Source organism: Streptomyces populi (assembly GCF_002911015.1).
GTDB classification, from domain to species: domain Bacteria; phylum Actinomycetota; class Actinomycetes; order Streptomycetales; family Streptomycetaceae; genus Streptomyces; species Streptomyces populi.
Map to the genome: position 1 here is coordinate 1 of NZ_KZ626866.1, position 94,129 is coordinate 94,129.

At 71.6% G+C, this 94,129-nt stretch carries 85 protein-coding genes and 1 pseudogene; 49 read left to right on the plus strand and 37 right to left on the minus strand.

Annotated features, from left to right (window positions below; all coding sequences use genetic code 11):
- Positions 1-574 precede the first annotated feature (574 nt).
- Positions 575-1,564 (plus strand): malate dehydrogenase, encoded by a 990-nt coding sequence (locus CW362_RS16015; protein ID WP_103550138.1) that lies wholly within the window; start codon positions 575-577, stop codon positions 1,562-1,564.
- Between the two features lie 293 nt (positions 1,565-1,857).
- On the plus strand, positions 1,858-2,838 hold the full coding sequence (locus CW362_RS16020; protein WP_103550139.1) for a hypothetical protein: 981 nt from the start codon (positions 1,858-1,860) through the stop codon (positions 2,836-2,838).
- On the opposite strand, the gene CW362_RS16025 is transcribed toward CW362_RS16020, so the two are convergent.
- Entirely contained in the window at positions 2,815-3,588 is a 774-nt protein-coding gene (locus CW362_RS16025) for an isocitrate lyase/PEP mutase family protein (RefSeq protein ID WP_240657816.1), read from the minus strand. The genes CW362_RS16020 and CW362_RS16025 overlap by 24 nt on opposite strands.
- Positions 3,585-4,118, minus strand: a complete 534-nt coding sequence (locus tag CW362_RS16030) for a carboxymuconolactone decarboxylase family protein (RefSeq protein WP_103550140.1) — start codon at positions 4,116-4,118, stop codon at positions 3,585-3,587. The genes CW362_RS16025 and CW362_RS16030 overlap by 4 nt, the downstream gene beginning before the upstream one ends.
- A 47-nt stretch (positions 4,119-4,165) precedes the next feature.
- Here CW362_RS16030 and pdxR point away from each other — a divergent pair, with 47 nt between their 5' ends.
- Positions 4,166-5,557 carry a MocR-like pyridoxine biosynthesis transcription factor PdxR gene (gene pdxR, locus CW362_RS16035; RefSeq protein WP_103550141.1) on the plus strand — a complete coding sequence of 464 codons (1,392 nt, stop codon included), beginning with the start codon at positions 4,166-4,168 and terminating at the stop codon, positions 5,555-5,557.
- A gap of 24 nt (positions 5,558-5,581) precedes the next feature.
- On the opposite strand, the gene CW362_RS16040 is transcribed toward pdxR, so the two are convergent.
- Positions 5,582-6,445 (minus strand): hypothetical protein, encoded by an 864-nt coding sequence (locus CW362_RS16040; RefSeq protein WP_103550142.1) that lies wholly within the window; start codon positions 6,443-6,445, stop codon positions 5,582-5,584.
- Positions 6,446-6,574: 129 nt separating this feature from the next.
- On the opposite strand from CW362_RS16040, the gene CW362_RS16045 reads away from it, so the two are divergent.
- Entirely contained in the window at positions 6,575-6,916 is a 342-nt protein-coding gene (locus CW362_RS16045; RefSeq protein WP_103550143.1) for a hypothetical protein, read from the plus strand.
- Between the two features lie 94 nt (positions 6,917-7,010).
- A complete protein-coding gene (locus tag CW362_RS16050) occupies positions 7,011-8,195 on the plus strand; it encodes a glutathionylspermidine synthase family protein (RefSeq protein WP_103550144.1) in 1,185 nt (394 codons plus the stop codon).
- A 30-nt stretch (positions 8,196-8,225) separates the two neighbouring features.
- On the opposite strand, the gene rocD is transcribed toward CW362_RS16050, so the two are convergent.
- Positions 8,226-9,440 carry an ornithine--oxo-acid transaminase gene (rocD, locus tag CW362_RS16055; protein ID WP_103550209.1) on the minus strand — a complete coding sequence of 405 codons (1,215 nt, stop codon included), beginning with the start codon at positions 9,438-9,440 and terminating at the stop codon, positions 8,226-8,228.
- Positions 9,441-9,751: 311 nt separating this feature from the next.
- On the opposite strand from rocD, the gene CW362_RS16060 reads away from it, so the two are divergent.
- Positions 9,752-11,197: a glycine hydroxymethyltransferase gene (locus tag CW362_RS16060; RefSeq protein ID WP_103550145.1), complete on the plus strand. Its 1,446-nt coding sequence runs from the start codon at positions 9,752-9,754 to the stop codon at positions 11,195-11,197.
- Between the two features lie 67 nt (positions 11,198-11,264).
- Here the strand turns inward: CW362_RS16060 and CW362_RS16065 are convergent, their stop codons facing one another.
- Positions 11,265-11,981, minus strand: a complete 717-nt coding sequence (locus tag CW362_RS16065; protein WP_240657817.1) for a hypothetical protein — start codon at positions 11,979-11,981, stop codon at positions 11,265-11,267.
- A 388-nt stretch (positions 11,982-12,369) separates the two neighbouring features.
- Here CW362_RS16065 and trpS point away from each other — a divergent pair, with 388 nt between their 5' ends.
- A complete protein-coding gene (gene trpS, locus CW362_RS16070; protein WP_103550211.1) occupies positions 12,370-13,383 on the plus strand; it encodes a tryptophan--tRNA ligase in 1,014 nt (337 codons plus the stop codon).
- 226 nt (positions 13,384-13,609) lie between these two features.
- Positions 13,610-14,191, plus strand: coding sequence for a 2'-5' RNA ligase family protein (locus CW362_RS16075; protein WP_103550146.1), 582 nt, complete (start codon positions 13,610-13,612; stop codon positions 14,189-14,191).
- Positions 14,192-14,216: 25 nt separating this feature from the next.
- On the opposite strand, the gene CW362_RS16080 is transcribed toward CW362_RS16075, so the two are convergent.
- Positions 14,217-14,972: a decaprenylphospho-beta-D-erythro-pentofuranosid-2-ulose 2-reductase gene (locus CW362_RS16080; protein ID WP_103550147.1), complete on the minus strand. Its 756-nt coding sequence runs from the start codon at positions 14,970-14,972 to the stop codon at positions 14,217-14,219.
- A 42-nt stretch (positions 14,973-15,014) separates the two neighbouring features.
- Positions 15,015-16,364: a decaprenylphosphoryl-beta-D-ribose oxidase gene (locus CW362_RS16085; RefSeq protein WP_103550148.1), complete on the minus strand. Its 1,350-nt coding sequence runs from the start codon at positions 16,362-16,364 to the stop codon at positions 15,015-15,017.
- A 142-nt stretch (positions 16,365-16,506) separates the two neighbouring features.
- Here CW362_RS16085 and CW362_RS16090 point away from each other — a divergent pair, with 142 nt between their 5' ends.
- The 4 genes from CW362_RS16090 (at position 16,507) to CW362_RS16105 (ending at position 19,538) form a co-directional block, all read left to right on the plus strand.
- Entirely contained in the window at positions 16,507-17,061 is a 555-nt protein-coding gene (locus CW362_RS16090; RefSeq protein ID WP_206300968.1) for a phosphatase PAP2 family protein, read from the plus strand.
- Positions 17,054-17,998 carry a decaprenyl-phosphate phosphoribosyltransferase gene (locus CW362_RS16095; protein ID WP_103550149.1) on the plus strand — a complete coding sequence of 315 codons (945 nt, stop codon included), beginning with the start codon at positions 17,054-17,056 and terminating at the stop codon, positions 17,996-17,998. Before CW362_RS16090 ends, CW362_RS16095 begins: the two co-directional genes overlap by 8 nt.
- Positions 17,999-18,132: 134 nt before the next feature.
- Entirely contained in the window at positions 18,133-18,546 is a 414-nt protein-coding gene (locus CW362_RS16100) for a GtrA family protein (protein ID WP_103550213.1), read from the plus strand.
- Positions 18,534-19,538, plus strand: coding sequence for a YihY/virulence factor BrkB family protein (locus tag CW362_RS16105; RefSeq protein WP_103550150.1), 1,005 nt, complete (start codon positions 18,534-18,536; stop codon positions 19,536-19,538). Before CW362_RS16100 ends, CW362_RS16105 begins: the two co-directional genes overlap by 13 nt.
- Here the strand turns inward: CW362_RS16105 and CW362_RS16110 are convergent.
- Complete coding sequence (locus CW362_RS16110; protein ID WP_338069061.1) at positions 19,492-20,787, minus strand: D-alanyl-D-alanine carboxypeptidase family protein; 1,296 nt, start codon at positions 20,785-20,787, stop codon at positions 19,492-19,494. The genes CW362_RS16105 and CW362_RS16110 overlap by 47 nt on opposite strands.
- A gap of 127 nt (positions 20,788-20,914) precedes the next feature.
- Between CW362_RS16110 and CW362_RS44485 the strand changes: the two genes are divergently transcribed.
- The 3 genes from CW362_RS44485 (at position 20,915) to CW362_RS16120 (ending at position 24,378) form a co-directional block, all read left to right on the plus strand.
- Entirely contained in the window at positions 20,915-21,157 is a 243-nt protein-coding gene (locus CW362_RS44485; RefSeq protein ID WP_240657819.1) for an SCO4848 family membrane protein, read from the plus strand.
- A gap of 16 nt (positions 21,158-21,173) precedes the next feature.
- Positions 21,174-22,676 (plus strand): metallophosphoesterase, encoded by a 1,503-nt coding sequence (locus CW362_RS16115; RefSeq protein WP_103550152.1) that lies wholly within the window; start codon positions 21,174-21,176, stop codon positions 22,674-22,676.
- A 145-nt stretch (positions 22,677-22,821) separates the two neighbouring features.
- Positions 22,822-24,378 carry an ABC transporter substrate-binding protein gene (locus CW362_RS16120; RefSeq protein ID WP_103550153.1) on the plus strand — a complete coding sequence of 519 codons (1,557 nt, stop codon included), beginning with the start codon at positions 22,822-22,824 and terminating at the stop codon, positions 24,376-24,378.
- A 105-nt stretch (positions 24,379-24,483) separates the two neighbouring features.
- Here the strand turns inward: CW362_RS16120 and CW362_RS16125 are convergent, their stop codons facing one another.
- The 3 genes from CW362_RS16125 to CW362_RS16140 all read right to left on the minus strand — a co-directional run bounded on the left by CW362_RS16125 (position 24,484) and on the right by CW362_RS16140 (position 29,237).
- Positions 24,484-26,814 carry a sulfatase-like hydrolase/transferase gene (locus CW362_RS16125; RefSeq protein WP_240657820.1) on the minus strand — a complete coding sequence of 777 codons (2,331 nt, stop codon included), beginning with the start codon at positions 26,812-26,814 and terminating at the stop codon, positions 24,484-24,486.
- Between the two features lie 261 nt (positions 26,815-27,075).
- The gene (locus tag CW362_RS16135) at positions 27,076-28,551 is read right to left on the minus strand and encodes a sensor histidine kinase (protein ID WP_103550155.1); all 1,476 of its coding nucleotides are present in this window, start codon (positions 28,549-28,551) and stop codon (positions 27,076-27,078) included.
- Positions 28,548-29,237 carry a response regulator transcription factor gene (locus CW362_RS16140; protein WP_103550156.1) on the minus strand — a complete coding sequence of 230 codons (690 nt, stop codon included), beginning with the start codon at positions 29,235-29,237 and terminating at the stop codon, positions 28,548-28,550. The genes CW362_RS16135 and CW362_RS16140 overlap by 4 nt, the downstream gene beginning before the upstream one ends.
- 160 nt (positions 29,238-29,397) lie before the next feature.
- Here CW362_RS16140 and CW362_RS16145 point away from each other — a divergent pair, with 160 nt between their 5' ends.
- Positions 29,398-31,812, plus strand: a complete 2,415-nt coding sequence (locus tag CW362_RS16145; RefSeq protein WP_103550157.1) for an MMPL family transporter — start codon at positions 29,398-29,400, stop codon at positions 31,810-31,812.
- A 59-nt stretch (positions 31,813-31,871) separates the two neighbouring features.
- Here CW362_RS16145 and CW362_RS16150 read toward each other — a convergent pair whose 3' ends face one another.
- The 3 genes from CW362_RS16150 to CW362_RS16160 form a co-directional block, all read right to left on the minus strand.
- Positions 31,872-32,573: a TetR/AcrR family transcriptional regulator gene (locus tag CW362_RS16150; RefSeq protein WP_276313669.1), complete on the minus strand. Its 702-nt coding sequence runs from the start codon at positions 32,571-32,573 to the stop codon at positions 31,872-31,874.
- 129 nt (positions 32,574-32,702) lie between these two features.
- Entirely contained in the window at positions 32,703-33,218 is a 516-nt protein-coding gene (locus CW362_RS16155) for a thiol-disulfide oxidoreductase DCC family protein (RefSeq protein WP_103550216.1), read from the minus strand.
- A 5-nt stretch (positions 33,219-33,223) separates the two neighbouring features.
- Positions 33,224-33,631, minus strand: coding sequence for a hypothetical protein (locus CW362_RS16160; RefSeq protein WP_103550158.1), 408 nt, complete (start codon positions 33,629-33,631; stop codon positions 33,224-33,226).
- Between the two features lie 41 nt (positions 33,632-33,672).
- Here CW362_RS16160 and CW362_RS16165 point away from each other — a divergent pair, with 41 nt between their 5' ends.
- Both CW362_RS16165 and CW362_RS16170 read left to right on the plus strand, forming a co-directional pair.
- Positions 33,673-34,155: a hypothetical protein gene (locus tag CW362_RS16165; protein WP_240657821.1), complete on the plus strand. Its 483-nt coding sequence runs from the start codon at positions 33,673-33,675 to the stop codon at positions 34,153-34,155.
- Entirely contained in the window at positions 34,152-36,617 is a 2,466-nt protein-coding gene (locus CW362_RS16170; RefSeq protein WP_103550159.1) for a DUF4132 domain-containing protein, read from the plus strand. Before CW362_RS16165 ends, CW362_RS16170 begins: the two co-directional genes overlap by 4 nt.
- On the opposite strand, the gene CW362_RS16175 is transcribed toward CW362_RS16170, so the two are convergent.
- The 6 genes from CW362_RS16175 to CW362_RS16200 all read right to left on the minus strand — a co-directional run bounded on the left by CW362_RS16175 (position 36,618) and on the right by CW362_RS16200 (position 41,614).
- On the minus strand, positions 36,618-37,229 hold the full coding sequence (locus CW362_RS16175; protein WP_103550160.1) for a Uma2 family endonuclease: 612 nt from the start codon (positions 37,227-37,229) through the stop codon (positions 36,618-36,620).
- Positions 37,230-37,392: 163 nt separating this feature from the next.
- Entirely contained in the window at positions 37,393-38,172 is a 780-nt protein-coding gene (locus CW362_RS16180; protein ID WP_103550161.1) for a succinate dehydrogenase iron-sulfur subunit, read from the minus strand.
- Positions 38,172-39,926: a succinate dehydrogenase flavoprotein subunit gene (gene sdhA, locus CW362_RS16185; RefSeq protein ID WP_103550162.1), complete on the minus strand. Its 1,755-nt coding sequence runs from the start codon at positions 39,924-39,926 to the stop codon at positions 38,172-38,174. The genes CW362_RS16180 and sdhA overlap by 1 nt, the downstream gene beginning before the upstream one ends.
- 23 nt (positions 39,927-39,949) lie before the next feature.
- Positions 39,950-40,441, minus strand: a complete 492-nt coding sequence (locus CW362_RS16190; RefSeq protein WP_103550163.1) for a succinate dehydrogenase hydrophobic membrane anchor subunit — start codon at positions 40,439-40,441, stop codon at positions 39,950-39,952.
- A 5-nt stretch (positions 40,442-40,446) separates the two neighbouring features.
- Positions 40,447-40,827, minus strand: coding sequence for a succinate dehydrogenase, cytochrome b556 subunit (sdhC, locus tag CW362_RS16195; RefSeq protein ID WP_103550164.1), 381 nt, complete (start codon positions 40,825-40,827; stop codon positions 40,447-40,449).
- A gap of 148 nt (positions 40,828-40,975) precedes the next feature.
- Complete coding sequence (locus CW362_RS16200) at positions 40,976-41,614, minus strand: 2-oxo-4-hydroxy-4-carboxy-5-ureidoimidazoline decarboxylase (RefSeq protein WP_103550218.1); 639 nt, start codon at positions 41,612-41,614, stop codon at positions 40,976-40,978.
- Between the two features lie 519 nt (positions 41,615-42,133).
- Here CW362_RS16200 and CW362_RS16205 point away from each other — a divergent pair.
- From CW362_RS16205 to CW362_RS16240, 8 genes are all read left to right on the plus strand, one after another.
- The gene (locus CW362_RS16205) at positions 42,134-43,768 is read left to right on the plus strand and encodes a beta-N-acetylhexosaminidase (RefSeq protein WP_103550165.1); all 1,635 of its coding nucleotides are present in this window, start codon (positions 42,134-42,136) and stop codon (positions 43,766-43,768) included.
- A gap of 188 nt (positions 43,769-43,956) precedes the next feature.
- Positions 43,957-44,751 (plus strand): DUF4328 domain-containing protein, encoded by a 795-nt coding sequence (locus CW362_RS16210; protein ID WP_103550166.1) that lies wholly within the window; start codon positions 43,957-43,959, stop codon positions 44,749-44,751.
- 189 nt (positions 44,752-44,940) lie between these two features.
- Positions 44,941-45,513 carry a hypothetical protein gene (locus tag CW362_RS16215; RefSeq protein ID WP_103550219.1) on the plus strand — a complete coding sequence of 191 codons (573 nt, stop codon included), beginning with the start codon at positions 44,941-44,943 and terminating at the stop codon, positions 45,511-45,513.
- Positions 45,514-45,700: 187 nt separating this feature from the next.
- Entirely contained in the window at positions 45,701-46,081 is a 381-nt protein-coding gene (locus CW362_RS16220; protein WP_103550167.1) for a hypothetical protein, read from the plus strand.
- A 197-nt stretch (positions 46,082-46,278) separates the two neighbouring features.
- On the plus strand, positions 46,279-46,896 hold the full coding sequence (locus tag CW362_RS16225) for an RNA polymerase sigma factor (protein ID WP_162684097.1): 618 nt from the start codon (positions 46,279-46,281) through the stop codon (positions 46,894-46,896).
- Positions 46,897-47,190: 294 nt separating this feature from the next.
- Entirely contained in the window at positions 47,191-48,000 is an 810-nt protein-coding gene (locus tag CW362_RS16230; RefSeq protein WP_162684098.1) for a hypothetical protein, read from the plus strand.
- Positions 48,001-48,477: 477 nt separating this feature from the next.
- Complete coding sequence (locus CW362_RS16235) at positions 48,478-49,140, plus strand: RNA polymerase sigma factor (RefSeq protein ID WP_103550169.1); 663 nt, start codon at positions 48,478-48,480, stop codon at positions 49,138-49,140.
- Positions 49,140-50,195: a hypothetical protein gene (locus tag CW362_RS16240; RefSeq protein WP_103550170.1), complete on the plus strand. Its 1,056-nt coding sequence runs from the start codon at positions 49,140-49,142 to the stop codon at positions 50,193-50,195. The genes CW362_RS16235 and CW362_RS16240 overlap by 1 nt, the downstream gene beginning before the upstream one ends.
- Positions 50,196-50,416: 221 nt before the next feature.
- Here CW362_RS16240 and CW362_RS16245 read toward each other — a convergent pair whose 3' ends face one another.
- A complete protein-coding gene (locus tag CW362_RS16245) occupies positions 50,417-51,286 on the minus strand; it encodes a L,D-transpeptidase family protein (RefSeq protein WP_206300970.1) in 870 nt (289 codons plus the stop codon).
- Positions 51,287-51,572: 286 nt separating this feature from the next.
- Between CW362_RS16245 and CW362_RS16250 the strand changes: the two genes are divergently transcribed.
- The 3 genes from CW362_RS16250 to leuE all read left to right on the plus strand — a co-directional run bounded on the left by CW362_RS16250 (position 51,573) and on the right by leuE (position 54,558).
- A complete protein-coding gene (locus tag CW362_RS16250; RefSeq protein WP_103550171.1) occupies positions 51,573-53,153 on the plus strand; it encodes an acyl-CoA mutase large subunit family protein in 1,581 nt (526 codons plus the stop codon).
- A 124-nt stretch (positions 53,154-53,277) separates the two neighbouring features.
- Complete coding sequence (locus tag CW362_RS16255; protein ID WP_103550172.1) at positions 53,278-53,856, plus strand: Uma2 family endonuclease; 579 nt, start codon at positions 53,278-53,280, stop codon at positions 53,854-53,856.
- 51 nt (positions 53,857-53,907) lie between these two features.
- A complete protein-coding gene (gene leuE, locus CW362_RS16260) occupies positions 53,908-54,558 on the plus strand; it encodes a leucine efflux protein LeuE (RefSeq protein ID WP_103550173.1) in 651 nt (216 codons plus the stop codon).
- 16 nt (positions 54,559-54,574) lie between these two features.
- Here leuE and CW362_RS16265 read toward each other — a convergent pair whose 3' ends face one another.
- Positions 54,575-56,017, minus strand: a complete 1,443-nt coding sequence (locus tag CW362_RS16265) for an FAD-dependent oxidoreductase (RefSeq protein WP_206300971.1) — start codon at positions 56,015-56,017, stop codon at positions 54,575-54,577.
- Positions 56,018-56,091: 74 nt separating this feature from the next.
- Here CW362_RS16265 and CW362_RS16270 point away from each other — a divergent pair, with 74 nt between their 5' ends.
- Positions 56,092-56,751: a TetR/AcrR family transcriptional regulator C-terminal domain-containing protein gene (locus tag CW362_RS16270; RefSeq protein ID WP_103550174.1), complete on the plus strand. Its 660-nt coding sequence runs from the start codon at positions 56,092-56,094 to the stop codon at positions 56,749-56,751.
- Between the two features lie 9 nt (positions 56,752-56,760).
- On the opposite strand, the gene CW362_RS16275 is transcribed toward CW362_RS16270, so the two are convergent.
- The 3 genes from CW362_RS16275 to CW362_RS16285 all read right to left on the minus strand — a co-directional run bounded on the left by CW362_RS16275 (position 56,761) and on the right by CW362_RS16285 (position 60,763).
- Positions 56,761-57,924 (minus strand): acyltransferase family protein, encoded by a 1,164-nt coding sequence (locus CW362_RS16275; protein ID WP_103550175.1) that lies wholly within the window; start codon positions 57,922-57,924, stop codon positions 56,761-56,763.
- 527 nt (positions 57,925-58,451) lie between these two features.
- Positions 58,452-59,786, minus strand: a complete 1,335-nt coding sequence (locus tag CW362_RS16280) for an alpha-2,8-polysialyltransferase family protein (RefSeq protein ID WP_103550176.1) — start codon at positions 59,784-59,786, stop codon at positions 58,452-58,454.
- Positions 59,783-60,763, minus strand: a complete 981-nt coding sequence (locus tag CW362_RS16285) for a glycosyltransferase family 2 protein (protein ID WP_103550177.1) — start codon at positions 60,761-60,763, stop codon at positions 59,783-59,785. The genes CW362_RS16280 and CW362_RS16285 overlap by 4 nt, the downstream gene beginning before the upstream one ends.
- Before the next feature lie 198 nt (positions 60,764-60,961).
- Between CW362_RS16285 and CW362_RS16290 the strand changes: the two genes are divergently transcribed.
- The 14 genes and pseudogenes from CW362_RS16290 to CW362_RS44490 all read left to right on the plus strand — a co-directional run.
- A complete protein-coding gene (locus tag CW362_RS16290; RefSeq protein WP_103550178.1) occupies positions 60,962-62,299 on the plus strand; it encodes a DUF6716 putative glycosyltransferase in 1,338 nt (445 codons plus the stop codon).
- 106 nt (positions 62,300-62,405) lie between these two features.
- Positions 62,406-63,713: an N-acylneuraminate cytidylyltransferase gene (locus CW362_RS16295; protein WP_103550179.1), complete on the plus strand. Its 1,308-nt coding sequence runs from the start codon at positions 62,406-62,408 to the stop codon at positions 63,711-63,713.
- A gap of 14 nt (positions 63,714-63,727) precedes the next feature.
- Positions 63,728-64,666, plus strand: coding sequence for an N-acetylneuraminate synthase family protein (locus CW362_RS16300; RefSeq protein WP_103550180.1), 939 nt, complete (start codon positions 63,728-63,730; stop codon positions 64,664-64,666).
- 38 nt (positions 64,667-64,704) lie between these two features.
- Positions 64,705-65,784, plus strand: a complete 1,080-nt coding sequence (locus CW362_RS16305) for a hypothetical protein (protein WP_103550181.1) — start codon at positions 64,705-64,707, stop codon at positions 65,782-65,784.
- A gap of 417 nt (positions 65,785-66,201) precedes the next feature.
- Positions 66,202-67,428, plus strand: coding sequence for a M20 family metallopeptidase (locus CW362_RS16310; protein WP_103550182.1), 1,227 nt, complete (start codon positions 66,202-66,204; stop codon positions 67,426-67,428).
- Positions 67,429-67,769: 341 nt separating this feature from the next.
- The gene (locus CW362_RS16315; protein ID WP_103550183.1) at positions 67,770-68,825 is read left to right on the plus strand and encodes a BMP family lipoprotein; all 1,056 of its coding nucleotides are present in this window, start codon (positions 67,770-67,772) and stop codon (positions 68,823-68,825) included.
- A 303-nt stretch (positions 68,826-69,128) separates the two neighbouring features.
- Positions 69,129-70,184 carry a BMP family lipoprotein gene (locus CW362_RS16320; protein WP_103550184.1) on the plus strand — a complete coding sequence of 352 codons (1,056 nt, stop codon included), beginning with the start codon at positions 69,129-69,131 and terminating at the stop codon, positions 70,182-70,184.
- Positions 70,185-70,427: 243 nt separating this feature from the next.
- Positions 70,428-72,122 (plus strand): ABC transporter ATP-binding protein, encoded by a 1,695-nt coding sequence (locus CW362_RS16325; RefSeq protein WP_103550185.1) that lies wholly within the window; start codon positions 70,428-70,430, stop codon positions 72,120-72,122.
- Positions 72,122-73,246, plus strand: coding sequence for an ABC transporter permease (locus CW362_RS16330; protein ID WP_103550186.1), 1,125 nt, complete (start codon positions 72,122-72,124; stop codon positions 73,244-73,246). Before CW362_RS16325 ends, CW362_RS16330 begins: the two co-directional genes overlap by 1 nt.
- Positions 73,243-74,508 (plus strand): ABC transporter permease, encoded by a 1,266-nt coding sequence (locus tag CW362_RS16335; protein WP_103550187.1) that lies wholly within the window; start codon positions 73,243-73,245, stop codon positions 74,506-74,508. The genes CW362_RS16330 and CW362_RS16335 overlap by 4 nt, the downstream gene beginning before the upstream one ends.
- Complete coding sequence (locus CW362_RS16340; RefSeq protein ID WP_103550188.1) at positions 74,505-74,918, plus strand: cytidine deaminase; 414 nt, start codon at positions 74,505-74,507, stop codon at positions 74,916-74,918. The genes CW362_RS16335 and CW362_RS16340 overlap by 4 nt, the downstream gene beginning before the upstream one ends.
- A gap of 65 nt (positions 74,919-74,983) precedes the next feature.
- Entirely contained in the window at positions 74,984-76,261 is a 1,278-nt protein-coding gene (locus CW362_RS16345; protein ID WP_103550189.1) for a thymidine phosphorylase, read from the plus strand.
- Positions 76,262-76,357: 96 nt separating this feature from the next.
- Positions 76,358-76,942 carry a Uma2 family endonuclease gene (locus CW362_RS16355; protein WP_103550191.1) on the plus strand — a complete coding sequence of 195 codons (585 nt, stop codon included), beginning with the start codon at positions 76,358-76,360 and terminating at the stop codon, positions 76,940-76,942.
- Positions 76,943-77,111: 169 nt separating this feature from the next.
- A pseudogene (locus CW362_RS44490) lies at positions 77,112-77,261 on the plus strand (STAS domain-containing protein); the annotation flags it as partial.
- A gap of 39 nt (positions 77,262-77,300) precedes the next feature.
- On the opposite strand, the gene CW362_RS16365 reads toward CW362_RS44490, so the two are convergent.
- Together CW362_RS16365 and CW362_RS16370 are read right to left on the minus strand one after the other, a co-directional pair.
- Entirely contained in the window at positions 77,301-78,368 is a 1,068-nt protein-coding gene (locus CW362_RS16365; protein WP_103550193.1) for a sigma-70 family RNA polymerase sigma factor, read from the minus strand.
- A gap of 342 nt (positions 78,369-78,710) precedes the next feature.
- Entirely contained in the window at positions 78,711-80,006 is a 1,296-nt protein-coding gene (locus CW362_RS16370) for an MFS transporter (RefSeq protein WP_103550194.1), read from the minus strand.
- 62 nt (positions 80,007-80,068) lie between these two features.
- Between CW362_RS16370 and CW362_RS16375 the strand changes: the two genes are divergently transcribed.
- A complete protein-coding gene (locus CW362_RS16375; RefSeq protein ID WP_103550195.1) occupies positions 80,069-81,031 on the plus strand; it encodes a LysR family transcriptional regulator in 963 nt (320 codons plus the stop codon).
- Between the two features lie 71 nt (positions 81,032-81,102).
- Here CW362_RS16375 and CW362_RS16380 read toward each other — a convergent pair whose 3' ends face one another.
- On the minus strand, positions 81,103-81,864 hold the full coding sequence (locus tag CW362_RS16380; protein ID WP_103550196.1) for an alpha/beta hydrolase: 762 nt from the start codon (positions 81,862-81,864) through the stop codon (positions 81,103-81,105).
- A 113-nt stretch (positions 81,865-81,977) separates the two neighbouring features.
- Between CW362_RS16380 and CW362_RS16385 the strand changes: the two genes are divergently transcribed.
- Both CW362_RS16385 and CW362_RS16390 read left to right on the plus strand, forming a co-directional pair.
- Positions 81,978-83,132 (plus strand): adenosine deaminase, encoded by a 1,155-nt coding sequence (locus tag CW362_RS16385; protein WP_103550197.1) that lies wholly within the window; start codon positions 81,978-81,980, stop codon positions 83,130-83,132.
- Between the two features lie 143 nt (positions 83,133-83,275).
- Complete coding sequence (locus CW362_RS16390) at positions 83,276-83,629, plus strand: ATP-binding protein (RefSeq protein WP_103550198.1); 354 nt, start codon at positions 83,276-83,278, stop codon at positions 83,627-83,629.
- A 193-nt stretch (positions 83,630-83,822) separates the two neighbouring features.
- Here CW362_RS16390 and CW362_RS16395 read toward each other — a convergent pair whose 3' ends face one another.
- The 5 genes from CW362_RS16395 to afsQ1 form a co-directional block, all read right to left on the minus strand.
- Positions 83,823-84,026, minus strand: coding sequence for a PspC domain-containing protein (locus tag CW362_RS16395; RefSeq protein WP_103550199.1), 204 nt, complete (start codon positions 84,024-84,026; stop codon positions 83,823-83,825).
- A 114-nt stretch (positions 84,027-84,140) separates the two neighbouring features.
- Positions 84,141-84,692, minus strand: a complete 552-nt coding sequence (locus CW362_RS16400) for a VanZ family protein (protein WP_103550200.1) — start codon at positions 84,690-84,692, stop codon at positions 84,141-84,143.
- Positions 84,693-84,755: 63 nt separating this feature from the next.
- Complete coding sequence (locus CW362_RS16405; RefSeq protein ID WP_103550201.1) at positions 84,756-85,406, minus strand: hypothetical protein; 651 nt, start codon at positions 85,404-85,406, stop codon at positions 84,756-84,758.
- The gene (locus CW362_RS16410) at positions 85,403-86,986 is read right to left on the minus strand and encodes a sensor histidine kinase (RefSeq protein WP_240657822.1); all 1,584 of its coding nucleotides are present in this window, start codon (positions 86,984-86,986) and stop codon (positions 85,403-85,405) included. The genes CW362_RS16405 and CW362_RS16410 overlap by 4 nt, the downstream gene beginning before the upstream one ends.
- Positions 86,983-87,660 (minus strand): two-component system response regulator AfsQ1, encoded by a 678-nt coding sequence (gene afsQ1, locus CW362_RS16415; RefSeq protein ID WP_037625670.1) that lies wholly within the window; start codon positions 87,658-87,660, stop codon positions 86,983-86,985. The genes CW362_RS16410 and afsQ1 overlap by 4 nt, the downstream gene beginning before the upstream one ends.
- 296 nt (positions 87,661-87,956) lie before the next feature.
- On the opposite strand from afsQ1, the gene CW362_RS16420 reads away from it, so the two are divergent.
- Entirely contained in the window at positions 87,957-88,754 is a 798-nt protein-coding gene (locus CW362_RS16420; RefSeq protein WP_103550202.1) for a SigE family RNA polymerase sigma factor, read from the plus strand.
- 220 nt (positions 88,755-88,974) lie between these two features.
- Here CW362_RS16420 and CW362_RS16425 read toward each other — a convergent pair whose 3' ends face one another.
- The gene (locus CW362_RS16425) at positions 88,975-89,622 is read right to left on the minus strand and encodes a uridine kinase family protein (RefSeq protein ID WP_103550203.1); all 648 of its coding nucleotides are present in this window, start codon (positions 89,620-89,622) and stop codon (positions 88,975-88,977) included.
- A 250-nt stretch (positions 89,623-89,872) separates the two neighbouring features.
- Between CW362_RS16425 and CW362_RS16430 the strand changes: the two genes are divergently transcribed.
- The gene (locus CW362_RS16430; RefSeq protein WP_103550204.1) at positions 89,873-90,280 is read left to right on the plus strand and encodes a hypothetical protein; all 408 of its coding nucleotides are present in this window, start codon (positions 89,873-89,875) and stop codon (positions 90,278-90,280) included.
- A 144-nt stretch (positions 90,281-90,424) separates the two neighbouring features.
- Here the strand turns inward: CW362_RS16430 and CW362_RS16435 are convergent, their stop codons facing one another.
- From CW362_RS16435 to deoC, 3 genes are read right to left on the minus strand one after another with little or no spacing between them, the layout of a single operon-like run.
- Positions 90,425-91,330: an aldehyde dehydrogenase family protein gene (locus CW362_RS16435; RefSeq protein ID WP_103550205.1), complete on the minus strand. Its 906-nt coding sequence runs from the start codon at positions 91,328-91,330 to the stop codon at positions 90,425-90,427.
- Entirely contained in the window at positions 91,331-92,788 is a 1,458-nt protein-coding gene (locus CW362_RS16440) for an aldehyde dehydrogenase family protein (protein WP_103550206.1), read from the minus strand.
- Between the two features lie 6 nt (positions 92,789-92,794).
- Positions 92,795-93,742: a deoxyribose-phosphate aldolase gene (gene deoC / locus CW362_RS16445; protein ID WP_103550207.1), complete on the minus strand. Its 948-nt coding sequence runs from the start codon at positions 93,740-93,742 to the stop codon at positions 92,795-92,797.
- Between the last annotated feature and the right edge of the window lie 387 nt (positions 93,743-94,129).

Consider the following 94,129-nt stretch of genomic DNA (forward strand, 5'->3'; position numbering starts at 1 on the left):
TGTCCCGGCACGGCCCCTCGCGCGCGTACCCGGCTGCGGGTGATCGGTGGCTCGGATGCGCGCCTCGCGTGCGTGTTCCCCATCTCCGGCCGGGCGTGAATTCTCCGGCCGGGCGTGAATTTCAGCCCCTCCGGCGTTTGAGGAGCGGAGCCCCAGGGGGTGGGAAGGGCAGGGGTGGAGGGGCGAAAGACGCTTGTGGGTGGGGGAGCTGGAGAAAACTTCGGGTTCGGGGGATTGAGGTGGTTCTGAGGGGGCAGGCGGACCGTACCCCCATGGGATCCGGCGTGCCGGGAAGGGGGGGAGATCCCTTCCCGGAGCCCTGGTACCCCCTTTGGCGGTCGCCGAGTTCACCCTCTCCCGGGCTCGGCGGCCGCCTGTCCGGGGGATCTGTGGGGTGGGCCACACGGACCCTGACGTCCGGCGTCCCGGATGCGCGATAGCCTGACGGCGGATCTCTCTTGACGCCGAGAGATCGATCATCGGAACCTTTGATCGATCATTGCGGTGGTTGCACGGGACGATCCTGCACCCGGGGCAGGGACGCCCCACCGCCAGCTGTCATACGGAGAACGCCATGACTCGCACTCCCGTGAACGTCACCGTCACCGGCGCGGCCGGCCAGATCGGTTACGCCCTGCTCTTCCGCATCGCCTCCGGCCAGTTGCTCGGCGCGGACGTGCCGGTCAAGCTGCGCCTCCTGGAGATCACGCCGGCGCTGAAGGCCGCCGAGGGCACCGCCATGGAGCTCGACGACTGCGCCTTCCCGCTTCTTCAGGGCATCGACATCACGGACGACCCGAACGTCGCCTTCGACGGCGCCAACGTCGCCCTCCTGGTGGGCGCCCGTCCGCGCACCGCGGGCATGGAGCGCGGTGACCTGCTCTCCGCCAACGGCGGCATCTTCAAGCCGCAGGGCAAGGCCATCAACGACCACGCCGCGGACGACATCAAGGTCCTCGTCGTCGGCAACCCGGCCAACACCAACGCGCTCATCGCGCAGGCCGCCGCCCCGGACGTACCGGCCGAGCGCTTCACCGCGATGACCCGCCTCGACCACAACCGCGCGCTGACCCAGCTCGCGAAGAAGACGGGCACCACGGTCGCCGACATCAAGCGGCTGACCATCTGGGGCAACCACTCCGCCACCCAGTACCCCGACATCTTCCACGCCTCGGTCGCCGGCAAGAACGCCGCCGAGGTCGTGAACGACGAGAAGTGGCTGGCCGAGGACTTCATCCCGACCGTCGCCAAGCGCGGTGCCGCGATCATCGAGGCCCGTGGCGCGTCCTCGGCCGCCTCGGCCGCCAACGCCGCCATCGACCACGTGTACACGTGGGTCAACGGCACGGCCGAGGGTGACTGGACCTCCATGGGCATCCCGTCGGACGGTTCGTACGGTGTGCCGGAGGGCCTCATCTCCTCCTTCCCCGTCACCACGAAGGACGGCGTGTACGAGATCGTCCAGGGCTTGGACATCAACGAGTTCTCCCGCGCCCGCATCGACGCCTCCGTGAAGGAGCTCGAGGAGGAGCGCGAGGCGGTCCGTTCCCTCGGCCTGATCTGATCCGGCGCCGGCCCGGCTGAGCCGGGCGGCCGTTCCGCCGCGGTACCCGCGATGCCCGGGTGGTGATCACCACCCGGGCATCGGTGCGTTCGGAGGCCGGTGGTTCACCCGTTCACGGCCGTCGTGAAGGAGGCGTACGGAAAGTACGTATCGAACGTATGTGCTTTGTCGCCATAAAGGGGGGTGCTGATGGCGGAATCCTCACTATCGTCGTCACATACGGTCCGTCAGGGGACAGGGGTTCGGCGAGGAACGCGCCGGGATCGGGCCGACGGGGGAGCGGGGGTGACGGGGTGGCGCAGCGATGGGACGCGGACCGCCGGCAGTGGGTCGACGACGGTGGGGTCCAGGACGGGGTGGACGCCGGCGGCGCTCCGCCGGCCGGGGACCAGCAGTGGTGGGCGGCCGCCACCCAGGTGGGTCCGCTGCGGCCCGACACCCATCCGCCCGCGGGTCCCGTGCCGCCACCGCCACCGCAGCAGTGGGCCCAGTCCCAGCAGCAGGCCCAGGCCGCATGGTCGCACCAGCAGTCACAGCCGCAGACGTGGCCCGGCGGTGTCGTGCCGCCCGGGGGCGGCCGGGCGCGGGGGGCCGGTGACTCGCGGCGGCTGCTCCTGGTGATCGTGGCCGTGGCCGTCCTGGCGGGCGGTGTGGGCGGCGGGCTGTGGGCGCTGACCCGGGGTGACTCGGCGAGGCACCCGGAGGCGCACCCGTCCGGTCCCTCGGTGACCGCCACGACGACAGGGCCCGGAGCCGCTCCGGGCCCCTCGAACACCTCCGGCGGCGAGGGCGCGTACACCGCCCCGGCCGTGACCACCGCCCCGGCGCCGGCGCCCGGGTACAGCCGTTCGGTCGATCCGCTCGGCTACACCGTGGACGTTCCGGACGGCTGGGCGCGTGAGGAGACGCAGGGCAAGCTGGCGCCCGTCGTCACGTACACGGCTCCCGGCGGCGACCGCAGGCTCATGGTGTTCGAGGTCAAGGAGACCTCCGTGACGGAGTCCTCGGCGCAGGCCCAGTCCATCGCGGAGGGGTTCCGGGGCTACCGGTACCTGGACCGGCGGAGCGGCACCGACTGGACGGAGTTCAGCTACCGCTACGACAGCAAGCAGTACGGGACCACCCAGACCGTCGACCACCGTTTCCGGGCCGCCGACGGCATGTCGTACGCGGTCATCGTGTACTCGCCGCCGGGCACGGACATGACCGAGCAGCTCATGACGGCCGTGAACTCCTTCTGCCCGGCCGGGTCAGACTGTTCGAACCCCACCTGACGCGCCCTGGCGCAGCTTCGCCGCGATGTCCCCCAGCGTCTCGGCCGCCCGGCGCTGTAGCCCGGGGCCGAACGTGACCCGGGTGGCGCCCAGTTCACCCAGTTCGGCCGGGGAGGGCCCGTCGAGGCGGGCGAACGCGTTCAGGGGACCCTGGACGCCGGACCGCAGCAGCGGCAGCACCCCGGCCGGGGCTCCGATCGGATACACGCAGTCCGCCCCCGCCGCGACGTACAGCGCGGCCCGCTCGACGGCCCGCCCGGGATCGCCGTCCCCGTGGATGAACACGTCGGTACGGGCGTTCACGAAGAGCCGGTCCGCCGCGCTGCTCCGCACTTCGGCCAGCCAGTCGGCGTGCCGGGACGCGTCCTTGAGCACCCCGCCCTCGGAGTCCTCGAGGTTGCAGCCCACGACCCCCGCCTCCAGCAGCCGTTCCACCAGCTCCCGGGGCGCCAGCCCGTAGCCGTCCTCGACGTCCGCCGACACCGGCACGTCGACCGCCCGGGCGATCCGCGCGACGGCGGCGAACATCTCGGCGGCGGGCGTCTCCCCGTCCGCGTACCCCAGGGAGGCGGCCACCCCGGCGCTGGGCGTGGCGAGCGCGGGGAACCCCGCGTCCGCGAACACCCGGGCGCTCGCCGCGTCCCAGGGCCCGGGCAGGACCAGCGGATCGCCCGGCGGGCGTCCGTGGTGCAGGGCCCGGAACCGGTCGGCCTCGTCCGGTCCGGTGTGCCGCCCGTCCACGGACGTCACTTGTGCCCGCCCGGCCGGTAGTGGCCGGGGACCATGCGGCAGGTCACGGCGAACCGGTTCCAGGCGTTGATCACCGTGATCGAGGCGATGAGCCGGGTCAGGTCGGCCTCCTCGAAGTGCCGGGCCGCGCGTTCGTACACCTCGTCCGGCACGAAGCCTTCCGTGATCACGGTGATGGCCTCGGTCAGCTCGATCGCCGCGATCTCCTTCTCCGTGTAGAAGTGCCGCGACTCCTCCCACGCGCTCAGCTGGATGATCCGCTCCACGCTCTCGCCCGCCGCGAGCGCGTCCTTGGTGTGCATGTCCAGGCAGAACGCGCAGTGGTTGAGCTGCGAGGCGCGGATCTTCACCAGTTCGAGGAGCACGGGGTCCACCCCCTGCCGGGCCGCCGCGTCGAGCCTGACCATCGCCTTGTAGACGTCGGGGGCGAGCTCGGCCCAGGGCAGCCGGGGCGCGTGCTCGGGCGCGTACCGCGTGGCGGGGGCGTCGGGTGTCGTGGCGGGGAGCGTGGTCGTGTCCTGTGTCGTCATGTGATCGACCCTATGAGGGGAGTAGTCCAGGGGTATGGTCCATTCCCATGGGGAAAACGTGGGCCACTCTGGGGGTCGACCTCCATGTCGAGCCGACCGGGTCCGGCATCCGCAAGGGGCTGACGGAGGCGCTGCGCGAGGCCGTCCGCGGCGGCCGGCTGGCCCCCGGGACCCGTCTCCCGTCCTCCCGCTCGCTCGCCGCCGACCTCGGCATCGCCCGCAACACGGTCGCCGAGTCCTACGCCGACCTCGTCGCCGAGGGCTGGCTCACCGCACGTCAGGGCTCGGGCACCCGGGTGGCCGAGTGGAGCGTCGTGCGACCGGCGCGGGAGGCCGCGCCACCCCGCCGCGAACCGGCCCGGCCCGCCTACGACCTCGTCCCCGGACGCCCCGACCTCGCCTCCTTCCCGCGGGCCGCCTGGCTCAAGGCGGCCCGCCGTGCTCTGGCCCGCGCCCCGCACGAGGCCCTCGGCTACGGCGATCCGCGCGGCCGCCCCGAACTGCGCACCGCCCTGGCGGGCTATCTCTCCCGCGCCCGGGGCGTCCGCGCCGACCCGGAGCGCATCGTGGTCTGCTCCGGCTTCTCGGACGGCCTCACGCTGCTCGGCGCGGTCCTGCGGCGGCGGGGGCTCCGCTCGGTCGCCGTGGAGTCGTACGGGCTCGACACGCACTGGAACCTCCTGCACCGGTCGGGCCTGCGCACGACCCCCCTGCCGTTCGACGGACTCGGCACCGACACGCGCGACATGACGGGCGCGCGAGCCGTGCTCCTCACCCCCGCCCACCAGTTCCCGATGGGCGTGCCGCTGCACCCGGACCGCCGGGCCGCCGTCGTCGCCTGGGCCCGCCGGTCCGGCGGGCTCGTCCTGGACGACGACTACGACGGCGAGTTCCGCTACGACCGGCAGCCCGTCGGCGCGTTGCAGGGCCTGGCCCCCGACCACGTGGTCCACCTGGGCACCGCCAGCAAGTCCCTGGCCCCCGCGCTGCGCCTCGGCTGGCTGGTCCTGCCGCCGTCGCTCGTGGACGAGGTCGTCTCCCTGAAGGGGGAGGGCGGCTGGTCCACCGGGGTGCTGGACCAGCTGACCCTGGCGGAGTTCATCACCTCCGGCGCCTACGACCGGCACGTCCGTGCCGCCCGGCTGCGCTACCGGCGCCGCCGGGACGCCCTCGTCGCGGCCCTCGCGACCCGCGCCCCCGACGTGCACGCCACCGGTATCGCCGCCGGGCTGCACGCCGTGCTCCGGCTCCCGGCCGGCACCGAGGGACCGGTCGTCCAGGCCGCCGCCTTCCAGGGCCTGGCCGTCCACGGCCTCTCCGGCCACCGTCACCCGGACGCGCTCGTCCCGCACCAGGACGCCCTGGTCGTCGGCTACGGGACCCCGCCGGACCACGCCTGGTCGGGCGCCCTGGACGCGCTGTGCCGGGCGCTTCCCTGAAGGGGCCCGCCCGCGGGGCAGGCCCTACGCCTGCTGTTCCTCCTCGGCCTCCACGGGCGCGGCCGTCTCCGTGCCCGGCGCCTCCCCGAACCGCGCCAGCGCCAGGGCTCCCGCCACCGCCACCGCGAAACCGAGCACCGCCAGCCAGGTCAGCCCCTCGCGCGTACGGTCGCCCAGCCACACCACCCCCACCAGCGCGGGTCCGATGGTCTCCCCGATGACCAGTCCGGCGGTGGCCGTGGTCACCGACCCCCGTTCCAGGGCCGTGGTGAGCAGCAGGAACGCGGCACCGCCGCCGATCAGCAGCGCGTACGTCGCCGGATTGGCGAGCAGCGTCCCCGGATCGAGGTCGGCGATCAGCCGCACCGCCACCTCGACCACCCCGAACCCGAACCCCGCCCCGAGACCCAGCGCGAGCGCCCGCCCCCGGTCGGGCAGCCGTCCGCCGACGAGTCCCAGCACCAGGACGGCCACGGACGTCCCGAGCATCGCGTACTTCAGCGCCAGGGACCCCGTCCGGTCCCCCTCCGCCCCGGACGCCAGCCCCAGCATCGCGAGCCCGGCGCACACCACCGCCACCGCGCCCCACTCGAACCGGCTCAGCCGTACGTGGAGCAGCCGCGAGGCGACCACCGCGGTGACGGCCAGGCTCGCCGCGAGGGCCGCGCCGACCGCGTAGATCGGGATCGAGCGCAGCGCGACGATCTGCAACAGGAACCCGGCCCCGTCGAGGCCCAGTCCCGCCAGATAGCGCCACTGCCGCAGCGCCCGCAGCAGCAGTGCCGCCGCGCCGCCGCCCGCCCCGCCCGCGCCGGCGGCCCGTGCGGCCATCGCCTGCAGGACCGTCGCCGTACCGAAACAGACCGAGGCGCCGAGGGCACACAGCATTCCAAAGAGCACGAAGCGACTGTAGGGGACAACGCGTCGCGGGGGGCCGTCGTGGACTTGTCGGACGGGATCTCTACTCTGTCCACTTCAGTCGGAAACGATCCGAAGAGAACAAGCGGGGGAACGGACATGGCAGACGTACGACGGCAACTGCGCTCGGGCTCGGTCGTCCTCGGGAGCATGGGACTTCTCGCGGTGGCGCTCACCGCCTGTTCCTCGGACCCCGACAAGCGCTGCGTCGACCGCGACAGCTACAACGCCGGCAAGGGCTACAAGGTCGTCTCGGACAAGAACTGCAAGTCCTCCACGGGCTCGTCCCACAGCGGCTGGTACTACGGCGGCGACAAGAAGAGCCACTGGGTCGAGGGCGGCTCCTTCACCAAGCCGGGCGGTTCCGGTGGCTCCGGCGGTTCGGGCGGCGGCGTGCACCGCGGCGGTTTCGGCGGCGGCAAGGGCAGCTCCGGCGGCTGATCCGCGGGCCGGGGCCGGCGCGAGGGCCCCGGCCCCGGCCCGCCGCCGAGACGGAGAACCCACCCGCCCGCCGAGACGGAGAACCACGCACCCCATGGAACGCCGCACCACCACTCCCCGCCCCGGCTGGCAGCAGACCGTCGAGGGACAGGGGCTGATCTACCCGCTCACCCGCCACCCCGACGGCTCCCTGCGCCCCTACTGGGACGAGAGCGCCTACTACGTCTTCTCGCTGCCCGAGGTGGAGGCGCTGGAGGAGGTCGTCGAGGAACTGCACGCCATGTGCCTGACGGCGGCCGGTCACATCGTCGAGCGGGGACGTTTCGCCGACCTCGGCATCGACGACCCCCGGGTGGTGGCGGCCGTCTCCGAGGCCTGGCACCGGCGTGCCGAACTCCCCTCCGTCTACGGCCGCTTCGACCTCCGCTACGACGGGACGGGCCCGGCGAAGCTCCTGGAGTACAACGCCGACACACCGACCTCGCTGGTCGAGGCCGCGAGCCCGCAGTGGTTCTGGATGGAGGACCGCTTCCCCGGGGCCGACCAGTGGAACTCCCTCCACGAACGCCTCGTCGCGGCCTGGAAGAAGCAGGCCGCCCTCCTCCCGCCGGGCGGCCCGCTCCACTTCGCGCACTCCGCCGAGGACGAACTCGGCGAGGACCTGATGACGGTCGCCTACCTGAAGGAGACCGCGGAGCAGGCAGGTCTCGACACGGACTGGATCTCCATGGAGGAGATCGGCTGGGACCCCCTCTCCGGCCGCTTCGTCGACAACCGGCTCGCGTTCATCCGCAGCTGCTTCAAGCTCTACCCCTGGGAGTGGCTCACCACCGACGCGTTCGCCGGCCACGTCCTGGACACCCTCGACAACGGCGGCGGCACCGGTACGACCCTGTGGATCGAGCCCGCCTGGAAGATGCTCCTGTCCAACAAGGCCCTCCTCGCCGTCCTCTGGGAGCTCTACCCGGGCCACCCGAACCTGCTTCCCGCCTACCTCGACGGCCCCCGCGAGCTGGCCCGCGCGAACGGCTACGTGGCCAAACCCCTGCTCGGCCGCGAGGGCGCCGGGGTGACGATCCACGAACCCGGCGCCGCCCCCGTCGTGCGCGGCGAGGCCTGCTGCTACCAGGAGCTGGCGCCGCTCCCGTCCTTCGACGGCAACCGGACCGTCCTCGGCGCCTGGGTCGTCGAGGACGAGCCGGCGGGCCTGGGCATCCGGGAGTCCTCCGGCCCCGTCACGGACGAGTACGCCCGCTTCCTGCCCCACGTGATCCTCTAGGCCCGCCCGCGGGTCCCCGGGCCCGGACCCCTACGCGCCGAGCACGGCCCGCAGCTGGGCCAGCCCCCAGTCCAGGTCCTCCTCGGTGATGACCAGCGGCGGGGCGATCCGGACGGTGACGCCGTGGGTGTCCTTGACGAGGACGCCCCGCTCCATCAGCCGCTCCGAGACCTCCCGGCCCGTACCGTGCGCGGGGGCGATGTCGACGCCCGCCCACAGGCCGCGCCCGCGCACCGCGGTGACACGACCGGAGTCCTTCAGCAGACCCAGCTCCCGGTGCAGGTGCGCGCCCAGCTCGGCCGCCCGCGCCTGGTACTCGCCCGACCGCAGCATCTCGATCACCTCCAGGGCCACCGCGCAGGCCAGCGGGTTCCCGCCGAAGGTCGACCCGTGCTCCCCGGGCCGGAACACCCCCAGCACCTCCGCGCTCGACACCACCGCCGACACCGGCACCACCCCGCCGCCGAGCGCCTTCCCGAGCACGTACACGTCCGGCACCACACCCTCGTGCTCGCACGCGAACGTACGGCCGGTCCGCCCCAGCCCCGACTGGATCTCGTCCGCGACGAACAGGACGTTCCGCTCCCGCGTCAGCTCCCGCACGGCCGGCAGGTAACCGGCCGGCGGCACCAGTACCCCCGCCTCCCCCTGGATCGGCTCCAGCAGCACGGCCACCGTGTTCTCCGTGACCGCCGCCCGCATGGCCGTCAGGTCCCCGTACGGCACGATCTCGAACCCCGGGGTGTACGGGCCGAAGTCGGCCCGGGCCTCCGGGTCCGTCGAGAAACTGATGACCGTCGTCGTACGCCCGTGGAAGTTGTTGCCCGCGACCACGATCTTCGCCATCTCGGCGGGGACGCCCTTGACCCGGTAGCCCCACTTCCGGGCCGTCTTCACGGCCGTCTCGACCGCCTCCGCGCCGGTGTTCATCGGGAGCACCGTCTCCATGCCGCACAGCGCGGCCAGCTCCCGGCAGAAGTCCGCGAACCGGTCGTGGTGGAACGCCCGCGACGTCAGCGTCACCCGGTCCAGCTGCGCCTTGGCCGCCTCGATCAGCCGCCGGTTGCCGTGGCCGAAGTTCAGCGCCGAGTATCCGGCCAGCATGTCGAGGAAGCGGCGCCCCTCGACGTCCGTCATCCAGGCCCCGTCCGCCGTCGCCACGACGACCGGCAGCGGGTGGTAGTTGTGCGCGCTGTGCGCGTCGGCCGAGGCGATGAACGCCTCCGTCGTCTCCCTGGCATCCATGGTGGTCACGGGATCTCCGTTCTGGGCTTGTGGCCTCTTTCCTATCGTCGCTCGCATGGTGGACCGGGGACCCCGGTGATCCGGCGCGCCCGGTACGCTGATCGACGGGGCCGTGACTGGCGCGCTGGGATGGGACCGACCATCGGGGAGCGGCACCCGCGCTGTGGCTTCCCCGGGGCGATCCCGGACCTCTGGACGGAGAAGCAGGCCGTTCCGAGGGGCCCGGAGTGTCCGGGCGAGGAGTCGTGGCACCACAGTGCCGTGCGCCTGGGCCGACCCGTGAACGCTGATGACAACGTCCGGAGGCCGTCATGACAGAGCCCCTTTCCACCGAGTCCACCGCCTTCCGCAGCGCCCTCGACGTGATCCGGGCCGTGGAGCCCCGCGTCGCCGACGCCATCGGCCAGGAGGTCGCCGACCAGCGCGACATGCTGAAGCTGATCGCGTCCGAGAACTACGCCTCCCCGGCCACCCTCCTGGCCATGGGCAACTGGTTCAGCGACAAGTACGCCGAGGGCACCGTCGGCCGCCGCTTCTACGCCGGCTGCCGCAACGTCGACACCGTCGAGGCCCTCGCCGCCGAGCACGCCCGCGAACTGTTCGGCGCCGAGCACGCCTACGCCCAGCCGCACTCCGGCATCGACGCCAACCTCGTCGCCTTCTGGGCCGTCCTCGCCGCCCGCGTGGAGGCCCCGGCCCTCGCGAAGGCCGGCGTCCGCAACGTCAACGACCTCACCGAGGCCGACTGGGCCGAACTGCGCCAGGCCTTCGGCAACCAGCGCATGCTCGGCATGTCCCTGGACGCCGGCGGCCACCTCACCCACGGGTTCAGGCCGAACATCTCGGGCAAGATGTTCGACCAGCGCTCGTACGGCACCGACCCGGCCACCGGTCTCATCGACTACGAGGCCCTGCGCGCCTCGGCCCGCGAGTTCAAGCCGCTGATCATCGTCGCCGGCTACTCCGCCTACCCCCGCCTGGTGAACTTCCGGATCATGCGGGAGATCGCCGACGAGGTCGGCGCCACCCTCATGGTCGACATGGCGCACTTCGCCGGTCTGGTCGCGGGCAAGGTCCTCACCGGCGACTTCGACCCGGTCCCGCACGCCCAGATCGTCACCACCACCACGCACAAGTCGCTCCGCGGCCCGCGCGGTGGCATGGTCCTGTGCGACGAGACCCTCGCCGAGCAGGTCGACCGCGGCTGTCCGATGGTCCTCGGCGGCCCGCTGCCCCACGTGATGGCCGCCAAGGCCGTCGCGCTCGCCGAGGCCCGCCGCCCCGAGTTCCGCGACTACGCCCAGGCCGTCGTCGACAACTCCCGTGCCCTGGCCGAGGGCCTGATGCGCCGCGGCGCGACCCTGGTCACCGGCGGCACCGACAACCACCTCAACCTGATCGACGTCGCCTCCTCCTACGGCCTCACCGGCCGTCAGGCCGAGTCCGCCCTGCTCGACTCGGGCATCGTCACCAACCGCAACGCGATCCCCGCCGACCCGAACGGCGCCTGGTACACCTCCGGCATCCGCATCGGCACCCCCGCGCTGACCACTCGTGGCCTCGGTGCGACCGAGATGGACGAGATCGCCGGACTGATCGACCGCGTCCTGACCGCCGCGGAGCCCGGCACCACCGCCAAGGGCGCGCCCTCCAAGGCGCAGCACGTCCTGGACACGAAGATCTCCGACGAGATCGCCCACCGCGCGAGCGACCTGCTCACCGGCTTCCCGCTCTACCCCGAGATCGACCTCGGCTGACGCGCCGCACCGGGGCCGGACCCGTCCGGCCCCGGACCGGCGTCGGCCCGCGCCGGGGCCGGACGGGTCAGCAGACCTCGGCCAGCTCCTGGCGCGGTTCCCGCAGCGGCTCGGCGTTCACGCGCCGGACCGTCGCGCGGCGGATGAACCACGTGGCCCCGGCGCCCAGGGCCAGGCCCGCGGCGAGTCCGGGCACCGCCCACACCGCCGGGTCGAACTCCACCCGGACGGCGGACGCGGTCGCCCCGGAGCCGAAGAGCCTTTCTTCCTTCGCCAGCTCCTCGAACACCGAGAGCGGCGCCCGGTGCCAGCGGTAGTCGCCGCCCACCAGGTCGGGAGCCAGATCCGACCGCACCCACGGCGAGCCGTCCGCGGTGAGGAACACCTGGTCCTGGCGCTCGATGGCGACGTCACCCCCGGGACCCGTGCTCCCCCAGATCACCGTGACCTGGGGAACGGGAAGGTGGCCGTCCGCCCACTCGTCGGGCGTCTTCTTCGGCCCCGTGTACCGGGGCGACAGCAGCCGCCACAGCCGTCCGAAATCCGGATCGCCGCTGTGCATGGTGGTCGTCCGTCCCGTGTCACCGGCGACGGTCAGGACGATGTCCGGGCTGTCGCCCGAGGAGCTCTGCACGGCGTTCTCGGCGCTCTCCCGGACCGCCGGTGCGGCCACCGGTGCGCTCGCCGCCGGGCCGGCCAGAGCGGCCGGTGCCACCGACACCGCCGCCGCGGCGGTCGCGCCCAACGCTCCCACCACCGTGACCAGTTCACGAAGCCCGCGCATGGAACCCCCAACCGGCCGACGCAGAGTCGGCCCGCACACCGTTGTGCCAATTTCTGGGTGCGCCGACGGATCCGCCGGGAGTTCTCCTGGGCGGCGATGTCCGATCAGCGCTCCGCCCTGCCGAATCCGGTTACCGGGCGGTTCGGCATTTCTAAGCGTCGGCGACCTCGAAAAACACCCCCTCCAGCAGGAACGTCACCTCACCGTTGCACTTATATGACGTTGTGTGTTCGAAAGCCGCTCAGGTGAGCGAAATGGTGACCGTCTGTGCCGACGGGCCGGAGGCTCGGAGGCCGCGGTTCCCGGAGCCGGCGCACCGGCCCGCCCGAGTACCGTCTCTTTCCGGCCAGTTCCGGAGCGGGCCCCGACACCTGAGAGAATGGTGAACATGGCCTCTGACAGTCCTCGCGTGCTCTCCGGAATCCAGCCCACGGCAGGCTCGTTCCACCTCGGCAACTACCTCGGCGCCGTCCGTCAGTGGGTGGCGCTCCAGGAGTCCCACGACGCGTTCTACATGGTCGTCGACCTGCACGCGATCACGGTCCCGCAGGACCCCGCGGACCTGCGCGCCAACACCCGGCTCGCCGCGGCGCAGCTGCTCGCCGCCGGCCTCGACCCCGAGCGCTGCACGCTCTTCGTCCAGAGCCACGTCCCCGAGCACGCGCAGCTCGCCTGGATCATGAACTGCCTCACCGGTTTCGGCGAGGCCAGCCGGATGACCCAGTTCAAGGACAAGGCGGCCAGGCAGGGCGCGGACCGCGCGAGCGTCGGCCTGTTCACGTACCCCGTCCTCCAGGTCGCGGACATCCTGCTGTACCAGGCCCACGAGGTGCCGGTCGGCGAGGACCAGCGCCAGCACGTCGAGCTCACCCGTGACCTCGCCGAGCGCTTCAACGGCCGGTTCGGCCAGACCTTCACCATCCCGAAGCCGTACATCCTCAAGGAGACGGCGAAGATCTACGACCTCCAGGACCCGTCGATCAAGATGAGCAAGTCGGCGTCCACGCCGAAGGGCCTCGTCAACCTGCTCGACGACCCCAAGGTCACCGCGAAGAAGGTCAAGAGCGCCGTCACCGACACGGACACGGTGATCCGCTACGACGCCGTGGAGAAGCCGGGCGTCTCGAACCTCCTCACCATCCACTCCACCCTCACCGGCAAGTCGATCGCCGAGCTGGAGCGGGAGTACGAGGGCAAGATGTACGGCGCCCTCAAGACGGACCTCGCCGACATCATGGTCGAGTTCGTGACCCCGTTCCGCGAGCGCACCCAGCAGTACCTGGACGACCCCGAGACCCTCGACTCGATCCTGGCCAAGGGTGCCGAGAAGGCGCGCGCCGTCGCCGCGGAGACGCTCTCCCAGGCGTACGACCGGGTCGGGTTCCTGCCGGCCAAGCACTGACGGCCGGGGCCACCGCCGTACGGGGGGCCGTGCCCCGGCCGTACGGCGGAACGGCCTCCCTACCACACCACCTTCGGCAGTCAGTACGAGACGAGCGCGACACTCCTACGACGGCCGTTTGCGGGTCGTACCGCCGTACAGTCGAAGGCGGGGCGGACCGAGCGATCGCCTCCGCCCGCGCCGCACCACCGAACAGCCCTGACCCTCGACAACGACAGGAGACGACGTGGGGACCGTAACGATCGGAGTGTCGATCGCGGTCCCGGAGCCTCACGGCAGCCTGCTCCAGGAGCGGCGCGCGGGCTTCGGCGACCCCGCGGCTTGCTGCATTCCCACGCACGTCACCCTGCTGCCGCCGACCGAGGTCGAGGACTCGGCGCTGCCCGCGATCGAGGCGCACCTCGTCGAGGTCGCGGCCGCCGGGCGCCCGTTCCCGATGCGGCTGTCCGGCACGGGCACCTTCCGCCCCCTGTCACCGGTCGTCTACGTACGGGTGGCCGAGGGCGCGGAGTCCTGCACCTGGCTGCAGAAGCAGGTCCGGGACACCTCGGGCCCCGTCGCCCGCGAGCTGCAGTTCCCGTACCACCCGCACGTCACCGTGGCGCACGGCATCGGCGAAGAGGCGATGGACCACGCCTTCGAGGCGCTCTCCGGGTACGAGGCCGGATGGCCCTGCACCGGATTCGCCCTCTACGAGCAGGGCGCCGACGGGGTGTGGCGCAAGCTCCGCGAGTTCGTCTTCGGCGGCGCCGTGGTGCCCCCGCAGGCCTCCGCACCCGAACGGGACACCACGCTGCCGGCGGTCTAGGCGGTCCAGGCGGTTCCGCCGGGCCTCAGACCGGCAGCCGCCTGAACACCGCCCGGGGGGTGTGCCGCAGCGCCGACATGACCATCCGCAGGGCCCCCGGCACCCACACCGTCTCGGAGCGGCGCCGCAGTCCCAGCTCGATCGCCTCGGCCACCGCCTCCGGAGTGGTCGACAGCGGCACCTCGGGCAGATGGGCCGTCATCCGGGTACGGATGAACCCGGGGCGCACGACCATGACGTGCGCGCCCGTGCCGTGGAGGGCGTCCCCCAGCCCCTGCGCGAAGGCGTCCAGCCCCGCCTTGCTGGAGCCGTAGATGAAGTTCGAGCGGCGGGCGCGCTCGCCCGCGACCGAGGACAGCACCACCAGGGAGCCGTGCCCCTGCGTCTGAAGCGCCCGCGCGCACACCAGGCCCGAGGAGACCGCACCCGTGTAGTTGGTCTGCGCGACCCGGACCGCCGCGACCGGCTCCTTCTCGTCCACGGCCTGGTCGCCGAGCACCCCGAACGCCATCAGCACCACGTCGATGTCGCCCTCGGCGAAGACCTTGCCGAGCACGGCCTCGTGGGACTCGGGATCGAGGGCGTCGAAGGCGACGGTGCGGACGTCCGCACCGAGCCCGCGCAGCCGCTCGGCGGCCTCCTCCAGGGCGGGCGTCGGCCGCCCGGCGAGCCACACCGCGCGGGTGCGCCGGGTGATCAGCCGGCGCGCGGTGGCCAGCGCGATCTCGGACGTGCCGCCGAGCACCAGCAGGGACTGGGGGATACCGAAGGCGTCCTTCATGACAGCCAGCTCCTTCAGACGGGGGCCTACAGGACGGGGGGCCTACAGGCCGAGGCGGCGGGACAGGTCCGAGGTGAAGACTCCGCGCGGGTCCAGCTCCCGGCGCAGGGACCGGAACGCGCCGAGCCGCGGATACATCGCGGCCAGCAGCTCGGGCCGCAGCCGCGCGTCCTTGGCGAGGTACACGCGTCCCCCGGCGCCCGCCACCTCCTCGTCCAGCTCGTCGAGGAAGGAACCCAACCCCGGCAGGCCCGCCGGGACGTCCAGGGCGAGGGTCCACCCGGGCACGGGGAAGGACAGCCAGCCCGGATCCCCCTCCCCGAAGCGCTTCAGGACGGCGAGGAAGGACGGGCAGCGGCGTTCGGAGACGCGCCGCACGATCCGGCGCAGGGTCTCCTCCCGGCCGTGTCCGACGACGAACTGGTACTGGACGAAGCCGCCGCGCCCGTAGACCCGGTTCCAGTGCGGCACCCCGTCGAGGGGGTGGAAGAAGGCCGGGATCGGCTGGAGTTCACCGGTCCGTGCGCGAGGCGCCCTGCGGTACCAGAGCTCGTTGAAGAGCCCCACCGTCGTCCGCCCGAGGAGCCCTTCCGGTACGAAGGCGGGGGCGGCCGGCAGCCGTGACGGGCGGAACGCCAGCGGGTGCCGCCGGGCCCGCGGCGGCAGCGCGTCCAGCGGCGCGTGATCGCCGCGGGTCAGCACCGAGCGGCCCGTCCCGGCCCCGCGGGCGAGGAGGTCGATCCAGGCCACCGAGTAGCGGTAGCGGTGATCGCCCGAGGTGAGACGCGCCATCAGGTCGTCCAGGTCCACCGCGCGTTCGGTGTCGACGGACATCAGGGCGGTCTCCACCGGCTGGAGGCGGACGGTCGCCGTCAGGATCACGCCGGTCAGGCCCATGCCGCCCGCCGTGGCGTCGAACAGGGGGGTGCCGCGCCCGACCGGTCTGATCTCGCCGTCCGCCGTCAGCAGCTCGAAGGACAGGACGTGACGGGTGAAGGAGCCCGACACGTGGTGGTTCTTGCCGTGGATGTCCGCGCCGATCGCGCCGCCCACGGTCACATGACGGGTCCCCGGCGTCACCGGCACGAACCAGCCGAGGGGGAGCAGGACCTCCATGAGCCGGTGCAGGGACACCCCCGCGTCGCACAGGACCGTGCCGCCGCCCGCGTCGATGGCGTGGATCCGGTCCAGGCCCGTCATGTCGAACACCGCACCGCCCGCGTTCTGCGCGGCGTCGCCGTACGCCCGTCCGAGCCCCCGGGCGATCCCTCCCCGCGCCCCGCACTCCCGGACGGCCGCCGCCGCCTCCCCGTAGGTGCGCGGACGGACCATACGGGCGGTGGTCGGGGCGGTGCGGCCCCAACCCGTGACGGAGACGGAGTCGGCAGGCATGACCGTGACCGTAGCGCCGCCGGAGGCGCACAACGGGACAATCCACCCAGCGCTCCCGGCCCCTCACCGAAATGGGTGATTAATGGGATGTCGTTAAAGATTACCGTAATTCTGCGACCGCTCCCTAGAAGAGTGGCCTCACATGGACGACCTTGACGACCGTGACGGGACGGACCGGCGGCTCGACGGCCATGGCTCCCTGGGCGACATGGACCGGCGGCTGCTGTCCGCACTCCACGCCCGCGGCACGGACCCGCGCGTCGCGGCCGTCGCCCGCGCCCTGTCCTGGAGCGGGGAACACGGCGCCCTGTGGCTCGCCGCGGGACTCGCCGGAGCGGTCGCCGACCGCGGACGGAGCAGCGCGTGGTTGCGCGCCACGGTGCTCACCGCCGGCGCGCACCTGGCGAGCACGGCCTTGAAGCGGATCGTGCGCCGCCCGCGTCCCACCCACGTGGAGCCCCGGGCGCGCACGGCCGGACGGCACTCCTTCCCCAGCTCGCACGCGGCCTCCTCCTCCGCCGCCGCGGTCGCCTACGGGACGCTCGGCGCGTACGCCGTCCCGCCGCTCGCCGCCGCGATGTGCCTCTCGCGCCTGGTCGTCGGCGTCCACTACCCCACGGACGTCGCCGCCGGCGCGGCCCTGGGAGCCGCGGCGGCCGGCCTCGGCGCCCGCTGGATCGGGGCCGGCCATGGCTGAGCGCACGGCGCTCCTGGAACGCCCCCCGGCCCTCGCCCCACCGCCCAGGAGCCTGACCGGGCTGCTGCGGGGTCTCGTCAGGACCGCGCGTCCCCGCCAGTGGGTGAAGAACGTGCTCGTCGTGGCCGCCCCGGCCGCCGCGGGCCGGCTCTTCACCCAGCACGCGTTCGTCCACCTCTCGCTGGTCTTCGTCCTGTTCACGGCCTGCGCCGCCGCCGTGTACCTGGTCAACGACGCCCGGGACGCCGCCGCCGACCGCGCCCACCCCGTGAAGCGCCACCGTCCGGTCGCCGCGGGCCAGGTCCCCGTCCCGGTCGCGTACGCCGTCGGCGGCACCCTCGGGGTCCTCGCGCCCGTGGCCGCCGCCTGGCTCTGCCCGGCGGCCGTCTGTGCGCTGCTGACCGCGTACCTCGGCATGCAACTGGCGTACTGCGTCAGCCTGAAGCACGTGCTCGTCGTGGACCTCGTCGTCGTCACGACCGGGTTCCTGATGCGGGCCATGATCGGCGGTCTGGCCCTCGGGATCCCGCTCTCGCGCTGGTTCCTGATCACCACCGGCTTCGGGGCACTGTTCATGGTCTCGGCCAAGCGCTACTCCGAAGCCGTGCAGATGGCGGGGCGGGCGGGGGCCACGCGCGCGCTGCTCACCGAGTACACGACCGGCTACCTGCGCTTCGTGTGGCAGTTGGCCGCCGGGGTCTCCGTCCTCGGCTACTGCCTGTGGGCCCTGGAGGAGGGCGGGGTGCCGAGCGCCGGGGTGCTGCCGTGGCGTCAGCTGTCCATGATCGCCTTCACCCTGGCCGTCCTGCGCTACGCGGTCTTCGCCGACCGGGGCGCGGCGGGAGAGCCGGAGGACGTGGTCCTGCGCGACCGTCCGCTCGCCCTCATCGGCCTGGTGTGGCTGGCCATGTACGGGCTCGCCGTGGCGAACTGGTGAGCGTCACCGAGGACCGGCCCGGCGCCGGGCGCCCCGGCGGCCGCGGGACGGACACCGGGGCGCCGGCCGCCCGAAGGGCCCTCGGCACGGAGCCGACGGCGGTTCCGGGGGCGGCCCGCCCCCGGAAGCGGTTCCTGCGCGAGCTCCTCGGGTTCGCCTCCGTCGGTCTCCTCGCCTACGCGGCCGACCTCGGCCTCTTCGTCTGGCTCCGCGGCCCGGCGGGCCTGGACCCGCTGACCGCCAAGGCGCTGTCCTTCCTCGGCGGCTGTTCGGTGGCGTACGCCGGGAACGCGCTCGGCACCTACCGGCACACGGCGGCCCGCGGCCCGCGCCGGTACACGGTCTTCTTCGCGGTGAACGTCGCGGGCGCGCTCGTACAGCTGTTGTGCGTCGCCGTCAGCCACTACGGGCTCGGGTTCACGTCGCCGCGCGCGGACACCGTCTCGGGTGCGGGCATCGGCATGGCGTTCGCCACCGTTCTGCGTTTCTGGGGTACACGGTCACTGGTTTTCCGAGACGAGGGCAGAGTCGGATCATGGACTGGTTGAAAAAGATCCCCGGTGTGGGGCCCCTGGTCGTACGCCTGATGGCCACGCACGCGTGGCGGTCGTACGAGCGGCTGGACCGTGTGAAGTGGACCCGGCTCGCCGCGGCGATGACCTTCATCAGTTTCGTGGCGCTGTTCCCGCTGCTGACCGTGGCCGCCGCGATCGCCGCGGCCACGCTGAGCGCCGAACAGCAGAAGGACCTCCAGGACAAGCTCGCCGAGCAGGTGCCGGGCATCTCCGACCAGCTGGACATCAACGCTCTCGTCCAGAACGCCGGCACGATCGGGCTCATCGCGGGTGCCCTGCTGCTGATCACCGGCATCGGCTGGGTCGGCCAGATGCGGGACTGTCTGCGCGCGGTCTGGGAGCTGCCCGACGACGAGGAGAACCCCTTGCTGCGCAAGGTCAAGGACGGCGGGGTCCTCGTCGGTCTCGGCGGCGCCGTGCTCCTCACCGTCGCCGTCTCCACCCTCGCGTCCACGGCGATGGGCTGGTCGGCGCGGCACGCGGGCCTCGACGAGAACGGCTGGGGGACCACCCTGCTCCAGTTCAGCGCCTTCGCGGTGGCCGTGCTCGCCGATTTCCTGGTCCTGCTCTACGTCCTCACGCTGCTGCCCGGCGTCGAGCCGCCGCGCCGTCGGCTGATCGTCGCGGCGCTGATCGGCGCCGTCGGGTTCGAACTGCTCAAGCTGCTGCTCAGCGGCTACATGAGGGGCGTGGCGTCGAAGAGCATGTACGGCGCCTTCGGGGTGCCGATCGCGCTGCTCCTGTGGATCAACTTCACCTCGAAACTGCTCCTGTACTCCGCCGCCTGGACGGCGACCCCCGGTGAGGGACAGGGCCGGGAAGCGGCCAGCCAGGACGCTCCGGACGAGCCGGCCGGCCCGCGGGAACCGGCCGGCCCGCGGGGCGGGAGGGACCCGGGGGCCCCGGAATCCCGGGGGATCAGCGGCGACGGCGCATCAGGTCCGGCAGCGGCCAGCGGCGGTTGACCAGGAAGACGCCCGCGGCGAGCAGGACGAGGAAGCCGCCCGCCAGGCCGAGCGCGACGCCGATGCCGCTCGAACCGCCCCGCGCCGAGGCGGCCGCCACCGGCTTCGTGGAGGCGTGCGCGGTGCCCGTGCCGGAACCCGTGCCCGTGCCGGGGCTCGCTCCGGCCGACGCGTTCGCGCCCGGCTGGGCGGTGGTGTCCACGCCCTTGGGCGGGACCAGTTCACCCACCGGCTGGACCTTGCCCACGGACTGGAACCCCCAGTCGAGCAGTTGCGCGGCCTCCTTGTAGACCTCGTTGTGCTCCTTCTTCTCCGGGTTCATGACCGTGACGAGCAGCACCTTGCCGCCGCGCTCGGCGACACCCGTGAAGGTGGCGCCCGCGTTGGTGGTGTTGCCGTTCTTCACCCCCGCGATGCCCTGGTACGGGGTGATGTCGCTGTCGCCGGACAGCAGCCGGTTGGTGTTGCGGATCTCGGAGGACGCGCGGCCGGCCGCACCCTTCTTGCCCCCGGCCGTCGTGCCCGGGAACGTGGCCCGCACCGTCGAGCAGTACTCCCGGAAGTCCTTCTTCTGGAGCCCCGATCGGGCGAACAGCGTCAGGTCGTAGGCGGACGACACCTGGCCCCTGGCGTCGTAGCCGTCCGGGCTCACCACGTTCGTGTCCAGGGCCTGGAGGTCGTCCGCGTGCGCCTGCATGTCCTTGACCGTCTCCGCGATGCCGCCGTTCATCGCGGACAGCACGTGCACGGCGTCGTTGCCGGACTTCAGGAAGACACCGAGCCACAGGTCGTGGACGGTGTACGTCGCGTTCTCCTTTATGCCCACCACGCTGGAGCCCTCGCCGATGCCCGCCAGCTCGGAGGGGGCCACCTTGTGCGTGGTGCTCCTCGGGAACTTGGGCAGCACCGTGTCGGCGAACAGCATCTTCAGCGTGCTCGCCGGGGGCAGCCGCCAGTGCGCGTTGTGCGCGGCCAGGACGTCACCGGACTCCGCGTCGGCGACGATCCAGGAACGGGCGGTGATGCCCGCGGGCAGGACGGGGGCACCGGCGCCGAGGTTCACCTGGTTGCCGGGACGGCCGAGCCGCTCACCGCCGAGGGTCGACATGTTCGCCGGGGGAGTGGCCGACGGAGAGGCGCTGGGGCTCTCCGAGGGGTTCTCGTCGGCGGTGTCGGCGAACGCGGGCGCGGCGAGCGAAAGGGTCAACAAAGAAGCGGAAGCGACCAGCAGAGATCGCTGAATGATCATTTTCGAGACGGGCACGGTCGAAAAAGTACAGGTGTTGTGACCGGAATTCCCATCACCGTTCGGGGGGACCGCCTCGCCCCTTCCACCCCGGCGCCGGACCACGGCGGGCGACGGCGATACTGAACGCATGAAGCTCAGCCGCCCCGTGTCCTGGTTCCTGCTCGCCTTCGGGGTGTGGAGCTGGGTCATTTGGGTCACTTTCGCTAAGAATCTCTGGAAAGACGCCAGTGGGCTCGCGTTCGACGACGCGGGTGATCCGACCACGTATTTCTGGGTGCATCTGACGCTCGCCGTCGTGTCGTTTGTCCTTGGGACGGCCGTCGGGGTCATCGGGTTGCGCGGCGTACGCGCTTTGCGCCAGACGTCATAACGGGGGATACGGCGTCATGGTCATCTTGTTCGTTTCGGCGGCCCTGCTCGCCCTGGCCGTGCTCGGCTGGCTGCACTGGTACGCCTGGCGCCGGCTGGTGCGGGACACCACGAGCGGCCCCGGACCGGTCCGCCGTCTGGGCGCGGCCGTCTTCGTCGCCGGGCCGCTGCTGATGGTCGCCGCCGTCGCGAGCGAGCGTGCGGGCGCCCCCTTCTGGCTCCAGCGGACGCTGGCCTGGCCCGGGTTCCTGTGGATGCCCCTGGCCCTCTACCTCGTGCTGGCGCTGCTGGCCGGGGAGTTCGTGCGGCCGGTCCTGAGGTGGGCCGGGGCGCGCCGGGCCGCCGGACGGCGGAGCACCGGGAGCGCCGCCTCCCCCGCCGTGACCGGGGGGACGGGACCGCGCGAGAGCGCGCGCTCCGCCTCCGGCGCGGCACCGACGGCGGAGGAACGGCCGGAACCTGCCGGGTCGCCGGAACCCACCGGGGCGCTGGAATCCGCTGGGCTGACGGGACTCGCCGATCCGGAGGTCCCGCCGGAATCGGCGAAGTCGGCCGAGCCTGCGGGACCGGCCGAACCTGCGGGACCGGCCGAACCTGCGGGGTCGGCCGAACCCGCGGGACCTGCTGAGCCTGCGGGGTCGGTCGAATCCGTGGGCGAGGTGGGGGCGGCTGGATCGGCGGAGGCCGCTTCCTCGCTGTCGCGGCGTCTGTTCGTCTCGCGTGTCGTGGGTGGCGCGGCCGCGGCCGTCGCGGTGGGGACCGTGGGCTACGGGACGTACGGCGTGCTGCGCGGGCCCGCGGTGAAGCGGGTCACCGTGCCGCTCGCCAAACTGCCCCGGTCCGCCCACGGTTTCCGGATCGCCGTCGTGAGCGACATCCACCTCGGACCGGTGCTCGGGCGCGGCTTCGCCCAGAAGGTCGTCGACACCATCAACTCCACCCAGCCCGACCTGATCGCCGTCGTCGGTGACCTGGTCGACGGCAGCGTGAAGAACCTCGGCCCCGCGGCCGCTCCGCTCGCCGGACTGCGGGCCCGGCACGGGGCCTACTTCGTCACCGGGAACCACGAGTACTTCTCCGGGGCCGAGCAGTGGATCCGGGAGGTGCGGGAGCTGGGGATCCACCCCTTGGAGAACGCGCGGACCGAGCTGGCCGGCTTCGACCTCGCCGGGGTGAACGACCTACAGGGCGAGAGCGAGGGGCAGGGGCCCGACTTCGGCAAGGCGCTCGGAGACCGGGACACGACACGTGCTTGTGTGCTGCTCGCCCATCAGCCGGTGCAGATTCATGAAGCGGTACGCCACGGGGTCGATCTCCAGTTGTCCGGCCACACCCACGGCGGGCAGCTGTGGCCGGGGAACCTCGTCGCGGCCGCGGCCAATCCGACGCTCGCGGGACTGGAGCGCTACGGCGACACGCAGCTGTACGTCTCCCGGGGCGCGGGAGCCTGGGGGCCGCCGACCCGGGTCGGCGCGCCCTCGGACATCACGGTCGTCGAGCTGGCGTCACGCGAAGCCTGAGAATCCCCTGTGAAGCGGGACGGAAAAGATCATTCGCATCGGACCCGAGCACTCTTCCCGATTCCCTTCCCCGGCCGAAACTCCTGTGATTAGGTGATCCGCGTCACTGGGGAGTGGCGTGCGGGGCGCTTGGGGGAGGGCACCGATGCGATCGGTTCGCTTATGGGTTCTGGCGGCGCTTCTCGTCCTGGCGGGCGTGAGCGTGGCCGGCTGGCAGCTGATACCGGCGAAGGGGAACGGCAACCGCACCATCACGGTGGGCACGACGGACGACGTCACCTCGCTCGATCCGGCAGGCGCCTACGACGCAGGATCCTGGGCCCTGTTCAGCAACGTCTTCCAGTCGCTGCTCACCTTCGAGCCCGGTGGCGCCAAGCCCGTTCCGGACGCCGCCAGGAGCTGCGCCTTCACCGACTCGGGGCTGCGCACCTACCGCTGCACGCTCCGTGACGACCTGACGTTCGCGAGCGGGCGCAAGGTGACCGCCGCGGACGTGAAGTTCTCCTTCGACCGCGTCAAGCGCATCAACGACGAGGTGGGGCCCGCCTCCCTGCTCTCCACCCTGGACGGCGTGGACGCGAGCGGCCTGACCGTCACCTTCCGTCTCTCCTCGGCCGACGCGACCTTTCCGTTCAAGCTGGCCACCGGCGCCGGGTCGATCGTCGACAGCACCCGCTACCCCAGGCGCAGCCTGCGCACCGACACCGGAGCCGACGGCACGGGGCCGTACGTCCTGAAGACGTACACGAAGGGCACGAAGGCCGTCCTCGCCCCCAACCCCCGCTACAAGGGCGCCGTCGACGACTTCGGCAGGCCCGTCGTGCTGCGCTACTACGCCAACTCGCAGGCCCTGGAGGCGGCCTGGAAGGAGAAGCGGCTGGACGTCGTGGCCCGCCAGCTGCCGCCCGCCCTGCTCGCCGGGCTCTCGCCGAGCGACCCCGCGCAGCGCGTCACGGAGGTCGACAGCGCCGAGACCCGCAACTTCGTCCTGAACGTGCGCGCGCGTTCGCCGTTCCACGACCCGCGGGTACGGCAGGCCCTCGCCTCGCTGGTCGACCGCGAGAAACTGGTCGACCGGACGTACAAGGGGACCACCGAGGCGCTGTACGGGCTGATCCCGGCGGGGATCACGGGGCACGCGACCTCGTTCTTCGACGACTACCCGAAACCGGACCCCGAGAAGGCGCGGGCCCTGCTGACCGAGGCCGGGGTCTCGCTGCCCGTGCGCTTCACCTACGGGTTCGCCGAGGGGCGGGGCGCCGCGGGTGAGGAGGCCGTCGAGCTCAAGCGGCAGCTGGAGCGGGACGGGCTGTTCAAGGTGACGGCCGAGGGGTTCGAGTGGACCGACTTCCAGAAGCGGTACGCGGCGGGCGGACTGGACGCCTGGGCGGTCGGCTGGGTCGCCGACTATCCCGACGCGGACACCTTCGGCGCGCCGCTCGTCGGCACCGGCAACAGCATGAAGAACGGCTACAGCGACAAGAACGTCGACCGCCTGATCCAGGAGACCCAGGACGACGCGGACCGGAGCCGTACGGCGGAGGCGTTCCAGCAGCTCCAGGCGGTCGTCGCCCGGGACGTCCCGCTGATTCCCCTGTGGCAGCGCAAGGAGTACGTCATCAGCACCGAGGACATCAGCGGCGGCGAGTACCTGTCCGACGGGACCGGAGTCTTCCGCCTCTGGCAGCTGAGCTGGCTGTGACGCGACGGCCGTGATCGCCGCGGCCGTCGACGACACGGCCGCGGGCGGCGGCCGACGGCTCTCGCCGTGACCACCGCCCGCGGGACGGAGAGGGGACCGGTACCGCTAGGGGTGCGGAGTGGAGCCGTACGCCGTCAGGAAGCGGTCCCGGAAGGAGTCCATCTTCCACACCGGGGCGTCGTGCTCGGGCTGTAGACCGTCCGTCCAGCCCCAGTCGGCGATCTTTTCGAGCACCTTCGGGTCCTTGGCGACGATCGAGACCGGCACGTCGCGGCTGGCGTGGTCGCCGCTGACCCGGGCGATCGGCTGGTGGTCGCCGAGGTAGATCAGCACGGTGTTCTCGTTGCCGTGCTTCACCAGGAAGTCGATCAGGCTCGTCACCGAGTACGAGATCGACTTGCCGTACTCCACCTTCGACTTCGGCGAACTGGTGATGATGTCACCGGGCCTCTTGCCGGCCTTCTCGATGGCCTTGTAGACCGATCCGTCGCCGACCTGGTCGTCGGGGACCGTCTCAGGGATCGGCGCCCAGGGCTGGTGGCTGGAGGTCAGGATGATCGTCGACATCAGCGGCTTGTCGTGCTTCTTGCTGTGCACCAGGCGCTCGTACGCGGCCAGGGCGTACTGGTCGGGCATGGTCGACCAGCTGAACTTCGGCCCCTTGTAGCCGAGGTGCTTGGAGTCGTAGAGCTTGTCGATGCCGTAGAAATTCTGCTCGGGCCAGCCCTTCTGGATGCCCGGCATGACGCCCACGGTGTCGTAGTCGCCGGTCTTCTTGAAGGCGCCGACCAGGGTCAGGTGATCGCCCGCGGTCACGGTGCGGTAGCGCTGCTGGTTGCTGATCCACAGGCCCGACAGGAACGTCGAGTGGCCGAGCCAGCTGCTGCCGCCGTACGTCGCCGAGGTGAGCCAGCCGCTCTTCGCCGCGAAACCGGCCTGGGTCAGCTTCTCGTTCTCGGCGGTGAGCGTCGCGTCGACGCCCGGCGCCATGACCGGGTCCTCGATGGCACTGCGGCCGTAGCTCTCGATGAACGTGACGATCATGTCCTTGCCGCGCAGATCGGTGAGGAGCTGGCTGGGCGGCGTGTTCGCGAAGTTGTCCTTCTTGGCGACCTTCGCGAACTCGGCCTCGTCCCGCAGCGTCTGCCGCACGGCCTCCGCCCGGTCCTGGACCACCGTCGTGGTCTGCTCGGAGGCTATGGGCACCCCGGTGTTCTGCACGCCGAGGGTCGAGCAGGTGACCCAGGCGACGGCCAGGACCAGCGTCGTACGGGTCGCGTTCTGGGTGTTACGGGCCGCCAGGTTGCCCAGCCGCACGACCGACAGCGTCATGAGGGCCAGTACGGCGATCACGAGCGCCACGGCCAGGGCCGCGATGCCGAGCGCGCCGCCGTGGCCGAACGTGTCCTGGAGGTAGGACTGCGCGTCGGCGAAGAGCGCCCAGTCGAGGATGACGTTGAAGCCCCGCCCGAGGTATTCGTTGAACCCGATGTCGAGGATGTTCAGGACGGTCAGGACGCCCAGGGCGAGACCGGCGAGCACGGACAGGGCGATCCGCGGCACGCGCGGCAGGAGGATCAGCAGCGCGGCGCCGATGATCGCCTCCACCGGGAGCCGCAGGAACTCGGCCGGCTGGAACTTGTCCGACTGGCTCGGCATGAGCAGCGCGAACAGGACGAGCGCGGCGGCGAGGACGCTCGTGGTCCACGCGAGGGTACGGGCGGCGACGGGATACCGGTCCCGCCACCCGCGCCACCGGCCGCGCACGGGCGGCTCGTCCCCCGGGGGCTCCTCACCGTCACCGGCCCCTGCCCCGAGGGCCGCGTCCGGGGCTTCCCCGGCCGGGTCCCCGGCCGGGTCCCCGGCCGGGTCCGGGTCCGGGACGCTGTCCGCGTCCGAGCCGGCCTCGACGGGCTCTTCCGCCCCGGCTTCGGCTTCGGCTTCGGCTTCGGTCACCGTCCCGGTTTCGGCTTCGGTCTCGGTCACCGTCCCCGCCTCGGGTCCGGTCACCGTCCCGGCCTCGGCTTCGGGCTCGGGTTCGGTCACCGTCCCGGCCTCCGGTGCGGTCTCGGCCGCTGTTCCGACGGCGCTCGGAACCGCCTCGGCGGAGCCGTCGGCCGGGGCGTCCGCTTCGGCCCGGTCCCCGGTTCCGGCGGTGTCCGCCGGGGCACCGGGGACGGCTTCCGCCGCGGTCCCCTCCGGGCCGCCGGAGCCGATCGAGGCGGCCCCGTCGGTCTCGGGGGCCGCCCCGGCCGCTGCCTCTCCCTCACCCGAGGCGGCGGCGTCCTCGTCCGCGCCCGTGTCCGTGGCCTCGCCCGTGTCCGTGGCCTCGTCCGTGTCCGTGGCCGCGTCCGCGAGCGGTTCCGGCTTCGTCTCGTCGCGCGGAGGCGCCTCGTCCGTGTTCGGCAGCTGTCGAGAGTTCGTTGTGAACGACAACCCGGCGGTCCTTCCGTGCGATGCGCGGTGGTGACATGGCGGCCGATCGGAAGTGACCGATTCGCCCTCATCGTGGTGTACGGGACCGTGGCGACCCGTGTTCAACCGCCTCGGTCAGCTTTTGTTCAAGTCCGTTTCCGCAGGTCGCAGTGTATGGGCGAGAGTTCCCCGGCCCGCACGGCGGCACCGGGGCGCCACCGGTCCCACGGCGCCCGCACCGCTCGGCGGCCGTGCTCCCGAGCGTCCCGGGTGTCCGCGCCGTCACCCCGCCGACGCGTACCCGCGCCGGACCGGCAGCGTCACCGTCACCGCCAGACCCTCGCCGGGTGCCGTCCGCACCGCGACGGTCCCCCCGTGCGCCCTCACCACGCCCTCCACGATGGCCATGCCGAGCCCGCTGCCCGCGCCGCCGCCGGTCCGGAAGAAGCGGTCGAAGACGCGCGCCGCGTCCTCCTGCGCGAGCCCGGGGCCCTTGTCCGCGACACACAGCCGCAGGACACCGTCCGTGCGCTCCAGGCCGAGCCGCACGGGCACGTCGCCGGGCGTGTGGGTGCGCACGTTGCCCACGAGGTTGCCCAGCACCTGCCGCAGCCCCGACTCGTCGGCCCGCACGAGCAGCGTGCCGTCGGCGTCCACGGTGACCGGCCGGCCGGGCTGCTGGGCGCGCAGGTCCTCGGCCGCGTCCCGCACGAGCCGGCTCAGGTCGACGTTCTTGAAGCGCAGTTCGGGCCGCTGGTCGAGGCGGGCCAGGGTGAGCAGCTCGTCGACCAGCCGGCCCATGCGGTCGGCCTCCGCGTTCATCCGGTCCCAGGCCCGCCTGCGCTCGACGGGATCGGTCAGCATCCCCTTCTCGTACAGCTGGAGGTAGCCGCGTATCGCCGCCAGCGGGGTGCGCAGTTCGTGCGAGGCGTCCCCGACGAACCGGCGCAGCTGGGCGGCGCTGTCCTCGCGCGTCCGGTAGGCCGACTCGACCTGGTGCAGCATGGAGTTGAGCGCGAGCCGCAGCTGTTCGACCTCCTGGGTCGGATGGTGGCTGGAGGGGACGCGCCGGGTCAGATCGCCCTCGGCGATGGCGGACGAGGTCTCCACCATGGCCTCCAGCGGCAGCATCCGGCGGCGCACGCTGAACATCGTCAGGCACGCGAGGAGCGCCAGCAGCAGGGTGCCCACGGCCAGGTCGAGCTTGAGCGCCTTCGCGATGCCCTTGTGCAGTCCGTCGGTCGAGGCGGCGAACAGCACGTACGTCCCGTCGGCGAGGCGTGCCCCGGTCGCCCGGTAGGCGGCACCGCGCACGGTGATGTCGCGCGGGTCGTCGGCGCGGGCGAGGGCGGCGGGGTCGTCGACGGCGGCGGCGAACGCGCGCTGTGTCCCGTTGGGCTGGATGCCGGCCACGTCGACGGCCTCGCCGTTCCGGTCGACGGCCGCGAAGACCGAGTCCGGCCTCGACGACTCGTCCGCCGCGGGGCCGATCCGGTCGTGCACGAACGCGAGGACGCTGAGCGTGTCGATCTGGCGCATGGTGAGCTGTGAACCGCCCAGCGAATTGCGGGTCTTGAGGAGCTGGGCGTCCACCTGGTCGAGCAGGTAGTGCCGCATGCCCATCAGGCTCACGGCGGTCGCCACCACGATGCCCAGGGCCAGCAGCCCCACGTTCGCGATCGTCAGTTTGCCGCGCAGCGAATGGACGCCGTGCCGGGAGCGCGACGGCCGGCAGGCGGGCCGGAGGGGCGGCCTCACGCGAGCCCGTATCCCACGCCCCGGCGGGTGTGGATCACCGGCGGACCCAGCGGTTCGAGCTTGCGCCGCAGGTAGCTGATGTACGTCTCGACGACCGTCGACTCGGCCGGGTGCTCGTACTGCCACACGTGGCGCAGGAGTTGCTCCTTGGGCACGATCCGTCCGCCGTTGCGGACGAGGAAGCGCAGCAGCGCGTACTCCGTGGGGGTGAGCTCGACCGTGGTGCCCGCGCGGTGGACCTGGTACGTCGTCTCGTCCAGCTCCAGATCGCCGTAGCGCAGGGGCGGGCGCTGCGGCAGGACGTCGTCGGGCCGGGTGCGGCGCAGGACGGCGGTGATCCGGGCGACGACCTCGTCGATGTTGAACGGCTTGGTGATGTAGTCGTCGCCGAAGCCGAGCGCGCCGACGATCTCGGCCGGCGCGTCCCGCGCGGTGAGGAAGACGACGGCCAGGTCCGGCTGCCGCAGGCGCAGTTCACGTCCGAGCGCCCGGCCGTCGCCGTCCGGGAGCATCACGTCGAGCAGCGCCGCGTCGGGGCGGGTGCGTTCGGCGAGGGCGAGCGCATCGCGGACGCATCCCGCGGCCATCACCTCGAAGCGGTGGTAGCGCAGCGCGATGGTGAGGACGTCCGCGATGCTCGGCTCGTCCTCGACGACGAGGACGGTGGCTCCCTCGTGAGCGGTCATGTCCCCAGTATCGGACGGGCCGTCGGCGGCGGGGGCCGATCGTGCCTTGGAGTTCCTTGAGAGTCATGGGCGGGTCGTGTCCCCCCGCGCGTGCGGCCGCGAATCCTGGTGTCCAGGACCTGGGGGACCGACCGACTAAGGAGCGTTGAACGTGGCGGTATTGGCACGGTGGTGCTATCGGCACCGGCTGGTGGTCCTGTTGCTGTGGGTGGGTGCGCTGTTCGGGCTCGGTTTCGCGGCGACCACCGCGGGCACGGACTACGCGAACGTGTTCTCCCTTCCGAACACGGACTCCAAGCGTGCGTACGACCAGATGGAGAAGGCCTTCCCGAACAGCGCGGGGGACACCGACACGGTGGTGTGGAAGGTCGCGGACGGCACGGTCAGGGACGCCTCGGTGCGGTCCCGGATGCAGCCGGTGCTGGACGAGATCGCCGGCATGAAGGGCGTGGGCCAGGTCGCGGGGCCCTACCAGGGGGAGCGGGGCGCCGCGCAGATCAGTGAGGACGGCCGGATCGCGTACGCCCAGATCACCTTCGCCGAGCAGGCGAACGCCGTTCCCAAGGACCTGGTGCAGAAGGTCGTCGACACCGCTCAGGACGCCGAACGAGCAGGTCTGGAGGTCGAGTTGGGCGGCCAGGCGATCCAGCGGGTCCAGGAACCGCCCACCGGGCTCGCCGAGATGGTCGGCATCCTGGCCGCGGCGGTCGTCCTCTTCCTCGCCTTCGGTTCGCTGTTCGCCATGCTGCTGCCGATCGGCATCGCGATCTTCGGGGTGGGCACGGGGCTGTTCTCCACGCAACTGCTCAGCCACGCCACGGACATCCCGGACCTGGCCCCGCTGCTGGCCACCCTGATCGGCCTCGGCGTCGGCATCGACTACGCGCTGTTCATCGTCACCCGGCACCGGCGGGGTCTCCTGCGGGGCCTGGAGTCCGAGGAGTCGGCGGTCGTCGCCCTCAACACCTCGGGGCGGGCGGTGCTGTTCGCGGGCGGCACGGTGTGCATCGCGCTCGCGGGCATGCTCGTGACGAACCTCCGCTTCCTGGACGGCGTGGTCATCGGCACCTCCCTGACCGTCGTGTTCAGCGTGCTCGCGGCCATCACGCTGCTGCCCGCGCTCCTCGGCGTCCTCGGCACCCGGGTGCTCAGCCGCCGCCAGCGGCGCGAGCTGGCGGCGAAGGGCCCGGAGCCGGAGCGGGCGAGCGGGGTCGCGGCCCGCTGGTCGACGGGCGTGCAGCGGCGCCCCCGTACGGTCGCGGTCATCGCGCTGGCCGTGATGGCGGTCCTCGCGGTCCCCGTCCTGTCGCTGCACCTCGGCGCCACCGACCAGGGCAACGACGACGCCAAGACCACGACCCGGCAGGCCTACGACCTGCTGGCCGAGGGCTTCGGGCCCGGCTTCAACGGCCCGCTCCAGGTCGTCGTGACCGCCGGTGACCCGGGCGCCCTGGCGAAGGGCATCGGCACCACGCCCGGGGTCGCCGCGGTCGCCGCGCTGCCGCCCGCGCACGGGGTGACGGTGATCCAGGTGGTCCCGACGACCTCGCCGCAGTCGGTGAAGACCGACGATCTCATCGACACCCTGCGGGACCGGGTGATCCCGGACGCCGGAGCGACGGCCCACGTCGGCGGGGTGACCGCCGTGTCGAAGGACTTCGCCACGATCACCGGCGACCGGCTGCCCTGGTTCGTCGCCACGATCATCGGCCTGGGCTTCCTGCTCCTGCTGATCGCCTTCCGCTCCCTGGTGGTGCCGCTCACGGCCGCGCTGATGAACCTGATCGCGGCCGCCGCGTCCTTCGGCGTCCTGGTCGCGGTCTTCCAGTGGGGCTGGGGCCTGGACCTGCTGGGTCTCGGCAAGGAGGGGCCGATCAACGCCTTCCTGCCCGTCATCATGCTCTCGCTGCTCTTCGGCCTGTCCATGGACTACCAGGTGTTCCTGGTGAGCCGGATGCACGAGGAGTGGGTGCACACGAAGGACAACGCGCGGGCGGTGCGCGTCGGGCTGGCGGAGACCAGCCGGGTCATCAACTCGGCCGCCCTGATCATGGTGTGCGTCTTCCTCGCCTTCGTCCTGAGCGGTGACTCGGGGGCGGCGATGGCGGGGGTCGGCCTCGCGGCCGCGGTCGCCCTGGACGCCTTCATCCTCCGTACGGCCCTGGTCCCCGCCGCGATGCACCTGCTCGGCAACTCCAACTGGTGGCTGCCCGGGTGGCTGGACAGGCGGCTGCCGCACCTGGCGGTGGAGCCCGCCGAGGAGCCGTCGGAGGACGAGGCCCCGGCCGGGGGCGGGGCGTCGGCCGTGCACGGGTTCGTCCGGGACGCGGAGGGCGAGGCCGTCGACGGGGCGGTCCTCACGCTGCTGTCCAAGGGCGGCCGTCAGCTGGACCGGGTGACCTCGCTGGCCGACGGTTCCTACATCGTCTCGGTCCCGGCCCCGGGGACGTACCTGCTGTCGGCGACGGCCCGTTCGTACGGGGCGCGGGCGCAGCACGTCGTCGTCACCGACGAGCCGCTGGTGCACGACGTGGAGCTGGCGCCGGGAGAGGTGGACGCCGACGCGGTCAACTGAGGCCGCAGGCGGCCGGATCGTTCCGGTGCGACGGGGGTGCCCGCCACGGCGGGCACCCCTCAGTCCGTCGTCCCGGCCGTCCGTGACGGGCCCTGTTCCGACTTCTTCGCCGGGTCGGGCAGGGCCTTCGTCATCCCCGGCAGGAAGTCCGTGAACAGCTCGTGCACCTCGTGGACGAGGGGCCGCAGGAGCCGGAACCGGGCCAGCGAGACACCGCGCGCCGTCAGACGCGCGCCGCGCTCGGCGAGCCGGTAGCTGCGCTCGCGGCTCTCGGTGCGGTCGAAGACCCAGTACAGGACGAGCCCCATCTGGGAGAGCCACATCAGCTCGGGCAGCACCTCGCGCAGTTCCTCCGGCACCTTGGTCTTCGCCCCGGCCAGCACTTCCTTGTGGACGCTGATGGCCTCCAGGCGCGCGTGCTCCGACTCGGGGGAGAAGGGGCTGAGCGGGCTGTCCGGGTCGGCGGCGTTCTTGAAGAACTGCACGGCGAACTCGTGGTACGGCGTGGCGATGTCCAGCCACACCTTCAGCACGCCGCCCAGCCGGGCCTCCAGGTCCGTCTCGCGCTCCAGCACGTCCCGGACCGCCTCCTGGTGTTCGGCGGCGATCCGGTCGTAGAAGCCCTGGATCAGGTGCTCCTTGCCGGCGAAGTAGTAGTACGCGTTGCCGACGGAGACCCCGGCCTCCTGGGCGATGGCCCGCATCGTCGTCTTGTCGTACCCCCGCTCCTGGAAGAGCCGCATCGCGGTCTCCAGGATCAGGGCCCGGGTCTGTTCGCTCTTCGCCGGGCTCTTCGCCTCTTTGCCGGGGGACTTGGCGGGCTCGGGGGCGGCGGGCCCGGAGGGGCCGATGGGGCCGGGGCTGTCTGTCGGTGCTGGCACAGGACGAGCCTAACGACTGGGAACGGCCGGGCACCCGCCGCCGTCACAGGCGGGCGGCTCGAAGGTCCATCCGGCGACCGGGTCGTAGCTCCAGCCGTCGCCCCACTCGTACGCGCCGCCGCCCCACCGCCGGCGTGCCTGCGCCTCGCGCCACTTGGCGGCGGCGAGGGTCGCGCCCCGGGCCAGCCGCGCGCCCGTGGGAGTGCTCAACCGGTGGGCCAGCGCCCGGTACTCGCGCAGCGCCCACAGGGTGACGATCCAGGCGGCGGCCCCCTGGTAGACCTGCCCGGCGTCCCCCACGACGGTGATCTCGTCCAGGGTGGCGCGGTGGTCGAGGCGCGGGTAGCTCCGGGCGGCCTCCTCGGAACCGGCCGGCACGAACCGCAGCGGTACGAGCTGGGACTGCCCGGCGAGCCACTTCTTCAGGAAGGCGCACAGCGAGCAGTTCGGGTCATAGAGGACGGTGAGCCCGAGGACCGGGACGCTCGCCGCGTCCCGGTCCCCGGTGGCCGGTGTCCCGGTCACCGTCCTCACGCCCCGGCCGTGGGGGCGGCCCAGTCCGTCGGCCGCACCGGCGGCGTCTGCTCCCGCTCCATGACGCCCCGCCGCCGGATCTTGTTGAGCGCGTAGACGTTCCCCAGGTGCATGACACCGAGCACCAGCAGGACGACACCCAGCTTGGTCGACAGGGCCTCGAAGATCCCGCGGGCGTCGGTGATCTCGTCGCTCTGGTGCAGATAGAGCGCCACGAAGCCGAGGTTGACGAGGTAGAAGCCCACCACCAGCAGGTGGTTGACGGCGTCGGCGAGCTTCTCGTTCCCGTGCAGGACGTCCGACAGGAAGATCCGTCCGTTGTGGCTCAGTGTGCGCGCCACCCAGACCGTCAGCGCGATGCTGACCAGCAGGTAGATGACGTACGCGACGACTGTGAGGTCCATGTCCCCACCCCTTCTTGAACGCGTTCAAAACGCTGTCTGAGATGAATGTAGACCTCCTTTTGAACATGTTCAAGTCGGATCCGGGGGGCTCGATCGCCGGTTGTCAGTGGGGGCTCGTACTGTTCGTCGGCATGGGAATGGTGACGTTCGTCGACGAGACGACCAGTGGGACCCGGGGCGCGGGCTGGGGGATCGAGATCGCCGAGGAGCGGCTCGCGGTGCGCGAGCTGATCCGGCGGCGGGTCTTCCAGGAGGTCGCCGAGTACAACGCGAGCATGCCCACGGTCTTCCAGGGGCTCGTGCAGCCCGAGGACACCGAGCGCGTGCTGAACGGCTACGCGCTGCGCACACCCCGCCGGATAGACCCGGAGGCACAGAGCGAACTCGCGCTCAGGGCCTTCGAGGGGAACGGCTTCCTGGTGCTCGTGGGGGAGCGTCAGGTCACCGATCTCGACGAGGAGATCGAGCTGGTCCTGGGCACCGAGGTCACCTTCCTCAAGCTCGTCGCGCTGGTGGGGGGATGACGATGTCGAGCACCAGGAAGCTTCTGGAGTGGATCCGCTCGAACGCGGCCGACGGCAACATGGGCGGACTCGCCACCGACCTCCTGCGGGCCGCGCTGGTCAACACGGCCCAGTGGGGCGGCGGTTGGGAAGAGCTCCTCGGCCTGCTGGGCGAACTCCCCGCCGACCAGCGGGAGAGGCTGGCCGGCGCGCTGGCGGAGGGCTACCCCACGGTCGGCAAGCGATCGGAACCCCGCAACCACGTGCTGACCATGCTCGCCGCCATCTCCCACGGCCTCCCCGAGTACCCGCTCGCCGACGAGCGGGCGACCCAGCTCGCGGAACTCGGCCGGCAGAACACCATCTGGTACGCGACGCGGCTGGACGCCGTGGCCGAGGCCGAGCTGGCCGCCGGCCGGACGCTGGATCCGGCCGTCGTCGCGGCCTTCCGCCGCAGCGGCACGGACGCCTACCGCCACGGAGTCTTCGCCGACCTGCTGAAGAAGATCACGGAGCCCGTCCTCAATGTCGGCGAGGAATGGGCCGAGCAGGCCATGCGGGACGCCTCCACCCCCGACGGGCAGGCCCTGCTCACCCATCTGCTGACGGCCACCACCTCCAAGCCCTCCGCCAGGTGGGAGGGGAAGGCCGCCACCCTTGTCGAGGCCCTCGGCGCCGAGCAGGTCCGTGCCCACGCGGTGGCCTGGCTCGCCCTCGCCGGCCGCCCCCGGACGTTCCGACTGGCCGGTCAGGCCTACGGCGCGGACGTGAACGAACTCTACGACCCCTACAACGCCAACGCCCTGCGCGGCCTCGCCTGGCTGGTCTCCCTCCTGCCGCCCCATCCGGACACCGCACGGGCCCTCGGCGCGCTCGTCGAGACCTCCCTGAAGAAGGTCACCGGAATCGGCCCGCGCAACCCGAAGGTCGCCAACGCCGGTGTCATCGCGCTCTCCCGCGTCGACGGCGAGGCCGCCCTGGCCGAACTGGCCCGGCTGGCCACCCGGGTGACGTACAAGGCCACGGCCAAGCTCATCGACGGCTTCCTGGAGGCGAAGGCCGCCGCCCTCGGCCTCAGCCGGGAGGAGATCGAGGAACTGGCCGTCCCCTCCTACGGGCTCACCGGCGTCGGGCAGGCGCGCCACGAACTCGGCGAGACCACCGCGCTCCTGGAGGTCCGGGGCGCACGCGCCGTGCTGGGCTGGCGCAACGCGAGCGGCAAGGCCGTCAAGAGCGTGCCCACCGCCGTGCGGCGCGACCACGCCGAGGAGCTCAAGGAGCTCAAGGCGGCCGTCAAGGACATCGACAAGATGCTCTCGGCGCAGACCGAGCGCCTGGACCGGCAGTTCCTCGCCCGGCGCACCTGGGCGTACGACACCTGGCGCGAGCGCTACCTCGACCACCCGCTCGTCGGCACCCTCGCCCGCCGCCTCCTGTGGACGGTCGACGGCACCCCGGCCGGCTTCGCGGACGGCGAGCTGCGCACCCTCACCGACGACCCCGTCACCTCGGGCGCGGAGGTCACCCTCTGGCACCCGGTCGACCGCGAGCCCGCCGAGGTCGTCGCCTGGCGGGACTGGCTGGAGCGGCACGGGATCACCCAGCCCTTCAAGCAGGCCCACCGCGAGGTGTACCTCCTCACCGACGCCGAGCGCGCGACCGGCACCTACTCGAACCGCTTCGCCGCCCACTACGTGCGCCAGCACCAGTTCAACTCCCTGGCCGCCGTCAGGGGCTGGCGCAACAAGCTCCGTCTCTGCGTCGACGACGAGGCGCCCCCGGCCACCCGGGAGCTGCCCCGGTGGGGCCTGCGCGCCGAGTACTGGATCACCGGCGACGGCGAGTACGGCGAGGACACCACCGAGTCCGGCAGCTATCTGCGGCTGCGCACCGACCAGGTGCGCTTCTACCCGCTCGACGCCCCCGAGAACTCGGCGCACTGCTACGGCGGCGAGTACCGCATGTGGCTGGGCCCCGACGAGGACCCCGTCGAGCCGCTGCCGCTCACGGAGATCCCGCCGCTCGTCCTGTCCGAGGTCCTGCGCGACGTCGACCTGTTCGTCGGCGTCGCCAGCGTCGGCAACGACCCGACCTGGCAGGACGGCGGTCCCGGCGGCCGCTTCCAGGAGTACTGGACGTCGTACGGCTTCGGCGACCTGACCGAGACCGCGCAGACCCGCCGCGCCCTGCTCGACCGGCTGATCCCCCGGCTGGCGATAGCCGACCGCTGCACGCTGGAGGGCCGCTTCCTGCACGTGAAGGGCGAGCGGCACACGTACAAGATCCACCTGGGCTCGGGGAACATCCTGATGAGCCCGAACGACCAGTACCTGTGCATCGTCCCGAAGTCCGCCGCGACCGCGCCCCAGGCCGGCTACCTGCCGTTCGAGGGCGACCGGATGCTGGCGGTGATCCTCAGCAAGGCGATGCTGCTCGCCGACGACCTGCGGATCACGGACCCGACGATCCTCAGCCAGCTGTGATCAGGGTGCCGGTTCGAGGCCGCCTGCCGTGAGGATCTCGGCCACGTCGAGGGTGACCTTGGCGCCGAGGGAGTCGGGGAGAGTGACGATTTCGCCGGGGGCGTGGATGCGGTGGTTGCCGTATCCGCCCCCGGCCGGGTCGGTGAGCACGTGGAGGCGCTGGTGCCTGCGGTCGACGACGACGTAGACGGGCACGTCGGCGCCGGCGTACGCGGAGACCTTGGTGCGCAGGTCGGACTGGTAGTTGTTGGACGTGACTTCCAGGACGAGGCGGAAGGCAATGGGGTCGTAGCAGTTGTTCTCGACGAGGTGCTCTTGGAAGTCGGCGTCCACCAGAGCGAGGTCCGGGACGGCGTAGTCCTCCGAGCCGGACGGCAGCCAGAGCCCGATGCCCTGGAGTACCTGTGACTCCGTTCCGTGCAGTCCGGCTGCCAGGAACGGGAGCATGAGGTTGGTCAGCGCGCTGGCGTGGGCACCGTCCGGCGGCGGGGACGCGAGGATCTGGCCTCCGACGATCTCGACTCGGTAGCCCGGGTTGCGGTCCATGAGACGGTTCGCCTCCGCGATCAGCGGACGGTCGTCGTGGGGCCGCTCGACGGATGCTGCGGACATCACGTGCCTCCTGTGGGCTGGTGTCGAGAGCATCATCGTAGGCCCGGCGACCTCCCTGAGCTGTGATCGGTCCGTTTCATCCGTTCGTGGCCCCGCACGTGAGTGGGCCCCGCTTCCGGAGGGAAGCGGGGCCCACACGACGTACAGGCTGAGGGCGAAGACCTCAGATGCGGCGCGTGATCAGCGCGCGCTTGACTTCCTGGATCGCCTTGGTGACCTCGATACCGCGCGGGCAGGCGTCCGTGCAGTTGAACGTGGTGCGGCAGCGCCACACGCCGTCCTTGTCGTTGAGGATCTCCAGGCGCTGCTCCCCGGCCTCGTCACGCGAGTCGAAGATGAAGCGGTGGGCGTTCACGATGGCGGCCGGACCGAAGTACTGGCCGTCGTTCCAGAACACCGGGCAGGACGACGTGCACGCCGCGCACAGGATGCACTTGGTGGTGTCGTCGAACCGCTCGCGGTCCTCGGCCGACTGCAGACGCTCGCGCGTCGGCTCGTTGGTGTCCTTCGTGATGAGGAAGGGCATCACGTCGCGGTACGCCTGGAAGAACGGGTCCATGTCGACCACGAGGTCCTTCAGCACGGTCAGGCCCTTGATGGCCTCGACCGTGATCGGCTTCGCGGGGTTCAGGTCCTTGATCAGCGTCTTGCAGGCCAGGCGGTTCTTGCCGTTGATCCGCATGGCGTCCGACCCGCAGATGCCGTGCGCGCAGGAGCGGCGGAACGTGAGCGTGCCGTCCTCGTCCCACTTGATCTTGTGCAGCGCGTCGAGGACACGCTCCTTGGGGTCGATCTGGATCTGGAAGTCTTCCCAGACCGCGTCGGCCGAGACCTCCGGGTTGAACCGGCGGATGCGGAACGTGGCGGTGATGTAGGGGGAGTCGGCGAAACCGGGCTCGGGTGCGCCCGCGGCGTCCGCCTTGTCCAGGGTGGGAGTAGCCATCAGTACTTACGCTCCATCGGCTGGTAGCGGGTCTGGACGACCGGCTTGTAGTCGAGACGGATGGACTCGGTGCCGTCCTCGCCGACCTCGCGGTACGCCATGGTGTGGCGCATGAAGTTGACGTCGTCGCGGTTCGGGTAGTCCTCGCGGTAGTGACCGCCGCGGGACTCCTTGCGGGCGAGCGCGGAGACGGCCATGACCTCGGCCAGGTCGAGCAGGTTGCCCAGCTCGATGGCCTCCAGCAGGTCCGTGTTGAACCGCTTGCCCTTGTCCTGGACCGAGACGTTCTTGTAGCGCTCGCGGAGCTCCGCGATCTTCTCCACGGCCGTCTTGATCGTCTGCTCGGTGCGGAACACCATCACGTTGGCGTCCATGCACTCCTGGAGCTCCCGGCGGATCTCGGCGACCCGCTCGGTGCCCGTGGAGGCGCGCAGGCGCTCGACCTGGTTCACGACCTGCTCGGCCGGGTTCTCCGGCAGCTCCACGTAGCCGGCCTTCGCCGAGTACTCCGCGGCCGCGATGCCGGCCCGGCGTCCGAAGACGTTGATGTCCAGGAGCGAGTTCGTGCCGAGACGGTTGGCGCCGTGCACGGAGACGCAGGCGACCTCGCCGGCGGCGTACAGGCCCGGGACGACGGTGGTGTTGTCCGAGAGGACCTCACCCTCGACGTTCGTCGGGATGCCGCCCATGGCGTAGTGCGCGGTGGGCTGGATCGGGATCGGGTCCGTGTAGGGCTCGATGCCGAGGTAGGTGCGCGCGAACTCCGTGATGTCGGGCAGCTTGGCGTCGAGCTGCTCCGGCGGGAGGTGGGTGAGGTCGAGGTAGACGTGGTCGCCCTCGGGACCGCAGCCGCGGCCCTCACGGATCTCCGTGTAGATGGAGCGGGACACGACGTCACGGGACGCGAGGTCCTTCATGACCGGCGCGTACTTCTCCATGAAGCGCTCGCCGTCCTTGTTGCGGAGGATGCCGCCCTCACCGCGGGCGCCCTCCGTCAGCAGGATGCCCATGCGCCAGATGCCGGTCGGGTGGAACTGGAAGAACTCCATGTCCTCCAGCGGCAGCCCGCGGCGGTAGACGGCCGCCTGGCCGTCACCCGTCAGGGTGTGCGCGTTGGAGGTCACCTTGAAGAACTTGCCGGTGCCGCCGGACGCGTAGATCACGGCCTTCGCCTGGAAGACGTGGATCTCGCCGGTCGCGAGCTCGTAGGCGACGACGCCCGCCGAGTGCTTGACCCCGTCGACCTCGACGATGAGCTGGTCGAGGACGTAGAACTCGTTGAAGAACTCCACGCCCTCCTTGACGCAGTTCTGGTACAGCGTCTGGAGGATCATGTGGCCGGTGCGGTCCGCGGCGTAGCAGGACCGGCGGACCGGGGCCTCGCCGTGGTTGCGGGAGTGACCGCCGAAGCGGCGCTGGTCGATCGTCCCGTCGGGCGTCCGGTTGAACGGCAGGCCCATCTTCTCCAGGTCGAGGACCGAGTCGATGGCCTCCTTCGCCAGGATCTCGGCGGCGTCCTGGTCGACCAGGTAGTCACCGCCCTTGACCGTGTCGAAGGTGTGCCACTCCCAGTTGTCCTCCTCCACGTTGGCGAGCGCGGCGGCCATGCCGCCCTGCGCGGCGCCCGTGTGGGAGCGGGTGGGGTAGAGCTTCGTCAGCACGGCGGTGCGGCTGCGCTTCGTCGCCTCGATGGCGGCGCGCATGCCGGCGCCGCCGGCGCCGACGATGACGGTGTCGTACTTGTGGATCTTCATGAGTGGTTGCCTCAGCCCCGTGCCTAGCGGATGTTCGGGTCGAAGGTGAAGATCACCAGCGTGCCCAGCAGGATCGTGAACACCGTGGCGGTGTACAGCAGGCCCTTCAGCCACAGGCGCGTGTTCGTGCGCTCCGCGTAGTCGTTGATGACGGTACGCAGGCCGTTGGAGCCGTGCAGCATGGCCAGCCACAGCATCGCGAGGTCCCAGGCCTGCCACCACGGGCTCGCCCAGCGGCCGGCCACGAAGGCGAAGCCGATCTTGGAGACGCCGCCGTCGAGGACGAGCTGGATCAGCAGGTGGCCGAGGACCAGGACGACCAGGACGATGCCGGACAGGCGCATGAAGAGCCAGCCGTACATCTCGAAGTTGCCGCGGGTCGACTTCGGGGTCTTCTTGGTGCGCTTGCGCGGGGCCTCGATGAGCGGGGCCGGGTTGTCGACGCTGTAGGCCGAGTGGTCTCCGGCGCCCTCGACGGGGCCGATGCCGGAAGCGGCGGTGTCAGTAGTGGACATCTGCGTCAGCTCCCGAAGACTTCGCGGAATGCGTGACCGAGGACGGGGTAGAGCGCCCCGAACATCAGCACGACCCAGATACCGACGACGGACCAGAGCATCTGCTTCTGGTAGCGCGGGCCCTTGGACCAGAAGTCGACGGCGATGACACGCAGACCGTTGAGCGCGTGGAAGAGAATGGCGGCCACGAGGCCGTACTCCAGCAGCGCGACGATCGGCGTCTTGTACGTGGCGACGACCTTGTCGTACGCCTCGGGGGAGACACGGACGAGAGCGGTGTCCAGCACGTGTACGAACAGGAAGAAGAAGATGAGGACGCCGGTGACTCGATGAGCCACCCAGGACCACATTCCTTCCCGGCCGCGGTACAGCGTTCCAGCCGGCACGGAAGAACCCTCCGGGAGCGGGGATTGGGGCCGCGCCGGCTTCTCTGTCGGTCGGGCCCGGCCGGGTACGGTCCACCGGCCCCGGCCATCGTAGCGACGTGTTGTCGGAACGCTTACAGCGGCCCTATCAATGTGATCAAACTGGCAATCAATCAGGCACGTTCGGGCTATTCCGGGCGCCGGGCACGTCGGCGTGGCGCGGCTCGGAGGCGAACCGGCGGACGAGCCGGACCAGCCGGCCGCGGGCCAGTCTGCGCAGCTCGTCGGCGGTGACGACCCGTTCCTCCTCGGGATCGTTCGCCAGGCGCGACCGGATCCCCACGAGCACCTGATCGAGGGCCTCCCCGGGGGTGAATTCGTCCAGACAGATGACGAACACATGTCCGAATCTGCTCTCGTACGCCGCGTGCGCGGCGCTCAGCGCGGTGTGGGCGGCGGAGTACGCGCCGTCCGGGAGCGGTGTGAGCGATTCACCGGCCAGTGCTTCGGCCAGGTCGGCGGGGGTCAGGTCGTACGAGGCCTCGTCGGCCGCGGCCAGCAGGGCGCCGAGGTCCGGGTAGGGGCGGTGGTCGGCCAGGCGGCGGACCCAGCGCGGGCTGCGGCAGCAGGTGAGCAGGGCGCGGGTGACCTCCTCGGCGGGTGCGGAGTTGAACCTGTCGAGGCGGGCCGGGGACGGCGCCGCGCTCTTCTGCTCGGGGAGGGCGACCTGGCCGGGGAGGTGTGGGAGACGGTGAGACGTCAGCGTGGGTCCTCGGCGTGGGGGTGGGACGCGCGACGTCCCGTGAATGCGACGTGCGTGCGATACGTGTGTTTCGGCAGGGGGAGAAGTGAAAGCTGTGCCACTCACGCTATCGAGGTGTGTCGGGACCTGTCCGACGGATGCCCGGATTTCACCCGCACGGGAGAGTTTCGGAGCACCTGGTGGACGGTCGGGACGACGGCCGGGGCAGAGTGTGCGGTGGGGCGGGGAGCCGGTGCGGCGGGGTGCTCCGGAGAGGTGGACACCCCCGAGGGGGAGTACACCTGGGTGGAGGACCGGCCCGGCGGGCGGGAGCGGCGGAACGGCCGGAGGCCGTGGCGGAGCGGTCCGGCGGCGGCGCGGGCGTGGCGGAATCCGCCGGGCGGCCGTGGCGGGACGCGGAACGTGGTGGCGGACGGGCGGGGTGGAGCGAGGCGGGAAAGATGATCAAGGCGTGGTGAGCTTGGCGGGACGGGCGCCGTGGAGCGGCGCGGTGAGGTGAGCGCCGCGGAGCGAGCGCTGTGGAGCGGTGCCGTGACGGCGGCGCGGTGAGACGAGGGTGGCGGAGTGAGTGGTGGCAGGCGGCGCGCGCCGCGGCGGCGGCGGGCGAGGCGGAGCGGGCGGGCCGGGCTCGTCGCGGGCGGTCTGGCGGTCGTCGGTGCCGTCGCGGTGGCCGTGGCGGTCTGGCCCGACGGGGGCGGCGAGCCGGCCGGAGCGCGGGCGCCGTCCGCGGACCGGTCGGGGTCCGTGTCCGCCGCCAGTCCCTCACCGACCCGGAGCTACCCCCTCTCCGAGGCGCCCCGCACCATCCCCGCCGTGCGCGAGCACACCGCGGCCCGCGGCCCCGGCTGGCGTCCGGCCGCCGGTGCCCGCGTGGTCGTGCGGGACGACGGCCTCGCCGACGAGGGCGAGCTGCTCGCCGGCGAACTGAAGCTGACGTACGCGGGGCGGACGGCGGCCAGGGCCGGCGACGTCGAACTGGGCCTCGACAAGAGCGGGGCGGGCCCGGAGTCGTACACCCTCGAGGTCGAGAACGGCCGGGTCACCGTCACCGGGCCCGCCGAGGCCGGGGTCTTCTACGGCACGCGCACCCTCAAGCAGGAGGTGCACGGCGGCGGTACGGCGCCGGAGGGCGTCGTGCGCGACCGGCCCGCGAAGCCGGTCCGCGGGTTCATGCTCGACACCGCGCGCAAGCACTTCACGGCGGGCTGGATCGAGGACCGGGTGCGCGAGCTCGGGGACCTGAAGTACAACCAGCTCGGTCTGCACTTCTCCGACGACCAGGGCTTCCGCATCGAGTCCGACACGCACCCCGAAATCGTGTCGCGGCAGCACCTGACGAAGGACGAGGTGCGCCGGATCGTCGCCCTCGCGGAGAGCCGGCACATCACCGTCGTGCCCGAGATCGACTCGCCGGGCCACCTCGGCGCGGTCATCGCGGCGCACCCCGACCTCCAGCTCCGCAACGTGTCGGGCGTCCCCGTCCGCGGCGCCGTCGACATCTCCAAGCCCGCCGCGGCGAAGATCGTCGACGATCTGCTCGACGAGTACGCGGGTCTCTTCCCCGGTGCCGACTGGCACCTCGGCGGCGACGAGTACCAGGCCCTGACGGTGGCGAACCCGGCGGCGTCCTTCCCGCAGCTGGCCGCCGCGGCGAAGGACAGGTACGGAGCGGGCGCGGGCGTCACCGACCTCACGACCGGCTGGCTCAACGACCGCGCCGAGGTGGTCCAGCGCCATGACCGCACGGCGCGGGCCTGGAACGACGGCTTCTTCCGCTCGGGCACCGTCCGGGCCGACGGCGACCTGCGGGTGGGGTACTGGACCGGCAAGGAGATCGGGGCCCGGCAGCCGGTGGAGTACCTGGGCGCGGGCCGCGAGGTCGTCAACTACAACGACGAGTACCTGTACTACGTCCTCGGTGAACCCCAGACCTTCGTCTACCCGACCGGACAGCGCATCTACGAACAGTGGACCCCGCTCGTCCTGCGCGGAACCACGCCGGTCCCCGCGAAGTACGACTCCCGGATCCTCGGCGGGTCCTTCGCCGTCTGGTGCGACCTCTCGAACGCGCAGACCCAGGACCAGGTCGCGGCGGGCATCCGTATGCCGCTGCGCGCCCTGACCCAGAAGCTGTGGGACTCGCGCAAGCCGTCCGAGTCCTGGACCGGGTTCAAGGCGCTGGCGGACCGGCTGGGCTGAGCGGGTCACCGTCGGCGGGCGGGCCGGTCCCCGCGCCGGTGATCGCTCGTCGGCGAGGACTGGACGCGAGGGCATCTGGAACCTTACCTTCCCCTTACTTGTCTACGTACCGGGCGCGACCTCTGGGGAGGGGGGCGTCCGGTTTCTCGTGCCGTCACCGTGCCGTGGCGGCAGATCTGGGGGGTCTCATGACCGTGCCGTCAACACCGCAGCAGCCCGCGCCGGAGGGGCCCGCGCCGGCCCGGGCCGTCGCGCAGGGGAACCCGTCCGGGCTTCCCCTCGCGCCGCTCCCGCCGCTCCCCCCGCCGAACGGTCCCGCCACGCTGCGCTCACCCGTCGGACTCGGAAAGGCCGTGGCCGCGCTGCTCGGCCTGGTGATCGCCACGGACCTCTTCGCCGTCTGGGCGGACTACACGCTGTACGGCGTGGCGGGCGACATCCGGAACGCCCTCGCGGGCGGTGGGTCCCTCGACGCCCTCGCGCAGCGGGCCGACCGGGCGGACGCGCTCGACGCCGCCGCGGGTGTCGCCCAGGTGGCCGCCCTGGTGGCGACCGCCGTCGTCTATCTGATCTGGTTCATGCGGGTGCGGGTCAACGCCGAGGTCTTCAACCCCTTCGGGCACACCTACTCCCGGTCCTGGGCCAGGTGGGGGTGGTTCGTCCCGTTCGTGAACCTGGTGCGTCCGCGCCGGATCATGGGGGAGATATGGGACGCGAGCCGCCCCGCCGGCGAACCGGCCGGGCAGAGGATCGTCGGCGTCTGGTGGGCGTTCTGGATCCTCAGGGTGGCGGTCGACCGTATCGCCTCCTCCGCCATGAACAAGGCCGAGACCGCCGACGCGACCCAGGACGCCGCCCTCCAGACGCTGTTCGCCGACGCCGTCGACATCGTGAGCGCGGCCCTGGCGATCGTCGTCGTCGTCCGGCTGACCCGGATGCAGGACCGCAAGGCGCACGCCGGTCCGGCCGTCGCCGGGGTCTGACGAAAGGCGGGGCGCGCCGGATTCGTGCACGTCCGTGGGCGGATATTTGGCTGAAAACCTGTTCATCCAGCCGTCCGACCGGCAAGGTGGGTCCGCACTGTGACACTCCTGCTCCGTTGCACGCAGTAAGGGGAAGTGCGGGCTCCGTAAGGCATGGGCGCCCTGTCGAGGCATTTCGAGGGAGTCGTGATGAGTCTGGTGGAACTGGTCGCTCAGGCCGACGAGCGAGGTCTGGCGGCGAGCGGTCTGGCTTGTTTGGATCGGTGCGTGCCGCTCCTCGGCGGGGACGACGACGTCCTGCGGCCGTTGTGGGCGAGCCTGTCCGAGGCGGACCCGTGGGCCGAGTGGGGGGCGCGGCTGGAGGAGGCGCGCGCCAAGCTGGACGCGGAGGACACCGAGCCGGCCGTGACCGACGAGGACCACGCCGCCGAGCTCGCCCGCGGAATGCTCGAAGCCGTCCCCGCGAAGCCCTCCGAGGACGAGCTGCGGGTCTGGTCGGACGCCTGCTCGGTGGCGGCGCTGCAGGCGCACCGGTTCCTCGACCACGCCGACGACGCGGAGGCGTGCGTGACGGCACGCCGTGAGGGGCGCACCGAGGGCATGTCCCCGCTCGTCGCCGCCGAACTGCGCCGCCAGGAGGTCATCCTGGAACTGCTCGCCGAGCACGGGAAGGGCGGCCTGCGGCTCGCCCTGGACACGTCGACGGAGGGGCGGCGCGTGCTGCGGGCGGTGGTCTCGCGCAGGGCGCGCGGACGGTCCTAGAACAGGGACGGACACACGAGGGCGGCGAGGGCGCGCCGGAGGCGGTACTGCTCCGGCGCGCCCTCCAAACCTCGTTCCTGAGGGTTTCCTGTGAGGATCCCGGGGTCGAGATGGCGGTCCTGGGCCGGTGTCGCGAACCCCTGCCCGGACGCGTGACGAATCCGGCCGCCGTCGCGCTCTACCGGGTGTGAAAGCAACTCAGGCAACGCGGCCCTCAGCTGCGACGAAGCCCGTTCGCTGGGCGGCCGACACGGTCGCGACCATGCGCGAGGGCGCCCGGCTGCGCCTCGACTACTCGGCACAGAGCCTGTGGCGCGTCGACCGCGTGATCGACGAGATACGCCGGGACGGCGCCCCCTACGCCGCCGTCGAGAGCGTGCTGCGCGGATTCGGGGCGTACGCCGGTGAGGTCGTCGTCCGCCACTCCGGTGCCGAGTGGTGGGAGACCGGTGGCGAGCACTGGCTGCGTACACCCGACGGACGGCTGTGGGACCCGATCGAAGAGGCCCGCCGGTGCTACGCGGGCGACGGCTCCCTGCGCCTGCTGTGCCGCGAGGCCACCCGCTGAGGGCTTCGCGGGGGCCCGCGGGCCGCGCCGCCCTCGCCCGGCGGCGTCCTCGTCCGCCCCCGTCCCGGCCGGACCCGAGCGTCTGACGCGCTGTGACATTTCCTCGGGGGCCGACGCTGATGACCATGGGGGTGTCGGCGCGGACGTCCGCGCCGGCAGGGCACATTCGGGCGAACTCGGTGCGAACGAGGACAGTGTTGGGCCAGGGAGGGGAACCCCGCCGCGCGCAGCCGTACGACGCGGAACTGGGCGTGGCCGTGGCGCGGGCGCAGGAGGGGGACGAGGTCGCCTTCGCGGCCGCGTACCGGATCGTGCAGCCCGGACTGCTGGGCTATCTGCGCGGCATCGTCGGCGACGACGCCGAGGACGTGGCGTCCGACGCCTGGCTGGAGATCGCCCGGGACCTGGGACGGTTCCGGGGGGACGGCGCGGGGTTCCGCGGCTGGACCGCGACCATCGCCCGGCACCGGGCACTGGACCATCTGCGGCGGCTGCGGGTACGGCCCCGGGGGACCGCCCTCGAACAGGACGCGCTGGACCTGCCCGGCAGGCACAGCACGCAGGACGAGGCGCTGGAGACCCTGTCGACCGAGTACGCCCTGGAACTGGTCGCGGGGCTGCCGCGCGACCAGGCCGAGGCCGTGCTCCTGCGGGTGGTCGTAGGCCTCGACGGGCCGGCCGCGGCACGCGTGCTCGGCAAACGCCCCGGAGCGGTGCGCACCTCCGCCCACCGGGGTCTGAAGCGGCTCGCGCGCCAGCTCGGCGTCGCGGGTGTGACGGATGAGGAGTCCCGGACGCTGGGGGATTCGGGGTGAACAGTAGGTCCGGAACGGCCGGCGTCCCGCCGTCGTCCGGAACGGCATCGTCGTACGGCGGAAGGAAGTCGACCGGTGTACGGATGGTGCACGGCGGACGGCCGTCGCCCTGAGGACGGCTGCCGCACGGCGCCGGCCCGCCGTGCGCGGCCGGGGCGTGCCGTGGCGGAGTGCCGTTCCACGACGGCGGGCCGGCGCGTGGGGCGAGGCCGTTGTACGGCGTGGAGCGCGGAGCGGAGTCCTGGTACGGCGCGGAGTTGCAGGGCGGAGCGGCAGGCGGAGATGGAACCGGACGTGGAACCGCACAGGGAACCGGATGCGCGACCCGGCACGGGCGAACGGCACGCCGGCGACGGCGCGCCCCCCGGCCCCCGCGTCGCCCCTCCGTCGGAGCCCGGAGACGGGCGGCCTCCTCTGGAGGAGCTCCTCGCCGCGGCGATGCGCGGCCGGGCGGACGACCCCGAGGCGCGGACACGGGCCGTGGCCGCCTTCCGGGCCGCGCGGGACGGCGGCGCGCACACCACGCGCACCCGGCGGCGGGACGACTGGCGCCCGAAGGAACGGGGGCGGCCGGGCCGTTCGCTGCGGGCCGCGCTCGCCGTGCTGCTGGCCGGTCTGACGCTGGGCGGCGTCGCCGTCGCGGCCATCGGTCCGGTCTCGCGCGACGACACCGGGCACCGGGACCGGGTCGCGGTCCGTCCCTCCGGCGGCGTCCCGGACCGGTCCCCCGGGTCCCCGCCGCCGACCGGTCCCGGTTCCCCGGCCCCGGCCGCCCCCGCGGTCCGTCCGCCGGGGGACCGGGACACCGAGGCCCACTGCCGTGCGTACGCGTCGGTGCGGGACCGGGGCGGTGCCCTGGACTCGCGGGCCTGGCAGCGGCTCGTCACGGCCGCGGGCGGCGAGGACGAGGTCGAGGCGTTCTGCGCCCGGCGACTGGCCGCGTCCACCGCCACGAAGGGCGCGAAGGGCGCGAAAGGCGTGAAGCGTTCGGAAAACGCGAGGGGCGCGGAGAAGGCGGGGAAGACGGGAAAGGCGGACGGGGCGTCGGCTCCGGGCGGCCCGGCCACGACGCCGAAGCCGGCGAGGTCCGGGAACGGGCGGTAGGCGCCAGGCGGCCTGCGACGGCCGGACCGGGCCGGGTTCCGGGGGCCCGGCGAACGCCCCCGCCGATGGCAACGGCCGGGGCCGCCACCCCCCACAGGAGAGGCCCCGACCGTCGCGCGGCACGGGCCGCGCGGCGACCCGTACTCTCTACAGCGCCGGGACTGCGTTTTGTGTCACACCTCGCACGGTCACCATGTAGTTGCGCGTTGTACGAACATGGACGGGGAGCTGTTTCAGGCCGTAACGTGCCTTTCGCGCCGGTGCGGAGAGAGGACGACCGCGACCACGAGGGACCGGGGACCACGGCTGCGCGGATCCCCGGACCGCGACCACGTGGGACCCGAGACCGGAACCGTGTGGGGCCGAAGACCACGACCACGCGGACCTGGGACCACAAGCGTCCACCGAGGAACGCACGACGACGAGAACCCGGTCCGCGAGAGCGGTGCCGGCCGAGGCGCAAAGAGGAGCGCGGGGGTGCTGGGGGACGACGCGGAGCTGACCGCCGCGGTGCTTGCCGCACAGAACGGGGACGAGACCGCCTTCCGGACCGTGTACCGGGCGGTGCACCCACGCCTGCTCGGATACGTGCGGACGCTGGTGGGCGAGCCGGACGCGGAGGACGTCACGTCCGAGGCCTGGCTCCAGATCGCCCGTGACCTGGAGCGCTTCAGCGGGGACGCGGACCGTTTCCGCGGCTGGGCGGCGAGGATCGCCCGCAACCGCGCGCTGGACCACATACGGATGCGCGGCCGCCGTCCCGCGATAGGCGGCGACGAGACCGAACTGACCGGCAAGGCCGCCGAGTCCGACACCGCGACCGAGGCGATGGAGGCGCTGTCCACCGGCAGCACCCTCTCGCTCATCGCGCAGCTCCCGCAGGACCAGGCGGAGGCCGTCGTCCTGCGTGTCGTGGTCGGTCTCGACGCCAAGACGGCCGCCGAGACCCTCGGCAAGCGCCCCGGAGCCGTCCGCACGGCGGCGCACCGAGGTCTGAAACGACTCGCGGAGCTGCTCGGCACGGATCCGGAATCCGCCGGCGCGCTCGACGCCGTCCCCCCGCAACGAGGTTCGCGCACCCGCGCGGTGACGTCCGCCGGTGTGACGCATACGCGTTCGCGGGCGCAGAAGGACATGTGATGGCCGACGAGCAGTACGGGTGGCTGGACCGGGACGCCGCGGAGCGTCTGCTGAACGGGGAGCCGCTGGAAGCCGTCGACCCCGGCACGCGTGACCAGGTGGACCGCCTCACCGAGGCCCTCGGCGCACTGGCCGCCGGACCCGAGCCGAGCAGCGACGAACTCCCGGGCGAGGCGGCCGCGTTGGCCGCTTTCCGCAAGGCGCGCGCGGACGGGGACGGTGCTGCCGCGCAGTTCGGACACCGCGGTCGCGCGCGGTCCGGCGCGCATGCCGCGGACGCCGGTCTCGTGCGGATCGGACGTCCCGCCGCGCACGGACGCCGGACGCGCTGGGGACGGCCCACCCGGTTCGGGATCGCCGCGGTGCTGGCCGTCGGGATGGTCGGCGGGGTCGCCGTCGCGGCCGGAACCGGAGTGCTGCCGACGCCGTTCACCCGTGAACACCCGGGTCCCGCGGCCTCGGCCACGGCGGTACGGACCCCGGAGCGTCCGCTCGCATCGCCCTCGCCCTCACCCTCGCCCGGGGTCTCCGGCGGAAACGGCCCCGTGGTGCCGGAGACTGACGGCCCGTCGGGCGAACCGTCCGGGGACACCTCCCCGTCCACGGGCCCCGACCACGCGAGTGGCCTGCCGACTCCCGGCCCCACCGGGAACACCGACCGCACCCGCGAGTGGTGGGCCCGTACGCGTTCGTACTGCCGTGACGTCCTCGACGGCAGGGACCTCGAGGCGGACCGCAGGCGCGTCCTGGAGCACGTGGCGGGCGGCGGCGCCCGGGTGAGGCTGTACTGCTCGGGTGTCCTCGGCCGCGGACCGGGCGGAGACGGCGGTGACGGAGCGGGCGCCGGCGGCGGACAGGGGACGGGACAGGACTCCGGCCAGGGCGATCAGGGGGACCCGGGCGGCGGTGACGGCGACGGCCACCACATAGGGCCGGACGGCAACGACCCCGGGGGCGACGGCGCCGACACCCCGTCCGCGCTGCGCCGGGCGCTGACCCCGCTCCTGCCGGTCGCGCCGACGTGGTCCTCGCCGTCGAGCCCGAAACCGCTCTGACCTGCACTTTTGCATTTCGTTGAAATTTTTATCGGATGGGTGTGACGTTTTCGGCGGCCACGACGCAGTACGTGGTGAGCCGACTGGTCATCGGCCGTCGCACAGAGCCGGGGTTCCCCCCGTACCCACGGCTTCGTGCAACTGGCGCGGGTGGGACACGTTCCCCCGGTCCCGCCCGCGCCCCACACTCCTTCGCCTCACCCGCCCGGCAGAGGGCTCGGTCACCAGGAGACGACGACCTTGTCACCCGTGCGGACCTGCGCGAACAGCGCCGCGACCTTGCCCTCGTCCCGCACGTTGACGCAGCCGTGCGAGGCGCCGTAGTAGCCGCGGGCCGCGAAGTCCGAGGAATAGTGCACCGCTTGGCCACCGCTGAAGAACATCGCGTACGGCATCGACGTGTGATAGATCGTCGACACATGGTGGCGTGACTTGAAGTAGACGCTGAACACGCCTTCGCGGGTGGGCGTGTACTGCGAGCCGAACCGGACGTCCATCTTCGAGACCGTCCTGCCGTCGATCATCCAACGCAGCGTGCGGCTCGTCTTGCTGATGCACAGCACACGGCCCGTCATGCAGCGCGGGTCGGGCTTCGCGGCCGGCTGCCCGCCGTAGGGGTACAGCTCCCAGGCGGCCGGTTCGTGCGTCATGCGGCGCAGCCGCTGCCAGGTGACGGTGTCCAGATCGCCGGTGCGTGGCAGCCCCCGCTTGCCCTGGAACCCCTTCACGGCCGCGACCGTCCGGGCGTCGTACGTCCCCGTCGGCGGAGTGATCAGCCAGGCGACCTGGTGCAGCCGGGCCTGCGCCCTGCGGATGTCGTCGCCCCGGTCGCCCCTGGACCAGAGGACCTCGGCGGGCTCGGCGGCGGGCTTGCCGCCGTCCTTCCCCGCGCCCGCGGAGCCGGACGCGCCGCCCCCGTCCTTCGAGGGGGAGACGGCCTTGCCGTCGTCCTTCCCCTTCGCGCCGGCCGAACCCTCGACGCGCACCGGCGGCTTCCTCCCCCGTGCGTCCACGGCGTTCGCCGTGCAGCCGCTCACCACGGCGAGCGCCGCGAGCGCGGCCAGCGACCTCTTCAAGCCAGTCGTACGCATCCCGACCCCTGTTTCACCCGTCCTGTCGTGCACATCAGGTCCCCCGTCCCGCCGTCGTGTCACCTGAGATGCTCCCCGCGGGTGACCGGTTGCGAACGGGGCGGCACGGTGGAAGAGAACCATGGAACGAGCCGCCCCGCGGCGACAAGGGGCGGGAAGCGGACCGGCGGACGAGTATGTGAGCAAGGTCCCGGCGCGGGTCCCTCCACCGGGTGCGCCCCGGCCGCTACAGTCCGTCGCCGAGGGCGCATCCCTGCCATCGGGCCGCTTCACGGGAGGCACAGCAATGACGCGCGAATCCGAGTCCGGACTGCCCGTCGAGCCGGTCTACGGCCCCGAGACCCTGGAGGGCTGGGACCCGGCCGAGAAGCTCGGCGCGCCGGGCGCGTACCCCTTCACCCGCGGCGTGTACCCGTCGATGTACACGGGCCGCCCCTGGACCATGCGGCAGTACGCGGGGTTCGGCACGGCCGTGGAGTCCAACGCCCGCTACCGGCAGCTCATCGCCCACGGCACGACGGGCCTGTCCGTCGCCTTCGACCTGCCCACCCAGATGGGCCACGACTCGGACGCCCCCCTCGCGCACGGCGAGGTCGGCAAGGTCGGTGTCGCCGTCGACTCGGTCGACGACATGCGCGTCCTGTTCGGCGGGATCCCGCTGGACAAGGTCTCCACCTCGATGACGATCAACGCGCCGGCGGCCCTGCTGCTGCTGATGTACCAGCTGGTCGGCGAGGAACAGGGCGTCCCCGCCGAACAGTTGACGGGAACGATCCAGAACGACGTCCTCAAGGAGTACATCGCCCGTGGGACGTACATCTTCCCGCCCAAGCCGTCCCTGCGGCTGATCGCGGACATCTTCAAGTACTGCGGGGCCGAGATCCCGAAGTGGAACACGATCTCGATCTCGGGCTACCACATGGCCGAGGCGGGCGCCTCGCCCGCGCAGGAGATCGCGTTCACGCTCGCCGACGGCATCGAGTACGTCCGCACGGCCGTCGCCGCCGGCATGGACGTCGACGACTTCGCCCCCCGCCTCTCCTTCTTCTTCGTCGCCCGTACGACGATCCTGGAGGAGGTCGCCAAGTTCCGTGCCGCCAGGCGCATCTGGGCCCGGGTGATGCGGGACGAGTTCGGCGCGAAGAACCCCAAGTCGCTGATGCTGCGCTTCCACACGCAGACGGCGGGCGTCCAGCTCACCGCGCAGCAGCCGGAGGTGAACCTCGTCCGGGTCGCGGTCCAGGGCCTCGCCGCGGTCCTCGGCGGTACCCAGTCGCTGCACACCAACTCCTTCGACGAGGCCATCGCGCTGCCCACCGACAAGTCCGCGCGACTGGCACTGCGCACCCAGCAGGTCCTCGCGTACGAGACGGACGTGACGGCGACGGTCGACCCCTTCGCCGGCTCGTACGTCGTCGAGCGGATGACCGACGACGTCGAGGCGGCGGCCGTCGCCCTCATGGAGCGGGTCGAGGACCTCGGCGGCGCCGTCGAAGCCATCGAACAGGGCTTCCAGAAGGGCGAGATCGAGCGCTCCGCCTACCGCATCGCCCAGGAGACCGACTCGGGCGAGCGGGTGGTGGTCGGCGTCAACCGCTTCCAGCTCGACGCGGAGGAGCCCTACGAGCCGCTGCGCGTCGACCCGGCCATCGAGGTCCAGCAGGCCGAACGCCTCGCCCGGCTCCGCGCCGAGCGCGACCAGGAGGCCGTCGACACCGCCCTCGCCGCCCTGAAGAAGGCCGCCGAGGGCACGGACAACGTCCTGTACCCGATGAAGGAGGCCCTGCGCGCCCGCGCGACGGTCGGCGAGGTCTGCGACGCCCTGCGCGAGATCTGGGGGACGTACGTGCCGTCGGATGCCTTCTGAACCGGCCGTCTTCTGCGCCGGATGCCTTCTGAGCCGGGAGCTTCCCTCGTGCGAGTGATCGGGGGTGGAAGTCGCACGGCCCCGGCTACGCCCAGGGAGAGTGACCCCTGAAAGGGAGGACGCCGTGGCCGTACTGCAACACGAGCTGACGTTGGGCGAGGCCGCCGACCTGCTCTCCCGTGCACTGCCTGGGCACCGCGTGGAGATTCTCCAGGGGAGGCTGACTGCGACACCACCGCCGGACGGCTCGCACGCGCTGTCGCTGACCAAGCTGGGCAGGGCTTTCGACCGAGCAGGAATCGTGGAGGCGGGACTCGAGTACGTCCAGAGCGTCGGCCTCTGGCTGCCCACCCTGCCCGCCGACTTCGCCATCCCCGACTTCTCGATCGTCGACGAGGACTTCCGGGACGCCCTCGTCCAGCGGAACTGCTACGCGCCGAACGTCTTCCGCCTGGTTGTCGAGGTGACCTCGTCGAACTGGTCCGACGACCTCGGCCCCAAGGTCGAGTGCTATGCCGAGGCCGGTGTCCCCGTCTACGTCGTCGTCGACCGCAAGCACGACGAGGTCCTGCTGTACCAGGATCCGGTCAACGGCAAGTACCCGGCGCCCGAGCGCTACGAGCGGGGCCAGAGCGTCCCGGTCCCCGTGTCCATCGGTGTCGACCTGGACCTGCCGGTGGACACCCTCCTCGACGGCGACTGAACGGCGAGACAGTCGGTCGTGATGTCGCGACCCCGTGCGACACTCCCTCCCATGCTTGGTGTCATCGATCTCCCCACCTATCTCGCGGGCCTCGTCCTGATCGTCCTGCTGCCGGGACCGAACTCGCTGTACGTGCTGTCCGTCGCCGCCCGCCGGGGTGTGCGGACCGGATATACCGCCGCCGCGGGCGTGTGGTGCGGGGACACCGTGCTGATGACCCTGTCGGCCGCCGGTGTGGCCTCGCTGCTCCAGGCGAACGCCGTGCTGTTCGGCATCGTGAAGTACGCCGGTGCGGGCTATCTGACCTGGCTGGCGGTCGGGATGCTGCGGGCCGCCCGGGCTATGTGGCGGGCCCGGCGGGATCCGGTCGCCGAGAGCGTGGAGACCGAGCCGGTGGCGGGGGAGCGGCCGTTCCGGCGGGCGCTGGTGATCAGTCTGTTCAACCCGAAGGCGATCCTGTTCTTCGTCGCCTTCTTCGTTCAGTTCGTCGACCCGGGCTATGCCTACCCGGCCCTCTCCTTCGTCGTGCTCGGCGCCTTCGCCCAGCTCGCGAGCGTGCTCTATCTGACCGCGCTGATCTTCAGCGGTACGCGCCTCGCGTCGGCCTTCCGCCGCCGCAAGCGCCTCTCCGCCGGTGCCACGACCGCCGCGGGCGCCCTCTTCCTCGGCTTCGCGGTCAAGCTCACGCTCGCCAGCGCCTAGGGCCTGTCCCGGCAGGTCAGCCGGCGTCCAGGCCCACCCGGGCCGCGTACTCCCGCAGGTCCCGCGCGTCGGTGCCCGCCCATCCCACGTACCCGTCGGGACGGACGAGGAAGACCCCGGTCCCGTACCACTCGTACGACCCGATCCGCGCGGTGCGGACGCCGGGCAGTACCGGCGGTTCGGCGTCCGCGCCGACCGTGAGCAGCGTCCAGTGCGCTCCCCGGAACAGGTCGAAGAGGCGTACGCCGTCCACGGTCCCGTCGGGGGCGCGGTCGCCCGCGCGCAGCGCCTCCTCCGGCAGGTCCGCACGGGTCTCCACCGCGAGGGAGGAGCTGCGGTAGCCGAGGCCGAGCTGACGGGTCTCCCCGCCGCGGCGGGCCTCCCCGCGGTGGATCCTCGTGGACAGGCCGAGCACGTCGGCGGCGACCGGCCGACGCTCCTCCTCGTAGGTGTCGAGGAGGGACGCGGGAGCCTCGCCGCCGAGGACCGCGGCGAGCTTCCAGCCCAGGTTGTAGGCGTCCTGGACGCTGGTGTTGAGCCCCTGGCCGCCGGCCGGGGAGTGGATGTGCGCCGCGTCCCCGGCCAGGAAGAACCGCCCGGCGCGGAAGCGGTCCGCGAGCGCCGCGCGCGGCCGGAAGTCCGAGACCCAGCGCACCTCGGTCACCGCGTCGGCGGCCAGGTGCGACCGGGTGGCGAACACCTTGCGCACGCCGTCGGGGGAGACGTCGACCGGCGTCCCGTCCGGGAACTGCGCCACGAGCTGGAAGTCCTCGGTGCCGGCCAGCGGGCAGACCGCCATGAAGCCGCCGCCGGTGTCCTCGCGCGGCGGGAAGAGGTGCCAGTTGTCGCGGTCCAGCCCGGTGATCCGCACGTCCGCGACGAGGACCGGGTCCGGGTCGACGGTCTCGCCGGTCATGGCGATCCCGAGCGCGTGCCGCACCGCGGAACGGCCGCCGTCGGCGGCGACGACGTACCGGGCCCGGACCGGCGGGCCGGAAGCGAACTCCACGGTCGCCCCGTCCTCGTCCTGGGCGACCGCGACCACCTCGCGGCCGAAGGCGACCCGGCCCCCGAGCCCGGTCAGCCGTGCGTGCAGGATCTCCTGCGTACGCCACTGCGGCACCATCCACGGCGCGTTGTACGGCGAGTCCTCGGTCGGCTCGGCCGGGTCGAACATCCGGTGCTCGCCGGCCCGGCGGCCGTCCTGCCAGATCATCCCGACCGGGTAGTCGCCGCCCGCCGCGCGGATCTCGTCGAGGACGCCGAGGTCGTCGAGGACCTCCATGGTGCGCGGCTGGAGTCCCTTGCCGCGCGATCCCGGCGCCAGCCCCTCGCCCCGCTCGACGACGAGCGCGTCCACGCCCCGCCGCGCGAGGTCGACACCGAGGGCGAGCCCGGTCGGACCCGCGCCGACGACGAGTACGTCCACGTCCACGGTCGCACCGGCTTCTGAAGTCATGTCCACGACCCCTTCCTTAACGCTGTTAAGTTCCATGCCGCGAGCATGCCCTTAACGGCGTTAAACTGTCAAGCGTGGCTACCCAGAGACCTCAGCGGTCCCCCAAGCTGGACAAGAAGCAGGTCGTCGGTACGGCGCTGCGGCTGCTCAACGAGACGGGCCTCGACGGCCTCACCCTGCGGGCCATCGCCAAGGAGCTGGACGTCCAGGCGCCGGCGCTCTACTGGCATTTCAAGAACAAGCAGGAACTGCTCGACGAGATGGCCACGGAGATGTACCGCCGGATGGTCGACACCCCCGGGGCGGCGGGGGGCGCCGACTGGCGCGAGCGGCTGCTCGCGGTCAACCGCGGACTGCGCGCCGCCCTGCTGGGCTACCGCGACGGCGCCAAGGTCTTCAGCGGTTCACGCTTCACGGGCACCCTGCACGCCGTCGAGATGGAGCGGACGCTGACGCTCTTCACCGAGGCGGGATTCACCCTGACGCAGGCGGTGCGCGCGACCTCCACCACGTACGCGTACACGATCGGCTTCGTCACCGAGGAGCAGGGCGTCCAGCCGCTGCCGGGCGAGCGTCGCGAGGGGTACGACATGGAGGAACGCGCCCGCCGCATGGCCGACTTCCCCCTGTCGGCCGCGGCGGGCGCGGAGATCTTCGAGAACTACGAACGGCACTTCGAGGAAGGGCTCGCGCTGATCGTCGCGGGCATCGGGGCGTGCTACGGGATCGACTGAGCGCAGGCCCTAGGAACGCGGCTTCGACAGGGCCGTGCGGAGCCTCGGGGTGAGCCGGTTCTCGACGAAGCGGTTGAGCAGCCAGGCGAGCAGCAGCATCGTGGCGACCGTGGCGAGGAAGGTGCCGTACGACGGGATGTGCAGGGTCCGGTGGTAGGCCTTGATGACGACCCAGCCCAGGTGTTCGTGGACGAGGTAGAAGGGGTACGTCAGCGCGCCCGCGACCGTCAGCCAGCGCCAGTTCGCCCAGTGCAGCCAGCCCAGCGCGATCGCGGCGACGGCGACGTAGCCGAAGGTGACGACGAGGACGATCACGAGGGACGAGCGGTTGGAGAAGAACTCCGGGTTCGGGGCGTGCCACAGGCGCTGCACCGCGTAGTGCTGGCCGATCAGCCAGCTCACGCCGACGATGCCCCAGGCGTAGGCGTCACGGCGGTCGCGGTGGACGAGGTACAGGCCGACGCCGCCGATGAAGTAGGGCGCGTACTCCGGCATCAGGACCATGTTGAGCAGGGGCTCGTTCACGCCCTGCGCTATGGCCGCGGCCAGGGTCCAGCCCGCGCAGAACATGATCACGCGCTGCCGGTTCGCCCCCGGCAGCACGATGCACAGCGCGAAGAGGGCGTAGAAGCGGACCTCGGCCCACAGGGTCCAGCACACGCCCAGCACCCGGTCGACGCCCAGCGGCTGCTGAAGCATCGTGAGGTTGACCAGGGTGTCGCTCGGGGAGACCGTCCTGTACGCGACGAAGGGCAGCGCGAACACGACCGTCACGATGATGATCGCGGCCCAGTAGGCGGGCAGCAGCCGTGAGGCGCGGGAGGCGAAGAAGGAGCGCAGCGGCCTGCCCCAGCCGCTCATGCAGATGACGAAGCCGCTGATCACGAAGAAGACCTGCACGCCCAGGCAGCCGTAGGCGAACAGATGGTGCAGGGTGGGGAACTGGTGCTTCGGCGAACTGCCCCAGGCCTGGACGACCTCGCCGTCCCGGCCGCCGTAGTGGTACCCCGCCACCATCAGGGCCGCGACGAGCCGCAGTCCGTCGAGGGCGCGCAGCCGGTTCTCCCGGCGCGCCGCGGGTCGGGGGGCGGCGGGCGTCTCGGCGGGCGGTAGGACGGTACGGACCACGATGCCGGGCGACGTCCCGCGGGCCTCCTCGGGCGTGTCGATCACAAGGTTCCCCTCGACGGGACTCAGTTGGCCCACAGCACGTTAGTCCGATAGTCGGGAGTATTTACGGTCTGGCGAGGCCGGTTCCCCGTCTCGCCCACGGGAGTTCATCTCCGGGTCGCCGTCGCGTTGAAGACTCTCCCGGTGCGTCGTGGGTCGGGGCCGTGCCGGTGCATCAGCCCGTCGCCGTCGGGTGAGGGGTGGGCGTCGGTGGCGACGGGCATCGATGTACCGGCACGGCCCCTCGCGTGCGTACCCGGCTGCGGGTGAGATTTTCAGCCCCTCATCGGCGTGAATGTCAGCCCCTCCGGCGTTTGAGGAGCGGGGGTTCGGGGGCGGAGCCCCTGGGTTCGGGTCGGGTAGGGGCGGAGGGGGCGAAAGAAGCTGGGGCCCGTACCCGGTGCCGGGGCGGTGGGAGCGCCGGTTCCGGGGAGCAGGGGCTTGCGCCGGGGCGGGGGCAGGGCAAAGGAGCGGGGCCGGTCGTGGTCGACCTGGCCCCGCTTTCCGGTGTCCCGCGCGGTGAGCGCCCCTCAGCGGCCCACCGCCCGCTTCAGCGAGCGCGCCCTGCGGGCGACCCGGCGCACGGTCGCGTTGCGCGGGATGAAGGCCAGCTGGGCCGGGACCGCCCCGGGCAGCGCCAGCGCGGTCAGGCGCTTGCGCTTGAAGTAGCGCCAGGTGTCCTGGTTCAGCCGGTCCGTCAGGTAGCTCTCGGCCGCCGGACGCAGGTCCGGATAGATCTTCGGCTGCATCGCGAAGCCCACGGCTCTCAGGAGCTTCGTCAGGTCCGCCACGTCCGTGCCGGGGCGCTGTCCGGTGACCGCCGCGCCGTCCGTCAGCTCGGGCAGCAGCGCGTCGACGATGGTCACCGGGACGCGGTTGCTGTTCTCGTACGGGGTGAGCCGGTCCAGCAGCGGGCCGGTGCCGACGCGGGCGACCGGCAGGCCGTACAGCGCGGACGCCGTGAGCAGCGCCGTGGAGAAGCAGCCGACGACCAGCGCGGGCCGCATCCGCTGGTAGAGCACCTCGGCGAGGACCGGGGTGTCGAGCACGGTGAGGTCGGCGCCGAGCTTCTCGGCCTCCTTCTCCAGCATCCGCGACCAGCGCGCCGGGGCCGAGGGGTGCGGCTTGAACACCACCCGGGTGTGGCCGAGCGCGAGGGCCCCCTTCAGCATCCGTACGTGGAGTTCCTCCTCCTCCTGGGCGGTGAGGATCTCCAGCGCCGAGAGGTACTGGCCGAGCAGCAGCGCCGGCTCGTCGACCGACGGCAGTTCGTCCCCGGTGTCGGCGAGTTCCGCGAGCACCTTCACGAACGCGTCCGTGGGCACGATCCGCGGCTCGACGCCGAACTCGGTGAGCAGCAGCGGCTTCAGGCCCGGGACCAGGTCCAGATGGAGCAGCCGGGCCACCCGGGTGCCGACCAGCGGGTCGATCTTGTTGCGGGTGGGTCCGTAGCTCATCAGGCCGTCGGCGTACACCGTGACGGGCGCGCCCATGAAGATCTGGCAGACGCCGAGCGCCGGGTTGACCTGGATCGACTCCACGGCCAGTTCGACGTCGTCGTCGCCGAGGTTCCAGGCGAGCCGCAGGTGCCGCTCCCACAGGGGGGCGTCGTCCGGCCGCGGAGCCCAGCCGCCGGGGTGGAAGGGGGTGATGGTCTCGTTCCACGAGATGACGTCGTCGAAGCGGCCGCGCAGCCGCTCGAAGCCGGGCATCTCGTCCGGGCCGGGTGTCGTCTCGGGCGTCGCCGCGTTGTTGGAGACGAGCAGGACGCGCCGGTCGGCGGGCCCGAAGGCGTCGGTGTCCAGGGCCGCGGCGAGCGTGGCCACGCCGTACAGCGTGGACGCCATGAAGATCTGGGTGGTCACGCGGCCACCCCCGCCGCGGGCGCGGGCCGTCGGCGCAGCCGGCGCAGCCGGGTGGCGCGCTGGACGTCCATCGAGTCGAGCGCCTCGTCGAGCACGTCCTGGGGCATACGGCGCAGTGCGACGGCACTCATGGACTTCAGTTTCCGTGCCACTGCCGGCTCGAACCTTTCGATGGATCCCAGGTGGTGGGAAATGATCGCGCAATAGGTGCGCACGGCTTTGGGCAGGAGTTTCCCCGCGTCCCGGTCCTCGGCCGTTTCCGCCACGACCTGGTCGAACGCGCGAATGAAATCGAGTTGGCGCACGTCCCCGATCTGGGTGAGGGAAGAGGCGACGCCGCGCCGGTAGAACACCCCGAGCAGCCCCACCGTGGCGAAGGATTCCGCCTCCCGGTGCAGCTTCCAGATCCACGGCCGGTCCTCGGCCGTGCGCAGCCCGTCGGTGAAGTGGAGCAGCCCCCGGTCGACCAGCCGGCGGTGGTAGACGCCCGCCCAGGCGTAGGCGTAGTCGACGGAGGTGGACCGGTCGGCGGGGAGGATGGCGTCGCGGGGGTCCATGACGACCCCGCGGCGGCCGTGCGGGACACGGTGGACGCTGCGGGCCCGCGCGGTGCACTGGACATGGTCCGTACGGACGAAGTCGCAGCCCAGGTCCTCGATGGAGGAGACGAGTTGTTCGTAATAGCCGGGGGCGAGCCAGTCGTCCCCGTCGAGGAACGTGAGGTACTCGCCACGCGCTCTGTCGATCCCGGTGTTGCGGGCGGTGGCCAGTCCTCCGTTCTTCTCGTGTCTGACATACACCGCACCCGGGAGCTCGCGCTCCGCGCGCGCGAGGATGTCCGGTGTCTCGTCGCGCGAGCAGTCGTCGACGAGAATGAATTCAAAATCCTGCCGTGCGTTCGCACGCAGGCTCTTCAGGGTGTCGGGCGCATATTGCTGCACGTTGTAGAACGGCACGATGACGGAGAGCTTGACCACGCCTGTGACGTTAGGGGGCGGCCCGGCATTCGTCTTTACCGTTGGTGGGATGCAAGGTGAACGACGCGTGGCGGTACCGTGAACCGCGTCGTTTTCTCAGCCGATCCCGGGCTGATTCCCCATTCGTCGACGCGCTGTTAACCGTTTGTTGTATTCGGGTTGGGCCGCTCCTCGAAATGGCTTCCTAGCGTCTGGGACGTGCCAGCAAGTACCGCGAAGTCGCTCCGAGTGGCCGTCCTCGCGGATTCCGACACCAGGTGGAAATGGGGCTCGCTCACCGCGAACCGTATCTCCCCGGTCGAATCGGACATCCGCCTCGACGGATTCCTCCTGCGCGGCCGTGCCACCCCGACCGCCCGCCAGCTCCAGGAAGTCGGCGTCCGCGCGGACTCCCTCCGCGAGGTCACCGCCGTCGAGTTCCTGCGCGAGCTCGGCAAGGAGGAGGGCGTCTACGACGTCGTCGTCCTCGCCCTCGTCGGCGGAGCCGTGCAGGCCGTCCTGCACGGGCTGTCCCGCGCCTGGGAGGGGCGGGCGAAGCGGCCCCTGGTCGTCACCGGCTACGTCGGCGTCGTCTACGAGAAGCTCGCCGACGGACTGCTCCTGCGGCACGGCGCGGACCTCGTCCTCGCCAACTCCCGCCAGGACGCGGACCGTTTCCGGGACGTGTACGAGGGAGTCGGCGCGGACGCCGGTTCGGTGACCGAGGTCGCGCTGCCCTTCCTCGGCGGGGCCGCGTACACGGGGCACGACCCGGCGGCGGAGCAGGAGCGCCCCTACACGGTCGTCTTCGCCGCGCAGCCCTCCGTACCGGAGAGCCGCAAGGACCGTACGTACCTGCTGGACCGGCTGATCGGCCACGCGCGGCTCCACCCGGACCGCGAGGTCCTGCTCAAGCTGCGTTCCAAGCCGGGCGAACACACCACGCACATCGAGGAGCTGCCGTACCAGAAGCTGGTGCAGAGGGCGGACCCGCCGGCCAACTTCCGCCTGGTGTACGGGCACATGGGTGAGGTCCTCGACCGCACCGACCTGCTCGTCACCATCAGCTCCACCGCCGCCCTGGAATCCCTGCACCGGCGCATCCCCACCGTCGTCCTCAGCGACCTCGGGGTGCGCGAGGCGCTCGGCAACCACCACTTCGTGGGATCCGGCTGCCTCGCCTCCTGGGACCAGCTCGACGCGGGACACCGGCCGGTGCCCGACCCGGAGTGGGTGGCCCGGCAGGGCGTCGCCGCCGGGGGAGAGGCGTACGAGAGCGCCTTCGACGCGGCGCGCCGGCGCATCACCGGACTGCTCGCGGCCGACGAGCTGCCGCCCCTCGCCCCCTACTACACCCCCGTCACCGCGCCCGGCTATCTGCCCGGCATCCTCGCCCGCCACCACCTCGGCCCGGACGGCGGCCCGCTGCCCGGCGCCCCGGCCGCGGACCGGGAACCCAGCCCCGTACGGCAGTTCGTGCGCAAGGCCGCCCGCGGCGCCTACCGCCACGGCGTCCAGCGCGTGGCACCGGTGATCCGGCGGATGGGCGACCTGTGAGCGCCCCGACCGCGGGCGGACGCCGGTCCACCGTCCCGACCGCGGGCGGATCCCGGTCCACCGCCCCCGAAGCCTTCCTCGCCTCCCCCGTCAAGGAGAACAGCGCATGACCAACTCGGAAGCGGGCAAGGCCGCGCCGGTGCGCCGCGTGCTCGCGGTGATCCCCGCGCGCGGCGGCTCCAAGGGCGTGCCCGCCAAGAACCTCCTGCCCGTCGGCGGTGTGCCGCTGGTGGCCCGCGCGGTGCGCGAGTGCCGCGCCGCCCGCCTGGTGACCGACGTCGTCGTCTCCACCGACGACCAGGCCATCGCCGCGGCCGCCCGCCAGGCCGGCGCCGAGGTCGTGCTGCGCCCCGCCGCCATCGCCGGGGACACCGCCACCTCCGAGGCCGCCGTCCTGCACGCCATGGACACCCACGAGGCGCTGCACGGCTCCCCGGTCGACGTGGTGCTGCTCGTGCAGTGCACCAGCCCGTTCATCGTCCGCGAGGACGTGGACGGCGTCGTGGACGCGATCGTCGCGAACGGCGCGGACACGGCGCTGACCGTGGCCCCCTTCCACGGCTTCGTGTGGCGCGACGGGGACGACGAGCCCACCGCCGCGGTGACCGCGGGGACCGGGCACGCGGCGGTCGACGGCCGCCCCGGCGTCCTGGTCGCCGACACCGCCACCAGCGGCGGCTACGGCGTCAACCACGACAAGTCCTTCCGCCCGCGCCGCCAGGACCGTCCCCAGGACCTCCTGGAGACCGGAGCCGTCTACGCCATGGAGGCCACCGGCTTCCGCGAGGCGAGGCACCGCTTCTTCGGCCGCACCGAACTCGTGCGCACCGACCCGGCCCGCGTGCTGGAGATCGACGACCCGCACGACCTCGCCCGCGCCCGGGCCCTCGCGCCGCTCTTCGACGCGAACAGGCCCGGCTCCCTCCCGACCGCCGACGACATCGACGCGGTCGTCCTCGACTTCGACGGCACCCAGACCGACGACAGGGTGCTGATCGACTCCGACGGACGGGAGTTCGTCTCCGTGCACCGCGGGGACGGACTCGGCATCGCAGCCCTCCGCAGGAGCGGACTGACGATGCTGATCCTGTCCTCGGAACAGAACCCGGTCGTCGCCGCACGGGCCCGGAAGCTCAAGCTCCCGGTCCTGCACGGCATCGACCGGAAAGACCTCGCGCTGAAGCAGTGGTGCGAGGAACAGGGCATCGCGCCCGAGCGCGTGCTCTACGTCGGCAACGACGTCAACGACCTCCCCTGCTTCGCCCTCGTGGGCTGGCCGGTGGCGGTCGCGAGCGCCCACGACGTCGTGCGCGGCGCCGCACGCGCGGTCACCACCGTCCCCGGTGGCGACGGCGCGATCCGAGAGATCGCCAGCTGGATCCTCGGCCCTTCTCTCGACTCCCTCGACAAGTAAGGAACTTCTCCACCATGAGCACCAACTCCCGTATGCGCCAGTTCGGTTCGAAGACCGCCGGTCCCGGCCGCCCCGTCTACGTCGTGGGCGAGATCGGCATCAACCACAACGGTGAGCTGGAGAACGCCTTCAAGCTCATCGACGCCGCCGCCGAGGCCGGCTGCGACGCCGTCAAGTTCCAGAAGCGCACCCCGGAGATCTGCACCCCGCGCGACCAGTGGGACATCGAGCGCGACACCCCCTGGGGCCGCATGACCTACATCGACTACCGCCACCGCGTGGAGTTCGGTGAGGACGAGTACCGCCAGATCGACGAGTACTCCAAGGAGAAGGGCATCGACTGGTTCGCCTCCCCGTGGGACACCGAGGCCGTCGCCTTCCTGGAGAAGTTCGACGTCCCGGCCCACAAGGTGGCCTCCGCCTCGCTGACCGACGACGAGCTGCTGCGCGCCCTGCGCGCCACCGGCCGCACGGTCATCCTCTCCACCGGCATGTCGACGCCGAAGCAGATCCGCCACGCGGTCGAGGTCCTCGGCAGCGACAACATCCTGATGTGCCACGCCACGTCGACCTACCCGGCGCAGGCCGAGGAACTCAACCTCCGGGTCATCAACACCCTCCAGGCCGAGTACCCGAACGTCCCGATCGGCTACTCCGGCCACGAGACGGGCCTCCAGACCACCCTCGCGGCCGTCGCCCTCGGCGCCACCTTCGTCGAGCGCCACATCACCCTGGACCGCGCGATGTGGGGCTCCGACCAGGCCGCCTCCGTCGAGCCGCAGGGCCTGACCCGCCTCGTCCGCGACATCCGCACCATCGAGGCCTCCCTCGGTGACGGCGTCAAGAAGGTCTACGACTCCGAGCTCGGCCCGATGAAGAAGCTGCGCCGCGTCACGGGCGTCGTCGCCGAGGCCGAGATCGCGGCGGCCGCGGGCGAGCCCGTCTCGGTCTGAACGCCCTGAATCCCTTACGACGGGACGGTCGTACGTCGATGAGCCCCCGCGCCGGTTCCGCCGGCTCCTCCACTCTCGCCTTCGTCGAGAGTCCGGTACAGCTCCTGAACGTGCTGGAATGGGCGCACGCGCACGCCCCCGACGGTGCGGCGCCCGGCGCGGGGTTCACCCTCGTCGTCCTGTCCCCCAACGACCCGATGACCCGCGGCCAGCTCCGCCGGATGGCGGAACTGGCCCGCGACGAGGGCCACGCGGTCCGCTGGGAGGAGGCGCGCGGCGGCACCACGGCCCCCTTCCACACCATCGGGGGCCTGGCCCCGCTGCTGCGCAGGGCCCGGCGGATCGTCATGGGGGATCCGTTCTCCCGCTATGTGCAGCTGCTGCTGACCATCACCAGGGCGCGCGACCTGGTCGTGGTCGACGACGGCACGGCGACGATGGAGTTCGTCGCCCAGCTCGCCCGCGGTGAGCGCCTGGTGCGCTGGCACCGGCGCGGTGGCCGCCCCGGCCCCCGGGACGTGCTCTTCGCTCCCGTGTCCGCCTCGGCCCGCCGCCGGCTGACGCCCGGCGACCGGCGCAGCGTCGAGGTCTTCTCCTCGATGCCGATCGAATCGGCACCGGACGGCGTCACGATCACCGCCAACGACTTCTCCTGGACCCGGGCCCGGTTCGGCCCGCCGCGCATCACCAAGGGCGCGGACCTGGTCGGCACCTCGCTCGTGGAGACGGGTGTGGTCGACCCGGACCGCTACCTGGACGCGGTCCGCGCGCTCGCCGGGACGCACGGCGCGACCCGCTACTTCGCGCACCGCCGCGAGAGCGCCGACAAACTCCACCGGCTGGCCGCCGGGACGGGCCTGGAGATCGTCCGCCCCGACCTGCCGCTCGAGCTGATCGCCCGGCGCGGCCCCATAGGCCGTACGATCCTGAGCTTCCCCTCGACGGTCGTCCACACGCTGCCGCTCGCCCTGGCCGGTACCGGGGTGCGCGTCGCGGTCTGCGACATCGACCCCGCCTGGCTGACGGAGAACGCCTCGCCGAGGGCCCAGGGCTTCCTGTCCGGGGTCACGGGGACGGCCCGGGACGTCCACCGTCTCTCGGCGGTGTCCGCGATCTAGGTCGATCCACCGGCGGATGCGGGGAGCCGGTGTCCGGCGTCCCGCGCCCGCCGGGCACCGGCGCCGACGTCGCGGGCCTCCGCATCACGGAACGTGACCCGGAGGCCGGGGCCGGTGACGGCGCCGGAGCCGGCCGCGGTGGTGTGAGACCGTGGAGACCACGAAGGGGAATGGACCCGGACACGCCGGGCGTTCCCCCGTGTGCATCGGCGGACGCCGCCCGCCGAGTCGGATCACGGCCGGTCACCCGCACCCGTTCAAGATCCAAACGCCCGGAGAGCCGGGCGATTCTACCCACCCCCGGAGCCGGCCATGCACCGCGCGGCCAGATTTTCTTCCCCTAACGGGCTGAACTTTTGTTGATCGTGGGTTAGTTGGCCGCCCGATCGTCCTACCCTTCAAAGGGTGAACCAACTGATGTCCCGAGAGTCCGAGGCCGATCTCCCCGGGGAGCCGTTGCTCCCGGGCGCGCTGCCCGAGGCACTGCGCGCCGAACTCGTGGCGTTCCGTCGCGACTTGCACATGCATCCGGAGCTCGGCAACCAGGAGTTCCGCACCACCGCGGCGATCAAGGCGCGCCTGGAGCAGGCGGGCCTGAAGCCGCAGGTCCTCTCCATCGGCACGGGCCTCATCTGTGACATCGGGGACACGGACGACGTACGTCCCATGCTGGCGCTGCGCGCCGACATCGACGCGCTGCCCATCCCGGACGCGAAGACCGACTGCGCGTACCGCTCGACCGTGCCCGACCGCGCCCACGCCTGCGGTCACGACGTGCACACGACGGTCGTGCTCGGCGCCGGTCTCGTCCTCGCCGAGCTGCACGACCGGGGCCTGCTGCCCCGGCGCGTCCGGCTGATCTTCCAGCCCGCGGAGGAGGTGCTGCCCGGTGGTGCCCCGGACGTGATCGAGTCCGGTGCGCTCGAAGGAGTCGGGCGGATCATCGGCGTGCACTGCGACCCGAAGGTCGACGCGGGGCGCATCGGACTGCGGCACGGCCCCATCACCTCGGCGTGCGACCGGCTCGAGGTGGCACTCGACGGCGCGGGTGGCCACACCGCGCGCCCCCACCTCACCACCGACCTCGTCACCGCCGCCGCGCGGGTCGTGACCGACGTCCCGGCGCTCGTCTCCCGGCGTGTCGACGCCCGCAGCGGGCTCGCGGTGACCTGGGGGCGCATCGAGTCGGGGCACGCCTGCAACGTGATCCCGCAGCACGCCGAGCTGTCCGGGACGATCCGCTGCCTGGACCTGGAGGCCTGGCGCGCCGCGCCCGACCTCGTCCACGCGGCCATCGACGAGATCGCGAACCTCTACCGTGCCAAGTCCGAGATCAACTACATCCGGGGCGTCCCGCCGGTCGTCAACGACCCGGCCGTCACCGAGCTGCTCCGCGACGCCATGACCGCCCGGCGCGGCCCGCACTCCATCGAGGACACCGAGCAGAGCCTCGGCGGCGAGGACTTCTCCTGGTACCTGGAGCACGTGCCCGGCGCGCTGGCCCGGCTCGGGGTGCGCTCGCCCGGCGACCGCACCACCCGGGACCTGCACCGGGGCGACTTCGACGTGGACGAGCACGCGATCACGGTCGGCGTGGAGATGTTCACCGCCGCGGCCCTGCTGGACCCGCCCCCCTCCGCGTAAGGGGAACCGTCCCCTCGTGGCGCGGCCGGGTGACTCCGGTCGCGCCCCATGACCCCCCGCAGTAGCGTGGTCCGCAGTTCTTCGGAAACAGTCACTCCGTGGAGCGGTGCCCACCCGTTCCGTCACGTGGGGTCCCTTCTCCGGAATCACCGCGTGACGGCCGTGATGGGCGCCGTGTCCCCGAAAGCGCCTTTCGGCCGCACGGTTCACAAGGACGTAACCGGCCATCGGCACGAATGGATAACGGCCAGGCGGAACCCCGTTCCCTGGACGGTCTACGCGCGTTAATGTGCGCCGAACTCAGCACCCACTGCGGGGCTTTGGAGAATGGGGAACTTCAGATGCGTCGGATAGCCAGCCTGACCCGCATCGCGGTGGGGGTCGCGTCGCTCGCACTCGCCGCCACGGCCTGCGGCGGTACCAGCAGCGAGGGCAACAGCAGCAACAGCAGCGAGAGCGGCGGCGGCAAGGGTCTCGCCATCGCGTACGACGTCGGCGGCAAGGGTGACCAGTCCTTCAACGACGCGGCGTACGAGGGTCTGCAGAAGGCGAAGAAGGAGTTCGGCTACCAGACGGCCGACATCGAGCCCACCGACAACGAGACGGACGCCGACAAGCAGCAGCGTCTGGAGTCCCTCGCCAAGCAGGGCTACAACCCCGTCATCGGCATCGGCTTCGCCTACGGCCCCGCGCTCGAGAAGGCCGCCGTGAAGTTCCCGAAGACCACCTTCGGCATCGTCGACTCGGTCGTCGAGGGCAAGAACGTGGCCTCCCTGGTCTTCGCCGAGCAGGAGTCCTCCTACCTCGCCGGTGTCGCCGCCGCCAAGGCCACCAAGAGCAACACGGTCGGCTTCATCGGCGGTGTGGACGTTCCGCTGATCCACAAGTTCGAGGCCGGCTACACCCAGGGCGTCAAGGACACCAAGCCCGGTGTGAAGGTCCTCTCGCAGTACCTGACCCAGACCGCCGCCGAGGGTGGCTTCTCCAGCCCCGACAAGGGCAAGGCCGCCGCCGAGGGCCAGATCGAGAAGGGCGCCGACGTCCTGTACGCCGCCGCCGGCCTCTCCGGTCAGGGTGTCATCGAGGCCGCCTCCAAGGCGGGCGTGTGGGCCATCGGTGTCGACTCCGACCAGTACAAGCAGGAAGCGCTGGCGGCGTACAAGGACAAGATCCTGACCTCCGCGCTCAAGGACGTCGGCGGCGCGGTCTACACGCTGTCCAAGTCGGTCCACGACGGCAAGCCGCTGACCGGCACGCAGACCTTCGACCTCAAGGTGAACGGCGTCGGCCTCTCCGAGAGCAACCCGAAGATGGGGGAGATCGCCGGTCTGAACGACGCCGTGGCCAAGGCCAAGGCCGCCATCATCGCGGGCGACATCAAGGTCAAGACCTCCTAGTGACGTGAGCGGCGGGTCCGGCCCGCCGTCGCCACGCCCGAAGGGGCGGACACGATCGAAGGAACAGCGGAACGGGCGGACACCTGGGGGTGTCCGCCCGTTCCGCTGTCCGCGCGCGGGGCCGTCCCGAGCCGTCTCCTCCCCGCGATCGGCACCTTCCGGTCCCGTCGGCAAGTGGCGTCGAGCACAGCCGGATAACAAGGTGGACAGAAGGGGTTTTCTAGTTGGTCTACGCGCGTTAATCTGCGGCGAAGCCAGCGCCGAAGCTGAACCGTCGGGCGCTGTACGACAGGAGCACATGTAATGCGCCGGGTTACCCGCATCGCGCTCGCAGGCACTGCGACCGCCTCTCTCGCCCTCGCTCTGTCCGCCTGTGGCGGCACCTCGACCTCCTCCTCGTCCTCCTCGGACGACAAGGGCGGTCACAAGGGCCTCGCCCTCGCGTACGACGTCGGCGGCAAGGGCGACCAGTCCTTCAACGACGCCGCGTACGAGGGCCTGAAGAAGGCGAAGGGCGAGTTCAAGTACGACACCGCCGACATCGAGCCCACCGACGGCGAGACGGACGCGGACAAGGAGCAGCGCCTGGTCTCCCTGGCCAAGCAGGGCTTCAACCCGGTCATCGGCGTCGGCTTCGCCTACGGCCCGGCCGTCAAGGCCGCCGCCGCGAAGTTCCCGAAGACCACGTTCGGCATCGTCGACGACTCCTCCGTCGAGGCGAAGAACGTCGCGGACCTGGTCTTCTCCGAGCAGGAGGCCTCCTACCTCGCCGGTGTCGCGGCCGCCAAGGCCACCAAGACCGACACGGTCGGCTTCATCGGTGGTGTGGACGTTCCGCTGATCCACAAGTTCGCGGCGGGCTTCGAGCAGGGCGTCAAGGACACCAAGCCCGGCGTCAAGGTCCTCTCGCAGTACCTCACCCAGACGGCCCAGGAGGGTGGCTTCTCCAGCCCGGACAAGGGCAAGGCCGCCGCCGAGGGCCAGATCGAGAAGAAGGCCGACGTCGTCTACGCCGCGGCGGGTCTCTCCGGCCAGGGTGTCATCGAGGCCGCCTCCACCAAGAAGGTCCTCGCCATCGGCGTCGACTCGGACCAGTACCTCCAGGAGGCGCTGGCCAAGTACAAGGACTCGATCCTGACCTCCGCGACCAAGGATGTCGCCAAGGCGGTCTACACCCTGGCGAAGTCGGTCGAGGACGGTAAGCCCGAGAGCGGTATCGTTCGGGGCGATCTGAAGTCCGGTGAGGTCGGCCTGGCCGACTCCAACCCGGCCTTCAAGAACAACACCGCGATCCAGGACGCCGTCAAGGCCGCCCAGGAGAAGATCATCAGCGGTGCGATCAAGGTCAAGACCAGCTGACGAGAGTTACCTCAGGAGCAGCCAATGCGGTCCCGGGGAAGTTCGGGCGAGTTCCAGTGCCGGCCGGCACAGAGCGGCGCCTGTTCTGCCCCGGGGTCGCTTGGTAACCGCGGGGTTACGTCCGCTCGACGGGATACGAGGAGCCTCGCTCCTCGTATCCCGTTCTCGCGGCACGTGACCCCTTTCGTTGCCGTAGGGGCGCTACGCGCGTAGACGACCCCCTTTCCCTCAGGAGAGTGCGCCATCAACGCGTCCAGCAGCCCTCCGGCCGGCGCGGTCAACGGTCAGGCGACCGCTGTCGAACTCGCCGGGATCACCAAGCGATTCCCTGGCGTCGTGGCCAACCACGACATCCACCTCAGCGTCCGCAAGGGCACCGTGCACGCCCTCGTCGGCGAGAACGGCGCCGGCAAGTCGACGCTGATGAAGATTCTCTACGGCATGCAGAAGCCGGACGAGGGCACCATCGCCGTCGACGGCGAACAAGTCGCCTTCTCGTCGCCCGGCGACGCCATCGCCCGCGGCATCGGCATGGTCCACCAGCACTTCATGCTGGCCGACAACCTCACCGTCCTGGAGAACGTCACCCTCGGCAGCGAGAAGCTGTACGGGATCGGCGCCAAGGCCCGCCGCAAGATCATCGAGATCTCCGACCGCTACGGCCTCGGGGTCCGCCCCGACGTCCTGGTCGAGGAGCTCGGCGTCGCCGAACGGCAGCGCGTGGAGATCCTCAAGGTCCTCTTCCGCGGTGCCCGCATCCTGATCCTCGACGAGCCCACCGCCGTCCTAGTGCCCCAGGAGGTCGACGCGCTCTTCGACAACCTGCGCGAGCTCAAGGCCGAGGGCCTGTCGGTCATCTTCATCTCGCACAAGCTGGGCGAGGTCCTCTCCGTCGCCGACGACATCACGGTCATCCGCCGCGGTACGACGGTCGGCACCGCCGTCCCCTCCGAGACGACCCCGCGCCAGCTCGCCGAGCTGATGGTCGGCAGCGAACTGCCCACGCCGGAGACCTCCGAGTCCACGGTCACCGACCAGGCCGTGATCGAGGTCGACGACCTGGTCGTCTTCGCCAAGGGCTCGGTGTCGATGGGCAAGGGCTCCGCGGCCCTGCTCATGGACGAGGTGGAGCGCGGCGCCGTACGGCTCGTGCTCGACCACGTCTCCTTCACCATCCACGCCGGTGAGGTGATGGGCATCGCGGGTGTCGAGGGCAACGGCCAGACCGAGCTCATCGACGCCCTGATCGGCCTGAAGGCCGCGGACTCCGGTGCCGTCCGCTTCATGGGCGAGGACATCACCGGGATGTCCACGCGCAAGCGCCGTGAGAACGGCATCGGCTACATCCCCGAGGACCGCCACCGCCACGGCCTCCTCCTGGAGGCACCCCTCTGGGAGAACCGCATCCTCGGCCACGTCACCGAGAAGCCCAACGCCAAGGGCTTCTGGATCGACATCAAGGGTGCCCAGCAGGACACCCGCCGCATCGTCGAGCAGTACGACGTGCGCACCCCCGGCATCGACGTCACCGCGGCCTCCCTGTCCGGCGGCAACCAGCAGAAGCTGATCGTCGGCCGCGAGATGAGCCACAAGCCGAAGTTCCTGATCGCCGCCCACCCCACCCGTGGTGTGGACGTCGGCGCGCAGGCGCAGATCTGGGACCAGATCCGCGCGGCGCGCCGCGAGGGACTCGCCGTTCTGCTGATCTCCGCGGACCTGGACGAACTCATCGGCCTGTCCGACACGCTCCGGGTGATCTTCAACGGCAAGCTGGTCGCGGACGCGGACCCGGCCACCATCACCCCGGAGGAACTCGGCTCGGCCATGACCGGTGCCGCTTCCGGACACCTGGAGAACGAGGAGCTCGCCGAAGCGGCCGAGCTCGAAGAGCCCACCGAGAACCCGGCGCCGGACGCCCCGGAAGACGAGGCCCGCTGATGAAGAAGTTCGACAAGGAGCGCATGCTCCTCGCGGTGGCCGGACCGGTCATCGCGCTCGTCGTCGCCGTGGCGCTGACCTCGATCGTGCTGCTCGCCTCGGGCAAGAGCCCGATCGAGCCGTACACGATCATGTTCCAGCAGGCGACGTACTCCGACATCCAGGTCCTGATCATCAACCAGGCCTCGCTGTACTACATCGCGGCGCTGGCGGTGGCCATCGGCTTCCGGATGAACCTGTTCAACATCGGTGTCGACGGTCAGTACCAGCTCGCCGCCATGATGGCCGCGGTCGTCGGCGCGCACGTCGCGCTGCCGGCCGTGCTCCAGGTCCCGCTGCTGATGATCACGGCGATCTGCACCGGCGCGTTCTGGGCCGGTATCGCCGGTGTCCTGAAGGTCACCCGCGGGGTCAGCGAGGTCGTCGCGACGATCATGCTGAACGCGATCGCGACCTCCGTCATCGCCTACCTGTGGCTGCCCGACGTCTTCGGCGTCAAGCTCGGCAACAACAACACCACCGGCGAGATGCACAAGTCCGGCTGGATCCCCGGCTTCAGCATGGGCGACGCCGGTGAGATCTACGGCCTGGTCATCCTCGCCGTGCTCCTCGGCATCGGCTACTGGATCGTCCTCAACCGCACCCGCTTCGGCTTCGACCTGCGCGCCTCCGGCGCCTCCGAGTCCGCCGCCGCGGCCAGCGGTGTCGACCCCAAGCGCATGGTGCTCACCGCGATGCTCCTCTCCGGCGGCATCGCCGGTCTCGCGGGTCTGCCGATCCTGCTCGGCGACACCCACACCTACAGCCTGAACTTCCCCACCGGCATCGGCTTCCTCGGCATCGGCATCGCGCTGCTCGGCCGCAACAGCCCCGTCGGCATCGCCTTCGCCTCCCTGCTGTGGGCCTGGCTCGACAAGGCCTCGCCCGAGCTCGACTTCCACGGGTACGACAAGGAGATCGCGGTCATCATGCAGGGCCTGATCGTGATCGCGGTCGTGGTCTCCTACGAATCCGTGCGCGAGTGGGGTCTGCGCCGCCAGCAGCGCCGCGTGGGCGCCGAACTCGCCGCGGGCAACGTCCTCGGCGGCAACGACAACACCGACAAGGAGGTGGCGGGCCGATGACCACCGCAACCGACGTCAACCAGCCGACGGCGCAGCCCGCGGCTCCCGGCGGCCGCCGTATGTCGCTTCCCGTCCTCCTGCTGGTGATCGCGGGCGCCCTGGCGCTGACCTCGATCGTCCGCATCATCACGGGCGCCGACGGCATCACCAACGTCAGCCAGATGTCGACCGCGCTCGAACTGGCCGTCCCGATCGGCCTGGCCGGTCTCGGCGGTCTGTGGGCCGAGCGCTCCGGCGTCGTCAACATCGGCCTCGAGGGCATGATGATCCTCGGCACCTGGTTCGGCGCCTGGGCCGGCTACCAGTGGGGTCCGTGGACCGGTGTCGTGATCGGCATCATCGGCGGCGCCCTCGGCGGTCTGCTGCACGCGATCATCACGGTCACCTTCAACGTCAACCACATCGTCTCCGGTGTGGCCATCAACATCCTCGCGCTCGGCATCACCCGCTACCTCTCGCCGATCGCCTTCGTGGGCCACCAGGGCGGCTCGGCCAAGCAGTCCCCGCCGGTCGACTCGCTCGGCCAGTTCACCGTGCCGGGGCTGTCCGACTGGCTCACCACCCTGAACAACAAGGGCTGGTTCTTCATCTCGGACATCGCGGGCCTGCTCGGCGGTCTGGTCACCGACGTCTCCTGGCTGACCCTCATCGCCGTCGCCCTGATCCCCGGCACCTGGTGGGTCCTGTGGCGCACCTCGTTCGGTCTGCGCCTGCGGTCCTGCGGTGAGAACCCGATCGCCTCCGAGTCGCTCGGCGTGAACGTCTACAAGTACAAGTACATCGCCGTGATCATCTCCGGCGGCCTGGCCGGCCTCGGCGGAGTCTTCCTCTCCCTCGTCGCCAACCCCTTCTACCTGGAGGGCCAGACCGCCGGCCGCGGCTACATCGGTCTCGCGGCGATGATCTTCGGCAACTGGATGCCCGGTGGCCTCGCGCTCGGCGCCGGACTGTTCGGCTACACCGACAGCCTCAACCTGCGCGGCGGCTCCGAGAACGTCCACGCCCTGCTCCTGCTCGGCGCCATCCTGCTCGCCATCGGCGCGATCTGGCTCGCGGTCAAGAAGAAGTACGTCTCGGCCGTCATCACCCTGGTCGTCGGCGTCCTCGTCTTCCTCTGGTACGCCACCACCAACGAGGTGCCCACCCAGATCGTCTCCGCCACGCCGTACGTCATCACCCTGCTCGTCCTCTCGCTGTCGGCCCAGCGCCTGCGCATGCCGAAGGCGGACGGTCTGCCGTACCGGAAGGGACAGGGCAAGTGACAGCCGCCGGCGCGGAGTCCGCGGACGTCGACTGGGAGGAACTGCGGGAGGTGGCCCGTACCGCGATGACCCGCGCGTACGCCCCCTACTCGGACTTCCCGGTCGGCGCCGCCGCCCGCGTCGACGACGGCCGGATCGTCTCCGGCTGCAACGTCGAGAACGCCTCCTACGGCCTGGGCCTGTGCGCCGAGTGCGGTCTGGTCTCCGAACTGCGGGCCACCGGGGGCGGCCGGCTGACGCACTTCACGTGCGTCGACGGACAGGGCGAGATCCTCGTCCCGTGCGGACGCTGCCGGCAGCTCCTGTTCGAGTTCGGCGGGGAGGAACTGATCCTGGAGACACCGCGCGGGCTCGTGCCCCTCTCCGAGATGCTCCCGCAGGCCTTCGGGCCGGGCCATCTCACCAAGTAATGCCCCGCGGCCCCTCCGACCGGCTGATGCCGGGGAGGGGCCGCTCATCTTCCGGAAGGAACGCCATGGACGCCGTCTCCGTCATCCGCACCAAGCGGGACCGAGCCGAACTCAGTGACCAGCAGATCGACTGGGTCATCGACGCGTACACCCGCGGCGAGGTCGCCGACTACCAGATGGCCGCCCTCAACATGGCGATCCTGCTCAACGGCATGAACCGCCGTGAGATCGCCCGCTGGACGGCCGCGATGATCGCCTCGGGCGAGCGCATGGAGTTCTCCTCCCTGTCCCGCCCGACCGCCGACAAGCACTCCACGGGCGGCGTCGGCGACAAGATCACCCTCCCGCTGGCCCCGCTCGTCGCCGCCTGCGGTGCCGCGGTGCCCCAGCTGTCCGGACGCGGCCTCGGCCACACCGGCGGCACCCTGGACAAGCTGGAGTCGATCCCGGGCTGGCGCGCGCTGCTGTCCAACGAGGAGATGCTGCACGTCCTCGACACCACGGGCGCGGTCATCTGCGCGGCCGGCGACGGACTCGCCCCGGCCGACAAGAAGCTCTACGCGCTGCGCGACGTCACCGGCACGGTCGAGGCGATCCCGCTGATCGCCTCCTCCATCATGTCCAAGAAGATCGCCGAGGGCACCGGCTCGCTGGTCCTCGACGTCAAGGTCGGCACCGGCGCCTTCATGAAGACCATCGAGGACGCCCGCGAGCTGGCCTCCACCATGGTGGGCCTCGGCACCGACCACGGTGTGAAGACGGTCGCGCTCCTCACCGACATGTCGACGCCGCTCGGCCTGACCGCGGGCAACGCCCTGGAGGTCCGCGAGTCGGTCGAGGTCCTCGCCGGCGGCGGTCCCGCCGATGTCGTCGAGCTCACCGTCGCCCTGGCGCGCGAGATGCTCGACGCGGCCGGGATCAAGGGCGCCGACCCGGCGAAGGCCCTCGCCGACGGCTCCGCGATGGACGTGTGGCGCCGCATGATCGCCGCCCAGGGCGGTGACCCGGACGCCGCGCTGCCCACCGCGCGCGAGACGCACGTCGTCAGCGCCCCGTCCTCCGGCGTGCTGACCCGCCTCGACGCGTACGACGTCGGGATCGCCGCCTGGCGCCTGGGCGCCGGACGCGCCCGCAAGGAGGACCCGGTGCAGGCCGGCGCGGGCGTCGAGCTGCACGCCAAGCCGGGCGACACGGTGACCGCGGGCCAGCCCCTCATGACCCTCCACACGGACACCCCGGACCGCTTCGACTACGCGCTCCAGGCCGTCGAGGGCTCGTACGACGTCGCCGCGCCCGGCACGGACTTCAAGCCCACCCCGATCGTGCTGGACCGCATCGCCTGACCTGCGGTTTCCTCATTCGGGTGAACGGGACCGGTGGACCTCCACCGGTCCCGTTCGCCATGCTGTACTCGGTGACGCACCGAACAGGAGACCGCCATGAGCGCACTCACCGTGAGCCAGGACCCCGAGCAGAGCTGGGACGACCTCGTCCGGTTCTGGGAGGAGATGGAATGGCCCGAGGGCAGCAAGGTGGAGATCATCGAGGGGATCATCACCGTGTCACCTGCTCCCGCCTACCGTCACAACGTGATCGCGGCACGCATCCAGCGTCGCCTCTACTCCGTGATCCCTGAGGACTGGGAGGTCTTCCAGACCCTGGCCGTCGCCGTGCCGTCGCGCCTGGGCATGCTCATCCCGGACATCGTGGTCGCGCCGGTGAGGGAGGGCACCGACACGGACACCCACATCCCGGCGGCGCTCGCCGAACTGGTCGTCGAGGTCACCTCGAAGACCAACGCCCGCACCGACCGCGTCAGCAAGCCCGCCGCCTATGCCGCCGCGGGCATCCCGTTCTACCTCCTCGTCGACCGCTGGGCACCCGGCGGTCCGACCATGACGCTCTTCGGGGAACCCAAGGGCGATGTCTACCGCCTCCTCAGCGCCGTCAAGTTCGGCGAGTCCCTCAAGCTGCCCGCGCCCTTCGACCTGGTCATCGACACCGCCGAGTTCCCCGAGGACTGAAGGGCTTCCCGAAGCGCGGAGCGCGGGCCGTGGTCCGGGGTACGGCCCAGGGCGACGTGATCTTCCGGGTCGTCCGCGATGAGTTCACGGCCGCCCGGCGGTCCTACTGACCGTGGACTCCGTGAAACCGGCCGTGCTCGTGCTGCCAGGACTCGTCACCCGGGACGAGGTGCCCCGGCTCTGCGAGGCTGTCCGGACGCTTCTCGGGACGACCGGCGCCGGGGTCGTGGTCTGCGACGTCGCCGGACTCGGGCCGCCCGGCCTCACCGCCGTCGACGCGCTGGCCCGCATGGAACTGGCGGCCCGCCGGGCGGGAGGCCGGATACGCCTGCGCGGCCCCGACCCGGCGCTGCGCGCCCTACTCGACCTCGTCGGCCTCCGCTTCGAGACCTGCGCCGACCGTGGGCCCGCCCTCGCCCCGGGGCCCGGGAGCCTCGGGTCCGTCGAGGTGGAGGGGGAGTCCGAAGAGCGGGAACCAGCGGGCCGTGTCCAGGAAGAAGTGGAACCCGGAGATGCGGCCCTTTGAGATCTCCAGCACCTGCACCGACCAGGGGGTGTGGCCGCCCGCCTCCTCGTCCGGCTTGTACTGCGCGAAGCCCGGCAGGCCGTTGACCTCGACCGGGACCAGACGCGAACCGGCGCAGGCCGCGCCCAGTGTCGTCATGAAGCCGGTGATGTCGTCCGTGCCCCGCAGCCACAGGTCGAACGGCGGCATCGTCATGAGCGCGTCCTCGTGGAGGAGCGCAGTCAGCGCCGTCATGTCGTACCCCTCGAAGGCCGCCACGTAGCGCTCCAGGAGCTTTTGCTGCTCCTCGTCGAGCGGGTCGGAGGTCGCGGCGTCCGCGCCCGCCCCGTCGCTCTCGGCGAGGGTGGCGCGGGCCCGCTGGAGCGCGCTGTTGACCGAGGCGACGCTCGTGCCGAGCAGTTCGGCGACCTCGCTCGCCCGCCACGCGAGGACCTCGCGCAGGATGAGCACCGCGCGCTGCTTGGGCGGCAGCTGTTGCAGGGCCGCCATGAAGGCCAGACGTACCGATTCCTTGGCCACTGCCGCCTCCGCCGGATCGCTGGTCGCCGGCAGTACGCGGCCGTCGGGCATCGGCTCCAGCCAGGTGTTGTCCGGGCGGGGGGTGAGCGCGGCCTGTGCGAGCGGCGAGGGGCCCGTGAGATCCATCGGACGAGCTCTCTTGTTGCCCGCGTTGAGCATGTCCAGGCACACGTTCGTCGCGATCCGGTAGAGCCAGGAGCGCATCGAGGAGCGGCCCTCGAACTTGTCGTAGCTGCGCCAGGCCCGGACCATCGTGTCCTGCACCGCGTCCTCGGCCTCGAAGGACGAGCCGAGCATCCGGTAGCAGTACCCGGTCAGCTCGACCCGGTGCTTCTCCAGCCGGACCTCCAGGTCCGCCGTCGTCGCCGTACCCTCGCTCACGCCAACCCACCCCTGTGGCTGTTTCCGATCCGCGCGTCATCGCGCCGGCACTTCGGAAGCTACCGCAGCCCACTGACAATGACGTACGGAGCGGACGAAACGGCAGGTCACGGTCGGTGCTCCGGAGAGCCGCGAGGGCCCGGAGACTCCTCCCGGGCCCTCGACGGCGGGTCTTCGACGGTCCTCGACGGCGGGTCTTCGACGGTCCTCGACGGCGGGTCTTCGACGGTCCTCGACGGCGGGTCTTCGACGGTCCTCGGCCGCGGGTCTTCGACGGTCCTCGGCCGCGGGTCTTCGACGGTCCTCGGCCGCGGGTCCTCGACGGTCCTCGGCCGCGGGTCCTCAGTGGGCCGGCGCGGGCACGCGGCGCGCTGCGGTACGGGCCGCGCGGGTGCCGAACAGGGTGATCGAGACGACTCCCAGCACCGCGAACAGCCCCATGGCCACCGTGCCCGCCCAGCCCCCCGCGTGGAAGGCGACCGCGCCCAGCGTGCTGCCGGCGCTGGAACCGATGTAGTACGCGGACTGGTAGAGGGCCGACGCCTGCGCCCGGCCCTCCTTCGCGGTGTGGCTCACCGACGAGGAGGCCACCGCGTGCCCCGCGAAGAAGCCCGCGGTGATCAGGACCAGGCCGAGCAGCACCATGGCCAGGGAGCCGGCGAGGGACAGGAGCAGACCGGCGGTCGTGGTGGCGCCCGCCAGGTAGAGGGACCCGCGGCGGCCCAGGCGGCCGGCCAGCCGGCCCGCCGTCGACGCCGACACCGTACCGACGAGATAGATCAGGAAGACCGAGCCCACGATGCCCTGCGGGAGCGAGAAGGGCGCCTCGCCGAGGCGGTAGCCGATGACCGTGTAGACCCCGCCGAACACCGTCATGAACAGCGCGCCGATCGCGTACAGCCGGCACAGCAGCGGGTTCGCCAGATGGCCGCGCACCGTGCGGGCCAGCACCCGGGGCCGCAGCGAACCCGGGGTGAAGTGCCGCGGCGCGGGGAGCAGCAGCCGGAAGGCCACCGCGCAGACCACGGCGATCAGCCCGATCGTGCCGACGGCCACCCGCCAGCCCCATTCCTGCGCCACCCAGCCGGTGATGACCCGGCCGCTCATCCCGCCGACGCTGTTGCCCGCGACGAACAGACCGATCGCGGTGATCAGCGCCTTGGGACGGACCTCCTCCGCCAGGTACGCCGTCGCCGACGCCGGAAGCCCCGCGAGCGCCGCGCCCTGGACCGCCCGCAGCGCCACCAGTGCCCCGATCGACGGCGCGAAGGGGACCAGGAGGCCGACGGTGACCGCCACCACCAGGGACGCCGTCATCAACGTGCGCCGACCGAAGCGCTCCGACAGCGCGCTCATCGGCAGGACGAACAGCGCGAGCCCGCCCGTCGCGGCCGACACCGTCCAGCTCGCCTCGCTCGCGCTCACCCCGAAGTCCGAGGAGAGCAGCGGGAGCAGGGCCTGGGTGGAGTACAGGAGCGCGAAGGTGGCGACGCCCGCGAGGAAGAGCGCGAAGCTCATCCGGCGGTAGCCGGGACCGCCGGGGGCCATGCGGGAGTCGGCGGCGGGGACGGAGGCGGCGAGGGGAGCGGAGACGGCGGCGCCCGTGGTGACGGACGCCCCGGTACTGGCGGAAGGCATGCTCCGAACCTAAGGACCCGCCGTTCATCCGTCCAATGCATGGAATCGCCATAATCGTTCCCATGGAGCATCAGCAGAGGTCAGAGGCTCACCTGTCACCGTTCAGTGACACAGAAGACAGCGCGCACTTCGCGAGACTGCTCGCCCCGCGCCTGGCGTACTTCGCCGGCGTCGCCCGCACCGAGCACGTCACCCGGGCCGCGGAGCAGATGGGGGTCCCCCAGTCGACCCTGTCCAGGGCGATGGTCCGGCTCGAACAGGACCTGGGCGTGGACCTGTTCGCGCGCCACGGCCGGACGGTGTCGCTGACCCCCGCCGGCCGCACCTTCCTCTCCTCCGTGGAACGGGCCCTCGCCGAGGTCGGGCGCGCGGCGGAGGAGGTGCGCGAGGACGCCGACCCGGCCACCGGCAAGGTCGCCTTCGGCTTCCTGCACACGATGGGCTCGGAGACGGTGCCGGGACTGATCCGCGCGTTCCGCGCCGATCATCCGCGGGTCCGCTTCAGCCTGGTGCAGAACTACGGGGAGGCGATGCTGGAGCGGCTGCGGTCGGGCGAGCTGGACCTGTGCCTCACCTCGCCCGTGCCGGACGCGCCCGATCTGGTGGGCCGTCGGCTCGACGAGCAGAAGCTCCGTCTGGTCGTGCCCGCCGACCACCGGCTCGCCGCGCGCAGGCGCATCCGTCTCGCCGAGGCGGCCGACGAGACCTTCGTGACCCTGGAGCCCGGCTACGGGATGCGCCGCATCACCGACGACCTGTGCCAGGAGGCGGGGTTCCGGCCGCGCATCGCCTTCGAGGGGGAGGAGGCGGAGACGCTCCGGGGCCTGGTCGCCGCCGGGCTCGGCGTCGCCCTGCTGCCGCCGCCGGCCGTCGCCCGTCCGGGAGTCGTCGAACTCACGGTCACCGCCCCGCGCGCCGTGCGCGAGATCGGCGTCGCCTGGCTGGACGGCCACCCGGACACCCCGCCGGTGGCCGCCTTCAAGAAGTTCCTGCTGTCCCGGCGCGGCCGCCTGCTGCCCGACTAGGGCGTTTCCGCGAGGTCCCGCCTGCCCGGCGACGCGACTTCGCGGACCCGCCCTGGCCGGTCCCGGTCTCCCTAGCGGCGCAACGACTGCCCGAAGCCCGCCGCGAGCGGCATCCGCAGGCCGAGCGGCGGTGGTGCGGCGAAGGCGTCCTCGACCGGGCGGGAGTAGGCGTGGCCGAACAGCGAGCCCAGCACGAAGTCCTCGGCGAGGGCGAGGACTTCGTGCCGGTGCTGGTGCAGCGCGTGCCCGTCCGAGTGGACCTCGAACCGGCAGATGCCGCGGTTGGCCTTCTTCGCGCGGGCCGCGAGCCGGAAGGACAACTCCGGGTCGGTACGGGCGTCGTTGGTGCCGTGCACGATCAGCACCCGCCGCCCGGCCAGCTGTTTCACCGGTTCGGGTGGCGCGGCGACGTCGTCCTCGGGCAGCCAGGGTGCCAGCGCCAGCACGGAGTTGACGGCCGGGTGCCCGCCCGCGCGCAGGGCCGCCCTGCCGCCCATGTCGAAACCGGCCAGGCACACGGGCACGTCGCCGTAGCGGCGGACGATCTCGTCCGCGGCCCAGGACGCGTCGGCCGCGAGGTGTGCCTCGCCGCCGTTCCAGCCGCGGACCCGGTAGTGCACCACGTGGGTGACCAGGCCTTCCGTGCGTCCCGCGCGGCTCAGTCGGCGCCCGAGCGCGCGTACGGAGGCGGTCGCCCTCATGGGCGAGGGTCTTCGGGCAGAGGTCTCCTCGCCGCCCGGCAGCAGCAGAACAACTCCGCTGACCGCCGTCGGCTCTTGACCGAGCGCCCTCCCCAGCCGGGCCCTGCGAACCGGCGTCGCTTGCTGTGCCATGACAGAACAGTGTCAGAAGCGAGGGTGTACGCCACCCGTCCGCACGGTCACCGTTACATATCGGCGGATGCGTACAACAGGAGATCTACGCGCGTAGGGGCTACAGTGCGGAAATGACGAGCCAGATCCTGAACACCCCGAGCTCGGAGCAGATCCGCCGGGCGCCCAAGGTCCTGCTGCACGATCACCTCGACGGGGGCCTGCGCCCCGGCACGATCGTCGAACTCGCCCGTGACACCGGGTACTCGAACCTCCCCGAGACGGATCCCGGCAAGCTCGGGATCTGGTTCCGCGAGGCCGCCGACTCCGGTTCGCTGGAACGCTACCTGGAGACCTTCGCCCACACCTGCGCCGTCATGCAGACCCGTGAGGCCCTGGTGCGGGTCGCCGCCGAGTGCGCCGAGGACCTGGCCGAGGACGGGGTCGTCTACGCCGAGGTGCGGTACGCGCCCGAGCAGCACCTGGAGGGCGGGCTCAGTCTCGAAGAGGTCGTCGAGGCGGTCAACGAGGGCTTCCGGCAAGGGGAGCGGCTGGCCCGGGAGAACGGCCACCGCATCCGGGTCGGCGCCCTGCTGACCGCGATGCGGCACGCGGCCCGCGCCCTGGAGATCGCCGAACTGGCCAACCGCTACCGCGACTCGGGCGTCGTCGGCTTCGACATCGCGGGCGCCGAGGCCGGCTTCCCGCCCACCCGCCACCTCGACGCCTTCGAGTACCTGAAGCGGGAGAACAACCACTTCACGATCCACGCCGGCGAGGCGTTCGGCCTGCCGTCCATCTGGCAGGCCCTCCAGTGGTGCGGTGCCGACCGGCTCGGGCACGGCGTCCGCATCATCGACGACATCCAGGTGCGCGAGGACGGCTCGGTGGAGCTCGGGCGGCTCGCGTCCTACGTCCGCGACAAGCGCATCCCGCTGGAGCTGTGCCCCAGCTCCAACCTCCAGACCGGCGCCGCGGACTCGTACGCGGCCCACCCCATCGGGCTGCTGCGGCGCCTGCATTTCCGTGCCACGGTGAATACCGACAACAGATTGATGTCGGGTACGAGCATGAGCCAGGAATTCGAGCACCTGGTCGAGGCGTTCGGTTACTCGCTCGACGACATGCAATGGTTTTCTGTCAATGCTATGAAGTCGGCGTTCATTCCTTTCGATGAACGGCTGGCCATGATCAATGACGTGATCAAGCCCGGATACGCGGAATTGAAGTCCGAATGGCTGTTCCAGCAGACGGCCTCGACCAGCGGTTCCGCGGGGGACACGGCCTGATCGGGGTGGACGGGAAGCGGCCGGATCTTCACTTCTCCGCCATGATTCGGCCGCTTTTCCTTGTTTGCGGACGGCGGGATCGCGTGTTTACGGTTCTGGACCGCTCATATCCCCGTCCCACCCATCCCAAGGACGCATTCACGATGAAGCAGTCTGCCGCCAAGACCCTCGGTGTCGCCGCTCTCGGCGCCGCTTTCGCCGCCGTCGGCGCGGGTGCCGCGAACGCCGCCCCGGCCGTGCCGGACGCCTCCTCGGCGCTGGACACCGTCACCAGGACGCTGCCCGCCGGGAAGGACGCCTCCTCGCTGCCCGGTACCGCCCAGGCGCTCGCCCAGAGCCAGGGCGCCCTCGGCATGGGCATGGCCGCCGCACAGCCCACCGCCGCGGGTGCGTTCGCCGGCGGTCCGACCGCGCCCGCGGCCGGACTGCTCGGGGGGATGCCGGTGCAGGGACTGCCCACGCACGGTGTGCCGGTCAACGGGATCCCGCTGGGCTGACGCCGTCCGTCGACGCTCCGCGTCGGACGCGGGCCCCCGCCCGCCCGGGCCGGGGGCCTTTCGCCGTACGGAGACCGGCCGCGCGGCCGGGCCGGCTCCGGCCGTACGAACGCCGGTGGGGCGCACCCGAGGAGGGTGCGCCCCACCGGCGTTCGCCGTCCGCCCGCCCGGTCGCCGCCGGGTGTCCGCCCCGTCACCAGGCGGTACGGGAGACCTTGTCCTCGGACGGGAAGAGGATCCACAGCGCTATGTAGAGCAGGAACTGCGGGCCGGGGAGCAGACAGGACAGGAGGAAGACGACGCGCATCGTCGTCGCCGAAGTGCCGAAGCGCCGTGCCAGCGCAGCACAGACTCCGCCGATCATGCGGCCGTTCGTGGGGCGGGCAAGGGCGGTCATGGTGGCTCCTTCGCGAACCGTCGTCGAGTGCCGGCGGGGCCGGCTTCGTCGTTCTCATCGGTGCCTTCACCGATGTCTTCGACGCTACGGGGACGAAGCGCGCGAAACCTCGCCCTAGGGAGCGATCCCGACCCTGGGAATCGTCGGGGTCCGACCCTGAGCGTGGTCCTCCCGCAGGACGGCCGCCCGGCGCCGCGTCTCGGCCCTGCGCCGGAACCGGGCCCTCGTGGCGGGCACGACCGCGAGGTGCGCGAGGGCCACGCCGAGGGAGTTCAGCATGATCGAGTCGATGTCCACGACCTGGCCCGGCACCCCGGTCTGCAACAGCTCTATGCCCAGCGACAGCAGCACGCCGGCCGCGGTCGTCCGCAGGAGCGAGCCGAGCGGGGAGACGGCGAGCCTGCCCCCCGCCATCGGGAGCAGCACCCCCAGCGGGGCGAGCAGGCCGAGGCCCGCGGCGATGCGCCGGGCCGCCGTCTCGGGGTCCAGCGCGAGGTCGGCTCTGATACCCGCGAAGGGCCGCAGATTGGCGGCGCTCACCCAGGGGACGTCCAGCGGACGCAGCGTGATCCAGGCGACGAGCGCCAGATGTGCGACGAGGAGGACACCTCCTGCCACACGGACGCGGGTGACGGCGCTGCCGTCCTCAGAACCTTGACGCTGCACGCCCCCCAAGACGCGGCCTCCGGCACGATCGGTTCCGCTGCGGTGGTTTTCGGCCCCGTAGCGTTACGAACTCCGGACAGCCGACGACGCCGGGGCCGTGTCGCCCGGGGCGGCGCGCACCTCGGGGGTGCACTCGTAGCTGCGCAGGGCGGAGGGGACGGGACCGCCCAGGACGACGCTCCCGTCGTCCCGCGCCGCGGCCGAGTCAGAGAAGGTGCAGACGATCTGGGCGAGGGCCGTCGGGGTGAGGTCGTGCGGCGAGGTGCTCAGCCGGAGCGTGTCCTCGGGATCCCCGTCGTGGGGCCCGGCGACCGTCATGCCGCCGCGCACGTCCGTCGTGTACCCGGCCTGCTCCTCGGGCGTCGACGGAGCCTCGGCGAGTTCGTCCAGCAGCGCCTGGGCCACCAGGACCCGGCGCGCCGCCTCCGCCGTGCCGTCCGGGATGCGCACCGACCGGTCGACCGTCACCAGCTGTTCCGAGCAGAGCAGGAACACCTGGACCGGCACACCGTGCGCGGTCTGGGTGGTGATGTCGGGGCCGGAGAGGGCGCAGGGCACCCGGGAGGGCGCCGGACCGAAGTCGGTGGGCACCTGGGTGGGACGGATGCCGCACCCCGTGAGCAGCGCGCCGAGCAGCGGAACGGCCAGCCAGGGCAGCGCCCTGCGCAGGGAAGGCGCGGGTGTCCGTGGGCCGGTGGGGTGTGCGGTGGTCATCCGGCGGTGCCTTCCGTGCCGTTCCCGGGTGCGGAGCCGTCGCGGTCCCGCGGGTCGCCGGCGAGCAGTTCCGACGCGTCCTGGGGCAGGCGCAGCGTGAAGACGGCCCCGCCTTCGGGAGAGTTCGCCACGGTGATCTCGCCGCCGTGGATGTGGGCGTTCTCCAGGGCGATGGACAGACCCAGACCGCTGCCCTCGGAACGCGGGCGGGACGCGCTGGCCTTGTAGAACCGGTCGAAGACGTGCGGCAGGACGTCCTCGGGGATGCCGGGGCCGTGGTCCCGCACCTCGATGACCAGTTCCTCGCCCTCCACCCGCACCGACACCCGCACCGGCGAACCGCCGTGCTTGAGCGCGTTGCCGATCAGGTTCGCCAGGATCACGTCGAGGCGGCGCGGGTCGAGCCGGGCCGTCATGCCGCGGTCGGCGTCCAGGTCGACCGCGTCCAGCCACGCGCGCGCGTCGATGCACGCGGTGATCTGGTCGGCGATGTCCACGTCGTCGAGGATGAGCCGGGCGGTGCCCGCGTCGAAGCGGGTCACCTCCATCAGGTTCTCGACCAGGTCGCCCAGGCGGCGGGTCTCGCTGATGACCAGCCGTACGGCCGGCTCGATCATCGGGTCGACGCTGCCGGTCTGCGCGTCCAGTTCCTCTTCGAGGATCTCGGTGACGGCGGTGATCGCGGTGAGCGGGGTGCGCAGTTCGTGGGACATGTCGGCGACGAACCGGCGGGACGCCTCGTCCCGGGCGCTCATGTCCGCGACCCGCTTCTCCAGCGACTCCGCCGTCCGGTTGAACGTCCGTGACAGATCGGCGAGTTCGTCCGTGCCGGAGACCCGCAGCCGGGTGTCCAGCTTGCCCTCGCCGAGCCGGCGGGCCGCGATGCCCAGCCGGTGGACCGGCTTGAGGACGGTGGTCGCGGCGGCCTGGGCGAGCAGTGCCGACCCGATCAGCGCGAGCCCCGTCGCGATCCCCAGCGACCAGGCGAGGGAGTTGAGGTCCTTGGCCTCCGGCTCGAGCGACTTGAGCATGTAACCGGTCGTGCTGCCGTCGATCACCCGGGCCCCGCCCACGAGGTACGACTTGTCGTGCTCGGTGATCCGCTGCCAGTACAGGTGGTACGCGGACTTGTTCGTCGAGGACAGCGGCTGCTGCTTGTTCACCGCCTTGCGGAGGGACTTGGGAACGTCCTCCAGGGTGAACGTGTCCAGCTCGGAGTTGCCGGTGATCATCTTGCCGTCGACGTCCTCGGCGGTCAGCAGCACGCTGAAGCGCTGGCTGCTGTTCGCCATCTGCCCGGCCGTGCGCTGGAGTTCGTCCTGCGCCGGGTGCACGGGCAGCATGCTCGCGTGGTTGCGCATCTCCTGCTGGAAATCACGCAGCACCGCGTCCTGGGTACGCGTCAGCACGGCTTCGCGGTTGAGCCAGTACGCGATGCCCGACGCGGACACGGCGGCGGTGAGCGCCACGAGTCCGAACACGACGACCAGGCGCAGCCGCAGACTGGTGAAGCGCAGACCGGACAGCAACGCCTTGCGCGCCGCGGCCCAGCCGCGGAGCTTGTCCTGCGGTTTGGTCACTGAGGGTTGTCCAGCCGGTAGCCGACGCCGCGAACGGTACGGATCAGGGTGGGCGAGGACGGCACGTCCTCCACCTTGGCGCGCAGCCGCTGCACACAGGCGTCGACCAGGCGCGAGTCGCCCAGGTAGTCGTGTTCCCACACCAGACGCAGCAACTGCTGCCGGGACAGGGCCTGTCCGGGCCTGCGGCTCAGCTCCAGGAGCAACCGCAGCTCGGTGGGCGTCAGTTGCAGATCCTCACCGTTCTTGGTGACCGTCATCGCGGCCCGGTCGATGACCAGCGAGCCGAACGACGCCGAGTCGTTCGCCTCCCGCTCGCCGCGGCGCAGCACGGCACGGATCCGGGCGTCGAGCACCCGGCCCTGCACCGGCTTGACGACGTAGTCGTCGGCGCCGGACTCCAGTCCGACCACGACGTCGATGTCGTCACTGCGCGCGGTCAGCAGGATGATCGGCAGCTGGTCGGTGCGCCGGATGCGCCGGCACACCTCGAATCCGTCGATGCCGGGCAGCATCACGTCCAGCACGATCAGATCCGGTCGCTGCTCGCGCAACAGCTTCAGACCGTCCTCGCCGGTGGCAGCGGTGGCCACCCGGTGTCCCTGGCGCGTCAAAGAGAGCTCCAGGGCCGTCCGGATGGCGTCGTCGTCCTCGATCAGCAACAGGGAAGGCACGGATGTCATTCTGGCCCATGTCATGCTCGGGTATCGACTGTTGGAGCGCTCCCACTGGTCGCCCGGGCACATCGAAGGCCCTCTCGGGCGCCGGCCGGGGCCCAAGTGGTCATCTGCGTAGTCGTACCGCTCTTCTCCGTGATCGCGCTGTGGCGCGCCTGTGGGTGTCCCCTGTGACAGGTCTGTGACAGTCGGCGGACAAGGCCATGAAGTGGGCCCGGCAAGCTTTTCGACACAAGGCAGGACGCACGACGGAACGAACCGAAGATCCGGGACTCCACGACGGGGGGCGCGAGATGAACACGCTGCACAGCACCAGCACTAGCGCAGTTGTCACGCGGCTCCACGACGTCAGCAACCGGGCGACGGAGAAGTCCGGGGTTGTGAGCGGACGGGGGTGCGCTCGCGGCGCCGGGCGTCAGCACACCGTGTACATGACGGTGGTTGACGGTTTCACGGGGGAGAACGCCACGGCGCCCGCCGCCGTGGGCACGACGGGGGGGAAGGCTCACGGGGGAGCCGCGTACGGGGAGGGCACGGGGGAGCGTCGTTCCGGGACGGGGAGCGCGGAGGCCGAAGCGGCCTTCACCGCCTACGTCCAGGAGCGCCGCGCCTCCCTGTACGCAACCGCCTACCACCTGACCGGTGACCGCTTCGAGGCCGAGGACCTGCTGCAGAGCGCGCTGTTCTCGACCTACCGGGCCTGGGACCGGATCAGCGACAAGGCCGCGGTCGGGGGCTACCTCCGCCGCACCATGACGAACCTGCACATCAGCGCGTGGCGCCGCCGCAAGCTGAACGAGTACCCGACCGAGGAGCTGCCGGAGACGCCCGGCGACACGGACGCGATGCGCGGCACCGAGCTGCGCGCGGTCCTGTGGCAGGCGCTGGCCCGGCTGCCCGAACTCCAGCGCACGATGCTGGTCCTTCGTTACTACGAGGGCCGCACCGACCCGGAGATCGCGGAGATCCTCGGCATCAGTGTCGGCACGGTGAAGTCCAGCATCTGGCGGTCGCTCCGCCGGATGCGTGAGGACGAGGTCCTCAGCTTCGGCCGTGACGAGGAGGAGTCCTTCGGGGAGCTCGTCGCCTGAGGGTCCGAAGGACGGGGGCCGGCTCCGGGGGGAGCCGGTGACGGGGGAGTCGGTTCCGGGGGGAGCCGACACCGAACGGGGTCACGGGGAAACGGGTCACGGGGATCGGACCGTGTCACGGGGGACCACGGGGGAAACGGAAGAAGGTCCAGGCGGTCGGGGGTCCGCCTGGACCTTCTTCCGTTCGCGCGTTCCCGGGGGCCGTGGGCGATTGCCCGCCCTAGGCCGCCGTCGTGGGGGCGGACGTCCGCTGTGCGGCTTGTGCGGCCGCGGCGGCCGTCAGCCGGACGAGTGCCTCGTCCCGGTCGCAGGGGTGGGCGCCCAGGGCGGCCTGGCGCGCCACGATGGAGCGCTCGGCGCGCATCAGCCGCCAGCCGCGCCGCAGCAGGAAGGGAACCGACTTGCGGCCCTCCCTCAGGTCCCGCACGAAACGGCGCCGGAACGTGGTGACCGCGCCCCGGGACAGGCACAACGCGTCGGCGAGGAGACCGAGTTCACGGCAGCGCTCGACGATCTCGGCGGCGAAGATCCCCTCCGCGATGAACAGCGGTGACCCGTCGATGCCCAGGGCCTCGGCGCCGGTGCGGGCGCTCAGGGAGATGTCGTAGACGGGGACGGTCGTACGTCCCGTACGGCACAGTTCCTCGATCGCGGCGACGGCGGTGTCCGCGTCCCACGACAGCGGGTGGTCCCAGTCGATGTCCGCGCTGCCCTCGACCTGGGGCAGCGTCGGGTCGCCGGCCTCCTTGTAGAAGTCGTCGAGGCGGAGCACCGGGAGCCCGGAGGCGGCGGCGAGAAGGGACTTACCGGAACCGGAGGGACCGCAGAGCAGCACCACCCGGGCGGGTATCGGGAGAGGGGAACCCAATGGTCTGCACCTTCTGTGACGGGTCCGGCGGCGCCGCGCGTCGGCGCGGCTCCCCGCCATTATCCCCGGCTTTGCCGTATGTGCGGACAGACGTCGGGTGGATGTGACGAGTGGCGCTGATATGCCTGTTGACCCGCAGGGGCGAATCCACCGCATTGGCCCCCCGGGGCGCGATCCCCGTCAACTACTGTGCGTGTCGCACCAATCGCACTCCGCTCTTCACTCTCCGCTAGTCAAAGAGGAATACCTGATGGCGCGACACGCAGCTCAGCGGAACACCCTGGCCCGTACGACGGCGCGGATCGCGGCGATGGTCGGTGTGGCCGCCGCCGGTGCGGCCGCGGCCACACCGGCCTTCGCGGACACGGCTTCCGTCGTCGACACCGTGCGCACCCGGTCCGCCTCGCTCGGCCACGTCGACCCGCAGGCGGGGGCGAAGGAGCTGACCGGGACCGTGGGGCATGTCACGGCCCCCGTCGAGGGCCTCAAGCCCAACCCGCTGGCCGGCACCGGTGTGGACCCGCTCGACAACGGCCTGGGCACCCAGGTCGGGGACTTCAAGCCGCTGTCCTCGAAGACGCTCACCGGGCCGGTGGCGCAGGCCCAGTCGGTCGGCAGCGTCCCGGGGGTCGGCCAGGCGACCGGCCTCCTGCACTGAACCTCCCCCACGGGCCTTCGGCGGCCCGGGACACGAGAGAGCCGCGCTCCCCCTGGACGGAGGGGGAACGCGGCTCTCTCGTGCGCGGAGCCCCGGGGACACGGGTCGGGGCCCCGACATCTCAGGGCGTCGGCGGACCGGGGCTCAGTAGGACGAGCCCCCGGCGCCCAGGGAACCGGTCGGGTGCCAGACCGTCTTCGTCTCCAGGAAGGCCGTCAGGCGCTCGGTCCCGGGAGTCCGCGCGTAATCCACAGCCTGTGGACGGACGACGCGCTTCAGGTTGTCCGCGGCCGCGATCTCCAGCTCCTTCGCCAGCACCTCGTCCGCGCCGGCCAGGTCGATCGCGTTGACGTCCTGGTGCGCGGCCAGCGGGGCCGCGATCTCCGCGGTCCGGCCGGACAGGATGTTCACGACACCGCCGGGCACGTCGGAGGTGGCCAGCACCTCGCCCAGCGACAGCGCCGGGAGCGGGGACTTCTCGCTGGCGATCACGATCACCGTGTTGCCGGTGGCGATCACCGGGGCGATCACCGACACCAGACCGAGGAACGACGACTCCTGCGGCGCCAGGACCGTCACCACACCCGTCGGCTCGGGGGAGGACAGGTTGAAGTACGGCCCCGCGACCGGGTTTCCGCCGCCCACGACCTGGGCGATCTTGTCGGTCCAGCCCGCGTACCAGACCCAGCGGTCGATCGCCGCGTCGACGACGGCCGCCGCCTTCGCCTTCGACAGGCCCTCCGCGTCGGCCACCTCGCGGACGAACTGCTCCTTGCGGCCCTCCAGCATCTCGGCGACGCGGTACAGGACCTGGCCGCGGTTGTACGCGGTCGCGCCGGACCAGCCGCCGAACGCCTTGCGCGCGGCGACGACCGCGTCACGGGCGTCCTTGCGGCTCGACTGCGGCGCGTTCGCCAGCCACTTGCCCTTGGAGTCGCTCACCTCGTACACCCGGCCGCTCTCGGAACGCGGGAACTTGCCGCCCACGTACAGCTTGTAGGTCTTGAAGACGCTCAGGCGCTGCTGCTCGGACTTCTCGGCTGCACTCATTTATCGCTCGCCCTCCGGGCTAGACGGGGCGAGGTACGCCTCCAGGCCGTGACGGCCGCCCTCGCGGCCGAAGCCCGACTCCTTGTACCCGCCGAACGGCGAGGTCGGGTCGAACTTGTTGAACGTGTTGGACCAGACGACACCCGCGCGGAGCTTGTTCGCCACGGCGAGGATCCGGGAGCCCTTCTCGGACCAGACGCCCGCCGAGAGGCCGTACGCGGAGTTGTTGGCCTTGGCGACCGCCTCGTCCGGGGTGCGGAACGTCAGGACGGACAGCACCGGACCGAAGATCTCGTCCCGGGCGACGGTGTGCGCCTGGGTGACGTTCGTGAAGAGCGTCGGGGCGAACCAGTAGCCGGCGGACGGGAGTTCACAGGCCGGGGACCAGCGCTCGGCGCCCTCGGCCTCGCCCTGATCGACGAGCGAGGTGATGCGGGAGAGCTGCTCCTCGGAGTTGATCGCGCCGATGTCCGTGTTCTTGTCCAGCGGGTCACCGAGGCGCAGCGTCGACAGCCGGCGCTTGAGCGAGTCGAGCAGCTCGTCGTGGATCGACTCCTGGACCAGCAGCCGCGAACCCGCGCAGCAGACCTGGCCCTGGTTGAAGAAGATGCCGTTGACGATGCCCTCGACGGCCTGGTCGATCGGGGCGTCGTCGAAGACGATGTTCGCGCCCTTGCCGCCCAGTTCGAGCGTGACCTTCTTGTGCGAACCCGCGACCGTCCGCGCGATCTCCTTGCCCACGGCCGTGGAGCCGGTGAAGGCGACCTTGTCCACGTCCGGGTGCGCGACCAGCGCCGCGCCCGCGTCGCCGTACCCGGGAAGGATGTTGACGACACCCTTGGGCAGGCCCGCCTGGCGGCAGATGTCCGCGAAGAACAGCGCCGTCAGGGGCGTCGTCTCCGCGGGCTTGAGGACGACCGTGTTGCCGGTCGCGAGGGCGGGCGCGATCTTCCACGCCAGCATCAGCAGCGGGAAGTTCCACGGGATGACCTGGCCCGCGACGCCCAGCGGACGCGGGTTCGCGCCGAAACCGGCGTGGTCGAGCTTGTCGGCCCAGCCCGCGTAGTAGAAGAAGTGCGCGGCGACCAGGGGGAGGTCCGCGTCGCGGGTCTCCTTGATCGGCTTGCCGTTGTCCAGCGTCTCCAGGACGGCCAGCTCGCGGCTGCGCTCCTGGATGATCCGCGCGATGCGGAACAGGTACTTGGCGCGCTCGGAGCCCGGCAGTGCGGACCACTTCACGAACGCCTTGCGGGCCGCCTTCACCGCGCGGTCGACGTCCGCCTCGCCCGCCTGGGCGATCTCGGAGAGGACCTCCTCGGTGGAGGGGGAGACGGTCTTGAAGACCTTGCCCTCGGCGGCCTCGGTGAACTCACCGTCGATGAACAGGCCGTAGGAGGGGGCGATGTCGACGACGGAGCGGGACTCGGGCGCCGGGGCGTATTCGAATGCGGAAGCCATGATGGATCAGTCCACCGTCACGTAGTCGGGGCCGGAGTAGCGGCCGGTGGCCAGCTTCTGACGCTGCATGAGCAGGTCGTTCAGGAGCGAGGACGCGCCGAAGCGGAACCAGTGGTTGTCCAGCCAGTCCTCGCCCGCGGTCTCGTTCACCAGGACCAGGAACTTGACGGCGTCCTTCGTGGTGCGGATGCCGCCGGCCGGCTTCACCCCGACCTGCACGCCGGTCTGGGCGCGGAAGTCGCGGACGGCCTCCAGCATCAGCAGCGTGTTCGCGGGCGTCGCGTTCACGGCCACCTTGCCGGTGGAGGTCTTGATGAAGTCGGCCCCGGCGAGCATGCCGAGCCAGCTCGCCCGCCGGATGTTGTCGTACGTGGAGAGCTCGCCGGTCTCGAAGATGACCTTCAACCGGGCGGCGCCCGAGGCCTCCTTCACGGCGACGATCTCGTCGTACACCTTCATGTAGTCGCCCGCGAGGAACGCCCCGCGGTCGATGACCATGTCGATCTCGTCGGCGCCCGCGGCGACGGCGTCACGGACGTCGGCCAGCTTCACGGCGAGCGCGGCGCGGCCGGCCGGGAACGCGGTCGCGACCGAGGCGACCTTCACCCCGGAACCGGCGACGGCCTCCTTCGCGACGGCCACCATGTCGGGATAGACGCAGACCGCCGCCGTGGTGGGCGTCGTGCGGTCGGTCGGGTCCGGAAGGACCGCCTTGGCGCCGAGTGCCCGGACCTTGCCCGGGGTGTCCGCGCCTTCCAGCGTCGTCAGGTCGACCATCGAGATGGCGAGGTCGATGGCGTACGCCTTCGCGGTGGTCTTGATGGAACGGGTACCGAGCGAGGCGGCGCGCGCCTCCAGGCCGACCGCGTCGACGCCGGGCAGCCCGTGGAGGAAGCGGCGCAGCGTGCTGTCGGACGCAGTCACGTCGCCGAGTGCGTGGGCAGAGGTGGGCATGGTCACCAGACGAGCATATCTACGCGCGTAGCTGCTTGTACAGCCCTGGGGCTGCCGAGGGTTTTTTGTCCCCGGGGGGCCGCCTCCTCGGAACCGGCTTGATCCCCGGAACCCGGGGTTCCTCCACCCCCAAGCGTTTTCTCGCCCCCTCCGCCCCTACCCGACCCATACCGGGGACTCCGCCCCAGACCCCGCTCCTCAAACGCCGGAGGGGCTGAAACTCACGCCGATGAGGGGCTGCGCCCACACCACGACGCACCCGCAGCCGGGTACGCACGCGAGGGGCCGTGCCGGTACATCGATGCCCGTCGCCACCGACGCCCACCCCTCACCCGACGGCGACGGGCTGATGCACCGGCACGGCCCCGACCCACGACGCACCGGCAC

Coding starts and splice junctions, on each gene's coding strand:
- CW362_RS16395 (WP_103550199.1), bottom strand. CDS start 84,026: ATGACCGCCCTTGCCCGCCCCACGAACGGCCGCATGATCGGCGGAGTC.
- CW362_RS16090 (WP_206300968.1), top strand. CDS start 16,507: ATGGACGACCTTGACGACCGTGACGGGACGGACCGGCGGCTCGACGGC.
- CW362_RS16095 (WP_103550149.1), top strand. CDS start 17,054: ATGGCTGAGCGCACGGCGCTCCTGGAACGCCCCCCGGCCCTCGCCCCA.
- leuE (WP_103550173.1), top strand. CDS start 53,908: ATGCTTGGTGTCATCGATCTCCCCACCTATCTCGCGGGCCTCGTCCTG.
- CW362_RS16045 (WP_103550143.1), top strand. CDS start 6,575: ATGGCAGACGTACGACGGCAACTGCGCTCGGGCTCGGTCGTCCTCGGG.
- CW362_RS16305 (WP_103550181.1), top strand. CDS start 64,705: ATGAGCCCCCGCGCCGGTTCCGCCGGCTCCTCCACTCTCGCCTTCGTC.
- CW362_RS16180 (WP_103550161.1), bottom strand. CDS start 38,172: ATGGCTACTCCCACCCTGGACAAGGCGGACGCCGCGGGCGCACCCGAG.
- CW362_RS16420 (WP_103550202.1), top strand. CDS start 87,957: ATGAACACGCTGCACAGCACCAGCACTAGCGCAGTTGTCACGCGGCTC.
- CW362_RS16315 (WP_103550183.1), top strand. CDS start 67,770: ATGCGTCGGATAGCCAGCCTGACCCGCATCGCGGTGGGGGTCGCGTCG.
- CW362_RS16050 (WP_103550144.1), top strand. CDS start 7,011: ATGGAACGCCGCACCACCACTCCCCGCCCCGGCTGGCAGCAGACCGTC.
- CW362_RS16435 (WP_103550205.1), bottom strand. CDS start 91,330: ATGAGTGCAGCCGAGAAGTCCGAGCAGCAGCGCCTGAGCGTCTTCAAG.
- CW362_RS16115 (WP_103550152.1), top strand. CDS start 21,174: ATGGTCATCTTGTTCGTTTCGGCGGCCCTGCTCGCCCTGGCCGTGCTC.
- trpS (WP_103550211.1), top strand. CDS start 12,370: ATGGCCTCTGACAGTCCTCGCGTGCTCTCCGGAATCCAGCCCACGGCA.
- CW362_RS16190 (WP_103550163.1), bottom strand. CDS start 40,441: ATGTCCACTACTGACACCGCCGCTTCCGGCATCGGCCCCGTCGAGGGC.
- CW362_RS16310 (WP_103550182.1), top strand. CDS start 66,202: ATGTCCCGAGAGTCCGAGGCCGATCTCCCCGGGGAGCCGTTGCTCCCG.
- CW362_RS16240 (WP_103550170.1), top strand. CDS start 49,140: ATGGCCGACGAGCAGTACGGGTGGCTGGACCGGGACGCCGCGGAGCGT.
- CW362_RS16105 (WP_103550150.1), top strand. CDS start 18,534: ATGGACTGGTTGAAAAAGATCCCCGGTGTGGGGCCCCTGGTCGTACGC.
- CW362_RS16390 (WP_103550198.1), top strand. CDS start 83,276: ATGAAGCAGTCTGCCGCCAAGACCCTCGGTGTCGCCGCTCTCGGCGCC.
- rocD (WP_103550209.1), bottom strand. CDS start 9,440: ATGGATGCCAGGGAGACGACGGAGGCGTTCATCGCCTCGGCCGACGCG.
- CW362_RS16265 (WP_206300971.1), bottom strand. CDS start 56,017: ATGACTTCAGAAGCCGGTGCGACCGTGGACGTGGACGTACTCGTCGTC.
- CW362_RS16295 (WP_103550179.1), top strand. CDS start 62,406: ATGACCAACTCGGAAGCGGGCAAGGCCGCGCCGGTGCGCCGCGTGCTC.
- CW362_RS16015 (WP_103550138.1), top strand. CDS start 575: ATGACTCGCACTCCCGTGAACGTCACCGTCACCGGCGCGGCCGGCCAG.
- CW362_RS16335 (WP_103550187.1), top strand. CDS start 73,243: ATGACCACCGCAACCGACGTCAACCAGCCGACGGCGCAGCCCGCGGCT.
- CW362_RS16370 (WP_103550194.1), bottom strand. CDS start 80,006: ATGCCTTCCGCCAGTACCGGGGCGTCCGTCACCACGGGCGCCGCCGTC.
- CW362_RS16345 (WP_103550189.1), top strand. CDS start 74,984: ATGGACGCCGTCTCCGTCATCCGCACCAAGCGGGACCGAGCCGAACTC.
- CW362_RS16160 (WP_103550158.1), bottom strand. CDS start 33,631: ATGGACCTCACAGTCGTCGCGTACGTCATCTACCTGCTGGTCAGCATC.
- CW362_RS16300 (WP_103550180.1), top strand. CDS start 63,728: ATGAGCACCAACTCCCGTATGCGCCAGTTCGGTTCGAAGACCGCCGGT.
- CW362_RS16110 (WP_338069061.1), bottom strand. CDS start 20,787: ATGATCATTCAGCGATCTCTGCTGGTCGCTTCCGCTTCTTTGTTGACC.
- pdxR (WP_103550141.1), top strand. CDS start 4,166: ATGGGGAAAACGTGGGCCACTCTGGGGGTCGACCTCCATGTCGAGCCG.
- CW362_RS16030 (WP_103550140.1), bottom strand. CDS start 4,118: ATGACGACACAGGACACGACCACGCTCCCCGCCACGACACCCGACGCC.
- CW362_RS44485 (WP_240657819.1), top strand. CDS start 20,915: ATGAAGCTCAGCCGCCCCGTGTCCTGGTTCCTGCTCGCCTTCGGGGTG.
- CW362_RS16440 (WP_103550206.1), bottom strand. CDS start 92,788: ATGGCTTCCGCATTCGAATACGCCCCGGCGCCCGAGTCCCGCTCCGTC.
- CW362_RS16375 (WP_103550195.1), top strand. CDS start 80,069: ATGGAGCATCAGCAGAGGTCAGAGGCTCACCTGTCACCGTTCAGTGAC.
- CW362_RS16405 (WP_103550201.1), bottom strand. CDS start 85,406: ATGACCACCGCACACCCCACCGGCCCACGGACACCCGCGCCTTCCCTG.
- CW362_RS16320 (WP_103550184.1), top strand. CDS start 69,129: ATGCGCCGGGTTACCCGCATCGCGCTCGCAGGCACTGCGACCGCCTCT.
- CW362_RS16355 (WP_103550191.1), top strand. CDS start 76,358: ATGAGCGCACTCACCGTGAGCCAGGACCCCGAGCAGAGCTGGGACGAC.
- CW362_RS16175 (WP_103550160.1), bottom strand. CDS start 37,229: ATGTCCGCAGCATCCGTCGAGCGGCCCCACGACGACCGTCCGCTGATC.
- CW362_RS16215 (WP_103550219.1), top strand. CDS start 44,941: ATGAGTCTGGTGGAACTGGTCGCTCAGGCCGACGAGCGAGGTCTGGCG.
- CW362_RS16430 (WP_103550204.1), top strand. CDS start 89,873: ATGGCGCGACACGCAGCTCAGCGGAACACCCTGGCCCGTACGACGGCG.
- CW362_RS16085 (WP_103550148.1), bottom strand. CDS start 16,364: ATGCCTGCCGACTCCGTCTCCGTCACGGGTTGGGGCCGCACCGCCCCG.
- CW362_RS16330 (WP_103550186.1), top strand. CDS start 72,122: ATGAAGAAGTTCGACAAGGAGCGCATGCTCCTCGCGGTGGCCGGACCG.
- deoC (WP_103550207.1), bottom strand. CDS start 93,742: ATGCCCACCTCTGCCCACGCACTCGGCGACGTGACTGCGTCCGACAGC.
- CW362_RS16385 (WP_103550197.1), top strand. CDS start 81,978: ATGACGAGCCAGATCCTGAACACCCCGAGCTCGGAGCAGATCCGCCGG.
- CW362_RS16040 (WP_103550142.1), bottom strand. CDS start 6,445: ATGCTGTGTGCCCTCGGCGCCTCGGTCTGTTTCGGTACGGCGACGGTC.
- CW362_RS16210 (WP_103550166.1), top strand. CDS start 43,957: ATGACCGTGCCGTCAACACCGCAGCAGCCCGCGCCGGAGGGGCCCGCG.
- CW362_RS16245 (WP_206300970.1), bottom strand. CDS start 51,286: ATGCGTACGACTGGCTTGAAGAGGTCGCTGGCCGCGCTCGCGGCGCTC.
- CW362_RS16170 (WP_103550159.1), top strand. CDS start 34,152: ATGACGATGTCGAGCACCAGGAAGCTTCTGGAGTGGATCCGCTCGAAC.
- CW362_RS16250 (WP_103550171.1), top strand. CDS start 51,573: ATGACGCGCGAATCCGAGTCCGGACTGCCCGTCGAGCCGGTCTACGGC.
- CW362_RS16060 (WP_103550145.1), top strand. CDS start 9,752: ATGACAGAGCCCCTTTCCACCGAGTCCACCGCCTTCCGCAGCGCCCTC.
- CW362_RS16380 (WP_103550196.1), bottom strand. CDS start 81,864: ATGGCACAGCAAGCGACGCCGGTTCGCAGGGCCCGGCTGGGGAGGGCG.
- CW362_RS16065 (WP_240657817.1), bottom strand. CDS start 11,981: ATGCGCGGGCTTCGTGAACTGGTCACGGTGGTGGGAGCGTTGGGCGCG.
- CW362_RS16140 (WP_103550156.1), bottom strand. CDS start 29,237: ATGACCGCTCACGAGGGAGCCACCGTCCTCGTCGTCGAGGACGAGCCG.
- CW362_RS16120 (WP_103550153.1), top strand. CDS start 22,822: ATGCGATCGGTTCGCTTATGGGTTCTGGCGGCGCTTCTCGTCCTGGCG.
- CW362_RS16080 (WP_103550147.1), bottom strand. CDS start 14,972: ATGAAGGACGCCTTCGGTATCCCCCAGTCCCTGCTGGTGCTCGGCGGC.
- CW362_RS16165 (WP_240657821.1), top strand. CDS start 33,673: ATGAATGTAGACCTCCTTTTGAACATGTTCAAGTCGGATCCGGGGGGC.
- sdhA (WP_103550162.1), bottom strand. CDS start 39,926: ATGAAGATCCACAAGTACGACACCGTCATCGTCGGCGCCGGCGGCGCC.